The following is a 106,668-nucleotide window of genomic DNA, read 5'->3' as shown; positions in this document are numbered from 1 at the left end:
GCGATCCCCGACACGGTGAAATACTATCTCGGTCGCACCGGCCGCCTGCTGGAGAAGGTTGCCGGCACGCCCGACCGTGACCGCCTGCTGGCGCTGCGTCTCGCGCCGGACATGTTCGACACCGCCCACCAGTTCGCCCTGACCATCCGTTTCGCCGGCCGGGCGCTGCTGCCGCCGGCGGGGCGCGCGGTGCCGGACCTGCCGGAGGCCCGGGGAGCCGACGATCTGATGGCCTTCCTCGAGGAGATCGAGGAGGCCATCGATCCGATCCGCGTCGCCGACATGGGGACCAGGGTCACCCACCGCGCGGGCGAGGCCGATCTGGAGCAGGGCGTGGCGGGCTACGTCACCTGCTTCGCGCTGCCCAACATGCTGTTCCACCTGTCGATGGCCTATGCCGGCCTGCGCCATGGCGGGATGGAGCTCGGCAAGGCCGATTTCGACGGATTCCACGCCTATCCGCCGCTCGGCCGGGGTTGAGACCGGCAAGGACGGCGCGCAGGGGGGCGGGCGGACTGCTCTCCGACGGCTCCGACAAAAAGCGCGCCCCAGTGGGGGGCGCGCCTCCTTGCTTCCGGGGCAGGGCGCTCAGCCCACGGCGCCGCCGTCCAACCGCTTGACCGCGACGACCGATGAGCGGGGCAGCGAGTCCGGGCCGTCCGGGAAAGGCGCGCCCGGGTGCTGGATGCCGACGAACATCGTGCTCCGGTCGGCCGACCAGGTCAGGCCCGTCACCTCGCTGCCCTTCGGCCCGGTCAGGAAGCGCCGGATCTCGCCGCTCTCGGGGTCGCCGGCCAGCATCTGGTTGTTGCCCATTCCGAGATACGGGCCCTCGTTGCTGTCCTCGCCGTCCGTCTGGATCCACAGCAGACCGCGGCTGTCGAACATCATCCCGTCGGGCGAGTTGAACAGGTTGCCCTCGTTGATGTTGTCCGAGCCCTTGTAGTCGCCCTGGCCGACGATCGGGTTGCCCGCCATGACATAGAGATCCCAGCCGAACCGATCCGCCGCGTGATCGCCGTTCTCCGGCATCCAGCGGACGACCTGGCCGTAGTTGTTCTCGGGCCGGGGGTTCGGGCCGTTGACCGGCATCGGGTCGCCGCCCGCATTGGCCTTGACGGCCCGGTTGCTGTTGTTGGTGAGCGCGCAGCAGGCCATCGGCGCCGCGTCGGACACCGCGACCCATTCCGGACGGTCCATCGTCGTCGCGCCCACGGCCGAGGCCGCCATGCGGGTGTGGACCAGGATCTCGACCGCATCCATTCCGGTCGCCTCGGGGGTCAGCGCGACCCATTCGCCGGTCATGTCGTCGTTGAACTTCGCGACGTAGAGCTGGCCGTCGTCCAGCAGACCCTCGGTCCGGCCGCCTTCCGTGTAGGTGCCGTTCGAGACGTAGCGATAGAGATACTCGCCCCGCTCGTCGTCGCCCATGTAGACCACGACGCGTCCGTCCGGGGCCACGGTCGCGGCGGCGTTCTCGTGCTTGATGCGGCCGAGCGCAGTGCGCTTGACGGGCATCGCATCCGCGTTCGCCGGGTCGATCTCGACGACGTAGCCGAAGCGGTGCGGCTCGTTCGGCTCCTTCGAGACGTCGAAGCGCGCCTGGTGCAGCTCGTAGCCGTAGCGGCCTTCGCGCCCGATGCCGTAGCGGGCGAAGCCCTCGGACGAGGACCACTCGATCTCGGGATTGGCGACGCCGAAGTAGCCGTTGAAGTTCTCTTCGCAGGTCAGATACGTGCCCCAGGGCGTCTTGCCCGATCCGCAGTTGTTCAGCGTGCCCAGCACGGTCGTGCCTTCGGGATCGTCCGTCGTCTTCAGCATGTCATGCCCGGCGGCGGGACCGGCGATCCGCATCGGCGTGTTGTGATGGATGCGGCGGTTGTAGGGGCTGTCGACGACGATCTGCCAGCCCTCGGCGCCTTCGGCGATCTCCATGACGGTGACGCCCTGAAGGTTCTGCAGGATCGTCACGTCCTCGGCCGAGAACGGCGCGTCGCCCTTCTGCGGCAGGTTCTCGTCGACATTGACGTATTCGTGGTTGATCGCGATGAGCTGGCGGCCGTCGACGACGAAGGCTTCCATCCCGTCGGTATTCTCGCCGAAGACCTTGTCGGACGAAGCCAGCGTGATGCCGGTCGCGGGGTCGAACGGCTCCGCATCCGAGAAGAGCGGGTCGCCCCAGCGCGCCAGGACCTTCCACTCATAGCCTTCGGGCACGTGGACGGTGCCGTCGGTGAAGGCCGGGATGGCCTTGAAGTCGAAGACGCCGGCGGCGGCTTCCTGCGCACGGGCGGAGGTCGAGCTCAGCAGCCCGGTGCCCAGCGCCGCGGCGCCCGACCCGATGGCCAGCACGCCCGACAGGAACCCGCGGCGCGAGATCGCCGAAGCGACGACCCGGTCGAACTCGGTGATCTCGGGGCGCGGATCGTGAAGCTCGTCCCATTCGTCGGCGGAGAGGTGGTGAAGGTCTTTCATCTGGCTTGCTCCCTGCAGCAGCTGTGAATCCGGTCTGCGCGAGAAGAGAGCGCCCCCGCGCCATCCCCTCGCCACGCCGCGTCCTCTGGGATCGCCGCATCAAGAAGAGATGACGTATTTGTAACGGGACCGTGTCACCCGGCCGGGTGCGACGCTCCGCCCCAAGCCGGGGGCAGAGCGGGTGGGGATCAGCCGCACATCAGTCCCTGCGGGTCGGCGATCTGGCCCCGATGCGCCGCGGCATAGGCTATGATCCCGGCAAGGCAGCTGGGCTGGCCGCCGAACTGCCCCCAGGGCTGGAAGTGGGGCAGGTGGTGCACCGTCGACCTGTCGCGCTTCAGGAGGTTCGCGAAGACCGAGGCGACGACGGCCCCGCCCGCGCCCGTCAGCCTGCCGCTCGGCTCCGCCTCCTGCAGCGCGTAGAACCACAGCGGCGTCTTGGTGATGCCCACGGCCTTCAGCGCGTCGGGCACCTCCACCTCGTCCGCGCCGACCTTCGCCGCGACCTGCTGGCCCGAGGCGAGCTGATAGGTATAGCGGTCGCGGACCATGTTTCGCAGCGCAAGGATGCGCGACTGCGCCTCGCTCAGCGTGATCTCCTGGCCGTCGGGGTCCTCGAACCGCGTCTCCCCGGTCACGAAGGGCAGCGCGAAGAGCGGCTCGCCCAGCTTCGGCGCCACCGGCCGCGCCTTCTGCGCTGCAGGCCCGCCCGCCAGCTGGAAGAACATCCCGTAGTCGATGTTGCCCGCCTGCGCGCGCTTCGAGAAGCCCGTGATCTCGAACAGGCCCTTCGGCTGCGCGCCTTCGGTCAGCGCGTACTCGAACTGCGTCGTCGCGTGGCCGAAGCGATAGCAGGCGCCGGTGAACTCGACCGGCATGACGGCGGCGTCGGCGCCGAAGATGTCGCGCTGCATCGCGTCATCGAGGCAGGCCCGGTCGACGAAGGCGGGCAGCAGCTCGTTCCAGACGATCCACTGGTAGTGCAGCCGGATGAAGCGCCGGACCTCCTCGAAGGTGGTGAGCCGGGGCGGCACGTGGTCGCGCCAGACCTTGTCGGGCAGCCCGTCATGGGCGCAGGCGCGGATGTCGCCCGCCTCGACGCCGCCCTCCATGGCCTTCGTCATCAGGATGTTGTGCAGCTCGATGAACAGGCCCTGGACCTGCGCGATGAGGATGTTCTCGTCGTTCCTCGGATCGCCGATCAGCGCAGTGCCGGCGCAGGTCCGCGCCAGGTCCAGCGGGTTCTCCTGGCGACCGAAGACCAGCATGTGATGCTGCGCGCCTCCGCCGTAGAGATGCGGGCTCGCCTCGGGCCCGGAGCCATAGACGCAATCGAGGTCCAGCCCCGGCGTGCGGATGTTGAGGATCGTGGCGGGGTCGATCCGCGTGCCCAGCGCCGAGGTCGCGTCGAGCGTGACGTCGTGGTCCACGAACTGCCCGAAGAAGGTCATCCCCGCATCGGCGGTGCCGTCGAGGTTCTCGGTCGCGCGCATCGTCTCCGCCAGCGCATGCAGCGCGTCGACGACGCCCTGATGGCCGATGTTCTGCTGCTGCACGGGGTTGGCGGGCAAGAGCCGCCCGAGGGTCTGCGCCAGCGGCGGCCGGGCGGGGCCCTCGCCCTTGAGGCAGGCTTTCATCAACTGGTCGAAACGGGTGAGGCCATGATGCGGTGCGGACATGTCGTCTCTCCTGAAAGGAATGGAAGGGGGAAATTCGAAACCACGGCCCGGAAAATACGGAGGGCCGGTGCCCGTCCCATACCACGTCCCCGCCCGCCCCGCGGGTCAGGAACTCCTCAGTCGAGGCGCCCCCGGACCCGGTTTCGATGCTCCCCAAATATGCCCGCCGGAGGCGCACGGCCCGGCCGGGCGATCCCGCCTTCCGGACAAACCTGCCCCTTCGGGCGCCACGCCGGGCCTGCGTCTGCGCCCCCCGTTGCCCCGGCCCGGCCGGAGCGCTAACCCCACCGCATGAGCCTTCTCTTCACCGATGCCCGCCTGATCGACCCCGTCTCCGGCACCGAGACGCGCGGCGAGTTGCGCGTCGTGGACGGGCGCATCGCGCCACCGGGGCCCGCCGAGCGGGTGATCGACTGCGCAGGCCGCTGCCTCGCCCCCGGCATCGTCGACTGGGGGGTCAAGGTCGGCGAGCCAGGCGAGCGCCACAAGGAGAGCTTCCGGACTGCCGGCCGCGCCGCCGCGGCGGGGGGCGTCACCACCATGGTCTGCCGCCCCGATACGCTGCCCCCGATCGACAGCCCCGAACGGCTGGAACAGGCCCGCTCCCACGCGGCCGAAAGCCTCGTGCGCGTCCGCCACATGGCCGCGCTGACCCGCGAAAGGGCGGGCAGCGAGATGGCCGAGATCGGCTTCCTGCGCGACGCGGGCGCCGTGGCCTTTACCGACGGCACCCGCGTCACCCGCGACACCCGGGTCCTGTCGCGCTGTCTGACCTATGCCCGCTCGCTCGGTGCGCTGGTCGTCGGCCATCCGCAGGACCCGGGCCTCTCGGCGGGGACCTGCATCACCTCCGGCAAGTTCGCCTCGCTCCGCGGCCTGCCCGGCGTCTCCCCCCTGGCCGAGCGCATGGGGCTGGAGCGTGACCTGGCCCTGGTCGAGGCGACCGGCGCGCGCTGGCATGCCGACCAGATCACCACCGCCGCCGCGCTGCCTGCGCTGGCGCGGGCGCGGGCGGCGGGGCTCGACGTGACGGCGGGGACCTCGATCCATCACCTGACGCTGAACGTGCTCGACGTCGCCGACTACCGGACCTTCTTCAAGCTGACGCCGCCCCTGCGGACCGAGGACGACCGGCTCGCGACCGTCGAGGCGCTGGCGGCGGGCGAGATCGACGTGATCGGATCGTTCCACACGCCGCAGGACGAGGAATCGAAGCGCCTTCCCTTCGAGGTGGCGGCCCCCGGGGCGGTCGGGCTCCAGACCCTGCTGCCGGCGGCGATGCGGCTCGTCCATGCGGGCCATCTCGACCTGCCGACGCTCTGGCGCGCGCTCAGCCTCAACCCGGCCCGGCGGCTCGGGCTGGAGGGCGGGACGCTCGCGGCCGGTGCGCCTGCCGACCTCGTGCTCTTCGATCCCGACGCGCCCTTCGTGCTGGATCGCTGGACGCTCGAATCGAAGTCGAAGAACACCCCCTTCGACGGCGCGCGGATGCAGGGCCGGGTGATCGGCACCTGGGTCGGCGGCACCCGCGTCTTCGACCGCGATGCGACGCGGGCGGGGGCGTAGCCGCGCCGCCTGCCCGGCGGGATCGCCCGGCTTCGGCCTGCGCCTCCGGGGATATTTCGGGAGGGAAGACGCAGGGGCGGGCGCGACCGCTTGACCGCCCGCCGCCCCCTGCCTAGCCCTGAGCCGTCAGCCGAGCGGAGCGCCCATGCCCGAGATCACCACCGGACCCCTCGCGCTCGCGCTCGTCGCGGTGCTGGCCTACCTGCTGGGTGCGGTGCCCTTCGGGATCGTCATGGCGCGGCTCTTCCGGCTGGGCGACCTGCGCAAGATCGGCTCGGGCAATATCGGCGCGACCAACGTGCTGCGCACCGGCAACAAGCTCGCGGCCTTCCTGACGCTGATCGGCGATGCGGGGAAGGGCGGCTTCGCGGTGCTGACCGCGCGCGCGCTTCTGGGCGAGGACGCGGCGCAGGTGGCGGGGCTCGCCGCCTTCCTCGGCCACGGCTTCCCGGTCTACCTGATGTTCAGGGGCGGCAAGGGCGTCGCGACCTTCCTCGGCACGCTGATCGCCCTGTCGCCCCTGCTCGGCGCGGCGGTCTGCCTGACCTGGCTCGCTACCGCGCTGGTCTTCCGGATCTCGTCGCTGGCGGCCATCGTCGCGGCGGCGGCGGCGCCCTTCTGGGCGATCTGGCTCAAGCCCGACGCCTGGGTCTTCGCCGCCGGGATCGGGCTGCTGGTGGTCGCCTGGCACAACCCGAACATCCGCCGCATGATCGCCGGGCAGGAGCCGCGGATCGGCAAGAAGCCGCCGCCCCACGCGCTGTGATCGACCCGCGCGCCGAGGCCGTGGCCGAGGTGCTGGCGCGCCTGCCGCTGGGCGCCTTCCGGGGCCGCAGCCTTGGGCGCGACTGGCTGGTCGTGCGCTCGGTCTTCGCGGGCGGCGCGTCCGAGAAGCTGGTGGCGCGGGGCCTCGACGGTACCGGCTATGTCAGCCTCAACCTCTACCGGCTGGCGGCGGGCGCGCGGCTCAAGCCCTGCGAGATGCCCGCCGAGACCGTCGCGCGCTTCGTCGCCGACCTGGAGGTCGCGGGGGCCGACCCGGCCCCCGATCAGTAGCTGTATTCGCCGTAGATGCGGGTCAGGTCGCCGCCCCACTCGCCCTCGTACTTGGCCAGCAGTTCGTCGGCGGCGGTCATGCCGGACTCGACGCTTTCGCGGAGCGCGTTGAGGAAATGCGTCTCGTCCGGGACCAGCCCGCCCGCGCCCTGCCGGCCCCGCGCCTTAAGCCCGGCCTCGGCGATGTCGACGCAGGCCCGGGCGAGGTCGCGCATGTTCACCCCATGCGTCTCCGCCTGAAGCCCGTGGACCGAGGCCGCCACCCTCAGCGCTTCCCGCGTCTCCTGGTCCCAGTCCTTGCAGAGGTCCCAGGCCGCATCGAGCGCGCCCTGGTCATAGAGCAACCCGACCCAGAAGGCGGGCAACGCGCAGAGACGGCGCCACGGCCCACCGTCGGCACCGCGCATCTCCATGTACTTCTTGATCCGCGCTTCGGGAAACAGCGTCGTCAGATGGTCCGCCCAGTCCGACAGGGTCGGCACCTCGCCCGGAAGCGCGGGCAGCTCGCCCCGCATGAAGTCGCGGAACGACATGCCCAGCGCGTCGATATAGCGGCCGTCGCGGTAGACGAAGTACATCGGCACGTCGAGCGCGTAGTCCGCCCAGCGCTCGAACCCCATCCCATCCTCGAAGACGAAGGCGGGGATGCCGGTGCGGGCGGAGTCCAGATCGCGCCAGACCCGCGCGCGCCAGGACTTGTGGCCGTTGGGCTTGCCCTCGAAAAAGGGCGAGTTGGCGAAGAGCGCGGTGGCGACGGGCTGCAGGGCCAGCGCAACGCGCAGCTTCTGCACCATGTCCGCCTCGGACGAGAAGTCGAGATTGACCTGCACCGTGCAGGTCCGGCGCATCATCACCTTTCCCATGGTGCCTACCTTGTCCATGTAGGCATCCATCAGCTTGTAGCGGCCCTTGGGCATCAGCGGCATGTCCTCGTGCCGCCAGATCGGCGCGGCGCCGAGGCCGATGAAGCGCACGCCGACATGGTCGGCGACGGACTTCACTTGCCGCAGATGCTCGTTCACCTCGTCGCAGGTCTGGTGGATGGTCTCGACCGCCGCGCCCGACAGCTCCAGCGCGCCGCCGGGCTCCAGCGAGACATTGGCGCCGTCCTTCTCGAGCCCGATGAGCTTGCCGTCCTCCTCGACCGGGGACCACTGGTAGGTGTCGCGCAGCGCCGACAGCACGGCATGGATCGACCGCTCCCCTTCGTAGGGCAGGGGCCGCAGCGAGTCCTCGCAATAGCCGAACTTCTCGTGCTCGGTGCCGATGCGCCAGGCCTCCTTCGGCTTGCAGCCCGAGGCCATGTATTCGTGCAGCTGTGCGGGGTCCGTGATGGGGCCGCCGCCGGATTGGGGGATGGACATGGGCGGCCTCCTGCAAGTGCGCGCGCCACGTCTTGGCGCCCCGCCCGGTCGTGTCAACCTCGACTGAGCGCCGCGTGGCCCGGCCGGCTCCACACTTTCACGGTGGTCGCTGTGCGCGATTGCACGGCCCGCACCATGGCGCCCCCGTCGAAGCCCGGCAGGGGGGCCAGCGCATCCAGCAATTGCTCGGCGCCGCGCGCGCCTTCGGGGATGTAGACCGTGCCCTCGGGCGCCACGAGACGCCAGAACGCCTCTCCGGTGGCGGTGCGCCGGAAGGTGACTTCGGTCAGGTCGTCCAGCGCGACCGAGCCGCCCATGACCGGACCCAGATAGGTGATCCGCGCCTCGTCCACCTCGACGAGGCCGGGCGCCTCGTCGTCGCCGGTGCGGAAGCGGGCATGGCGCAGGCCCGAGAAGGCCAGAACTGTGCCGAGCCCGGTCAGCGCGATCCCGAACAGGAAGGGCAGCCCGCCGGTCGTGGCCAGCAGCCACAGGCCCAGCGCCGCCGCCGTGCCGCCGATGGCGGCCTCGCGCCAACGCGCGATCAGGGCGGCGGCCTCGGGGCGGATCATCGGCCCGCCCCGCAGCCCGTGCGGGTCATCACGCCGCGGCGCTGTCCATCCAGGCCTTGTGCCGCTCCTCGTCCTTCAGCGCGCGCTCCAGCATCGGGCGCATCGACGCCGGCATGACCGAATTCTCGCAGCTGTTCCTGTAGGCGGCGATGGTGTCGTTCTCGTTGGTCGACATCGCGCTCAGGATGGTGTCGTCGCTGCCCAGCGCGGCGATCGCCACCTTCCCCTGCGTCAGCATCGCCTTGGCGTCGGTATCGGCGGGGATCTCCGCGCCGCACTCGCGCGCCGCGTCCTCCAGTTCCCGCAGGTGGCGCAGGTGGTCCTGCCTGAACTCCTCGATCTTGGCCGAGGCCGCGCTGTTCGAGAGCTTCTCGATCGTGGACTCGTAGGCCGCGATTGCGTCGCGCTCGAGCTGGATCAGGTTGGTGACGACCGTCTGAACGTCCTTGCCGGTTCCTACCGTGGTAACCATGGAAATCTCCCTTTTTTCCGAAGGTGCGGGAGGCGTCTGCCTCACTGCGGAAAAACGTCGGCCGATTCGCGGGAGTTCCCTGCGGGATTGTTAATCGGCGGACCGTCGCCCCGCGCGGCGGAGCGTGGTGCGCCGGGGACGGGGCGATGGTCAGGGAGATGTCGGTCATGCCGCGAATCTCCGCCCTCCTCCGGCGCGGGTCAACGCAAATCTCGGTGCGGCTTCAGTGGCGCGCGCCCTCGTAGGGCGCTTTGCGCGGCGCGAAGACCGGGCCGGTCAGGTCGTGCAGCGTCTCGGTCGTGCCGGTCTCGATGTCGGTCACGCGGGCGATCCGGCCCGCCTCGGTCACCTGAAGCGTTCCGTCCCAGAGATCGGCCCAGTCCCAGTCCGTCGGCCGCTCCGCCCCGTCCGGCGCGCGCAGACCGTAGCGCGCGGCAACAGGCATGGTGGCGCGGAAGTGCTGCGTCAGGGTCCAGCCGCCGGGCAGGGGACGCGACAGGCGGGCGGCGTATCCGGTGCCGCCTTCATGTGTCCAGCCGCGCCGGACCAGCTTGGCGACCTGCGTGCCGCCCATGTGCAGACCGTCGGTCGAGGGGGGATAGGCCGCCGGGTCGGGGCTCTGCCGCAGCTCGGCGCAGGGCGGCAGGGTGGCGCCGTTCAGCCAGACCTCGCCCGGTCCGGTGAAGGCCCCGCCGCCGCCCCAGCCATCCGCATGGGGGATCTGCACCAGCGCCCGGAGCCAGGGCGCGCGCGAAAGTATCGTCCGATAGCCTCCGCGCCCTGTATCGGCGTGGTAGACCATGTGCCGCCCGTCGGGCGACAGGTCCGAGCGGAGCGGGAAGATCCGCCCACGCATCCCTTGCCCTTCGGTCAGGGTGCCGGTCGCCCGATCCCACAGCCAGGTCGCCACCTGGCGCGAGGGGCCGCGCCGCAGGATCACCGCCGCCGGCGCCTCGGCCGCCGTCAGGACGTGCAGCCGCGGCGGCGTCACCGCCAGTCGCCGCGCGCCGCCTGCCACAGCGTCAGCGCCGCGACCGCCGCCGTGTCGGCGCGCAGGATGCGCGGGCCCAGCGCGACCGGCGTGGCGAAGGGCAGGGCGCGCAGGCGCGCCCGCTCCTCGGGAGAAAAGCCGCCCTCCGGCCCGATCAGTATCGCGGCGGGCGCCGGGGGCCAGACGCCCGCCTCGCCCTCCTCCGCCCAGAGCGGGTCGTCCGACAGCGTCTCGTCGCAGAAGACCAGCGCGCGGCCCTCGGGCCAGTCGGCGAGCAGGCGGTCGAGCGGCCGAAGCTCCGCCACCTCGGGGACGAAGGTGCCGCCGCATTGCTCCGCCGCCTCGATCGCATGGGCCTGAAGCCGGTCCTGACGGATGCGCTCCGAGTTGGTGAAGCGGGTCGAGACGGGGCAGATGCGCGCAGCCCCCAGCTCCGTCGCCTTCTCGACGATGAAGTCGGTGCGCGCCTTCTTGATCGGCGCGAAGACGAGCCAGAGATCCGGAGGGTTCCGCTGCGGCGCGACGCGGTCCTCGCAGACGAGGACGCCCCCGCGCTTCGACAGGTCCTCGACCCGCGCCCGCCAGGCGCCCGAGGCGCCGTCGAAGACGGTCAGACTGTCGCCGGGCGCCAGCCGCATGACGTTGCTCAGGTAATGCGCCTGGTCCCGCGGCAGGTCGAGCGATTGCCCCGCCCCCACCGGCTGGCCTACATGAAGCCTGACCTTGCTATCCAAAGGGGCCTCCCCGACATGTCACAACCCGCCTCCGGTCAAGGCCAAGTCGCCGATGCGGTCAAGGGCAACTGGGTCGACACCCTGGCGCCGGCGCCGGCCCGGCCCTTCCTGCGTCTCAGCCGCGCCGACCGGCCGATCGGGACCTGGCTGCTGCTGATCCCCTGCTGGTGGGGCCTGACCCTGGCGGTGGCGGCGACCGGCTTCCGCCCCGTCGCGATCTGGATCGCGCTGGGCTGCGCCATCGGCGCCTTCCTGATGCGCGGCGCGGGCTGCACCTGGAACGACGTGACCGACCGCGACTTCGACGGCGCCGTGGCCCGCACCCGGTCGCGGCCGATCCCCTCGGGGCAGGTGAGCGTCAAGGGCGCGCTGGTCTGGATGTGCCTTCAGTCGCTCGTGTCCTTCGGCATCCTCTTGACCTTCCACCCGACGGCCATCGCGCTGGGCGTGCTGTCGCTGCTGCCGGTCGCGGTCTATCCCTTCGCCAAGCGCTTCACCTGGTGGCCGCAGGTCTTCCTCGGGCTCGCCTTCAACTGGGGCGCGCTGCTGGCCTGGGCGGCCTTCACCGGGTCGCTGTCCCTCGCGCCGGTCCTGCTCTATCTCGGCGGCATCGCCTGGACGCTGTTCTACGACACGATCTACGCCTACCAGGACGTCGAGGACGACGCGCTGATCGGCGTGAAGTCGACCGCGCGCCGCTTCGGGGACCGGCCGAAGCCGTGGATGCAGGTCTTCCTGATGGCGACCGTGGTGCTGATCTCGGCCGCCGCGCTCGTGGCCCTGCCGCCTCTTCCGGCGATGGCGGCGCTGCTCGGCGCCTGGGCGATGGGTTGGCACCTGGCCTGGCAGCTGGTCCGGCTCGACATCTCGGACCCCGCGGCCTGCCTGGCCCTCTTCCGCGCGAACCGGACGACCGGGCTCATCCCCCTGCCGTTTTTCGCTCTCGCCGCGGTCCTCTGATTGCTCCGCACCCGGAGCGGTTGTAAGCAGCCCGGACCTGTGAGGATGCCATGAGCCGAGCCAAGACAATCGCGACGCTGGTCGTCCTGGCCGCCGCCGCCGGCGGCGCCACCGCCGCGGCCTGGACCGCCGCCGGCTATATCGAGCGGACCTCCCGCGCCGCCGTGACCGAACGCATGGGCATCGCCGGGCTGACCTGGGTGGACGTCCAGACCGACGGCCTGCAGCTGATCCTCGCCGGCCGCGCCCCGGACGAAGGCGCGCGCTTCCGCGCCATGACCGAGGCGGGGGACGTCGTCGCGCCCGCGCGCCTTGTCGACGCGATCGACGTCGCCGCCACCGAGCCTGCCGCCGCGCCCCGCTTCGCGCTGGAGATCCTGCGCAACGAGACCGCCGTCTCCCTCATAGGCCTCACGCCCGAGCGTGTCGCCGGCGGGCCGCTCGACACGCTCCTGCGGCGCGACGACATGCAGATCACTGACCTCGTGGAACAGATCGACCGCCAGCCGCCCGCGACCTGGCAGCCCTCGGTGCGCTTCGCGCTCTCGGTGCTCGACCGGCTGCCGCGCACCAAGATCTCGGTCGAGCCGGGACGGGTCGAGATCACCGCCGTCGCCGACAGCGACGCCGAGCGGCGGCGGCTCGAGGCCGAGCTTTCGCGCACCCGGCCCGAGGGCGTCTCCATCGCTCTCGACATCCAGGCGCCCCGGCCCGTCATCACGCCCTTCACCCTGCGCTTCGTGCGCCCCGCGGACGCGCCCGCCCGGTTCGAGGCCTGCGCCGTCGACGGCCCCGAGGCGCAGCGCCTGATCCTGCGCGCCGCCATCGACGCCGGGTTCGAGGGCAAGGCCGATTGCGTAACCGGGCTCGGCGTGCCCTCCGCCTCCTGGGGCGAGGCGGCGGCGGTCTCGATCTCCGCGCTGGGCGAGCTCGGCGCGGGCACCGTCACGCTCTCGGATGCCGACGTCACCTTGACCGCCGCCGAGGGCACGGCGCAGGCGCTCTTCGACCGCGTCGTGGCCGAGCTCGAGACCGCGCTGCCCGAGCTCTTCGTGCTGACCGCGATCCTGCCGCAGCCCGAGGGCGAGGCCGCGACCGGCCCGACCGGCACGCCCGAATTCCTCGCCATCCGCTCGCCCGAGGGGCAGGTGCAGCTGCGCGGCCGGCTCTTCGACGAGGCGCAGGAAGAGGCCGTGCTGGCCTATGGCCGCGCCCGCTTCGGCAGCGAGGAGACCTATATCGCCACCCGGCAGGACGACACCCTGCCCGAGGGCTGGCCCGCCCGGGTCCTCGCCGCCATCGACGTGCTGGGCGAGCTGCAGCAGGGATCGGTCACGGTCCAGCCCGCGCTCGTCTCGGTCCGCGGCGTCACCGGCAACCCGCGTGCCGACGCCGAGATCAGCCGCCTGCTCTCCGACAAGCTGGGCGCGGGCGCCGAATACGCCATCGAGGTCGAGTATCTGGAAGAGCTTGATCCGGCGCTGAACATCCCCAGCCCCTCCGAATGCGAGGTCCAGCTCAACGACATCCTCGTCGAGCAGAAGCTGACCTTCGCGCCGGGCGCCGCGGTGCTGGACGGGACCGGGGACGGCCAGCTTGCCATGCTCACCTCCAAGCTGACCGACTGCAAGCGCGCCGCCTTCGAGATCGGCGGCCATACCGACAGCCAGGGCCGCGAGACGATGAACCAGGAGCTCTCGCGCGCCCGCGCCGAGGCCGTCCGCCTCGCCCTGATCGAGCGCGGCGTGCCGCCCGCGCAGCTGACGGCCCGCGGCTACGGCGAGACCGAGCCGATCGCCAGCAACGACAGCGAGGCCGGGCGCGAGGCGAACCGGCGCATCACCTTCACCCTGCTCGGACGCCGCGACGCCGCCACGCTGGAGGCCGAGGCCGAGGCGCGCGCGGCCGAGCCGGAGGCCGAACCCGCCGAACCCGATCCCGCCCCGGCGGAAGAAACCCCAGAGGAGACCGGGGAATGAACCGCACCGAATTCGTCGTCGCCATCGCGGTCATCCTGTTCCTGGCCTTCGCGCTGGGCTGGTTCGCCTTCTGGGTGGTCAGCCGGTTCAGCCGCGTGACCCATTCCGACATGGCCGAACTCGAGAACATGGCCCAGGCGCTCCACTCCGCCGAGGAGCAGCGCGACGAGGCCATCACCTACCTGCAATATCGCGAGCAGGAGCTTCAGACCGAGATCCACCAGAAGGAAGCGGAGCTGCGCGCCGCCATGGACGGCCTGCGCGAGGCCCGGCAGGAATCCGCGGAACTGCGCGCCTATATCGAGTCCCTCAACGCCTGACCCCTGCTGCCCGGCACGCTGTGACGGCGCCTTGCCCGAATCGCGCCTGTCACGCCTCGTCCCCGGGCTCCGATTCCGGCGATCCGGCAAGCGCCCCTCCGGAAGCCCCGGAAGACGAACGGCCGTGTCGCGCCCGGCCAAGGCGAAAGCAGGGCGCTGGGGGCATTTCCGCTCCGCCCCGCTCCCGGCCGCTTCGCTTCGCCCGTCACGGCAGTCTGCCGGGCGCGCCACATGACCGCGCACCGCTGCGAGGCTGGTATCGGAATGACTGCGGGCGGTCCGCCTAGGACGCCCCAGGGGCGGCTCAGGTTTCCGAGTCGCCGAACATGGTGATGATCGAGTTGTCCCAGCCCATCTTCACGGCGATGCGCCCGACCTCCTGCATGTTTGCCCCGGATCCGTAGGGACGCTTGCGCACCCGGTCCATGTAGGAATAGCCGACGGCAGAGGTCAGGTCCGCGAGCAGGCTGTTGTCGCTCTCGTTCTCGGCCAGCGGCTGCATCTCGCCGACATAGTCGTTGACGAACTTCTCGATCTCGTCGAGCTCGGCATCCGTGAGGATGCCGAAATCCTCGATCAGGCTGGAATACATGACCGGGTTGGCCGGCTGATAGTCGCGCATCGCGGCGGCCCAGGTGCCGGAGACCATCCCGTCGTCGACCGACTCCTCCTCGACGAGGCGCAGCCAGTCCCGCGCCGCCCCGCCCAGCACGGCCAGCGTGGCCAGGGCCACCGCGGCGCCGCCCGCGACCAGCACGGTATAGTCGACGGTGACGGCCCCGGACTCGTCGCGGAGGAAGCAGAGGGGCGTAAGCATCGGTCGGTCTCCCTGGGCGGAATCGGATCGGTCCTCGCGTTCATGGCCGAAGAATGTGGCATCCTCCTGACCGGACGCGCGGATACCGTCGGCGATTTGAGGACAATCCCCGCGCTCCGGCGCCGCTTGGACCCGCGCGCGATCCGGGCTAGGTGCCCGGGCAGGGGCCTTGCCGGCCCTGCCTGTCAGACCACGGCCCCCGAAGGCCGCCGACCGGAGCAAGAGATGAACCTGAGCGAAGTCACCTTCGACGCCGCCCGCCCCTTCGACGGCTATGGCCCCGGCTTCTTCCGCGTCGGCGGGGAAGTCGTGGAGGGAGCGCTGATCCTGCATGCCACGGCCCTGACGCCCTGGGGCGGCTACCGCGATGCCACGGCGCTGGTCGCGCTGTCGGACAAGGTCGATGTCGTGCTGGTCGGCACCGGGGCGGAGATCGCGCATGTCCCCGGCGACCTGCGTGTCGCCGTCGAGGAAGCCGGAATGGGGCTGGAGGTCATGAACACCCCCGCCGCCTGCCGCACCTACAACGTGCTGGTCGGCGAAGGCCGCCGCGTCGCCGCCGCCGTCCTCCCCGTCGAGCCGTAGAGCCTTCGACGCCGCGAACTGCGCCGCACCGAGAGGGCCCGAAAGACCCGCATCGGTCCGGCGTTCTTCGGACCGAGACATCCCGTCAGCACTGTCGTCCAAGCCCCGTCAGACTTGAAGCCCTCCTCCGCTTCCATGCCCGCATATCCGCAGGGTCCAACGTTGCGCCCCCGCGCCCGCCCGGTGCCAGCGGAGCCGACGCGGCTCAGCCCCCCGGCAGGCCCTCGGTGTCGTAGCCGATCCGGTCGGCGATCCCCCGCAGCCTCTCGGCGTCGTAGCCCGGCCGCCCGGGCCGCGCCTGGCGGGCGTCGGCATAGGCCAGGTCCACCACCGTGATCAGGTCCCCGACCCGGCCCGCCAGCTCGTCGGAGCTGAACTCGTCCAGGTCGGCCGCCAGCGCCGCGGCGAAGCCCGCCATCTGCGCCAGCTCCTCCGGCGGCAGCGCGGCCAGACCCGTCGCCAGCGCGTCGAACCCCTCGGGGTCGTGGGGCACGTAGCCGGCGCCGTCAGGCAGCCGCACGGCCTCCACCGGCTCGGGCGCGGCCGGCTCGGCCTCCGCCCCGCTCCAGATCAGGACGCAGAGCGCCGCGGCGCAGACAGCACCCGTGCCGGCCAGGACCCGGCCCCCGACATCACCACCAAACCACATGCCACCCTCCCGATTCTCACAGGAGGGCGCCTATCCGCAGCATGTGGCGAGATTGGGGCGAGCCCGTCACCAATGGCCGGTATTCTCCATCGAGGCCCAGGGCTCCTGCGGCGGCTTCCGCTCGCCCGCCTGCAACAGCTCGATCGACACGTTGTCCGGAGAGCGCACGAAGGCCATGTGCCCGTCCCGCGGCGGCCGGTTGATGGTGACGCCGTTGTCCATCAGCATCTGGCAGGTCTCGTAGATGTCGTCGACGGTATAGGCCAGGTGCCCGAAATGGCGGCTGTCCGAGGGCAGCCCCTCGTCGCCGTCCCAGTTGTAGGTCAGTTCCACGTCGGCATGGCCGTCGGCCTGCTCGGGCGGGCACAGGAAGACCAGCGTGAACCGCCCCTTCTCGTTCTCGGAGCGGCGCCGCTCCACCAGTCCCAGCATCTTGTAGAAGGCCAGCGATGCGTCGAGGTCCTTCACGCGGACCATGGTGTGCAGATAGGTGATGGGCATCTTCGCCTCCTTTTGCGGGTTCGGGCGCACCCTAGCGCCCCGGAAGCGCTGAACAATCCCCCCGGCTGCGATACACATGTGCGGGAATCACGAGGAACCGCCATGACCCCCGACCAGCAGGCCGAGATCGAGGCCGCCCGCGCCCAGACCCACCAGACCCTCCGCGCCACCGCGCCGGGGATGGAGCGGCATCTCTACACGGCCCATCCGGTGCTCGACCACGGCTTCGTCCGGGTGATTGACTACATGGGCGACGACGCCGCGATCACCCAGGCCGCGCGGGTCAGCTACGGGCGCGGCACGAAGGCGGTCAGCAACGACGAGGGGCTGATCCGCTACCTGATGCGGCACTGGCATTCGACGCCCTTCGAGATGTGCGAGATCAAGCTGCACGTGAAGCTGCCCGTCTTCGTCGCGCGCCAGTGGGTCCGCCACCGCACCGCCAACGTGAACGAATACTCCGCCCGCTATTCGATCCTCGACCGGGAGTTCTACATCCCCGCCGAATCCGACCTCGCCGCGCAATCCTCCACCAACAACCAGGGCCGGGGCGCGGCCCTGTCGGGGGAGGAGGCCGCGCGCGTCCTCGACTGGCTGCGCGAGGACAGCACCCGCGCCTACGACCACTACGCCGCGATGATCGGGGAGGAGGCGCCGGACGGCGCGCCCCAGCAGGGCCTCGCCCGCGAACTGGCCCGCATGAACCTGCCGGCGAACATCTACACGCAATGGTACTGGAAGGTGGACCTCCACAACCTGTTTCACTTCCTCCGCCTGCGCGCCGACGCCCATGCGCAGATGGAGATTCGTGTCTACGCCGAGACTCTTTGCCAAATCGTTAAGGACTGGGTGCCCTATGCGTATAGCGCCTTCGAGGACTACCGCCTCGGCGGCGCGACCCTGTCGGCACGCGGCGTCGAGTGCCTCCGCCGGATGCTCGCGGGGGAAGAGGTGACGCAGGAGACGAGCGGGATGAGCAAGGGGGAGTGGCGGGAGTTTATTGGGGTGGTGGGGTGAGCGTGGTATGGAAGGCCGATTCGCACTTATACTGTTCAGTGCCTACTGCGCTGGTATATCCGGCCTGCTCGGGCGAAGGCACGTCGAGATGATCCTAGACAATCTCGATAACGCAACAGTTGGTGCTCTCTTCGGCGCTCTCTCCGGCGGGTTGATAACTGGATTGGTCACTCTTTGGGTGCAAAATAGGTCTTTCGCAAGAGATCGAGAAGAAGCGCGTTCTAGACGCTCTTCAGAAGACTATTCACATACACTTCGGTTTTATGCCGGTTATCAAACAATGGCGGCGCGCCTTAGGGTGCTCGACGATCACATTTCATCATGTTTTGAGGACGCTTCGGAACAGGGCCTCGAGGAGGTCGAGCCGTGGGCCTTGGTTATTCCAGTAATTTCTTCGCCTGTCGAACAAGTTTTTTACACTGTTGACGACCTAGTCCTATTGAGCCGGTCCAAAGAATTCTCCTTACTTTCGGACCTTCAGCTGGCACAACTCAGCGTGCAGAGCACCCTTGCTTCGTTCGCGCATTATGGCTCTCTGCGTACCGAGCTACAGAACTTCCTACCTGCAAAGGAGATGGACGGTTTGGTTGGTCGAGTAGAGGCACGAGGTGAAGCCGCGCAGAGAGCGCTTAGCCATATTGCAATGCTAAATGACTTGATCGGTCAGATAATCGAGAATATCGAAATCGATAGGCAACGTCTGGCAGATCTTACCCCGAGAGTGGGCGTTGCGCTGCGAGCGGCATCCGGCGACCCTGAATTTCCTGTTCTAAAGATTCCCGGATAATATCTGCATAATGTAAGCAAGCGTAGGGTGGGAGAAAAACCCACGCCCCCGGCGGTAGGTCGAAAGACCAACTAGCCGACCACCCGCTCCACCTCCCCCTCGAACCCGTCCCGCGCGACCGCCAGATCCCAGCCCATCTGCAACCGCATCCAGAACTCCGGCGTCGTCCCGAAGGCCAGGGCCAGCCGCAACGCCGTGTCTCCCGTCACCGCGCGCTTGCCCGCCACGATGGAGGACACGCGGTTGGCCGGCACCCCGATGCGCCGGGCCAGCGCCGAGGCCGACAGGCCCAGAGGCGTCAGGAACTCCTCCGACAGCACCTCGCCCGGATGCACCGGCGCCAGCAGGTCAGTGGTAGTCGCAGATTTCGACATCGTGAGCCTCCCCGTCGATCCAGGCGAAACAGATGCGCCATCGGTCGTTGATGCGGATCGAGTGCTGGCCGGCCCGGTCGCCGCGCAGCGCCTCCAGCCGGTTGCCGGGCGGCGCGCGCAGGTCGTCCAGCACCGTCGCCGCCTCGATCATCGCCAGCTTGCGCAGCGCCACCCGCTCGAAGCCGTGGAACCGGCGAACCCGTTCGCGCGCGGCGAGGCTGGCGCTGTCCTTGTCGCGGAACGAACGGATCATATGCGATACGTATCGCGTATTGGTCGCTCTGTCAATTTCAGCAAGCGTAGGATGGGTGAAGACCCACCATTTGCACTCGGGTGGGTTTTCACCCACCCTGCGGGCCATCATGCCCGACCTCTCCCGCTTCCACGACGCCCAGGCCGACACCTACGCCACCGCCCTCGCCGAACTCCGCGCGGGGCGGAAGCGGTCGCACTGGATGTGGTTCGTGTTCCCGCAGGTCGCGGGGCTCGGCCGCTCCCCCACGGCGCGTCACTACGCCATCGCCGACCTCGCCGAGGCCCGCGCCTTTCTCGCCGACCCGGTCCTCGGACCCCGGCTGGAGCAGGCGGCGCGGGCGCTGCTGGCCCACGCCCCCCCGGCCGAGGCGATCCTGGGCGGCATCGACGCGATGAAGCTGCGCTCCTCCATGACGCTCTTCCGCGAGGCGGGGGCCGATTTCGCCCAGCCCGTCCTCGACCGCTTCTTCGGAGGCGACCCGGATCCCGCCACGCTCGACCTGCTGGGCGCCTGACCCACGTCCGACGCGGATCACCCGTCGGTCCGACGCGGATCACCCGTGAAATCCGGCGCCCTCCGGGGCTCGGGAAGGTCTGGATTTCGCAGTTGCAGCATTGCAGAGTGCCGCCGTGCCCGCGATCTCCGGGGGCGTGCGGATCGAAAGGATTTCATAATGGATTACAAGATCATACGCAGCGAGTCCCACACGGTCCTCGAAAAGAAGGTACGCTCCGCGATGAAAGAGGGCTGGCGCCCCGTCGGAGGCATCGCCATCGCCGCCTACGACGACGGCTCCCAGTTCTTCTTCGAGGCCCGCGTCCAGTAATAACGAAGCGGGATCAGTGGCCTCCATCCCCGCTGTCGCAACCGGACCCGAACCACATCGATCCCGACACCGGGGTCGGCGAAAGCCGGATCACCGGCAAAGGCCGCGTCGAAGAGCTGACCGGGATCGAGGTCGCTGACCCATTGACCGGCAAAGATTCTTCGCCGTCCTGCTGCCGGAGGGGGACGCCCGAGTCGGACCTGGCTCGGCGACCGCTTCGGGCCAGGCAACAGACGCGTCGATCCGGGCCCGGCGACCCCGGACGAGCCACTGACCGCGCCGAGCGCAACGGGCCGGGCGCCCCTACCGCACCAGCCGGTCTCGCATCGCTCCGAACAGCATGCCCGCCTGCGCCGCCCAAGGGCCCAGCACCCGGCCGCCGGGCAGGGCGGGTGTCGGCAGGCTGGCGAGCGTGTCGAACCGCGACCGCTCGCCGCGCATCGCCTCGACGCTGACCTTCCCGAACAGCGCCGACAGCGCCAGCCCGTGGCCCGAATAGCCCCCGGCGGAGAACAGGCCCGGCGCGACCTCGGCCAGGTAGGGCAGGCGGGTCGCCGTCACCGCCAGCGTGCCGCCCCAGGCATGGGTCAGCCGCACCCCGGCCAGGTCGGGATAGACCCGCGCCATGTTCACCCGGACCCGCGACGCGATGTCCGAGGGGAAGCGGCGCCCGTAGCTCTCGCCCCCGCCATAGACGAGCCGCCCGTCCCGCGTCTGCCAGAAGTAGTTGACCACGAAGCGTCCGTCCGCGACGGCGACCGGGTCGGCCATCGGCGGCGTCGGCAGCGGTTCGGTCACGGCGATGTAATTGTTGATCGGCAGCACCCGCGCCGCCGTTCTGGCCGTCAGGCCGGGGGCGTAGCCGTTCGTGGCCTGCAGAACGAAGCGCGCCGAGACATGGCCCGAGCCCGTCTCCACCCGCTCGCCGATCCGGATGACCTCGGTCGTCTCGTAGATCTCGGCGCCCGCCGCCTCGGCCGCCCGCGCGAGCCCCAGGACATAGGCCAGCGGATTGCAGTAGCCCGCCCTCCGGTCCAGCACGCCGCCGGCATAGGCCTCGGTCCCGATCCGGGTGGCGATCCCGGCGCGGTCGAGCACCTCGTAGTCGGTGCCGTAGTCGCGCCCCATCCGCTCGGCCCAGCCGGCATAGGCGGGAAGCTCTCGCTCCGACAGGCAGGCTGACAGGACGCCGGGGCGGAAATCCGCCTCGGGGGCGTGCTCGGCGATGAGGCCGATCGTCAGCGTCCTGGCCTCTTCCGCCAGCGCCCAGAGCGCGGCCGCATCCGTGCCGGGCCGCGCCTCCAGCCGGGGCTGGTCCCAGTTGAAGCCGGAGCCGACCTGGCCTCCGTTGCGGCCCGAGGCGCCCCAGCCGACCCGGTGCGCCTCAAGCACGATCACCGACAGGCCCGCACGCGCGGCGTGCAGCGCCGCCGACAGCCCGGTGATCCCGCCACCGATCACGCAGAGATCGACGGCCCGGTCCCCGTCCAGCGGCGGACGAGGGGCGGGCAGGGTCAGGCCCTCGGCATACCAGGTGTCCGGCCAGACGCCCGCGTCGCCATTCGCGTGCAGCCAGTCAGACATTGAGCAGAAGGTGCTCGCGCTCCCACGGAGAGATGACCTGCAGGAAGGCGGTGTATTCCATGCGCTTCACCGCAGTGTAGACGCGGGCGAAGTCGGGATGCAGGACCTCGTGCATGGCCTTGGCCTCTTCGAACAGGTCCAGCGCTTCGGAGAGGTGGTTCGGGATGCCCTCGGCGGAATCGTAGGCGTCGCCGGTGAATTGCGGCGCCGGGTCGATGCGGTTGACGAGGCCCAGATAGCCGCAGGCGAGCGAGGCCGCGATGCCGAGATAGGGGTTGCAGTCCATCCCCGCGATCCGGTTCTCGACGCGCTTGGCCTCGGGCTCCGAGACGGGCACCCGCAGGCCGGTGGTGCGGTTGTCGCGGCCCCATTCCAGGTTGATCGGCGCGGCGAAGTCGCGGACGTAGCGCCGGTAGGAGTTCACGTAGGGGGCCAGCAGCGCGATCACCTCGGGCAGGTGCTTCTGCATGCCGCCGATGAAGTGCAGGAAGGCCTGCGTCTCCATGCCGCTCTCGTCGACGAAGAGGTTCCGACCCGTCGCGATGTCGACGACGGAGTGATGGATATGCATGGCCGAACCCGGCTCGTCCTGGATCGGCTTGGCCATGAAGGTCGCGTAGCAGTCCGACCGCAGCGCCGCCTCGCGGATCATCCGCTTGAAGTAGAAGATCTCGTCGGCCAGCTTCACCGGGTCGCCGTGGCGCAGGTTGAGCTCGACCTGGCCCGAGCCGCCTTCCTGCAGGATGCCGTCGATCTCGAGCCCCATCGCCTCGGCATAGTCGTAGATGTCGTCGATGACGGGGCCGTATTCGTCGACCGCCGACATCGAATAGGCCTGTCGCCCCGCGGCGCGGCGGCCCGAGCGGCCCATCGGAGGTTCGACCGGCTTCGAGGGGTCGGTGTTGCGGGCGACGAGGTAGAACTCCATCTCGGGCGCGACGACGGGCTTCCAGCCCCGCGCATGATAGAGATCGACCACCCGGCGCAGGACGTTGCGCGGCGCGGTGTGGACCGGCGCGCCCGACTGGTCGGCCATGTCGTGGATGATCTGGAGCGTCCAGTCCGCCGTCCAGGGCGCGGCGCAGGCGGTGGTGAAGTCCGGCGTCAGGATCATGTCCGGCTCGAGGAAGTCGGCGTCGCCATCGTCGGCCCAGTCGCCGGTGATCGTCTGCTGAAAAATCGAGTTGGGCAGGTAGAAGCGCGACTGCTTGGCGAACTTGGCCGCCGGCATCGCCTTGCCGCGGGCGATCCCCGACAGGTCGGCGACGATGCACTCGACCTCGTCCAGCCGGCGCCCGTCCAGCCAGGTCCGCGCGTGTTCGGGCAGGTTGTCCATCCAGTCAGACATGCGCCACCCGCGTCTTGAAGAACCGGGCGATGGCGTCCGACAGCCGCCCCGTATCGAGCGGGAGCGCAGCGTCGCGCGCGGCCTGCTCCAGCTGGTCGTCCGGATAGGTGCCGGAGCCACGGCGCAGGTCGACATAGGCCTCGACGACCTCGCCCGGGAACTCGGGATGAGGCTGGACGGTGAAGGCCCGGTCGCCATAGGCGAGTACCGCGTTCTCGCAGAAGGCGCTGGAGCCCAGCCGCGTCGCGCCCTCGGGCAGGGTCAGGACCTGGTCCTGGTGCCAGGCGTTCAGCGCGACCTCGCTGCCGTCGGCCAGCACATAGGTCCGCCGCCCGATGGCCCAGCCATCGGCAAACTTCTCGACCCGGCCGCCGAGGGCCTGCGCGATGATCTGGTGGCCGAAGCAGATCCCGACCAGCGGGATGCCGGCTTCCATCGTCGCGCGGATGAACTCCTCGAGCGGCGGGATGAAGGGATGGTCCTCGTAGGCACCGTGGCGCGAGCCCGAGACGAGCCAGCCGTCGGCGGCCTCGGGACCGGAGGGGAACTGCATGTTCTCGACGTCGTAGACGTCGAAGTCGAAGCCATGGCCGTCCAGCAGCCGGGTGAACATGGCGTCGAAATCGCCCTTCTCCGTGCGCACCGGATCGGGGGCGTGGCCGGCCATCAGGATACCGATCTTCATCTTGTCCTCGGGGTTTCGGGCGCACGCTATAGCGCCGGGCGACAAAGCTGAACAGGAAAAGAATGCGCCGGGCCTTGTGCGGCCGGGACCTGTTGGGGGCATTGCGGCCCGAGGGTACCGGCGAACGCTTTCGCGGTGGCGGTGGTGGAGCCCGGCCGCAAGAGTTTGTTAATCCCCCTGCGCTAGCGTTCCCGCATGTGGCGCATCCTGTTCCTCCTCGCTCTGCTTTCCTTCGCCCTCGCCGGTCCGGCCGCGGCGGAGGGGGTGTCGCTGGCCGCCGCCGCGCGGGCGCAGCAGGGCCTGCCGGGGCTCCGGCCCGATCCGGTGCTGTTGCGGGCGGCACAGATGCAGGCCGACCACATGGCCGAGCGCGGGCGCATCGGCCATGACGGTCCGGGCGGCATGAGCCTCGTCGCGCGGGCGCGTGCCGTCGGCCATCGGCCCTGCTACCTTGCCGAGAACGTGGCCAGCGGGCAGCGCAGCGCCGCGCGGGTGACGCGCGACTGGCTCCGCTCGCCGGGCCACCGCGCCAATATCCTGAACCCCCGTCACGACCGCGCCGCGCTCGCATGGGCAAGGGGGCGCAACGGGCGCCTCTACTGGGCGATGGTGCTGGCGGGACCCTGCCGAGGGCCGTGACGCCCATGGGGACCACGTTGTCGCTCCCTCATCGCCGGGTCTGAACCGGCGCCCGACCGATCTGCCGTCGGCGGAAGGCCATTGAGTCGATCGCCCGGGCGCGCGAGGCCGTGGCAAAGGGGGCTTTCGGAAGGGCTCGGCGAGGGCCGGCCGGGAGGGGACGGGTCGGATGGTTCAGACCGTGTCGAGATAGAGCTCCATGCGGTCTGCCTCGGAAAGCTCCTCGATGTCGCGCATCTCCTGCCGCTTGGTCAGCACCATGTTCTCGATCAGCACCGTCGGGAGCAGGCGTGCCGTCCAGGGATCGGTCGCGAAGCGGTCCACGGCATCGGCCCAGCTCGACGGGATGCGTGGCAGGTCCATGCCATAGGCGTTGCCGGTGATCGGGGCGGGCGGCTCCTCCCCGTCCTCGATGCCGGCCAGCGCGGCTCCGAGGATCGCGGCGAGCAGGAGGTAGGGGTTCACGTCCCCGCCCGAGATCCGGTGCTCGATCCGCCGCGCCACCGGGGGCGAGGCCGGGATGCGGATCGCCGAGGTCCGGTTCTCGTAGGCCCAGGCGAGTCCGGTCGGCGCATGCGCCCCCGGCACCAGCCGGTCATAGCTGTTGGCATGGGGCGCGAAGATCAGCGTCGTGGCCGGCGCTGCCTTCAGAAGCCCCGCGACCGCGTGGCGCAGGCTGGCCGAGCCCGCCTCCGTCCCGTCGTCGAAGATGTTGCGCCCGTCCCGGTCCAGGACCGAGAAATGGACGTGCATCCCGTTGCCCGCGTAGTCGGGGTAGGGCTTCGCCATGAAGCTGGCCGCGAAGCCGTGCCGCCGCGCCAGCCCCCGCAGCGCCAGCTTGAACAGCCAGGCATCGTCCGCCGCCTTCAGCGCGTCGGGCTGATGCGCGAGGTCGATCTCGAACTGGCCGATCCCCGCCTCGGAAATGGCGGTGTTCGCCGGAATGTCCATTTCCTCGCAGGCGTCGTAGAGCTGGGTGAAGAAGACGTCGAACGAATCGAGCGCCCGCATCGACAGCGTCTCGGCCCCCGGCCTGCGCTTGCCCGACCGGGGCGAGACCGGCACGCGGATCTGCCGGGTCGAATCATCGACGAGATAGAACTCCATCTCGGTCGCGACCACGGGCGTCAGGCCCCGCGCGGCGTAGCCGGCTAGCACCCGGGCCAGCGCATGGCGCGGGTCGCCGTCGAAGGGCCGTCCGTCCGGATGGGACATCCACAAGGGCAGCAGCGCGGTCGGCGTGTCGAGCCAGGGCATCGGAAGGTAGCCCCGCTCGGTCGGGTGCAGGATGCCGTCGGCATCGCCCGTCTCGAAGACCAGCGGGCTGTCCTCGATGTCCTCGCCCCAGATGTCGAGGTTCAGGACCGAGTAGGGGAAGCGGGTGCCCTCCTTCTCGAGCTTGTGCGCGAAGCGGCGCGGGAAACGCTTGCCGCGCGCCTGCCCGTTCAGGTCGCAGGCCGCCGCGCGGACCGAATGGATGTGGGGATGGGCGTCAAGCCAGCCGCCGCGCGTCGGCGGGGCCGAGCCGTCGGCCCGGACCGGCTCGGGCGAGACTTCGTTCATCGGATGATCTGCGGAAGCAGCCGTGGCCGTCGTGCCGCGGCCTGGGGAAGATGCCGGTTCAGGCGGCGGTTCACGATCCCCATGACCCCGATGATGCCCAGGGTCAGAAGGATGAAATAGCCCGCCAGAATCGGGTAGGGCACGAAGGGATTGAAGGTCTTGTCCGCGAAATACTGGGCGTAATAGAGCGAGTCGGCCTGCTGCTGACGTGCCGGGAAGCCGGTGAAGAAGACGAGCGTCGTGGCGTGGAAGAGGAAGATCGCCTCGTTCGTGTAGGCCGGCCAGGCCAGTCGCAGCATGGTGGGCCAGGTGATGCGCTTGAATCGCGTCCAGCCCTCGATCCCGTAGGCCGCCGCCGCCTCGGTGTCGCCCTTGGGGACGGAGCGCAGCGCGCCGTAGAAGATCTCGCCGGAATAGGCGGCGGTGTTGAGGAACAGCACGACCAGTGCGCCCAGCGCCGCCGAGGAAAGCGGCTCGGTCCAGGGGGCGACCTGCTTCAGCGACAGGAACAGGAAATAGGCGAAGAAGAACTGGATGAAGAGCGGCGAGCCCCGGAAGAGGAAGATGAACCACTCGGACGGCTTGCGCAGCAGGGGATTGGCCGAGGCCTTGCCCAGCGCCACCGCCGTCGCCAGCACGAAGCCCGAGAGGAGGGCGAGCAGACCGAAATAGACGTTCCAGATCAGGCCCGAGCCGATCAGCGTGAACTGCTGGCAGAGCGTGAAGTCCGTGCGCGGCAGCAGCCGCTCGCCGATGCCGATGGAGCGCAGCCCGTAATCGGCGATGGTCTGGAGACATTCCTCCATCACGCGCCCGCCCTGCGCATCGCCTCGCCCGCCGCCGTCGCCTGCCCGCGCGACAGCCGGTCCGACAGTCGCGCGATGACGATTTCAGAGACGCGGGTGAAGGCGAGGTAGAAGATGAGCAGCGCGAGGAAATACCACATCCGCCAGTCCGGATGAGGGTAGGCCGTGAAACGCGGCGTCTTGGCCGCCCCGAGCTCCCGCGCCCAGTAGACGATGTCCTCGACGCCCAGCAGGAACAGCAGCGGCGTGGCCTTGATCAGCACCATCCACAGATTGCCCAGGCCCGGCAGCGCATAGACCCACATCTGCGGCACGACGATCCGCCGGAAGGTCTGGCGCGAGGTCATGCCGTAGGCCTCGCCCGTCTCGACCTGCGCGCGCGGCACGGCCCGCATCGCGCCGTAGAGCACGTTGGCCGCGAAGGCTCCGAAGACGATGGCGAAGGTCAGGACGGCCAGCGCGAATCCGTAGCCCTCGTGCGCCCATTGCGGGGCGCTGCCGAGCGGCAGCTTGGCTTCCGGGCAGACGAGGAAGTCGGCGCCCTGCCGGATGGGCTGATCCCAGTCGGGGCAGAGCGTGACATGGCGCAGGTATTCGAAGCCCTGGTCGAGCGCGATGACGAAGAACAGGAAGAAGGCGATGTCAGGCACGCCCCGCACGATGGCGATGTAGCCCTGGCCGAACCACCGGAGCGGCGCGACCCGCGAGCGCGCGGCCATCGCGCCGCCGAAGCCGAAGGCGAGCGCTGTGGGCGCCGTGACGGCAAGCAGGATCAGGACGGTCCCGAAGGCCGCGTAGAAGTTCAGATGCACGCCGGTCGTCAGGTAGCAGGCGAGCCAGGGCAGGGTGCCTAGCGTGTCGGGGTCGGTGCAGAAGGAGAACATCCGTCAGCCTCCCAGACCGAGTCCGGCGCCCGGATGTCGACGGTGTCCTACCTGGCCGAGATGAAGGTTCATCGGGAAGTCACGGATATCGGCCTCCCGCGTCGCGACCAGTTCGAGTTTCGGATCGAGATGCGTCGCAGCATATTCGATCGCCCGGCGGAGCGCCGTCTGCACCTCGACCTTGCGCGCCACGATATCGGCCTCGAAGCCGGACGGGCCGATCCGCCGCGCCCGGCTCCGGGGGGCTCTGTCCCATATCCGACGGAAGCAGAAGACATGTCCGACGATCGGAAGGGGCCGCAGCCAGCGACGCAGGCGTGTCCACGGCCCCCACATCGTCTCACTCGAAGGTCGCGGCCTCTTCGCCGAACCACTTCACGATCAGCTCGTTGAGCGTGCCGTCCTCCTTCATCGCGGTGACCTGCGCGTTGAAGGTTTCCTGCAGTTCGTCGTCGCTCTCGCGCAGGCCCATGCCGATGCCGCCGCCGAGCGGGACGCCCTCGCCAACGAAGACGAGTTCGCCGCCCGACTCCTCGACCGTCGGCACCAGCGCGTCGCGGTCGGCGAAGACGGCGTCGGCCTCGCCGTTGCGCACGGCGGCGATCGTCTCGTCATAGGTGGCGTATTCCAGCAGGGTCGCGCCCGACTCGGCGACATGGCCGGCCTGGATCGTGTTGGTCTGCGCGGCGATGACGCCGGTGATGTCGGCATCCTCGGAAAGCGCGACATAGGCGCTGTCGGCGGGCGGGAAGTAGTTCTGGGTGAAGTCGATGACCTCGTCCCGCTCGTCGGTGATGCTCATCCCGGCCATGATCGTGTCGTAGTTGCCGGAGGTGAGGTTCGGGATGATCGAATCCCACTCGTTCGTGACCCATTCGCAGGTCAGTCCGGCGCGGGAGCAGAGCTCGTTGCCAAGCTCGATCTCGAAGCCGTCGACCTCGCCGGCGTCGTTGATGAAGTTGTAGGGGGCATAGGCACCCTCGGTGCCCATGCGGACGGTCTGCTGGGCGAACGCGGCAGAGGCGGTCAGCGCTAGGACGGTGGTCGCGAGGATCAGTTTCATCTCGGTCTCTCTGTTGGATGGGCCGGGCGTTGCACCGCGCGGTCCCGGTTAGTGAGCGGTCGCGGAGAGGAACCCCCGCAGCCGCTCGGATTTGGGGGCGCCGAACAGCTCGGAGGGCGCGCCCTCCTCCTCGATCAGGCCCTGGTGAAGGAAGATGACGTGATCGCTGACATCGGCGGCCAGCTTCATGTCGTGGGTGACGATGACCATGGTCCGGCCCTCTTCGGCCAGCGCCTTGATGACGCGCACGACCTCCTGCTCGAGCTCCGGGTCGAGCGCGGAGGTCGGTTCGTCGAAGAGCAGGGCCTTCGGCTCCATGCAGAGCGCGCGGGCGATGGCGGCGCGCTGCTGCTGTCCGCCCGAAAGTTGCGCGGGCCACGCATCGGCCTTGTCGCCGATGCCGACCTTCTCGAGATAGCCGCGCGCGGCCGCCTCGACCTCGGCAGGGTCGCGGCGCAGCACCTGCACCGGCGCCTCCATCACGTTCTGGAGGATCGTGAGATGGGACCAGAGATTGAAGCTCTGGAACACCATCGAGAGGTTGGTGCGGATGCGGGTGATCTGCTTCGGATCGGCTGGCCGGCGGTGATGGCCCGTGCCGCGCCAGATCACCGCCTCCTCGCAGAAGAGGATGTCGCCCTGCTGGCTGTCCTCGAGCAGGTTGGCGCAGCGCAGCAGGGTCGATTTCCCCGAGCCCGACGAACCGATCAGCGACACCACCTGGCCCTGACAGGCGCGCAGGTCCACGCCCTTGAGCACCTCAAGCTGGCCATAGGCCTTGTGGAGCGCACGGATCTCGATGACGGGCGGGGATGTGGCCACGGGGCCTCCGGATTGTCGGGCTCCGCCGTTTACGCCGCAGAATCGCGCGGATTGCAATGGCCGCGCGGCGTCAGAGCGCCGCGGCGGGGTCGGGCGCGTAGGCGGAGGCCGGATGATCGGTCACGCCGATCAGTTTCGTGGCGCTCCTGTCCTCGGGCGGCATGGCCGCGATCGCGGCCTCCAGCGCGGCGCGGACGGGGGCGCGCCAGTCGGCGCGGGCGGTGATGAAGGGCGTCGAGGGCGTGGGCGGCGTCGTCGCCCGGATCGCGAGGCCCGGATGGGGCGCCAGCGCCCAGGTGACGGCGTCGATGGCGGCGAGATGGGCGCGGCCCTCGGCCACGGCCCGGATCGAGGCGGCATGGCCGCCGGTCAGCAGGATCGGACCGGCCAGCCCCGCCTCGCGCAACACGCCGCGGCCCGACTGGCTGTCGGGGGTGCTGACGGCGAGACCCGCGGCGGCGGCCTCGGGCAGGGGGCGCTGGTCGTCGGCCCGGGTCACAAGATGCGAGGCGTAGGTGCCGGGCGGCAGGCCCGGCAGGTCCCAGACCGGGGCGCCGACGACGGAGACATGGGCGCCGAGGCCCAGCCGCATCGGCAGTGCGCAGGTCATCGACAGGACGAGTCCCGGGTCGCGCCAGTGCGGCATGAACTCCTCGGGCCAGGCCAGCGTATCTGGCCCGAAACCGAGCCGCGCGCGTAGGCTGTCCCACAGCCTTTCCCAGGCGGGGCGGGCGGCGGGATACCAGCCGAGGCTGGCGGTCATGTCGGGATGGACCGGCATGGGCAGGGGCCGTAACGGCCCCGTCCCCACCGCGCAAGCTCAACCGTCCTGCTCGACCCGGCGGCGTGCGAGGTTCGAGTCGCGGTCGTTCACCCCCAGAAGGTTGGCGAGCAGGCGCAGCAACCCGTCCTCCTCCTCGTCGCGGGCGCCATCGGCGAGGACGACGGACCACAGCGCCTCGATCACCGCGACACGGTCCTCGAGCGAGATGGTGTCCTTGATCGCCTTGGTGAAGCGCACGGTGTCCGGCGCCTCGGCCTCCAGCTCCTCGGCCTCGCGGCGAAGCGCGGCGGCTTCGTCCGCGTCGAGCCCGTGGCGGCGCTGGAGGATGCGGTCGATGCGGTGGACCTCGGCCGAGGCGTAGTGCCCGTCGCTGCGGGCGACGCGCACCATAAGCGCCGCGAGGGCGAGCTTGGCGTCCGGGGCGGGCAGGCGTTCCGGCATGGGCGCCGTCAGGCGGCGGAGAAGATCGGCAAACATGGGCGTGATATAGGGCCGGACGCGGCCCGCGGCCAGCCGGGGCATTGCGGGTCGTTCAGCCGTCGTAGCCTTCGACGATGACGAGGTCGCTCTCGCTGATCCCCTGCCGCAGCTTCAGCGCCGCCTGATAGCCGTCGGAGCGGTAGCAGTCGATCGCAGCGGCATAGGTCGGGAACTCGATCACGACGGTGCGGGGCTTCGCTTCGCCCTCGACCAGCTCCCGTATGCCGCCGCGGACGAGGAACCTGCCGCCATATTCCGCGAGCGGTGCTGCATTGGCCGCGCGGTAGAGGTCGTATGCCTCCGGGTCGTCCACCCGGCCATGTGCGATCCAGTAACCTTTCGCCATCTATCCCTCCTCGATCCGGGCCGCGATGCGCGCGGCCTCCTCCTCCAGCCCCCAGGGCGGGTTCACCACGGCCATGCCCGATCCGCGCAGCCCGTGGCCCGCGCGGGCCTGCGGGACCGCGACCTCCGAGACCATCAGCCCCGGCAAGGCCGTGCGCAAGGCCCGGATCATCGGCGCATGGCGCCGGTCGGCCAGGATCGGATACCAGAGCATCAGCACGCCGACGTTCCACTTGCGATGCAGCACCGGCAGCAGCCCGGCGAGGCGGGCGTAGTCGTCCCGCACTTCCCAGGAGGGGTCGATCAGCATCAGTCCGCGGCGAGGCTCCGGCGGGACGAGCGCCTTCGCCATCTCCAGCCCGTCGCGGCGATGCATGCGCAGGCCGGGGCGGGCGGGCATGGCCGCCTCCAGCGCGGCATGCTCCGCGGGGTGCAGCTCGGCCAGATCGATCCGGTCGCCGGGCCGCGTCAGATGCGCCGCGATCCAGGGCGAGCCGGGATAGGCTGCGGGTCCGTGGGCCGCGCGTGCGGCGGCGACGGCGGCGCGCCAGGGATGGTCTTCGGGAAAGCGGGCCTCCAGCCGGGCGACGCCGGCCTCGGCCTCGCCGGTCTTCAGCGCCTCGGGCGAATCGATCCGATAGAACCCGCGACCCGCATGAGTCTCGAGGTAACTCAGCGGTTTCGGCTTGCGCGCAAGATACGCCAGGGCCGTCGCGAGCAGGGCATGCTTGTGGAGGTCGGCCGCGTTCCCGGCGTGAAAGCTGTGTTGATAGGACAACATCCCGCCCCGGTATCGCCGCAATTGGGACAAGTCACGCCTTCTTGTTCGAAAAGGGGCTGCCCTGCGCGCCTCGCGTGCTATCCCTCTGCTGACGCACTCACGTCACCACGATCACGACCGGAAATTCGATGCTTCGCACCCTCGCAGCCCTCGCCTGCCTCGCCCCTGCCGCCGCACTCGCGCAGCAGGGCGCGGTCACGTCCTCCGACATCTCGGGGCCGGCCCTGGGCTTCACGTTGCGGGGCGGGGTGGGGACGGCGCCGACCTATTCCGGGTCGAACTCGAACGAAGCGGTGCCGGATCTCGGGTTCGAGCTCAACTACCTGAATCTCGGCGGTTTCACCTTCGGCAATCCCGATCCGCTCTACCGGCCCGAGGGCTTCGGCGTGACCGGCTCGTTCCGCTACATCGGCGAGCGCGACGCGAGCGACGAGGCCGACCTGACCGGGCTGGAGGATGTCGACGACTCGCTCGAACTGGGCATCGGCCTGCGCTATGCTGCGGACAACTATCAGGTCTTCGGCAACGTGCGCTACGGCGTCGTCGGGCATGAAAGCTTCGTGGGCGAGCTTGGCGCCGACGCCTTCCTGCGCCCCAACGACCGCCTGACCCTGCGGGCAGGGCCGCGCGCCTTCTTCGGCGACCAGGACTACGCCTCGACCTATTACGGCGTCACCGCCGCGGAATCGGCCGCGTCCGGCGGCAACCTCGCCACCTACGACGCCGATGGCGGACTGCTCTCCACCGGGGTGGAGTTCGGCGCGGGCTACCGGATCAACGACGACTGGGGCATCGATGCCGCCGTCACCTACGAGCGGCTGCGCAACGACGCCCAGGACAGCCCTATCAGCCTCGACGACGACCAGTTCTCGGCCCGGATCGGCCTGACGCGCCGCTTCACGCTGGGATTCTGATCCGCCCCTCCGAGACCGGGACCGCGCGGCCCGAGATGCGGACCGCCGTGATCCTGCCACCGGAGACATCCGCCTCGAACCCGATCTCGGACCGGCGGCCCATGTCCTGGCCCTGGACGATGGCGAGGCGCGTCGTGCCCTCGGGCAGGGCGCCGTTCGCCAGAAGCTGCGCCGCGAGGATCGCCGAGGCCGACCCCGTGGCCGGGTCCTCGGGGATGCCCGCCGTTGGCGCGAACATGCGCGCGTTCAGCGCCGGGTCGTAGAGCCAGGCGCTGTCGGCCTCCGCGGCCTTCATCAACGCGGACCATCCCGGCTCCCGCGGGCGGGCAGCGGCCAGCGCGGCGCGGTCGCGGACGGGGATGTAGGCAAAGGCGGGGCCCCCGGTGAAGGCGCCGGGGCGGTGCGGGCCGATGGCCTCGGGCGGGAGCCCCAGCGCTTCGGCGCAGAGCGTCGGGTCCAGCGGCCCGCCATGGGGCGCGGGCAGGACCGGCGCGGTGAACTGCGCCGCCCCGTCTGTGACCGTGACGGGGACGCGCCCCGCCTCCTCCTCCAGAACGACGCGAGCCAGCCCGTGTCTTTTGGCGAGGAACAGCGCCGCGCCGACGGTGGGATGACCGGCGAAGGGGATCTCGGCGGTGGGGAAGAAGATGCGGGCGCGGGCGGTATGGGCCGGATCCCGCGGCGGCATCAGGAAGATCGTCTCCGACAGGTTGAACTGGCGGGCCAGCACCTGCATCTGCGCCGTCGTGAGGTTTCCGTCGGTCTCGACGATGGCGAGCGGGTTGCCGGCGAAGGGCGTGTCGGTGAAGACGTCCCAGACCTGGAACGGAAGACGGGTCATGTGGGGCCTCGGCTCTGGTTGCGCGGCGACCCTACCGCCTGGGACCACGACGGCAAGCGCCGCGCCCCGGGGGACGCGGCGCGGCATGCGAAGAGGCGGGGGCCTCAGTCTTTCAGCTTGTCCTTGGCTTCGCCCCACTTCTTCTGGGCCTTGCCCTCGACCTGGTCGGCCTGGCCTTCCTGCTTCATCCTGTCGTTGCCTGTCAGATCGCCGGCTTCTTCCTTGAACTTGCCGCCGATATCCTTGGTCTTGCCCTTGGTCTGGTCTTCGTTCGCCATCTGTCTATCCTCCGTTTGCAGGTAGGAGCCAAACCGTTCCGAATCGCGTCCAGTTCCGCGCGCGGCTGTCTGCCTCAACGGGAACCGAACGGGGGGCAGGGCGCTTTTCCCCCATGATCCTGTTTCGCAAGCTTGCTCTGGGTATCGCCCTTCTCCTGCCCCTTTGTCAGAACGCCGCCGCCCAGTCCCTGGACGTGGCGGTGCTGAACGATCCGCCCTACGCGATGCACGACCCGGCGGGGGTCACGACCGGCATGGCGGTCGACCTCATGCGGCTTGCGGCCGAGGCGGCGGCGCTGGACCTGACCTTCACCCCCGTGATTGGCGATGCGGAGGGGGCGCTGGCCGGATTCGACGTGGCGCTTCCGGTCTCGGCCACGCCGGCGCTTGAAGGCGGGCACGACCTCACGCTTCCGTTGCACACCGCCACCCTGGGCGTCGCGCGCAAGGGCACGGGGTTCCTCGACACGGTGCGCGGGGTGCTCAGCCTCGACTTCCTTCAGGTCGTGCTCTGGGTCTCGGCCTTGCTGCTGCTGGTCGGCGCGATCATCTGGCTGCTGGAGCGGCGCAAGAACGGCGAGATGTTCAGCGAGCGGCCGCTGCGTGGCATGGGCGACGGGTTCTGGTGGGCGGGCGTGACCCTGACGACCATCGGCTACGGCGACAAGGCACCCCGGACGCTCCCGGGGCGTGCGGTCGCCATGATCTGGATGCTGGTGGGCCTCGCCGTCAGTTCGTCGCTGACCGCGACGATCGTCGCCGCGACGGGCGTCACGGCGCCGCCGCCAGACCTGCCCGAGGATCTGCGCGGGGATCGCGTCGCGGTCCTGGCCGAAAGCCCTGCCGAACGCTTCGCGAGCGGGCGGAACCTGACGCTTCTGCGCTTCGACACGCTCGACGCCGCGATGACCGCGGCGGACCAGGGGCAGGCCGACGTGGTGCTGGGCGCGGCGCCGGCACTCCTGCGCGCGGACGAGATTGGCGGCTACGGGCTCGACGTCACGACGACCGAGTGGGAGCCGGTGTTGAAGGTCGCCATGCTGCCCGAGGACAGCCCCGCCACCGAGACGCTGAACCGCGCCCTGTTGACGGTGATCTCCTCGGCTGCAGGACAGGAGGTCGTGCGCCGCTGGCTGGACAAGGAGTGACCCCGCCGGCCCCGCGTCAGACGAGGCGCGATTGCTCCTTCGCGGCGCGCACGAAATCGGCGAACAGCGGATGCGGCTCGAACGGCTTCGACTTCAGTTCGGGATGGAACTGCACGCCGATGAACCACGGATGGTCGGACCATTCCACGATCTCGGGCAGGCGCCCGTCGGGCGACATGCCCGAGAAGCATAGCCCGTGCTGCTCCAGCTGCTCGCGGAAGCGGATATCGACCTCGTAGCGGTGGCGGTGCCGTTCCACGATGGCGGTGTTGCCGTAGACCTGCGCCACGCGGGAGCCGTCGGTCAGCATCGCGTCGTAGGAGCCCAGCCGCATCGTGCCGCCCTTGGCGTCGTCCTTGCGCCGCGTCACCGTGGCGTTGCCCTGGATCCATTCCTTCAGGTGATAGACCACCGGCGTGAAGCTGCGCGGGTCGGCGCCTTCGGCGAACTCCTCGGAGGCCGCGTTGCCCAGGTCGGCCTTGTTCCGCGCCGCCTCGATCACCGCCATCTGCATCCCGAGGCAGATGCCCAGATAGGGCACCTTCTTCTCGCGCGCGAACTGGGCGGCCTTGATCTTTCCTTCCGTCCCCCGCTCGCCGAAGCCGCCGGGTACGAGGATCGCGTTGAAGCCCTGCAGGTGCGGGGCCGGATCCTCGCGCTCGAAGATGGCGCTGTCGATCCATTCGGCACGGACCTTCACCCGGTTCGCCATGCCGCCATGGGTCAGCGCCTCGGCGATGGATTTGTAGGCGTCCTCGAGCTGCGTATACTTGCCGACGATGGCCACGCGCACCTCGCCATCGGTGTTGTGGATGCGGTCGACCACGTCCTCCCACCGGGCGAGGTTGGGCTTGGGCGCGGGCGCGATGCCGAAAGCGTCCAGCACCGCCTGATCCAGCCCCTCGCGGTGATAGGCCAGCGGCGCCTCGTAGATCGACTTCAGGTCCTGCGCCGCGATCACCGAGTCGGGCCGGACGTTGCAGAACAGCGCCAGCTTCTCGCGCTCCTTCACCGGGATCGGCCCTTCGGAGCGGCAGACGAGGATGTCGGGCGCGAGGCCGATCGACCGCAGCTCCTTCACCGAATGCTGCGTGGGCTTCGTCTTCAGCTCTCCGCTGGCCTTGATGTAGGGCAGCAGCGTCAGGTGCATCAGCACGCATTGCCCGCGCGGCTTCTCCTGGCTGAACTGTCGGATCGCCTCGAAGAAGGGCAGGCCCTCGATGTCGCCGACGGTGCCGCCGATCTCGCAGAGCATGAAGTCGACCTCGTCCTCGCCGATGCGGATGAAGTCCTTGATCTCGTTTGTGACGTGCGGGATCACCTGGATCGTCTTGCCGAGGTAGTCGCCCCGACGCTCCTTCTCGAGCACGTTGGAATAGATCCGACCGGCGCTGATGGAATCGGTCGCGCGCGCGGCGACGCCGGTGAAGCGCTCGTAATGCCCGAGATCGAGGTCCGTCTCGGCCCCGTCATCGGTGACGAAGACCTCGCCATGCTCGAAGGGCGACATCGTGCCCGGATCGACGTTCAGGTAGGGGTCGAGCTTGCGCAGCCGCACGGTATAGCCCCGCGCCTGCAGCAGCGCGCCCAGGGCCGCCGAGGCCAGCCCCTTGCCGAGCGAGGAGACCACACCGCCGGTGATGAAGATGAAGCGCGCCATGTCGTGAAATCCCCGCGAAACGATGAGGCCGGACCGGGCCGGATGCCATTCCCACGGGACTCGGGCCTTAAAGCGATCCCCGCCCCGCCGCAACCGGGCGCGGCACGCTCGCCGCGGGCCCGGCCCGACGACGTCGGGTCGCGGTCAGTCCGCCCGCGGCGGCGTCAGCGGCGCGTCGCCCGTCGTCGGCGGCAGCAGGCTTTCACCCAGCGGCAGCGCCGGCGTCTCGACCGAGCCGTTGTTGGGCGGCAGCAGGTCGATGACCGAGCTTCCCGCCGCATTCTGCGCCGCGATCACCGTCAGCGCGACCGAATTGGCCAGGAACAGCGCGCCCAGCGCCCAGGTCAGCTTGGTCATCGCCGTGGCGGCTGCGCGACCCGTCATGGTGCCGCCTCCGCCGCCCATGCCGAGGCCTCCGCCTTCGGAGCGCTGCAACAGCACGACCCCGATCAGGGCGACCGCGATGATCAGGTGGATGAGGAGCAGGACGGTTTCCATCGGAGGCCTATCTTCGATGCTGACCGGGGCTACCTAGAGACGCGCGCCGCAGGCCGCAAGGGGCGGGCCTTGCCGTCTTCCGGCACTGTGCGCTAGGGGGCCACGGTCAGCTTTCGGGAAGGATGCGCGAATGGCCAACGTCGTGGTGGTCGGCGCCCAGTGGGGCGACGAGGGCAAGGGCAAGATCGTCGACTGGCTGTCGGAGCGCGCCGACGTGATCGCCCGGTTCCAGGGCGGCCACAACGCGGGCCACACGCTGGTCGTCGACGGTGAGGTCTACAAGCTGTCGCTGCTCCCTTCGGGCATCGTGCGCGGCGGCAAGCTCAGCGTGATCGGCAACGGCGTCGTCCTCGACCCCTGGCACCTCGTGAAGGAGATCGCGCAGCTGCGCGGGCAGGGCGTCACCATCACGCCCGAGACGCTGATGATCGCCGAGAACACGCCCCTGATCCTTCCGATCCACGGAGAGCTCGACCGCGCGCGCGAGGAACAGACCTCCGTCGCCAGGATCGGCACGACCGGGCGCGGCATCGGCCCCGCCTACGAGGACAAGGTCGGCCGCCGCGCCATCCGCGTCGCCGATCTGGCCGATCCGGCGACGCTGGAAGCCCGCGTCGACCGCGCGCTGGTCCATCACGATGCGCTGCGCCGGGGGCTGGGGCTGGAGCCGGTGGACCGCGATGCTCTGATCGCCGCGCTGCAGGAGGTCGCGCCGACGGTCCTCGAATACGCCGCTCCGGTCTGGAAGGTGCTGGACGAGAAGCGCCGCGCCGGCCGCCGCATCCTGTTCGAGGGCGCGCAGGGCTCGCTGCTCGACATCGACTTCGGCACCTATCCCTTCGTCACCTCGTCGAACGTCATCGCCGGCCAGGCCGCGACCGGCACCGGCATGGGGCCGGGCGCCATCGATTTCGTCCTGGGCATCGTCAAGGCCTACACCACCCGCGTCGGCGAGGGCCCCTTCCCGGCGGAACTAAAGGACGCCGACGGCCAGCGCCTGGGCGAGCGCGGCCGGGAATTCGGCACCGTCACCGGCCGCAAGCGCCGCTGCGGCTGGTTCGACGCGGTGCTGGTGCGCCAGACCTGCGCGACTTCCGGCGTGAACGGCATCGCGTTGACCAAGCTCGACGTGCTCGACGGGTTCGAGACCCTAAAGATCTGCACCGGCTACGACCTGGACGGCGAGCGGATCGACTACCTGCCGACCGCCGCCGACGCCCAGGCCCGCTGCGTCCCCGTCTACGAGGAGATGCCGGGCTGGTCGCAATCGACCGAGGGCGCGCGCTCGTGGAACGACCTGCCTGCCGAGGCGATCAAATACGTGCGTCGGGTCGAGGAATTGATCCGCTGCCCGGTGGCGCTACTCTCCACCTCGCCGGAGCGGGAGGACACGATCCTCGTGACCGACCCGTTCGAGGACTGACCCGACCCAGCCGCAGGAGACCGCCCGCATGGCCCTGTCCTACAAGGCCCGAAAGCGCCTCTCGATCCTGATCGTTCTGGTCGGGGTCCCGCTCTATATCGTGGCGGCCGTGTCGCTGGTGGCACTGCTGCCGCCGCTGCCGGTGGCGGTGGAGTTCGTGATGTATGCTGTTCTCGGCATCGCCTGGGTCTTTCCGCTGAAACCCATCTTCCGCGGCGTCGGCCAGCCCGACCCGGACGCGCCGCCCCCGGACGGGCAGTAGTCGGCCTGCGCCACGGGCCACCCTGCTCTGGGGGCAGGACGCAGGCCGCGGCGCGGGGGCGGCGCTCGACCGGGATGGCGGGCGATGCCTGAAAGCGAGAGTGCGGCGACGCCGGTTCCATCGCGACAAAATAAATGCGCGCAAGATTGGCGTCGATCCGGGAGAGCGGGAGAGGGGCGGCTGCGGCCGAGATGGCCACTATGGAAGCGCCCGGCTCGACGGCCCCTCGAACTGGGCGGGGTGTCTCGGCGCGCCCGCCTCGGCCCTTCTGGCGCCGGACGACAATATCGACCGGACAGGACCCCGCCCGGCTTCGCCCCATTGCGACGTTCTCAAGAAGTCCTGACCCCATAAAAGCCTTCGTAGCCTCAGGCGCATCGGGTTTTCGCTATGGCCGGACGGGCGAGTCAGGCCGAGGCGAGTCCGGCGGGCTTCGATTTCTCGGAACATCTCCGACACATCGGCGGGGCAGGGCATTGCGATGGCGCGGGGTTCGTTTGGTTGCCGGCCGGACACGCAGCAGGGCCGGGTCGATGACGACCCGGCCCTGTGGAGGGGCGAGGAGCGGCCCGTGCCGGGCGCGTGGCCGGTCTCAGCCGGCGCGCCGGGTGGCCTTGGTCTGGAACCGGGATTCCGTGCCCAGGGTGAATGTGCCGCGGCCGACCTTGCGGATCGTGCCGTCGCGCAGCAATTGACCGAAGCCGCGCAGGCCGTCCTCCCGGCTCAGATCGTCCACGGCCTCGGCTGCAAGGTGCAACAGCCGCGGGCGCGAGAAGCTCTCCTGGCCCATCACCGTCGCGCTGTAGACGGCGGCGGCCTCGAGCACGTCGGCCAAGTCGACCGCGCCGACATCGATCGCGAACTGCTCGAAGTCGTCACCGGTATCCGGCGCGCGGAGCCCCTTCGACAGGCCCTCTGCGATGTCAGTCTCGGGCGCCGCGGCAGCCTCGACCTCCTGCTCGGGCTCGGGGGCCGGCTCGACCCGCTGCTCGGAGATGAGCACGAGGGGCGCGCCGCGGTCCTGACGGGACCCGTCGGCGGCAGGGTCGCCCTCGGCCGGCTTGCGGCGCGGGCGCACCGTGTTGGCGAGATCCTTGCGGTAGGCGCCGGAGGCGTCGGTCTTCTCGGTCTCGATCGTGTCGTCGGCACGGCGCGCGGCGACGGCGGCTTTCAGATGCGAGATGTTGGCGTGGCGCCGCGACGTATCCTCACCCGACAGGCGGCTGTCGGTGGCGGCGAAGAGACGTTCCAGGTCGTTCGGGTCCGCCTCGGTGGGCTCGGCGTCCTCGATCTCCTCGGGCGCGTCGTCCATGGCCGCGGTGCGCGGACCGGCCTCGGCCTCGATGGCGGCCAGTTCCGACAGCAGGTCCGGGTCGTCGCTGCCGGCCTCGGGATGGAGGTCGGCGCGGGCGGGCGCCTCGAGATCGTCGTCCCCGTCCTCGTAATCCTCGGCGTCGTCGTAATCCTCGACAGCGGTCTCGGGGGCGGTCGCGCCGGTGGCGTCACGGGCGAGTTCTTCCTCGATGGCGGCGAGTTCGGCCATCAGGTCGGCATCCTCGTCCCGCTCGGCATCGGGCGCCGCCGCGATGGCCTCGGCCTCGACCGGCTTGCGCTTGCGGACCTTGCGGATGGTAACCCGGGCCTCGGGCTGCTGGGCGATGGGCGCCTCGGGCTCCTCCCCGGGGCGGGGCGAGAACATGGCGGCGAGGTCGGCGGTGAGGGAGTCGTCCTCCGCGCTCCGCCGCGCGGCTTCGGCATCCGGCCCGGCCAGCGCGTCCTTCTCATCCGTCGTGCCGTCCTCGGCGACGAGGTCGGCCCGGGCATCGTCGCCTTGGGCCATCGTGTCGTCCTCGGCCGCGACAGCGTCGTCGTCGGCAACCACGTCCTCGGCAGGGACCTCGATCGTGTCGGCGGCGGGTTCCGGCATGTCGGCGTCGACCGCGTCGAGCATGTCATCCGCCGGAACCTCGTCGTCAGCTCCCGCCTCGACCGGATACTCCTCGACCGGAGTGTCCTCCAAGGGATCCTCGTCGACGGTCACGTCCGCGTCGGGCTCGACCGCCATCTCCGGGTCGTCGTCCAGGGTGGCCGCTTCGGCGAGATCCGCATCGTCGGCGTCGGCATAGTCCGCATGCGCCTCGAAGGGCATGTCCTCGGCCGCGTCCTCGGGGGTCGCGACCTCGACCTTCAGGTCCTCGATCTCCGTGTCGTCGTCCGAATCAGCGGCGCCCGACAGATCGTCGAGCTCCGGAGAGGCGGCATGATCGTCGGCGACATCGTCGTCCTGCGCCGCGTCGTCAGCCGGATCGAACGAGTCGTCGTCGAGGTCGAACCCCGCGTCCGCGGGCGCCTCGTCGGCGACGTCGCGCAGCCGCGCGAGCTTCGACGACGCGCTCTCCGCCTCCTGCGCATCCTCGGCGGCCTGAGCGTCGGCCAGGTCGTCCAGGGACATGTCGTCCTCGAACGGATCGTCGGCGTGCTGGGCTTCGGCCAGGTCGTCCACGGAGGCGTCGTCCGCGAAGGGATCGTCCGCGGCCGCGTCGAGGTCGTCGTCCTGATCCTCAACCTCCTGGTGTTGCGCGAGTTTCTCCTCGGCGATCTTGTCCTCGACAGCGGCGAGAAGGTCCGGTTCGGCCTCGGACGGCCTGAGCACCAGGCGTCCGCTGGAATTGTCCGCGCTGACCGGCCCGTGCATCGAGGCGGCGGCGATCTGCTCGAGCCTCTCCATGTCCGGGGTCGGCGGCTCCGCCCCGAAGTAACGGTCCTTGGCGGCCAGGTCGCGGAAATACTCCGCGATCTCGGTCATGGCGGTGAACGGATCCTCGAACCCCTCCAGCGTGCAGGAGAAGGTGCCATAAGTCACCGTCAGTATCTTGTTTGCAGGCACCATTTCAGCGACCCCTTCCTTCCCGGACGGGAAAATTGTTCCACTTCCCGGTGACTATGACAAAACAAATCCATTCAAATCGTGCCGCCTTCGGGGCGTTTTGGCGAATGCCACCGGCGGAGTTCCGCCATCTTCGGGATGCGGAAGCCAGGTGACCCCCCCTTCGTGCCCCGGCGCGGCCGGCCCGGCCGAGACGATTGTCGGTGGAGCGCCGGTTAGCATGCCGATCCTGAACAAGGCCTTAACGCTCGCCCCCCGGCTCGCGGCAGCGGATGGCGGCGCGGACACCCTGCTGGCCGCAGGGCTCCGCCCCGACCGGGTGGTGGGCGACATGGACAGCATCTCGCCCGCGGCGCGCGCGGAATTCGCGGAGGTGATGCACCCGGTGGCGGAGCAGGACAGCACCGATTTCGCCAAGGCGCTCCGGAGTTCGGAGGCGCCCTGGACGTTGGGCGTGGGATTCCTGGGCGCGCGAATCGATCACACGCTGGCCTGCCTGAGCGAGATGGCCCGGGGGCGGGCGCGCTGCGTCCTGCTGGGCGAGGCCGATTGCGTCTGCATCCTGCCGCCGCGCCTGTCGCTGTGCCTGCCGCTGGGCAGCCGCGTCTCGCTCTGGCCGCTGGGGCCGGCCGAGGGGCGCAGCACCGGGCTCGAATGGCCGGTGGACGGGATCGCGATGGCCCCGGATGGCCGGATCGGAACCTCCAACCGGTCCATCTCGCCGGAGGTCACGCTGCGATTCGAGGGGGCGCCGGTCGCGCTGTTGCTTCCCTCCGACGCCATCGCGCCGCTGTTGGAGGCCCTGGGTTTCCGGTCTCGCCCGTCCGCCCCGCCCGCCCTATAAGTGTCGCGCAGGCCAGCGCAGAGGGGCAGGGGATGGCAAAGCTCAATCCGATCGACATGGCGAAATACGTCTCGGCGCGCCGCGCGCTCGACTATGTCGAGGACGGGATGCGGATCGGTCTGGGCACCGGCTCGACGGCGGCCTGGATGGTGCGCTGCCTGGGCGACATGGTGCGGGAGGACGGGCTGCGGGTCACCGGCGTGCCGACCTCGTCCCGCACGGCAGAGCTGGCGCGCGAGGTGGGCGTGCCGATCGCCACGCTGGAGGACGTCAAGTGGCTGGACTTGACGATCGACGGCGCCGACGAGTTCGACGACGACCTGGCTCTGATCAAGGGCGGCGGCGGCGCGCTCCTGCAGGAGAAGATCGTGGCTACCGCCTCGGACATGATGGTCGTCATCACCGATCCGGGCAAGAAGGTCGACACGTTGGGCGCCTTCCCGCTGCCGGTGGAGGTGATCCCCTTCGGCTGGCAGACCACGAAGGCGCTGATCGAGGAAAGCCTCGTCGGCATGGACGTGGGCGGGCGCAGCACGACGCTGCGTCTGAACCGCGACGCGCCGTTCCGAACCGACGAGGGTAACCTGATCCTCGACCTGCACCTGCGCCGGATCGGCAATCCGCGGCAGCTGAGCCTCCTGCTCAACCAGATCCCCGGCGTGGTCGAGAACGGGCTGTTCCTCGACATCTGCGACGTGGTCGTCGTCGGCGCCGCCGACGGCTCGGTCGAACTGCGCGACGTCAACAACGGCACCGTCCGGCAGGAGCGGGTCGACCTCGAGGCCGAGGACAATCTCTTCACCGACGTGACCGACTGACCGGCGATCTCGGACCCCGGCGCGGCCGTCCCGCGTTCACCTCCTGACTTCCAACCGAGCGGCCCGGGCCCCGAGCCACGGGCCGCAAGCGTCAGGAGATTCCCCTCATGATCCGATCGATCGCCGTCATCGCGGCCTTCGCGCTGTCGCTCCCCCTTCCCGCGTCGTCCCAGGTCGTCACCCCGCGGCCCGGAGCAGAGGCGCTGGCCCGCCCGGTCCCGGTGCCGCGACCCGCGCGCAGCCCCGCCATCCGCGTCTCGCCAGACGGTGACGCCGACGAAGGGCTCACCGAGCTGGCCGACCGTCTGCTGCGCGGATCGGTCGCGCGCGAGGAGGCGGACGTCATCATCGAGGCGGTGCTGGAGCCGGATACGGGCGGGCTCGACGAGATCCGGGACCGCGGGTTCCTGCGCATGGCGGTCGCGCCCGACCCGCTGATGATCGTCCATGACGGCGAGCGCGCCTTGGGCGTCGCGACCGAGATCGCCCGCGAGCTGGAGCTCTACATGGCCGACCAGCCCGGCGCGCGTGACACCCCCACGGTCGTCGTGCCGACGCCGATGCCCCGGCGCGAGATCCCCGACAACGTCGATGACGGGCGGAGCGACTTCACCACCCTCACCGTCACCCGCGCCGAGGAGGTGTCGGGCCTGGCCTACACGCGGCCATTGATCGAGGGCGTCAACGACGTCGTCGTCCTGGGCGAGGAGGCGCCGGAGATCGACGGAATCGACGATCTGACGGGGCTGCCGATCTACCTGGCCGAGGACGGGCGCTATGCCCGCAACGCCCGGGCGCTCAACCGCAAGCGGGCGGCGCGGGGCAAGCCTCGGCTCGACCTGCGCTTTGTCGATGGGCGGCTCGACGACTACGACCTGATCGAGATGGTCGAGATCGGCCTGATCCCGGCCACCATCGCGACCGACTTCAAGGCGCGCTTCTGGCAGACGGTCTATCCGTCGATCGAGGTGCGCGACGACATGCCGCTCACCCGCGACGCGCGCATCGCCTGGGTCATGCGCGCCGACAATCCGGAGCTCGCCCGCCTGCTCGACGGTTTCGCCGAGATGATGCGGCAGGGCACGCCGCTCGGCAACGCCGTGCTGCAGCGTTACGCCACGTCGGCGGAGTGGATCGAGAACCTTGACACCGAAGGCGCCCGCGCCCGCCTGACCGAGGTCGGCCCTGTCATCCACGTCTACGCGGACCGGTTCGGCTTCGACCCCGAGCTGCTGATCGCGCAAGCCTACCAGGAAAGCCGCCTCGAACAGTCGAGCCGTTCGCCTGTCGGGGCCATCGGGGTCATGCAGGTCATGCCCGCCACTGCCGCCGACCCGGTGGTCGGCATCCCGGACGTCACCACGCTCGACGCCAACGTCCATGCCGGGGTGAAGTACCTGCGCTGGCTGCGCGACACTTTCTTCGACGACCCGGCCATCGACCCGCTGGACCGCACGCTCCTGTCATTCGCGGCCTACAACGCCGGTCCCGGCGGCGTGCAGCGCGCGCAGGAGCGGGCGCGCGAGATGGGGCTCGACCCGCATGTCTGGTTCGAGAATGTCGAGGTCGCGATCCAGCAGGCCGTCAGCCGCGAGCCGGCGATCTATGTGCGCAACATCTTCAAGTACTACGTCGCATACCGCCTGCTGGCCGACCTCAGAAAGGAAGCCGAGACGGTGCGCGAGGACGTGACGGACGGTCTGTCGGATGGGCCCGGGCCGGTCGCGGGCGTGGGCGCCGCGCCGCGCTGAGGTCCGGGCGGCCTTTCGATCTCGTGAACGCGCCCCAGTCGCAGCTTGAGCGCCGGGCGCCCCCGGGCTAGGTCCGAGCGACGCTTGCGGGAGGGCCCCATGGAATTCGACTACGACCTCTTCGTCATCGGCGGCGGCTCCGGCGGCGTGCGGGCGGCGCGGCTGACGGCGCAGGACGGTCACAAGGTCGCGCTCGCCGAGGAGAGCCGGATGGGCGGGACCTGCGTGATCCGCGGCTGCGTGCCGAAGAAGCTGATGGTCTACGCCTCCGAGTATCCCGAGGCGATCCACCTCGCGCAGCGATACGGTTGGGGCGCCGAGACCGGCGGTTTCGACTGGGAACGCTTCAGGACCCATCTGAATACGGAGTTGGAACGGCTCGAGAACGCCTATCAGACGAACGTCGAGAAGGCCGGAGTCGAGATCTTCAAGCAGCGCGCCCGGATCGCCGATCCGCATACGGTCGAGTTGGCCGACGGCACGACGAAGACCGCCAAGCACATCCTCGTCGCCGTCGGCGGGCATCCGAACAGGCCCGACATGAGGAACGCGGAGCTGGGGCTCGTCTCCGACGACCTGTTTCATCTCGGCGCGTTGCCGAAGAAGATGCTGATCGTCGGCGCGGGCTATATCGGCTGCGAGTTCGCGGGCATCTTCAACGGGTTGGGCGTCGATGTCAGCATGTTCATCCGCAAGGCCCAGATCCTGCGCGGCTTCGACGACGAGGCGCGCGGACATATCGCCGACTGCATGCAGGCGCGGGGCGTGACGCTCCATACCGGCTGCGCACCGACTGCCATCGAGAAGCGCGACGGCGGCATCTGGGTCAAGGGCTCCAACGGGCACGAGGAGGTGTTCGACTCGCTGCTCTGGGCCGTGGGCCGCAGCCCCAACACGAAGGGGCTCGGCCTCGAGGAGGTCGGAGTCAAGCTCAACCGCCGCGGCGCCATCGAGGTCGACGACTACTTCCAGACCGCCGTGCCTTCGATCTACGCGCTGGGCGACGTGATCGGCCGTGTGGAGTTGACCCCGGTCGCCATCCGCGAGGCCATCGCCTTCAACAGGACCGTCTTCAAGGGCGAGAAGACGAAGATGGACTACGACCTGATCCCCTCGGCCACCTTCACCCAGCCCGAGATGGGCTCGGTCGGCCTGACCGAAGAGCAGGCCGAGGCGCAGGAGCCGACGCTTGTCTACGCCGCCGCCTTCCGCCCGATGCAGTCGGCCTTCGCGGGCGTGGAGGAGCGGGTGCTGTTCAAGCTGCTGGTCTCGAAGGAGACGGACAAGGTGCTCGGCGCCCATATCGTCGGTCCTTCGGCCGCCGAGATGATCCAATTCGTCGCGGTCGCCTTGAAGATGGGGGCCACCAAGGCAGACTTCGACAGGACTTGCGCGGTGCATCCCGCCATGGCCGAGGAAATGGTCACCCTGAAGGACCCCGTGCGGGTCCTTGCTTGAACCGGCGCATGGGCGGGCCAATCTAGAGCGCAACGAGAAGACAGTTTGAGGAAGGGACAGTCCTGATGGCAGGAAATGGCGGCCCCTGGGGGGGCGGTGGCAATTCCGGCGGCGGGCGCGGCTCCGGTGAGGGGCCCGGTCGCGGCGGACCGCAGCGACCCAACGGCGGGCGGCGCCCCGGAGAGGGTTCGAACATACCCGAGATCGACGATCTGGTCCGCAAGGGACAGGACCAGCTTCGCGTGCTGATGGGCGGGCGCGGCGGTGGGCCGCGGCGTCCCAATGGCGGCGGCGGTGGCCCGGGGTTCGAGTTCAACCGGACGACGATCGGGATCATCCTCGTCGCGGTGCTCGGCTTCTGGGCCTATCAGTCCTTCTACACGGTGCGCCCGGAGGAACGCTCGGTCGAGCTGTTCCTCGGCGATTTCCAGGGCTCCATCGGCCAGCCGGGCCTCAACTTCGCGCCCTGGCCCGTCGTGACGGCCGAGGTCATCCCGGTGGCGACCGAGCGGACCGTCGATGTCGGTCTCAACACCAACAACCGGGACGGCCAGGGCCTGATGCTCACCGGCGACGAGAACGTCGTCGACATCGAGTTCCAGGTCGTCTGGAACATCGCCGATCCGGCGGAATTCCTGTTCAACCTGCGCGACCCCGAGCAGTCGGTCCGCGCCGTCTCCGAATCCGTGATGCGCGAGATCGTGGCCCGATCGCAGCTGGCGCCGATCCTGAACCGCGATCGCGGCATCATCGCCGACGAGCTGCGCGAGCTGATCCAGTCGACGCTCGACAGCTATGACGCGGGCGTCAACATCATCCGCGTCAACTTCGACCGTGCCGACCCGCCCGAGCAGGTGATCGACGCCTTCCGGGACGTGCAGGCCGCCGCGCAGCAGCGCGACCGGCTTCAGTCCGAGGCGGATGCCTATGCCAACCGCGTCCTCGCCGGCGCGCGCGGTGAAGCTGCCCAGCTTCTGGAAGAGGCCGAAGGCTACCGCGCCCGCGTCGTCAACGAGGCCGAGGGTGAGGCGTCCCGTTTCACCAGCGTCCTCGCGGAATATGCGAACGCGCCCGAGGTCACGCGGAAGCGCCTCTACCTCGAGACGATGGAGCAGGTGCTGGGCGACGTGGACAAGATCATCGTCGACAGCGGCATCGGCGGCGCGGGCGAGGGGGGCGGCCAGGGAATCGTTCCCTACCTGCCCCTGAACGAGCTTCGCGGCGGCCGGAACACCCAAGGGGGGACCAACTGATGAAGCGTTCCGTCTACCTTCTGCCCATCGCGGCGGTCGCACTCGTCCTTCTGGTCTCGTCGATCTTCGTGGTCGACGAGCGTCAGAAGGCCCTGGTGCTGCAATTCGGCCGCGTCGTTTCGGTCAAGGAAAATCCGGGGCTCGCCTTCAAGCTGCCGCTCGTCCAGGACGTGGTCTACTACGACGACCGGATCCTGTCGCGCGACGTGCAGCCGCTCGAGGTGACGCCCGCGGACGACCGCCGTCTCGTGGTCGACGCCTTCGCACGCTACCGCATCGCGGACGTCGTGCGGTTCCGGGAATCGGTCGGCGTCGGCGGCATCGCACGGGCCGAGAACCTGATCGACTCGATCCTGAGAGCCGAGTTGCGCGAGGTGCTGGGTTCGGTCTCGTCCGACGACATCCTCTCCGAGGATCGCGCGGCGCTGATGCTGCGCATCGCCACCGGGGCCCGCGCCGACGCGCTGGCGCTGGGGTTGCAGATCATCGACGTGCGCCTCAAGCGCACCGACCTGCCGCCGCAGAACCTGGAAGCCACCTTCGCCCGGATGCGGGCGGAGCGGGAGCGCGAGGCCGCGGACGAGGTCGCGCGCGGCGAGGAAGCCGCGCAGCGCATCCGCGCCCAGGCCGACCGGACCGTGGTCGAACTGACCTCGGACGCGCGGCGCGACGCCGAGATCACCCGAGGCGAGGCCGATGCGGCGCGGAACGCCATCTTCGCGCAGGCCTTCTCGGCCGACCCGGAGTTCTTCGAGTTCTACCGCTCGCTCACGGCCTATACCCGTGCGCTCCAGGGCTCGAACTCGACGCTGGTGCTGTCGCCTGACTCGGACTTCTTCAACTACCTGAAGACCGACGACATCGGCGCGGGCGATGGCGGCGTCGTCCGGGCGCCGGCGATCCAGGTCGTGCCCGAGCCGGGGTCGGAGACATCTCCCGAAGGACAGCAGGGCAGCCAGCAGGATGCCGGGGCCCAGCCGGACGCGCCGGAGGTTCCGCAGCAGGACGCCCAGACCGAGCCGGAGGCGCCCGTGGGCGCCGAGGCCGATGTTGCCGATGCCGGGGAAGACGGCGGCGCGGCCACCGTGATCGTGCCGATCGAGAACTGATCCCGCTCTCGACCCGGTCCCGATACGGCCGCCCTTCAGGGCGGCCGTTTTCGTTGACGCGGGCCTTGGCGTCGCGTCGGCCGTGCCTTACGTTGCGCCACAAGACCGGTGTCACGCCCATGTGATGCCGCGTTCCGTTGTATCCTGCTGACATGGTGCGGATATGCCACGCACCGGCCACCGGAGCCCCGGACGAGACCGGACATCTGAGGAGGGAGCACCTTGTTCATAGACCCCAATTTCAGACGGCCCCTCGGCGTGTTGCGCGCCATGGCCGTCGCAATCACGACATCCGGCGTGCTGATCGTCAGCAGCGTCGCAGCCACGGCCCAGGGCCGGCCCGACAGCTTCGCCGATCTGGTCGACCAGGTGGCGGGCGCCGTCGTCAACATCACCACCAACACCACCGTCGCCGCCGCGGGACCGGGTCCAAACTCGGGCAACCCGCTCGAGGACTTCTTCGAGGAGTTCCGCGACCGCAACGGCGAGGGCATGCCCGACCGTCCCAGCCGCCGCGGCTCGGCGCTGGGTTCGGGCTTCGTGATCTCCGAAGACGGCTACATCGTGACGAACAACCACGTCATCGAGAATGCCGACGAGATCATGATCGAGTTCTACTCCGGCACCGAGCTGGAGGCGGAACTGGTCGGCACCGACCCCAACACGGACATCGCGCTCCTGAAGGTGGAAAGCGAGACGCCGCTGCCTTTCGTGCCCTTCGGCGACAGCGAGGCGATGCGCACCGGCGACTGGGTCATGGCGATGGGCAACCCGCTCGGCCAGGGCTTCTCGGTCTCGGCCGGCATCGTGTCGTCGCTGGGGCGGGAGCTTCAGGGCGCCTATGACGACTACATTCAGACCGACGCGGCCATCAACCGCGGCAACTCGGGCGGCCCGCTCTTCAACCTCGACGGCGAGGTGATCGGCGTGAACACCGCGATCCTGTCGCCGACCGGCGGCTCGATCGGCATCGGCTTCGCAATGTCGTCCAATGTAGTGACCAACGTTGTCGACCAGCTTCAGCGCTATGGCGAGACCCGTCGCGGCTGGCTGGGCGTGCGCATCCAGGACGTCGACCCCGAGCTGGCCGAGGCCTTCGGTCTCGAAGAAGCCCGCGGCGCGCTCGTCACGGACGTGCCCGAAGGCCCCGCCAAGGAGGCCGGGATCGAGGCGCAGGACGTCATCCTCAGCTTCGACGGCATCGAGATCGACGACACCCGCGAGCTGGTCCGCACCGTCGGCGGCGCGCCGGTCGACAAGGCCGTCCGCGTGACGATCTGGCGGGATGGCGAGACCCAGACCCTGCTGGTCACCCTGGGCCGCCGCGAAGAGGCGGAGCGTGCCGTTCCGGCGTCCTCGCTCGACACGCCCCAGGATCCCGCCGAGGTCGAACTGATGGGCATGACCGTCAGCACCCTGACCGATGAGCTGCGCACGCAGCTCGGGCTCGACGAGGACGCGACCGGCCTGGTCGTGTCGGATATCGATCCCGACAGCTCGGCCTACGAGAAGGGCCTGCGCGCGGGCGACCTGATCGAGGAAGCGGGTCAGATCCGCGTCGAGACGGTCAGCCAGCTGGAGGAGCGTCTTGAGGAGGCCCGCGAGGCCGGCCAGAAGAGCTTCCTGCTGCTGATCCGCCGCGGCGGCGACCCGCGCTTCGTCGCGCTCTCGCTCGACGAGGAGTGATCGGGCCGATGGCCTGAGAGGAAGGGCGCCCCGCGGGGCGCCCTTTTTCGTTGCCGCCTTTCCCGGGGCGGTGCCGCCTTGCCCGCGACCCGGAAGCCGCGCAGGCTCGGCCCATGCCGACATGGAGTGCAACGCCGGACGATCTTGACCCTTGGGCGCGCTGCGGGCGCGGCTCTGGCCGGACACGGCGATCGGCGAGCATACCGACGAGGCACACGACCGCTGCTCGCCCAGGTCGGGCGCGCGTTCTGCGTGTTCCTCGACCAGGACGAAGCCTCCGATACGGCGCTCAAGAATGTCGGGAGCCAGGCCTTCCACGCCGCAAGCGGGTTCGAGGAAAGGGCGCGCGTGGTCTTTTTCCGAATGAAGCTCTGATCGATCAGCGCGTCAGCCAGAGCCAGCCAAGGATCCCGCCTATCAGCACGGGCTGGTGGATCAGGTAGATCGCCAGCGAATGCCGTCCGGCCCAGGCGAGCGCATCGCCCGCGCGCCCCGCCCGCAGCGGCGCGAGGCGCGGCCAGATGTCCTGCTCGGATCCGAGCCGTCCGGCCGCCACTCCGAGCAGCATCGGCGCGAGCCACGGCACGACGGGTTCGTAGTCGATCATCGGCGGGTAGACCCGGCCGAGCCCCGTCCAGACCCAAGCCGCGCCGTCGAAGGCGGGAAAGGCGAGGCCTGGTCCCCAGACCAGGATCGCCGCCGCCAGAGCAACCGTCACCCACCAGGGCAGGCGCAGCGCGGCGAGGCTCAGGACCGAGCAGGCGGCGATCGAATGGAGGATGCCGAACCGCACCCAGGCCTCGGGCACGGCGACGAAGGTTCCGACCGAGACCGCCGCCGCCGCCGCGACGAGGATGCCGAGGCGCCTGAGGAACCCGCGCCAGCGTATCCCCGTCCCATGTGCAAGCCAGAGGCCCACGCCCGCAAGGAACAGGAAGCTGCCCGCGATGCCCTTGGCCCAGGCTTCGAAGAGCAGCCCGTAGCTCATCCAGGCGGGCGGGACGCCCAGCATCCTGAGGTCGAACAGGAAGTGGAACGCGACCATGTTGGCCAGCGCCAGCCCGCGCGCCCAGTCGAGCAGGGGCACCCGCCCCGGCAGCAGCATCAGGCGTCGCGTCCCAGCACGACCAGCCCGAGCCTTTGGGCCGACGCGGTCGAAAGCTCCGCGCTTTCGAGCGCCTCCTCGGCCTGGAAGGCCGCGACCGCGGCTTGCGTCGCGCGGTCGTAGTCGCCGCTGACCGGGCCGTCATAGAGCCCGCGCACCTGCAGCGCGCGCTGGACCTGCATGACGAAGTCCGGGTCGCGGCGCTGCAACGCGCAGGGGGTCTCGAAGCGGGTGATCTCTCGCGGCGTCACGATGCGGGTGGAGGTCACGCTGCGGAACTGGGCGGGACGCAGCACCGTGCCGTCGGGCGCGGTCATGGCCGGGACCTCGACGGCCTGCTCGGTCACCGTCTCGAGCACGGCGGGGGTAATGCCCTCGGCCTGGCAGGTGGAAATCGCCGGGGCGGGCAGGCCGGAGGCGCGGGTCACGTCCCCGGCCGGCGCCGGCGCGCAGCCCCAGAGGACGGGCAGCGTCAGGAGGAGGGAAAGGCGGGCCATGACTCGTCTGCTCGTTTCGGCGCCTCTGCCGGGTGCCTGCGGGCGAAAGCCTAGCGCAGGCGGGCCGGGGGCGCCTGTCGCACGGGCGGGGGAGGAGCGAACTCCACGCCGATTGTTGCGCCCGGGCCACCGCAAGGCTAGGTCCCGGAGCGACACCTGACGGAGCGATGGATGCCCAAGATCACCTATATCGAACATGGCGGCAAAGAGCATGTCGTCGACGTCCCCCTGGGCCTGACCGTGATGGAAGGCGCCCGCGACAACGGCATCCCGGGGATCGAAGCCGATTGCGGCGGCGCCTGCGCCTGTTCGACCTGCCATGTCTATGTCGACCCGGCCTGGGCCGACAAGCTGCCCGCCAAGGACGCGATGGAGGAGGACATGCTGGACTTCGCCTACGAACCCGACCCCGCCCGGTCCCGCCTGACCTGCCAGCTCAAGGTGACCGAGGCGCTGGACGGTCTGGTCGTGCAGATGCCGGAGAAGCAGATCTGAGCGCGGCTCACCCTCGCGCCGGGGCGCCTCGGGCGGGGGCGCCGCGCCGGGCCGCGCGCGGGTGGCGCGGTCTTGCCCGCGGCGCGTGTCTGGCCGCGGCGCTGGGGGCGACAGGGGCCGAGGCCTGCCGGCAGGCGCCCGAGTTGTCGGCGGTCCCGGGCTCGGTCACACGGTTCCAGACCGACGATCCGCAGGCGCTCCGGGCGGCCTGGTACGAGGAGCTGACGGACGCCTATCCGCGTGGCGTGCTGGGCGACGCGCTGGAACCCACGGTGCTGCGCGCCCTGAGCGGCGCGACCTCCGCCGCCTGCGGGGTGAGCGTGTCGGCAGGGCCGGGCTTCGTCTTCGAGGACATCGTCCCGCGGCTCGCCGATCTCGACGGGGACGGGCGGCCCGAGGTGGTCGCCGTGCGGAGCCGTCTCGACGCGGGCGCGCAGCTGATCGTCTACGCCCTGGACGGCGAGACATTGGCGCCGCTGGTCGCCACGCCCCATATCGGCCGCCCGAACCGCTGGCTTGCCCCTGCCGCCATCGCGGATCTGGACGGCGACGGCGCCGTCGAGATCGCCTATGTCGACCGCCCGCATCTCGCCCGGACGCTGCGGGTCTGGCGCTACGAGGGCGGCGCGCTGAGAGAGATTGCGGCGCTGGAGGGCGTGACCAACCACCGGATCGGCGAGGTCTTCATCTCCGGCGGGCTGCGCCACTGCGGCACGGGGCCCGAGATCGTGCTGGCCTCGGCGGACTGGACGCGCATGCTGGCCCTGCGCTTCGACGGCGCCACCTTCGACACAACCGACCTCGGCCCCTGGTCGGCCAAGGCTGCGGAAAGGGCACTCGCATGCGACCTCTGATCCTCGCGCTCCTGTTCGCCTTCCCCGCCGCCGCCGAGGAGGTGCCGCTGACGCCCGACCAGCTGCTCGACCGGCTGGTCGGCACGACCGCGGCCTTCACCACCGTCCCGGGCGACTATCCGGTCGGCATCGAATACTTCCCGTCCCGCACCCGCAGCTTCTGGCAGCCCGCGGGCGGCTATTGCGTGAACGGAAAGCTGACGATCCGTAAGGACCAGCTCTGCTTCCGTTACGAGGACGAGCCCGAGGTCGAACATTGCTGGACCGCCTTCGAGGAAGACGGCGGGCTCTTCGTGCGGGCCGACGGATCGGGGCAGGTGCAGCGCGTCCGCCCGGCCGACGGCCTGCCCTTCGATTGCGTCGACGGCCTGATCTCCTGAGGCGGGCTCCCTTGCCCCAGGGGACGCCATCGGCCAAACCGTCCTGAGACTAGGGAGGCCCGCATGACTCATATCCTCGCCATCGATCAAGGCACCACGTCCAGCCGCGCGATCCTGTTCGACGGGGCGATGAAGATCGTCGGCACCGCGCAGCAGGAATTCACCCAGCATTTCCCCGACAGCGGGTGGGTGGAGCATGACGTGGCCGACATCTGGCGCTCCGTCGAGGCCACCTGCCGGAAGGTTGTGGCGGATCACGGGCTCTCGGCGAAGGACATCGCCGCCATCGGCATCACCAACCAGCGCGAGACGACCCTGGTCTGGGACCGCAAGACCGGCGAGCCGATCCACCGCGCCATCGTCTGGCAGGACCGTCGCACGGCGAAGTTCTGCGAGAAGCTGAAGCAGGACGGGCATGAGACCACGGTGACCGACCGGACGGGGCTGCTGCTCGATCCGTATTTCTCGGGGACGAAGCTGAGCTGGCTGCTGGAGAACGTCGACGGAGCGCGGGCGCGGGCCGAGGCGGGGGAGCTGCTGTTCGGCACCGTGGACAGCTACCTGATCTGGAAGCTGACTGATGGGGCCGCGCATGTCACCGACGCGACCAATGCCTGCCGCACGATGCTCTACAACATCCACGAGGGACGCTGGGACGAGGAGGTCTGCGGCCTGCTCGGCGTGCCCCTCGCCATGCTGCCGGAGGTTCGCGACTGCGCGGCCGAATTCGGGACGACGACCCTGCTGGGCGGGCAGGTCCCAATCCTGGGCGTGGCGGGCGACCAGCAGGCGGCGACAGTCGGGCAGGCCTGCTTTGGCAAGGGGATGCTGAAATCGACCTACGGGACGGGGTGCTTCGCGCTGCTCAACGTGGGCGCAACACCCGTCCGGTCGCAGAACCGGCTTCTTGGGACGGTCGCCTACCAGCTCGACGGGGTGCCGACCTATGCGCTGGAAGGGTCGATCTTCATCGCGGGCGCGGTGGTGCAATGGCTGCGCGACGGGTTGGGGATCATCGGCAAGGCCGCCGATACCGGCCCGCTGGCCGAGAAGGCCGACCCGCACCAGCGGCTCTACCTCGTGCCCGCCTTCACCGGACTCGGCGCGCCCTACTGGGATGCCGAGGCGCGGGGCGCGATCTACGGCCTGACCCGCGGCTCCGGCCCGGCGGAGTTCGCGCGGGCGGCGCTGGAATCGGTCGGCTACCAGACGCGGGACCTGCTGGAGGCCATGGCCTCGGATGTCGGTGGGCTGGGCGAGACGGTCCTGCGCGTCGACGGCGGCATGAGCGCCTCGGACTGGTCGATGCAGTTCCTCTCGGACCTTCTGGGGGCGCCGGTGGACCGCCCCGAGGTGCGGGAGACGACGGCGCTGGGCGCGGCCTGGCTGGCCGGGATGCGCGCGGGCGTCTACCCCGACCAGGAGGGATTCGCGAAGGAATGGCGGCTGGAGCGCCGGTTCGAGCCCGAGATGAGCGCCGAGGAGCGCGCGGCCCGCTACGACGGCTGGCGCGATGCGGTGAAGCGGACGCTGACGGCGGCGCGGTAATGCATCGCATATATCCGGGCCGAGGCGAGGGAGTGGGCTCCGGCGCGGTGATGCGGGGCGTCGGGCTGGGCGGGACACCGCTTCGCCCGAGTCCTCCCCGGTGACGGCAGGCGGGCAGAGCGGGCCCTTGGCGCATCGGGTCGCCGCCGCCGTCCTGTGCCTTCTGTCCCTCCTCGCCGCTGCTCCCGCCCAGGCCGAGGAGTGCCCCGGCTTCTACCGCTTCGTCGAATTCGGGCTCCTCGACCGCGACGGCATGCTGCGCCCGGGGGGCACCGTGCTGCGGGGCATCGACGCGGAGGGCGCGCCGATCCTGCGGACGGATGCCACGGTCTGCCAGGCGATCCAGGGCGTGCGGCGGGACGGGCCGGGGAACCCGATCCCGATCGTGTCCGAGGTGGCCTTTGACCCCGCGCTCCTGCCGCTCGACCTTGGGGCGCTGCGCCTTTCGGCCCATGACGACCTTGCCGCCCTGACAGAGCGCATCGCCGCTCCACACCGGGCGGCGCTGGCCGGGGCCGAGCCGGTCACCGGGCCGGACTTCCTTTGCGTGAGCGGCCCGGCGGTAGAGAGCTGCCAACTGGCCTCGCCCTATGGCCCGGACTTCCCCCTTGTCGTCTATTGCGACGACGCGGGCTGCGAGATGCCGGCCCTCGCCTACGACGATCGGATCGCCGTGTCCGCCCGCTGGGACCGGCAGGCCACGACGCCGGAGGAGCTCGGGCCGGAGATCCGGTCCCGGATCGAGGCCCTTCGTGCCTTCCTCGCCGCGCAGTCCAACCGGGCAGGGCGGTAGCGGGCCGGTCAGCCCCGCTGCGCGGGGATGAGGCGCCCCGGAAGGTCGTCCAGCGAGGCCGCGCCGATCTGGGTCATGTTCGACACCATGTCGGATTTCAGCATGTGCACCAGGTGATCGACACCCCGCCGCCCGAAGGCCGCCAGCGCGAAGTACCAGGCTTTCCCGAGGAAGACGAACTCCGCCCCGAGCGCCAGCGCCCGCAGGATGTCGAGCCCGCCCTGCACGCCCGAGCAGAAATAGACCGGCACGCGCCCGCCCACAGCCTCGATCACCGGGGGCAGGCAGTCGATGGCCGCGGGGCCGCCCTCGAACTGACGGCCGGAATGGTTGGAGACCCAGATCGCATCGACCCCCATCTCGATCAGCCGCGCGGCGTCGGCAGGATCGGCCACGCCCTTCACGACCAGCGGACCCTTCCATTCCTCGCGCAGCGCGCGGATGTAGCCATCGTCCGGGAATCCCCGGATCAGGCGCCCGGCATGAACGAAGGCGTCCTTGCCCTTCGCCTGCGGGCCGTAGCTGTTGGGGAACTTCATCGTCGGCTGGCCGTGCTTCAGCACCCCCATCGCCCAGGCCGGGCGGGCCATGATCGAGGCGACGATCTTCGGGGTCATCACCGGCGGCATCGAGACATGGGCGCGGCGCTGACGCTCCCGCCGGCTCTCGCCCGGGACGTCCACGGTCACGACTAGCACGCGCCAGCCCGAGGCTTCGATCCGGCGCAGCATGTCCCGGCGGATCTCCGGATCGCGGACGGGATAGTGCTGGAACCAGCCCATTTCGCCGGCGAGCGGGCCGGTATCCTCGGGCGTGGCCGCGGCGACGGTGGACTGGCCGTATGGGATGCGGTGGTCGGCGGCGGCGCGGGCCAGGATGCGCTCCGCATCGGGCCAGAGCAGCCCTGCCATGCCGACGGGCGCGATGCCGAAGGGCAGGGCATGCTCGACGCCGAGCGTGCTGCGGGTCAGGCTGGGCGTGAACTCCCCGCGCAGGATCGCGGGCATGAAGCGAACCTCGTCGAGGCGGGCGCGGTTATGGGTGACGCCCTTCTCCGTGCCGGTGCCGCTGTCGAGATATTCGAAGGCGAAATGGGGCATCCGCGACCTGGCGGTGCGGCGCAGGTCGGAGAGTGCGGGATGGGTGACGTCGAGATCCATGGGTCGGCCTTGCACTGCGCGAGGGGCGACGCGGCGGAGGGCAGGGCAAGCCCTCCGTCGCATCACGTTTTTGATACTTACGGTCTCAATTCCTGTACAGGGCGCATCGCGCCGCTCAGCGCACCTTCAGGACGATCTTGCCGATATGCTCGCCGGCCTCCATGCGGGCATGGGCGGCGGCCGCCTCGGCCAGCGGGAAGATCCGGTCCATCACCGGGGCGACGGTACCGGCGTCGAGCAGCGGCCAGACCTCGGCGCGCAGGCTCTCGGCGATGCGCGCCTTGGCGAGGTCCGATTGCGGGCGCAGGGTCGACCCGGTGATCGTCAGGCGGCGGACCATCAGGGGCGCGAAGTTCACCTCGACCTTCGGGCCCTTCAGGAAGGCGATCTGCACGAGGCGCCCGTCCTCGCCTAGCGCCTTCAGGTTGCGGGGCAGGTAGTCGCCGCCGACCATGTCGAGGATGACGTCGGCCCCGCCCTCGGCGCGCAGGCGCTCGACGAAGTCCTCCTCCCGGTAGTTCATCGCCTCGGCGCCGAGCCTCTCGCACACGGCGACCTTCTCGTCAGACCCGGCGGTGGCGAAGACTCGCGCGCCCCGGGCGCGGGCGAGCTGGATCGCCGTGGTGCCGATCCCGCTGGTGCCGCCATGGACCAGGAACCGCTCGCCCGCGCGCAGCCCGGCGCGGTCGAACACGTTCGTCCAGACGGTGAAGAAGGTCTCGCAAAGCGCGGCGGCCTCGGCCATCGACAGCCCCTCAGGGATGCGCAGCGCATGGTCGGCCGGGGTGACCGCGTATTCGGCATAGCCGCCGCCGGGCAGCAGCGCGCAGACCGCATCGCCCTCGGCCCAGCGGGTCACGCCCGCGCCGACGGCGGCGACCGTGCCGGCGCATTCCAGCCCCGGCAGGTCCGAGGCGCCCGGCGGCGGGTCGTAGGCGCCCGCACGCTGAAGCGCGTCGGGGCGGTTCACGCCCGCATGGTCGATGGCGATCAGGATCTGGCCGGGCCCGGGCTCGGGGACCGGCCGGGTGGTGGGGGTGAGGGCCTCGGGGCCGCCGGGGGCGGCGATCTCGACGGCCTGCATTGTCTTTGGCATCAGGGGTCCCGGACTTGCTTCGTCCGGCAGACTAGAGATCGCGCCCCGGAGGGTCCAGCGATGTCGGCCCGGCGCCTATCGCCCCGGCGTGCCCCAGTAGCCCGGCAGGTTCGAGGGCGGGCGGGCCGGAGGCTTGCGGATGCGCGACAGCACGAGATTCGGCCCCGCCATCAGCCGCGACAGGATCGGCGAGGCGTTGACCTGCGCCTTGAGCTTCTCGAAACGCATCACATCCTCGATCCGGCGGTCGAGGAAGGCCCAGGTCTCGCGATGGCTCTCGGACTGGTCGCCCAGCCAGTAGAGCACCGTCGAGGAATAGACCCCCGACAGGATCGCGCGCTTGGAATACCAGTTAACGTCATCCGACGTGTCACCCAGCGCGTTCCAGATCGCGTCCGCCGTGCCCCAGAGCGCCCGCGTCCCGTCGGCGGCGTGCATCGGCAGGGTGAAGAGCGTCATGCCGCGGCGCACGGCCTCCCGGTTCTCCTCGGCGAGGAGGATGCGGGTGCGCACCGCATGGGCCACGCGGTCACGATAGCGCAGCGCGCTCAGGTCCTCGGCCTCGAGCTGCCGGGCCATGCGCGCGTCGTCGCGGCGGTGGAAGGCGAGCGCGAGGTCCAGCGCACCGCGCGGGAAGGCGGCCCGGGCCTCGGCGGGCGAAACGCCGGTGTCGTCCACGGCGGCGCGGAAGGCGGCCTCCGACCAGCCGTCGAAGGGGACGTGCATCAGGGCGGCGTCGATCAGGCGGTCCTCGAATTCGGTCATCGCTGTCCTCCGGTCTGGCTGGTCGTTTTCCGATCCGTCTGGACATCTAGGGCCGGAGCCGCTAGACGGCCACTTCCTGCACGGACCTATCCGACACTCTTACCTAGAAAGGTGGTGAAAACCACATGCAGGTCAGCGTTCGCGACAACAACGTCGATCAGGCCCTCCGGGCCCTGAAGAAGAAGTTGCAGCGTGAGGGCGTCTTTCGCGAGATGAAGCTCAAGCAGCATTTCGAGAAGCCCTCCGAGAAGAAGGCGCGCCAGAAGGCCGAGGCCATTCGGCGTGCCCGCAAGCTCGCTCGCAAGAAGGCCCAGCGCGAAGGGATGATGTAAGTCACCCGCCGTTCTGGACGGATCGACCCCCCGGTGCCGCGCGGCGCCGGGGGGTCTTGCGTTTCAGGGCATCGGGGCACCGCGCGCCGCCTCCAGCACGGCATACCACTGCGTCCGGTCGACCCGAAGGTCGAGCGCCCTCGCCGCCGCCCGGACGCGGGCGGGTTGCGGCCGACCGACTGCCGCCGCGCGTCCGCCCGTGGCGCCGAGGATCGCGCCGCCGCCCGGCGGCGAGCAAGGCCATCGGCGCGTCGAGGTGCCGGGCAAGCGCGCACCTGCGACGGCGTGAAGTTCGAAACCCCGAGGGCCCGCACCTTGCCGGCGCGCAGCAGCGCGTCCAGCGCCTCTGCGACCTCGGCCGGACCGGTCAGGTCGTCCGGATGATGCACGAGGAACAGGTCGATCCGGTCCGTGCCGGGCCGCGCCAGCGACGCCTCGTGGTAGGCGGTGCGTGCCGCGCGCGACGAATCGTAGGGTAGGCCGAGAAAAACACCGCCGCCGTCAGCGGTGCCACGGACGGCGGGCGCTCGCCGGGGCCGGGCGCCTGCCTGGCCTTGGGCGGGACGGGGCGCAGGACAGCGGCAGGGCGTTCGACTTGGGACCTGCGGGCGAGTACCCGGAGGATAGGACCGCCCGCCGCCGGCGGTCAGGCGCGGCAGTCAGTATGCCGCGCGCTCGAACCCGTCATCAGTCACGCGGGCGACGCGCGGACGGTCAGGCGAAGACTCGTCGACCGTGTCGTCGAAGATCTTGCTCTCCGTCACGCCGGGAAGTTCGGCGAAGTCGCGCATGACGCGGTCCGGATACCAGCTGCGCCCCACCGAGGCGAAGCCAAGCTCCTGCAGGATGCCCGAGATGGCGATGCCGCAGGTCGCCTTGCCCGCCGGGCCATGCGCCTTCACCAGCGCCAGCGCCTGCTCGGCCATCTCGGGCGAGACGACCACCTCCTGCACGACCATGTGGTAGGTCGGGCGGGCGTGATAGTCGGTGTAGAATTCCAGCATCGTGGGGGTGATGCCGTGCAGCACGTCGCCCCGCTCCGGCGCCGTCGGATGCCGCCAGGTCCCGGCGGGATCGAAGATCACCCGCTCGCTGCCGGACACCATCAGCGCCGAATGCCCGCCGGCGCCGGAGCGGTTGTTGATTGCCGTCAGCAGGGTCAGCTTCGGGGGCCCGGGCTCGGCCCAGGCGCGGGCCTGGACCTCTTCCAGCGGAGCATAGACGTTGTCGGCCCCGCAGCCTGCCAGGACCGGCAGGGCGAGGGCCAGGGCCAGCGCGAGGCGCATCGCGGTCAGGTCCGGAAGATCGCCAGGAAGATGAGGATGGCGATGATGACGATCACCGCCCACTTGGTCATGGTGATGAAGCCGGCGAAGGTCTTCTCCTGCTGGCTGGTGTCCATGCTGCCGTGCTTGTGCTCGTCGGCCATCGGGTCGTCTCCGGTCGGGGCTGAATCGCGGCCTCCATAGCGCGGCCCGACCGGGGTGTCACGTCGCGGGCGCTGCGTCACCGTCACGCGCCTCGCCGTCCTCCTCTTCCAGTGCGCGGGCGAGGCGGAAGCCGATGCGCACCGGTTCGGGATGCTCCGGCGGGCGGGGGACGGCGCGCAGAAGGATGTCGAGCCGGCTCACATGGATCAGCTGCTGGCAACGCCGTCCCTGGGCGTCGCGCCCGGTGAAGGTCAGGATGTCCGGGGCCGAGAAGCCCAGCCCTTCGATCCGCAGCACGCCCGCCGCCCCGCCGGTGAAGCCCATCGCGACCTCCTCGTCGGGGGTCAGGCCCTCCTCGAACTGGCGCAGGTAGAGGACGACGCGCTGGAAGGCCCACTCGGCGGGGGTCTTGGCGGCCTTCGAGCGGGCGGCCCGGCCCATCGGCGGCGCGGGTTCGCAGCCCTCGGCGCGCAGTTCCTGGGCGCGGGGGAGGGCGTCGGCCTCGAGCGCCTCGGCGGCAGTGTGGATCTCGGTCATGGGGTGGACCATGGGGCGGCGGAGGCTGTCGGCAAGGGCCGTTCAGTAGGTGTCGCCCGAGACGTAGGTCGCCGCCGCGTCGACGGCGCGGCGCAGGGCGGCCTCGGGCGCGGCCCCCGCGCGTTCGGCGGCGATATGGGCGGCCATGAAGGTGTCGCCCGCGCCGGTCACGCGGGTTACCATGACTTCGGGCGGGCGATGCGCCTCGACCCCGCCCGCATGGGCGCAGGCGGCGAGGCGCGGGCCGTCCGTCACCAGCGCGCGGTGCAGGCCGTGCGCGCGCAGGGCGGCGGCGGCTTCGGCGGCGTCGGTCTGGGGGCAGTGCAGCAGCAGCCCCGCCTCCTCGAGGTTGACGTAGAGCGTGGCCGAGCCGTGGGTCAGGAATGGCAGCAGCCGCTCCGCCTTGCCGGGCGAGGCGGGGGCCACGCGCAGGTCGGTCGCGGCGAAGACCGGGTCGCGCGCGATCTGCGCCAGCAGATCCGCCGTCAGGTTGCCGTCCAGCGCGACCGGCCCGTCCCAGCCCTTCAGCTCCCCTTGCAGGGGGCGCAGGATCTTGTCGCCCACCGCCTCCAGCGAATGGGCGTCGGCGATGGCGGCGATCAGCCCGTTCGCGCCCTCGACGGCCATGTAGATGTCGGTCGGCAGGTCGTCGGAGCGGTAGAGCGTGCGCGTCACCAGCCCCATGCGGTCGAGCGCGGCGACAAGCTCTTCCCCTGCCGCGTCGCGGCCCACCACCGACAGCAGCGCGGGCGTCATCCCGTAGGCCCTGGCCGCCATCGCGATGTTGAGCGCGACCCCGCCCGGCAGGCGGGTGATCCGCCCCGGCCGGTCGGAGCCCTGCGTCATGTGGGCGGTGGAGCGGCCGATCACGTCCCAGAGGACGGAGCCGATGCAGAGGATGTCGGGACGGGTCATGGCACCGCTCTGGCACGGCGGCCCGGCCCGCGTCCAGACGGCGCTCAGGTCCGGCGCGGGCCCTCGACGCCCCAGCGCGCTTCCAGGGCCTCGATGGCGGCGATGCGCTCGTCGGTCTTGGGGTGGCTCATCAGCCAGGCCGGCATGCCGCGCCCGCCCATGCCCGTGAGCCGCGAGAGCTTGCCGAACAGCGACTTCTGCGGCGCCGTCCCGATCCCGGCCTTGACCAGCAGGGCGCTGGCATAGGCGTCGGCCTCGTACTCGTCCTGCCGCGACAGCCGGGCCGCGACCAGCGAGGCGAGCGCGTTGGCGATGTAGGGACCGACGCCTGGGATGACCCGGCCCAGAAGGCCCGACAGCACGACACGGATCGCGTTCTGGCCCGAGAAGTCGATCAGCCGCCGGCGCGCGTGGCCCAGTGCGACATGGCCCATCTCATGCGCGACGACGCTGGCCATCTCGGCGGCGGAGACCTCTCCGGCATGGTATTTGCGCAGGAATCCCCGGGTAATGAAGATGCGTCCGTCTGGGGCGGCAAGGCCGTTGACCGGGTCCACCTCGTGGACATGGACGCGGATGCGCTCGAGGTCGAGGACGCGGGCCATCTTCTCGAACTCCCGCTCCAGTCCCGGATCGGCGAGGGGGGTCGAGGTCTCGTCCATCTGGCGCTTCAGCCGCCAGGCCGAGAAGAACCACATGACGACGCCGTAGCCGATCGCGAGGAGGAGGACGGGGAGTTTCAGCATGTCCCGAATATGGGGGTGCGCGCGCGGCCTGGGAAGATGCGCGGCGTCCGGCCGCGCCCGGCGCATCCCTCGGGCCTATCTGCCCGCGTCGGCATGCGGGCGCTGCTTCTTCTGATCCCCGTCGATGACCGAGAAGGAGCCGTCGGACTCGAGCACCACCGCCGAGATCCCCTCGATGCCCCGCTGCCCCTCGGTGCGGATGACGGTCTCGAGCTCGGCCTTGGTCACGCGCGCCCGGCGCATCGCCTCGGGCAACATCTCGCCGTCGCGCAGGAGCAGCGTCGGCTCGGACCGCATCGCCTTGGCAAAGCCGTGCGAGCGGACCGAGAGGTAGGCCACGATCCATTGCAGCACGACCAGCAGGACAAGCCCCGTCATGCCCTCGGCCAGCGCGACGTCCTCGCTGAGCAGGATCGTGGCGAGGGTCGAGCCCAGGGCAACGGTGACGACGAGGTCGAAGGCGTTGAGCTTTGCCAGCGTCCGCTTGCCCGAGGTCCGCAGCGACAGGATCAGGAACCCGTAGGCGAGCGTCCCGACGATGATCGTGCGGACGATCCCGCTCCAGCTCTGAAAGAACATCTCCGACCAGTCCATCGGCCCCTCCATCTCGCATACCGGGGCTAACGAGGGTCCGGCGCGTATGGTTTCCGTTCCGTAGCGGCGATGAGGCCGATGCGGTCAGTCCCGATGGGCGATCCAGCCGTCATCGGAAAGAGCCGCGAGGGCGCGTCGCAGGCGCTCTTCGCTCGCCGCAGTCACATGCCTGAACGCCCATCCCCGGTCGTGCACGTTGTCGATGATCCTTGCGATCAGCGCCGCGGTGCCGGGAATGCCGGATATCTCGATGCTCCAGCTCCCAGGCCCGAAATGGGTGAACCGGTTGCGGACCTCCTTGTGCAACCGAGTCAGTCGGCGCAGGTCCGTGTCCGAAAACGGGATCTTCGGGGTCACGCCACCGCTGCCCCCCTTCCGATCCTTATGTCAGCATCCGCATCCCCGCCGACAGCCCCTCCAACGTCATCGGGACCATGCGATCCTCGAAGATCTCGCGGATCATGCGGATCGAATGGGTGTGGCGCCAATGTGCCTCGGGCGTGGGGTTGATCCAGAGGTTCGACGCCCACTGCTCGCGCGCCCGCTGAAGCCAGACCTGACCGGCCTCCTCGTTCCAGTGCTCGTTGGCGCCGCCGGGATAGGCGATCTCGTAAGGCGACATCGACGCATCGCCGACGAAGATGCAGCGGTAGTCGGGGCCGTAGGTGTTGAGCACCTCGCGCGTCGGCGTGACCGCGTCCCAGCGGCGGCGGTTGTCGCGCCAGACACCCTCGTAGAGGCAGTTGTGGAAGTAGAAATGCTCCAGGTGCCGGATCTCGGCGCGCGCGGCCGAGAACAGCTCCTCCACGACCTTGACGTGGTCGTCCATCGAGCCGCCGACATCGAGGAAGAGCAGGACCTTGACCGCGTTGCGCCGCTCCGGCCGGGTCCTGACGTCGAGATAGCCGGCCTTGGCGGTCGAGCGGATCGTGTCGTCGAGGTCCAGCTCCTCCGCGGCGCCGTCGCGGGCCCAGGCGCGGAGCCGCTTCAGCGCGACCTTGATGTTTCGCGTGCCGAGCTCGACGCCATCGTCCAGATTGCGGAACTCGCGCTTGTCCCAGACCTTCACCGCCCTGCGGTGGCGGCTTTCGTCCTGACCGATGCGCACGCCCTCGGGGTTGTAGCCATAGGCGCCGAAGGGCGAGGTCCCTGCCGTCCCGATCCATTTCGACCCGCCCTGGTGGCGGCCCTGCTGCTCCGCCAGGCGCTGGCGGAGGGTCTCCATCAGCTTGTCGAAGCCGCCCAGCGCTTCGATCTCGGCACGCTCCTCCGGGGTGAGGTGCTTCTCGGCCTGCTTCTCCAGCCAGTCGGCGGGCAGGTCCATCGCCTCCAGCACCTGCTGCAGCGAGACCTGCTCCAACCCCGAGAAGGTCGCGGCGAAGGCGCGGTCGAAGCGGTCGACATGGCGCTCGTCCTTCACCAGCGCACAGCGGGCGAGGTAGTAGAACCCGTCGACGTCGTAGGTGACGAGCCCCGCCGCCATCCCGTCGAGGAAGGCCAGATGCTCCCGGAGGGAGACGGGAACGCCATGGGCGCGCAGGGTCTCGAAGAAGCGCAGGAACATTCAGAGGCGCGTCAGCAGGATGATCGCCAGCAGCCCCGCGAGCCCGCCGAGGATCGACCAGACGGCGGCGTATTGCGCGATGTCGAAGCCCTTGCCCCCCTGGCGGCGGGCGTAGAAGGCGCCCAGCAGGGCCCCAGCGATGGCGGTGAGGAACGGAAGCATATCTCCGACCTAGTCAGGCGGGCGCGCCGGGGCAAGCGGGGAGGTCTCCGGCCGGCCGGAGACGCGCCTGCGGTCCACCGCAGGCGGCACAGCGCTCAGGTCGAGGGCGAGAGCGCGTCGATCTCCGCCAGCCGTCGGGCCAGCACCTCGTCGCCCCAGGCATAACGGCCCCAGGCGATGGCTTCGGCCCGCGCCTCGCCGGCGGGCTGGACCGCGCCCTGCCTCGTGAGCGCCTCGCTGCGGATCATCAGGAGCGTCGAGAGGATCGCCGCGTTCTGCGCGTCGCGCGCGGCGGGCAGGGCGCGTTCGACGATGCGCAGCGTCGACTCGACCTGCCCCGCGGTCAGGGCGAAGGCGCCGAGCTGGACCGCGACATGGGCGGAGTGGATTTCGTCGCCATAGAGCCGCCGGAACCCGGTCCCCGCCGCGAGGAAGGCGGCGATCGCGCGGTCTGCGTCCGAGGACAGGGCCGACCGGCCGAGCGCCAGCTGCGCGAAGGGCAGCCGCGCGTCCTTCCACCCGGCGCGCTGCGCCAAGGCGACGGCCCGTTCGGCCTGGGCCAGCCGGGCCCGCGCGCTGGCCGAAGGCGAGAGCGCCCCGCGCATCGCGCCGATCCACGCCTTTGGACTTTCCGGCACGGCCGCGTCGTCTGCCCGGCGTCCGGCCGGGTTCACCCGCGCCATCACCTCGGGCAGGACCGCGGCGACCTCCTCCTGGGTCATGCCCGACCGCAGCGCCGGGTCGTAGGTCGCCCGCAGGATCATCATGTCGAAGGCGGTCAGCACGACATGCACGTTGTCGTCGTTGAAGACCGAATGCGGCAGCCGGTAGAGGTCGTTGAGCGGGCCCAGCGCCTGCGCCAGCTCTTCGTGGAGGCAGTCGCGGATCTCCTGCGCCGAGACGTCGGCGGGCAGGAAGATGCTGGCGCGGCTGCGGGTCTTCAGCGTCGTCCAGTCCACCGCGCCGCCGAATCGCCTGTCGAGATAGTCCTGCCAGCCGGTCACGCGCGGCACGACGAAGCAGGCGGCGCCCGGGACGAAGGCCTGCAGCGTCTTGCGCGGCAGGGCCGAGACGGTGATCGAGGGCATCTCGCCCCGCGCCGCGCGCGAGACGTCGATCCCCGCCTCGTCGCGCAGCCGGGCGATCAGCGCGTCGAGATCGGCATTGAGCGAGGCCGGGGGGCTGCCCTCGACGCCGACGGTGATCGGCCCCTCGAAGCGGGTGAAGACGGGCAGCGCGCGCCCGGTCTCGAGCTGGAAGGAGAGGGCCATCAAGTCGCGGGCGAGCTGGCCGTTCGGCTGCACGGGGATCGGCCGCTGCGGCGCCCCGGCGAAGCGGAAGGCGGGGGGCAGCGCCGTCTCGCCGGCGACGCCCGCGCGGGCGGCGACGGGCGCCGTCGCCGTGGGCGTGCAGGAGGCGAGCGCCATCGCCCCGGCAAGGATCAGGCCGCGCAGCATCAGGCGCGCTCGTAGCGGAGGAAGTCGGTCCTGCGGCCGATCCTGTCGTATAGCCGCCGCGCAGTCGCGTTCCCCTCCTGCGTGAGCCAGTAGACCCTGGGGCAGCCGAGGTCGTCGGCGGCGGCATAGACCGCCTCCATCAGCCGTCGGGCGACGCCGCGGCCCCGCGCCTCGGGGACGGTGTAGAGGTCCTGAAGGTAGATCACCCCCTCGGGCCGCCACAGATGCGGGTGCCGGACCCAGTGGACGAGCCCGAGCGCCGTCTCGTCCTGCCATGCGATCAGCCCCCGGAACGTTGCCGGGTCCTCGGAGAGCAGCCGCTCGAACGCGGTCTCGTAGGTCGCGTCCGGAAGCGTCGTCTCGTAGAAGGCGAGATACGCCTGCCAGAGCGCACCCCATGCCTGCCGGTCGGCCCGCGCCACGGGGCGCAGGGCGATCCTGTCATCTGCCATGCTCGATCTCGCCGTTTTCCGGTCGTTGGCGGAAAGGCTAGGGCGGGAATGGGGCGGAAATGGGGCGTGGCGTCGCGCCGGGCGAAACGGTCAGCGCGGCGTGAACACGTAGGTCGGGGAGCCGAAGCGCCGCCCCCGGTCGTAGCCCAGCCCGTCCAGATAGGCCGTCGTCTCGTCGAGCGTCTCGTCGAAGACCTCGACGTAGAGGAGGGGCTTCTGCGTGCGGATCGTCCCCTCCGCCCCTTCCAGCACGGGCCGCTCCATGCCCTCGACATCGATCTTGAGCACGGCCACATCAGTCAGCCCGAGGTCGTCGAGACGCATCACCGGCGACTCGGTCCACTTGTCCTTGATGCCGAGATCGACGGTCCCGGGTGCGGCGCCGAGGGCACAGTTCATGATCCGCACATGCTCCGTCACCTTGTTGATGCGGAAGAGTTCATGCGCGTGGCGGACATACTCGCCATAGGGCTCGAACCCGATGACCTGCCGCGACGGGCAGCAGAGCGCGAAGTAGAGCGCGTGATTGCCGTTGTTCATGCCCGCATCGACATAGGTGCCGGGGCGGTTCTGCTCTCCGACATGGGCGAGCAGGGCGGGCTCGTAGAACTCGCCCCGGGCCCAGTGGCTGCCGATCCGGCCCTTGATGCCCTGCGGCAGGCGGACCCTGGCGCCGGCTATGGTGAACTCGGCATGGTGCTTGAAATACATCGGACGACCTGTGGTGCGTGCGCGGGACCTCGGCGTGCGAGCGGCGGCGTCGGACCGGGGCTCTGCCCCGGACCCCGGCATATTTGAGGAGCATCGAAGGGGGCGCGTTAACCTTAATGGAGAGTTGCGGGCGGGTCAGGGGGTTTGCGCGAGGTCCTTGCGGAAAAAGACGCGCGCGAAGCCATCCTCTTCGCGACGGCCGTCCAGCGCATAGCCGAGCCGGGGGTAGAGCGTCAGGTTTCGCGCCATCGCGGCGTTCGTGTAGAGCCGGACGGCACGCGATCCGCGCCGTCGCGCCTCGGCCTCGCAGAAGGCGATCAGGGCGAGGCCGATGCCCCGGCCCACGTGGTCGGGATGGGTAGCGACGGTCTCCAGCAGCATGTCGGACCCGTCCGGATGGAAGACCACGAAGCCGCGCAATTCCCCGGCCATGTCGACCCAGACCGTGCCGCGTGCGATCCGCGCGGCGTAGTCGGCGGTCATCGGCGCGGGCTCCCGCCCGATCGCCGGCACGTATTGCGCGAAGGCCGCGCGGGCGCAGGCGGTGACGGCCCCGGCCTCCGACGCGGTCGCGGGCCGGATCAGCGCTGGCCCCGCGCCATGAAGGCGAGCCGCTCGAACAGGTGGACGTCCGCTTCGTTCTTCAGCAGCGCGCCGTGGAGCCGGGGCAGGGCGGGGCCGTTCTTCAGGTCCTCCGCCGTCAGGTCCTCGGCCAGCAGCAGCTTGAGCCAGTCGAGCACCTCGGAGGTTGAGGGCTTCTTCTTCAGCCCCTGCTGTTCGCGCACCTGGTAGAACTGCGTCAGCGCGGTGGTCAGAAGCTGGCCCTGGATGCCCGGGTGGTGCACCTCGACGATGCGCTTCAGCGTCTCCATGTCCGGGAAGCGGATGTAGTGGAAGAAGCAGCGACGCAGGAAGGCGTCGGGCAGCTCCTTCTCGTTGTTGGAGGTGATGATGACGATGGGGCGGTGGCGCGCGCTGATCGTCTCGCCGGTCTCGTAGACGTGGAACTCCATCCGGTCGAGCTCCTGCAACAGGTCGTTGGGGAACTCGATATCGGCCTTGTCGATCTCGTCGATCAGCAGGACGACGCGGGTGTCCGCCTCGAAGGCCTGCCAGAGCTTGCCCTTGCGGATGTAGTTGGAGATGTCGTGGACCCGCGCATCGCCCAGCTGGCTGTCGCGCAGCCGCGAGACGGCGTCGTATTCGTAGAGCCCCTGCTGCGCCCGCGTCGTCGACTTCACCGACCATTCCAGCATCGGCGCACCCAGCGCGGCGGCGACCTGGCGGGCCAGCTCGGTCTTACCCGTCCCCGGCTCCCCCTTCACCAGAAGCGGGCGCTGCAGCGTGATGGCGGCGTTGACCGCGACGGTCAGGTCTTCGGTCGCGACATAGTCGCTGGTGCCCTCGAACCGCATCATTGTCTCCGTGGCGTGGTCAATTCGGCACGATACCTAGCAGGCGGTCCCGGCGGCGCAACCGGAGGGAGTCAAGGGCGTGACAAGCGACAGGCCCTGATGTAAGCGGCGCAAAGAGAGTCGGGAACGGCTTGATCCGAAAAAGGATCGCCGCAGCGCCCGGCCTTAGAGGGAGTGCGACATGAAGGCCGAGACCTTTCTGCCCAACGACTATACCCCCGCCGAGGACGAGCCTTTCATGAACGCGCGGCAGACGGAGTATTTCCGCCGGAAGCTGCTGGCGTGGAAGCACGACCTTCTCGACGAGACCGCGCTCACCATCGAGGGACTGCAGGACGCCGCCCGGAACATTCCCGACATGGCCGACCGCGCCTCCGAGGAGACGGACCGTGCGCTGGAGCTGCGGACGCGTGACCGCCAGCGCAAGCTGATCTCCAAGATCGACAGCGCGCTGCGCCGCATCGAGGACGGCGAGTACGGCTATTGCGAGGTCACGGGCGACCCGATCTCGCTGAAGCGCCTCGACGCCCGCCCGATCGCGACGATGTCGCTGGAGGCGCAGGAGCGTCACGAGCGCCGCGAGAAGGTGCATCGCGACGACTGAGGGGCGCGCGGCGTGACGGTGGCGGAAGAGGGGTGACCGAGGTCACCGTTCTCGGCGCCGGAATCGCGGGACTGGCCGCCGCCCTGGCGTTGCGCGACCGGGGGGTGTCGGTCGAGATCGTCGAACAGGCGGAGCGGTTGACCGAGGTCGGCGCCGGGCTGCAGATCGCGCCCAACGGGACGCGGGTGCTGCGGGCGCTGGGGATAGATCCGCCGGGGCCGGAGAGCCGGGCAGTCCACCTGATCGACGGGCCGACGGGGCGGTCGTTGATCCGGATGCCGCTGGGTCCCGGCTTCCATCTGGTTCATCGCGCCGACTTGATCGAGGCCCTTGCGGCGCGGCTCGGGGACATTCCGTTGCATCTGGGAAGACCCGTGGCCGGGGTCTCCGACGGCGGGCGGCGTCTCGATTTTTCGAATGGGCAGACACGCGCCGTGCGGCGGCTTATCGGTGCGGACGGGGCGCGGGGCGCGTCGCGGCACTTCGTGGCCCCCGATCACGCGGCGCGCTGGACCGGGCAGGTCGCATGGCGGGCGCTGGTGCCGGTGGCGGGCTGGCCGGCCGAGGCGCAGGTCCATGTCGGGCCGGGACGGCATCTGGTGCTCTACCCGCTGCGCGACGGGCGACTGCTGAACGTCGTCGCCGTCGAGGAGCGGGCCGAATGGGTCGCCGAGGGCTGGTCGCAGGAGGACGATCCCCAGGCGCTCCGCGACGCCTTCGCGAACTATGCCGGGCCGGTGCGGGAGGTGCTGTCGCGCGTCGAGCGGGTGCATCTCTGGGGGTTGATGGATCACGGGGCGGTTCCGGCCTGGCGGCGGGGCGCCTGCACCCTGATCGGGGACGCGGCGCATCCGACGCTGCCCTTCCTCGCGCAGGGCGCGAACCTCGCGCTGGAGGATGCGTGGACGCTGGCCGCCGCCGGGGATCCGGCCGCGTGGGAGGCGGCCCGGCGCGGCCGCGTCACCCGTGCGCTGGCCACGGCACAGGCCAATGCGCGGAACTATCATCTGACCGGAATGCGGCGCGCGCTGGGCCACGGCGCGCTGCGTGCCGTGGGGGCCGTGGCACCACGCGCGATGCTCCGGCGCTATGACTGGCTCTATGGGCATGACGTGACGGTCTGAGGCCGGCCTCCGCGATTTCCGGGGGCAATTCCGTCCGTTCAGCCGAGGAACAGGATATTGTCCAGGTCGGCGATGGCGCGGAAACTCGAATGGCCGTCGAACTGGAATGTCTGCATGTCTCCGTCGCGATCCTGAAGCCGGATTTCCAGAACTTCCCGGTCCGCGTCGTAGTCGGAGCGGATGTTGCGCAAATCGGATCGGGTCATGTCTTCGAAGACGATGAGATCGCGACCAATCTCGAAATCCTCGATCCTGTCGACTGCATTCGTGAAATCGTTGCTGCGGAACACGAATTGATCCGCCCCGGCTCCGCCCTTCAGGACGTCGCCCTGCTTGCCGCCGATCAGCACGTCGTCGCCGCGACCCGCGTCGATCCGGTCGTTGCCGCGGCCGCCATTGATCCGGTCCGCCCCGGCCCCGCCACGAAGGATGTCGTCGGACTGGCCGCCATTGACCCGGAGGTCGGGGGCCGGTGCGGGCGCGGGCGCCGGCACGGGCTCCGGCGCTGGCGCGGGCACAGGTTCAGATCCGGGTCCGGCCTTCGGCGCGGGAGCCGGGACCGGCGCCTCGGCCGCGGTAGCGGGCAACTTGACCGGGCCGGTCCGGATGGCTTCCTCCGACAGGACCTGCGCGACCTCGTAGGGGCGCAGCAGGACCGTGGCGCCGGCCTCGATCTCGGCGGCGGTGAAGGTGACCGTGCGGATCGACGAGGCCGCATCGTCCTCGTTGACGTAATAGGTCCGGCCGTCGATCTGGATTGCGTCGGCAGCGCCGCCGTCGTTGCTGCGCTGCCCGTCGGTGGAGGCGCGGTCGATGCCGACGATGGTCACGGTCGCGCCCGCCCCGTCGAAGACCATCTCCTCGGCGATCTCGAAGCGTTTCTGGAACGGGAAGTTGGCGGTGACGTAGCTGACCCTGGTGTCCGTGTCCTCGAAGAACTGGGCGACGAAGCTGTTGGCGGAGATGGGTTCGGACGAGAAGCCCGCGACCGACTTGTCGACATAGCGCAGGCCGACGGTGTTCGTGGCCAGCAGGTCGAAGACCGTGCCCGCGACCGAACTGACGACCAGCCCCGTGGACTGATCCATCTGGACGTCGCGGCGGTTGCCGCCGGCCAGGTCGTTGCGCGTGTTGTGCTGCAGCGGCCAGACCTGCGCGGCGTCGACGCCCGCCTCCAGCATGTCGACGAACATGTCGAGCAGCGCCCCCCCGGCCTTCAGGCCGTGCAACTCGTAATTGGCGGCGGCGACGTTCCACTCGGTGATGTGAAGCTCGAGCGGCTTGCCCAAGGCCTGTTCCCAGACCTGGCTGTGCCAGTGCATCCGGTGCTCCCCGCTGTCGGCGGGATCGTCCTCCATGCGGGTCCAGTAGAAGTGGTGGATGATCCCGTCGATGGCGTCGCGCGCCTCGGGCGAAAGCTGGTCGGCGATGGTGCCGTTCGCCTCGGCCCAGCGCTGTTCGGCGCCCATGCCGGCGCCCGGACCGTCCTTGGCCTTCCAGTTGTAGGCCGAGCCGTGGCCGTTCGGGTTGGCGGTCTGGATCAGGATCTCGGCGTCGGCATTCGCCCGGCCCAGCCCCTCCTCCAGCGCCTCGGCGATGGAGCTGGCGCGGCGGCCGTAGAATTCCTCGCGGTTCAGGGAGCCGATGCCGAAATCCTCGCCCCAGTATTCGTTGCCGATCTCGTAGGCGGTGACGAGGCCGGGGAAGTCGCGGGCGACGATCTCGGCCAGCAGGGCGACGTCGGCCTTGGTGGTGAAGCTTCGATCGGTCGGCAGCACGATCGAGGCGGTCACGCCGTCGAAGCGATCCTCGATCATCTCCAGCGTCTTACGCAGCTCCGACGGAATGTCGCCGGCGACGATCAGCCCGCCGGCGAAGAAATTCTCGGTCTGGCCGCCCGGAATGCGGAAGCTGGTGACGCCCAGCATGTCGGCGGCATAGGCGAAATGCTCGTAGACCGTTCCGTCGTCGCTATCGGTATTGGCGTTCCAAATGGCATTTCCCCCGAACAATTCCTTTGTCACGGGGATCGTCGTCGCATTCCGGGAAACAGTGGTCATTGCAGGCATCCTCTGATCGGCTGCCTCAAGATCACCAATCAGGTCCGGCCAAAGCGGGAGCGGCTTCGGGCGGAATCCGGGCACAAAGCGACGGTTTTAGATGAGAGAATTGCGCGCAATCCCGGGGTGGTCGGCCGGAATGGCTCCTTGGCCAAACGATTGTGTCGCCAAAACCCCTGATTGAGGCAGGCGGATGTCAATTGCGCGCAACCCTCGGTCAGTCGGGATGGCGTGCCGGACCAATTCGACTCGAGTCGCGCCGCATCTGGATCGGGGCGTTTTCGTGGCTATCCGGGACAGGTCTGCCGCAGTCCCGGCAGGCGCGGCGCCGATAAGCGCATCGCGTCGTCATGCGTCCCCGGATCAGGAGCGGGGCTTGGCGCGCTCCGTCGGGGCGGCGCTCGCCGGGTCCTCGGGCCAGGGGTGGCGCGGATATTGCGCGCGCATGTCGCGCCTTGCGTCCGCATAGGCCCCCGCCCAGAAGCCGGGCAGGTCTTGGGTGATCGCGATCGGCCGCCGCGCTGGCGACAGAAGCTCCAGCCGCAGCGGAGTGTCGCCGACCGTCGGATGGCGCGTCACGCCCAGCACCTCCTGCAGGCGCAGCGACAGGGTCGGCACGTCGGGCGCATAGTCGATGGGCACGCGCCGTCCCAGGGGTGTGGTCCAGGCCGCCGGGGCGCGCCGGTCCAGCGCCTGCCCGTCCTCCCAGCCGAGCCATGCCGTCAGTGCCTCGTGCGGGTCGAGCCGGGCGAGCCCACCCGCGTCCCGCACCCCGTCGAGATAAGGCAGCAGCCACTCCTCCGCCGCCGCGAGCAGCCCCGCGTCCGACACGTCGCGCAGCCCCGCCGCCGCGATCCGCGCTCGCAGCAGGCGCGCCCGCGTCGTCCAGTCGAGGCAGCCGATCCCAAGCGCGCGCACCCCGTCCAGCGCCGCGCGGGCGACGGCGTCGCGGGGCGCGTCCGGCCAGGCGCGGTCGTCCAGCGCCAGGGCGCCCAGCATCTCGCGGCGGCGGGTCTCGACCCGGCGATGCCGGACCGACCACTCGCAGATCTCCACCCAGTCGATCCGGTCGCCATGGACCTCGCGCAGCTCGGCTTCGGAAATGGCGAGCGCCCGGCGCACCCGCGCCTCGGTCCGGTCGCCGTCGAGGTCGCAGGCGACGATCAGCCGGGCGGCGGCCAGCGCATCGGCTTTCTCCATCCGCGCGCCCTTGCCGCCCGAGAGCAGCCAGCGCGGTGCCTCGCCCGCGCGGCGCAGTCCGATCCGGTCGGGATAGGCGAGCGCCAGGCGCTGCGCGTCCGTAAGCTCCGGCCCCGCCTCGTAGCGGCGCAGGCGCTTCGCCTCGGCGCGGGCCTCGGGCGAGGGCGCGCGCAGCGTCTCGCCCAGGTCGACCGATCCCGGCACCGGCCGCGCAGCAAGCACCCCGGCCAGCGTCGCCGCCCCCCTGCCGCCCCGCCGGACCATGTGCCCGAGCCGCGGATGCAGCGGCAGCCGCGCCAGCGCGCGCCCGTGATCGGTGATCGACCCGCCGTCCAGGGCGCCCAGCCCCTCCAGCAAGCTCCGCGCCTCGGCCAGCGCACCTTCGGGCGGCGGCGTCAGGAAGGGCAGCTCGTCCGAGCCCCAGGCGGCGAGCTCCAGCGCGAGCCCCGCCAGGTCCGCCGTCTCGATCTCGGGCGCGGGGAAGGCATGCAGCGCGCCCTCCTCTCCGCGCATCCAGTTGGCATAGGCGACGCCCGGCGCCACCCGCCCCGCGCGGCCTGCGCGTTGCGCGGCCTCGGCGCGTGTCACCCGCTCGGTCACGAGCCGCGCCATGCCCGAGGGGGGGTCGAACCGCGCCCGCCGGGCGAGGCCCCCGTCGACCACGGCGCGGATGCCCTCGATCGTCAGCGAGGTCTCGGCGATGGAGGTCGAAAGCACCACGCGCGGGCCGCCGCCCGGCTCGATGGCGGCACGCTGCGCGGCGAAGGGCAGGGCACCGTAGAGAGGACGCAGCTCCGCGCCGCAGCCTTCCAGCAGGGCGGCGCAGCGGCGGATCTCGCCCTCGCCGGGCAGGAAGGCCAGCACGTCGCCGTGGGCGAGCGCCTCGCGCACCAGCGCCGCCACCTGCGCCTCGAAGCGCAGGCCCTCGGGCGGGGGCCGGTCGCGCCAGATCCGCTCCACCGGGAAGCTGCGCCCTTCGGAGGTGACGACGGGCGCGCCCAGCATCTCCGCCACCGGTCCGGCGTCGAGCGTGGCCGACATGACCACGACCTGCAGGTCCGGGCGCAACGCCTGCCGCGCCTCCCAGGTCAGGGCGAGGCCCAGGTCGGCGTTGAGAGAGCGTTCGTGGAACTCGTCGAAGATGACGCAGCCCACGCCCGGAAGCTCCGGGTCGGCCTGGATCATGCGGGTCAGGATACCTTCGGTGACGACCTCGATGCGGGTCGCGTCGGAGACCTCCGAGGCGCCGCGCATCCGGTAGCCGACCGTGCGGCCGACCGGTTCGCCCAGCGTCTCGGCCATTCGGGCGGCGGCGGCGCGGGTGGCGAGGCGGCGCGGCTCCAGCATGACGATGCGGCCCGGGATCCGGTCCAGCAGTGCCAGCGGCACCCGCGTCGTCTTGCCCGCCCCGGGCGGCGCCTGCAGCACCGCGACCCCCTGCGCGGCCAGCGCCGCGCGAAGCTCCGGCAGGGCCGCCTCGATCGGCAGCGTCATCGCCGGCGCAGCACCGCGTCGCCGAGCCGCGTCCGCGACCTGATCTCCGAGACCTGCACGCGGCCCCCGTCGACCGGGGTCAGGGTGAAGGTCATGAGGGCGTTCGGGCGCCGTTCGAGGTCCTTGGCGGAATAGCCGCGCAGCCGCAGATACTCCCCCTGGCAGGTCAGCGTTCCATCCGCCGCCGCCGAGGGCGGCCCGATGGTCAGGCGCGCGACGTGCCGTCCGTCGAACGTGTCGTAGGCCACGTTGCAGGCCCGCGCCGGGTCGACCGGCTGCAGCACCGCGTAGAGCGCGGTCAGCGGGTCGATGACCCCGCGCTGGGCGGTCGGGTCGATGTCATGCGGCTCGGGCGCGCGGGGCGGGTCGAAGGTGACCGAGGCCGGGGTGGTGCCGTCGAAGCGCGTGACTGAGGCGGTCCGCTCACCGTCGTCGATCTCGACCTCGGTGTATTCGCTGCTGACGTAGCGCCCGTTCCGGATGCGGCCCCGTGCGCTGCCCTCGTAGCCGTATTTCACCAGCGAGCCGACCAGCCCGGTGGCCTGCGCCGCCGAGGAGACGGAATAGCTGCCGCCCTGGTCGCGGCCGCGCAGCGCGATGGTGCCGCCGGTGACCCCCCGCAACGAGAGGTCGTAGGTGGCGTCCATCCCCTGGGCATGGACAGGGGCGGCGGCGAGCAGCACGGCGCAGAGCAGGCTTCTGGCGAACATCTCTCTCTCCTCGGTCGGTCTGGTCCGCTTCAGATAGTGCAATCCGGCGGAGGAGGCACGGGGCTGTTCGGCCGCGGCCCGGATGCTACCTCTGTGCGGATGTCTCTCCGGGAAAGGGTTTGTCGATGTTCCGGCCTGCACAGCTCCTGATCCTTGCGGCCCTCGCCGCGCCCGTCCCGGCCCTGGCGGTCGGCGGCGAAGACCCCGAACCGCCGAAGCCCACGCCTACGGCGAGTTGTCCGGACGGGACGGTCTGGGCCCCCGACGCCCATGCCTGCGTCGCCGTCGATACCGCCCTGCTGGACGACGACGCGCTCTACGAGGCGGCGCGGGAGTTGGCCTGGCTCGGCCGCTCCGGGGCCGCGGCCGCCGCGCTCGACGCGATGTCGGACCAGGCGGGCACGCGCGTGCTGACCTATCGCGGCTTCCTCGCCCGCAAGGCGGGGGACATGGAGGCGGCGATGGTCGCTTACCAAGCGGCGCTCGTTGCCGACCCCGACAACCTGCTGGCGCGGTCCTACATGGGGCAGGGGCTCGCCTCCGCCGGGCGGCTGGAGGAGGCCGAGGCGCAGCTGGTCGAGATCCGTGCGCGCGGTGGCGCGGGCGGCTGGGCCGAGGCGGCGCTGGTCGAGGCGCTGCGGACGGGGGTCGGGTTCGACTACTGAGGCGGAGGCGGGGGGCCTGCCGCTCAGGACCAGGCGACGTCGCCGAGGAAGATGTAGCCCGCGCCGTAGATCGTCTTGATCAGGGCGGGGTTCTTCGGATCCTCGCCCAGCTTGGCGCGCAGCCGCGAGATGCGGACGTCCATCGCCCGGTCGAAGGCCTCGCGCGCGCCGCCACCCAGCACCTCCTGCATCTCGTCGCGGGTGATCAGGCGGCGGGGGCGGTCGAGGAAGAGCCGGAGCACTTCCCCTTCGGCCTGCGAAAAGGTCGCCTCGCCGCGCGGGCCGGTCAGGGTGAAGCGGTCGAAATCGGCGGTCCAGTCCGCGAATTGCGCCCGCCGCCGCGCCACCGGCGCGGCCTTGCGCAGCCGCGCACGGACGCGGGCGACTATCTCGGCCGGCGCGAAGGGCTTCACGACATAGTCGTCGGCGCCGAGTTCCAGTCCCGTGATCCGGTCCTGCACCTGCCCGCGCCCCGAGATGATGATGATCGCCGCGCCGCCCTCCAGCGCCAGCCGCGACACGACGGCGAGCCCGTCGCGGTCGGGCAGGCCGAGATCGACGAGGCAGACGTCGGGCATAGACTGCCGAACCGCGGCCTCGAAGGCGTCGGCGCGGGAATGGGCCGTCACGCGCAGGCCCGCCTCCTCCAGCGCCTCGGTCAGGGTCGCGCGGATGGCGGGGTCATCGTCGAGGATTGCGACGGAGGCGCTCATGACGCGGGCGGAGCGAGGGGCCAGCCCCTCGCGCTCCCCGGCATATTTGCGGAGCATCGAAGGAGAAGACGCAGCACGGGGAAGGCCGCCCGGTCGCGCGGCTTTCCGTGGAGTGGCCAACGGGTCATGCCAGCACCGCCGACAGTTTCTCGACCGAGAAGGGCTTGCGCAGCAGCGGCCAGCTGGCGGCGGCCTCGCGGTAGAGCGGCGCGTCGGCCGGGAGCGAGGTCATCAGCGCGACCGGCAGGCCCCGCGCGGCGGCGGCGCGGGCGAGGTCCAGACCCGTGCTCTCGGTCCGCAGCATGATGTCGGTCAGCACGAGGCCCAGCCCCGCGATGTCGAGCATCCCCTCGGCCTCTGCCACGCCGGCGGCTTCCAGCACGGTGTGCCCGGCGGCCAGCAGGCGGTCGCGCACCGCCTCGCGGATATGGATCGCGTCCTCGACCAGCAGGACCATGGTCGGCGGCAGCCCCGGCGGCGGGCTGCGCAGAGGCAGGCGCAGCGAGACCTGCGCGCCGCCCTCGCGGGCGTTCGACAGGACCGTCCGTCCCCCGGCGAGCTTGACCACGTCATAGACCATCGACAGGCCGAGGCCGGTGCCGTCCTCTCCCTTCTCGGTGAAGAAGGGTTCGGCCCCCCGTTTCAGCGCGGCCTCCGAAAAGCCCGGCCCGGTGTCGCGCACCTCGATGGCGAGCCAGGTGTTGCGGTGAGGGCGCGCCGTCAGAGTGATCGTGCCCGCCGCGTCCCCGATCGCGTCGCGCGCGTTCAGCACGAGGTTCAGGATGGCGTCGCGCAACGCGTCCGGGTCCAGAAGCACCGGCTCCTCCAGCCCGTGGACGCGGGTGCGGATCTCGATCCGCTCCGGCAGGGAGGCGCCGGCCAGCGTCGCGGCCTGCGCGAGGAAGGCGCGCAGGTCGACGGCGCGCGGGGCCAGGTCGCGCGGCCCGGACAACCCGCTGATCTGGTCGATCAGCGTCCCGCCGCGGGTAGCGGCCAGCGCGATGGCCTCGACTGCCTCCCGGGCGCGCGGCGGCAGGTCCATGCCGCGCAGCCGGTCGCCCATGCCGAGGATCACCGTCAGCAGGTTGGCGAAATCGTGGGCCATGCCCGAAGTGAGCTGCGCCGCGACCTGCCGCCCCGCCGCCTGCGCCAGCGCGGCGCGGGCCTGCGCCTCTTCGGTGACGTCCATCGACAGGGCGTAGAGTCCCGTCACCTCGCCGCCCGTCGTCTCGGGGGTGAAGCTCACGCGGATGCGGCGGCCCGTCGGCTCGTGCGTCATCTCGAAGATCGCGGCCTCGCCCGCCAGCGCCGCGTCGAGATGCGGCGCGATGGTGGCGTAGGGGCCGGGGCCCAGCGCCTCCTCCATGGTCAGACCGACGATCTCGGCCTGCGCGCCCGGGAAGACGGCGGCGAGGCGGCGGTTCGAGAAGGTGTAGCGGCGATCGCGGTCGAGCCGGGCGATATGGGCGGGCAGCATCTCGGTGGTCAGGCGGATGCGCGCGGCCATCTCGGTCGCCTCGACCCGCGCCTCCTGCAGGGCGGCGTTGGCGGCGGCAAGCTGGCGGTTGGCCAGCGCCAGCTCTTCGGCGCGGGCGAGCAGCTGGTCCGACAGCACCTCGGAGCGGGCGCGCAGCAGCCGCTCCTGCGTCTTGATCGCGGTGATGTCGGTATAGACCGTGACCCAGCCCCCTTGCGGCAGAGGCGAGCCCTCGACCGCGACCACCATGCCGTTCGGGCGCCGACGCTCCAGGTAGTGCGGCTCGAAGGCGCGGGCCTGGGCCACGCGCTCGGCGACCATGGCCTCGGGGTCGGTGGCGGGGCCGTACTCGCCGCGGCCGACGAGATGGCGGATCGTCTCCTCGAAGGTGACCCCCGGGCGGGTCAGCCGATCGGGCAGGTCGAACATGCGCTGGTACATGCGGTTGCTGACCGCCAGCCGCAGGTCGCCGTCATAGATCGAGAGCGCCTGGCCGATCAGGTTCAGCCCGGCCTGGGTCATCCGGGCAGTGGTGGAGGCGCGGTCGGACATCGTCGGGCGAGGGTAGGGCGCGGGCAGATGCGCCGCAAGCGGCCCGCACCGTCACCCGTCAGCGCCGTCACCCGTCGGAGCGGTCCCCCGGCAGGGTCAGCCCCGCGTTCCGCGCATAGACCTTGGCGATGGCCGCATCATCCTCGCCGCCCAGCCCCATGCCGACGGCGACCATGTATTGCTGCAACGCCGCCGCCGTGATCGGCGCGCTGAACTTCGCCCCCTTCGCGATGTCGAGCACGATGCCGAGGTCCTTCGGCCAGATGTTCACCTGGCTCAGCGGCGTGTAGTCGCCCTCGACGATGTGGGGCGCGCGGTTCTCCAGCATCCAGGAGGTGCCGGCGCATTTCGAGATCGTCTCGAGGAAGGCCCTGGGCTCGATCCCTTGGGTCATCGCGAAGGTCAGCGCCTCGGCCATGGCGGCGATATGGACCCCGGCCAGAAGCTGGTTCGCCGCCTTCATCGCCGAGCCCGGTCCGGCCGCGTCGCCCAGACGGAAGACGGTCTCGGCCATCGCGTCGAGCACGGGCCGGGCAGCGTCGAAGGCGGCGGGCGTTCCCGAGGCCATGGCCGATAGCCTGCCCTGCGCTGCCTTGGCCGCCCCGCCCGAGATCGGCGCGTCGAGATAGTGCAGGCCCCGCTCGCCGCAGGCCCCCGCCATGCGGACCGCGAAGTCCGGCGCGACGGTCGCGCAGGAGAGGATGACGGAGCCCGCGCGCATCCGGTCGGCGATGCCCTCGGCGCCGAACAGCACCTCTTCGGTCTGCGCCGCGTTCAGGACCACGATCACCGCGGCGTCGAGCGTCGGCGCTGCCTCGGCGCGGGGGCCGGGCTGGCCGCCCTCGGCGCGGAACCGCGCCTCCTGCTCGGGGCGGATGTCGAAGCCATGGGTCGCGATCCCGCGGCGCAGGAGCGAGGCGGCGATGCCGTAGCCCATGGCGCCCAGTCCGAAGACGGCGGCTCTGGTGGTGTCGGTCGGGGCGGTGTTCGGGTCGGCGGTCACGAGAAGGTCTCCCACAGCATCTTCAGTGCGCTGATCCCGAGGAAGATCGCGAAGGCGAGGCGCAGGCCGCGCGGGTTCAGCCTGTGCGCGATGGTCACGCCGAGCGGCGCGCAGAGGAAGGTCGCGATCGAGATCACCACGGCGGCCGGCAAATTTATATAGCCCAGCGAGCCCGGCAGCAGCCCCGGCACCGCCCCAGCCACCGCATAGCCGATCACGCCCGGCACCGCGATCACCAGCCCGAACAGCGCCGCCGTGCCGACGGCCCGGTGGACCGGGAAGGACATGAGCGTCAGCGTCGGCACCGAAAGCGTGCCGCCACCGATCCCCATCATCGCCGACAGTGCGCCGATGGGCGCGGCCACGGCGGCGCGGCCCGCCAGGCTGCGGGGCGGATGCTCCGCCAGGGTGAAGGGCTTCGGGTTCAGCATGTTGAGCACGACCGCCAGCGCCACGAAGCCGAAGACGGCGGTCAGGCCCTCCGAATCGACCCAGATCGCAAGCAGGCCCCCGAGCAGCGCGCCGACGGCGATGAGGGGTGCCCAGGCCCGGAACAGGTCCATGTCGATGGAGCCCTTGCGGTGATGCGCCCGCGCCGAAGAGATGGAGGTCGGGATGATCGTCGCGAGCGAGGTCGCGACGGCGAAATGGATGCCGTGCTCGTCGGGGACGGGCAGCATCCCGATCTCGACCATCCAGTAGAGGATCGGCACGATGACGATGCCGCCGCCCACGCCCAGCAGTCCGGCGAGGACGCCGGCGACGGCGCCCACGGCCAGCAGCAGGGGGACGAGGATCAGGAGGCTGTTTATGTCGATCATGCGGGACTTTCCGCGCCATGGGCGCTTGGGGATGGACAGGCGCGGCACCGATGGGGCCACGTACGTGGCGGCATCGGCAGTCCCGGCAGGTGCGTGACAAACACCACAAGCCCGCCGGACACAAGCGGCACGGTGCGGGACGCGGAGCGCGCCGGGGGAAGGCATGGCGAGAGGCGCCGCACACGGAGCGCAGTTGCTCGCCGACGTCACGGTAGGCCGACCTTCCCGAAGCCCTTCCGCCAGCGCGTCCCGGACTGCGCGCAGGCGGCGGGCGCGCTGGACATCGCGATGGGCGGCCAGCCAGACGTGGAAGGGGATAGGCGCGAGGTCGGGCAGGATCCGCTCGACCCGCGGGTTGGCGTTGCCGATGGGGTCGAGGACGATGCCGATGGCATGGCCCCGGCGCACCAGTTCCCAGGGCAGCGTGAAGGTCTCGGTCCGCCAGGGAAATCGCATCGCCGCGACCGGAAGCCCTGGCTTTCCATGATCCCGCGCAGAGCGCCGGAGCCGTCGATCTCGGCGCGATCGGGCCCGGCGGAGTCCGCGGGCGCGTCGGGCCGGTCGAGCCGGTCCAGCAGCTCAGTCGTCGCATGGACCCGCGTGCCCGCGTCGCGCGGGCCTTGCAGGTCTTCTTCACTCTGCAGCTGTGGCTTCTGGGTGCGCTGGCCTGTCGGTCAGGCGCCGTGCCGCCGGTGCTGGCCGCGGGGCCGGTGCTGGCCGGGACCGGCTGCCTGATCGACCTCGTGCGGGCATCCCCCCTGTTGGAGGCGGCCGGCATCGCGCTTCTGGCCGTGGTCGCGTCGTCGACGGCCGTGGCCTGAAGGTTCAGTCGCTGCCGCGGGTCAACCCGGCGGCGGCGACGCCTGCCAGGGCGCCGAACAGATGTGCCTCCCAACTGATCCCGGCCCGGCCGGGCAGCACGCCCCAGAGCATCCCGCCATAGGCCAGCGCGACCCCGACCGCGACGACGAGGGGGAGTGGCCTGCGTTCGACCACGCCGCGCGCCAGCAGGAAGCCCAGCCATCCGAAGATCAGCCCCGAGGCGCCAATGTGGATCGCCGCATTGCCCAGCAGCCAGACGCCGAGGCCCCCCAGCCCCACGATCACCGCCGTCGCCCGCAGCGCGACCCGCCGCGCGGTGGCGGCGAGAACACCGCCCAGCACGAGGAGGGGCGCCGAGTTGGCGGCGGCGTGGGCCAGCGAGCCGTGGAGCAGGGGCATGAACAGGATGCCGTCGAGCCCCGAGACGGACCGGGGCAGCAGCCCGAACCGGAAGTTGAGCGCATAGCCGGTCACGAGGTTCACCGCCTGCACCGCCCAGACCACGGCCAGCAGGGCGAGCGGCCATCGCAGGCTGTGCAGCAGCGACACGCGCGGCCTCAGTTCGCGGTCGCCGCGACCGCTTCGGCCAGCGCGTCGATGCCGCCCGCAAGGGCCGAGACGAAGTCCCCCTCCGCCGGCGGCACGATCAACGACGGCAGCACGGCCTGGGCGAGCCCCAGCCGGGCCACGGCGGCGCGGGCTTCCTCGGGCGGCACGGCCTCCCAGATCAGCAGGCGTGCGCCGGTCTCGGCGGCCCGCGCCTCCAGCTCGGCGAGCTGGTCGGGCGTGGGCGCCGCGCCCGCCTCCCAGTTCAGCGGCGTGACGTCGAAGCCGTAGGCGCGGCCGAAATAGGCGTAGCGCGGGTGGCTCGCGATCGCGGGGACCGGGTCGCCCTCGACCAGCGCCTCCGCGGCGGCGTCGATCTCCGCCAGGTCCGCCTGCAGGCCGGCCAGCGCGGTCTCGACATCGGCGTCGGGCAGGGCGCGCTCCAGTGCGGCGGCCAGCGCCTCGGCCTGCCGCGCGGCGAGGTCGAGGTCCAGCCAGGTCTCGGGCGCGACGCCCTCGTGGCTGTGGCTGCCCTCGGCGCCGTGGCTGTGGGTGATGGTCTCGGTCGCGATCAATTCCTCGGTCAGACCGCGCCCGGTCTCCACGGTGCGCGCGCGGGGCAGGGCGGCGCGGGTGGTCCAGTCCGACAGACCCGAGCCGTTCAGCACGATCAGGTCGGCGCCCTGGATCTCGACGATCTCGGCCAGTCCCGGCCGCCAGGAGGTGGGGTCGCGCCCCTCGGGCACGGCCAGCCGCACCTCCGCCGCGCTGCCGGCGAGCCTCCCGGCGAAATAGGCCATCGGATAGCTGTCGGCGACGATCACGGGCCGGTCCTGCGCCATCGCGGGCGCGGCCAGCAGCGCCAGCGCGGCGAGCGCGGTGCGCATCAGGAGCCGCCGCCGAGGTCGGCGGGGGTCAGCAGCCAGTAGCCCTCGTGGTCGTCGTCCGTCCTGACGGTGATCGACAGGCCCCCGGCCGCGGCCTCCCGGTCGAGCGGGAAGCGCGCCGTGCCATCCTCGTCCAGCTCGTAGGTGGCGAGCAGCGTGCCGGAGGCGTCCTCGACCCGGACCTCGCCCGCCACGGGGACGCGGCCGGTCGAGAACCTGGCCTCGACCAGGACCGTCCCGCCGTCCTCGACCGACGCGAAGACGTTGACGCGATGCGCGAGCGCGGGTGCGGCGAGCGCGAGGGACAGCAGGGCGGCGAGCGCGATCCGGATCATTGCGCCGCCCATTCCTCGAAGCGAACCCAGATCACGGCACCCAGTTCCACCGCCTTTGCCGCGCCGACCTTGTCCATCGTCTCGGGCGCGGTGTTGAGCGCGGCGAAGCCCCACCAGCCGGGCGCGGGGGCGGCATAGGTGAAGACGCCGTTCCCGTCGGCCTTGATCGTCTGGGTGATCATCAGCTCGGACGGGGCGGCGGCCTGCTGGCCCTCGTTGTAGAACTCCACCTCGACCTCGGCGAAAGGCACCGGCTCGCCCTCCAGATGCACGACCCCCTGGAAGACGTTGCCGGCCCAGAGGCCGAAGGGCTTGGTCAGCGGCACGATCTCGGTGCGAAGGCCCAGCTCCGCGTCCCAGCCCTCGTCGTCGCCATAGGCGGAGACGTAGGTCTTGGTGAAATGCTGGATGAAGGCGTCCTCGGCCGGCTCCCAATAGGGGACGGGGGTCATGGCGAAGACATGGGTGCCGGGGCGCTCCAGATCGTGGGTCATCGTATAGCCCGGCTCGCCCATGACGGTCGCCTCGGTCAGGTCGCCCAGCAGGTCGGACGTCTCGCCGTCATGGGTGACGGTGAAGGCCTCGGGCCGCTCCAGCACCATGCCGTCCTCCTCGAACGGGTGCGAGAAGGAGACGGTCAGGTCCACCGAGCGCCCTTCCTCCTGCGAGAGCATCGGGTCGGAGGGGATGATCATCCCGTAATGCGCGGCCGCGGGCGAGGCGGCGAGAAGCGCGGCGAAAACGAGACGGGACATGGACTCTCCTTCAGGAACCGAGGGCGATGAGGCGTGCGGCGATGGTAGGCGCGTGGGATTGCAAGGCAATGACGAGCGGCGCCGCAAGCAGCGCCGCGGCCAGCAGCACCAGCCCGATCTCGGCCAGCGCCAGCCGCGCGATCGTGCCGCGCCCGGCGCCCAGCGCGAAGGCGGTGCGCATCTCGGGCGCGCGCAGCCGCCAGGTGAGGAACAGCGCGAGCCCCAGCGCCAGCGCCGCGGCCGCGCCCACGACCAGCGTCACCGCGTCGACAAGCGCCGCGATCCGCAGCAGGCGCGCCACCAGCGCATCGATCACGTCGGCGGGGACGACGGCCTGCACCGGGCCTTCGGCGTCGAGGTAGCGCCCGCGCAGGATCGTGGCCGAGCGCTCGTCATGGGGCACGACCATGACCGCGGTGACGGGATAGGTCGCGGGATCGCCGTGGAAGTGGAAGCTGTCGATGTTGGCTTCGGTGATCCGGGCGTATTGCACGACGCGGGCCGCGGCGGCGGCGGCGTCCTCGCCCTCGGCCAGGATGTCGTCATGGCCGTGGCCGATGCCCGCGATGACCCAGGCGGTCTTGATGTCGGTGAAGACGGCCTCGTCGTCGGGCGTGCCGGTCGGGGCCAGCACGCCCACGACGGTCATCTCCAGCGGGTAGGCGCCGTCGAGATCGAACAGGTTCTCCGGGTTCGACAGCACCGTGTCGCCCGGGCCGAGCCGCAGGCGCGCGGCGGCAGAGGCGCCCAGCACCGCCTCGCCCAGCAGCGCGAAGGGCCGGCCCTCGGCCGCCTCCAGCCCGCGCAGGTCGAAATAGTCGAGCGTCGTGCCCACGATCCGGGCCTCGCCCGTGGTGAAGGCGGTGTAGAGCGGCACCGGGATGCCGAGCCCCGAATCCCAGACCGCCTCGGAGGCGGCCAAGGTCGCGGGCTCTGGCAGGTCGTCGGTGAAATAGGCCCCGGCCATCACGAGGTCGAGTCGGCTGCCCCGCGTGCCGAGCAGAAGCGGCGTCGCCTCGGCCCGCGCGGCGAGCGCCGCCTCGCCCTGCGCCAGCAGCGCCCGCGTCAGGACCGGCACCGCCAGCACCAGCGCGGCCGCCACCACCAGCACCAGCGTGCGCGCCCAGTGGAAGCGCAGGTTCGCCGCGGCGAGATAGAGCGCGTTCATGCCGCCTGCCTCAGCTCGGCGAAGTCGATGACCCGGTCGAAGCGCGGCAGAAGCTCGTGATCGTGGGTCACGCAGAGCAGCGCCGCCCCCGTGTCCGTGGCCTGCGCAAAGAGCAGGTCCAGCGCCGCCGCCTTGTTGGCGGGGTCGAGATTGCCGGTCGCCTCGTCGGCGAGGATGACCTTGGGCCGTGTGACGAGCGCACGGGCGATGGCGACGCGCTGCCGCTCGCCCTGGCTCAGTTCGGCGGGGCGGCGTCGCGTCTTCCCGCCCAGCCCGAAATCGGCGAGCAGCGCGCGGGCCCTGTCCCGCGCCGCCCGGTCCAGCCGCAGCCCCGCCCCGACGCGGTACGGGTAGAGCACGTTCTCCTCGGCGTTGAGATAGTCGACCAGCGCGAATTCCTGGAAGACGAACCCGATCGAGGCGGCGCGCAGGCGGCGGCGGGCACGGTCGGGCAGGGCGCCGATCTCGGTCCCGTCCAGCGTCACCCGGCCCCGGTCCGGCACGGCAATACCCGAGACGAGGTTCAGGAGCGTCGTCTTGCCTGCGCCCGACGGGCCGACCACGGCCACCCTCTCCCGCGCGGCGACGTCGAGCGCGGGCAGGTCCAGCGCGAAGCCGGACCCGTAGGCGAAGCGCAACTCGCGGATGGAGATCATTCGGGCGGCGCCCCGGGATCCGCCCCGTCCTCGGCAAGGGTGGTCAGCGTCCCGGCCTCGCTCCGGTCGACCTCGGTCAGCCGGAAGCCGGTCAGCCGCCAGGCGCCGCCGGCGGGCGCGACGGTCAGCTCTGCGGCATAGGCATTGCCGCGCATGTGGGTGTGCTCCGCATGGCCGACCTCGCCCAGGACGGCCCAGCGGATATCGGCGGCCATCGCGCCGTCGGCCATGCGCCAGGTGCCGCCGGTCAGTTCCAGCTCGTGGACCTGCTGGTCCGGCAGCCCCCCGGTGGCGAGCGCGCCCGCCCGTTCGAGATAGAGCTGCTCCAGCGCATCGCCCGCCGCGACCGAGGCGAGGCCGTCGTAGATCGCCCCCTCCTCGGTCTCGGCGAAGGCGTCGTAGACGGCGGTCAGGATGGCGACGGTGACGCCGTAGCCCTCGCCGCGCAGGCCGTCCGCGTCGACGGGCGCGGCGAGGCCCGGCGCGGGCAGGGCCGGCGCTTCGGCCGGACGCGAAAGCCACAGCGCCGCGCCGCCGGCGAGCATGGCGGCGGCGGCGAGCCCGGCAAGGACGGGCGCGGGCCGCCGCGGGGCCGGAGTGCTGTCTGAGGTCATCGACGGCATCCTAGAGCGCCCGCCGCGCGCAGCAATCCCGCGCGACACACGATCGCGTCACGCGGGAGCCGTCTGCCGCAGCGCGGATCAGTTCCCGCCGCGGCGGCCGTCCTGCGGCGACAGCGCGTCGTCGCCGTCCCGGTCCATCCGCTCGACCATGCGGCCGAAGCGGTCGTCGATCTCCTCGCCGGTGATCGTGCCCGAGCCGTCCTCGTCCAGCCGCTGGAACGCGTCGACCATGCGCGGGCGCATCCGCTCGAAGAAGATCGGCGCGAATTCCTCCAGCGTCAGCGCCCCGTCGCCATCGCCGTCGGCGCCCTCCAGCTGCGTGTCGAGGAAGGCGTCGATCTCGGCCTGCGTCACGGCGCCGTCGCCATCGGCGTCGATCTCCTCGAAGAGTTGCATGCCGTCCATCGGCCCGAACTGCCCGAAGCCGCCGCCCCGGCGGTGATGGCCGCCATGCTCGCCGCGTTCGCCGCGGAAATGCGCCGGCATCGGGCGCGCGGACTGGGCGGCCTCGGCGCCCGGGACCGGGTCGGGCGCGCCCTGGGCATGGGCCAGCATCGCGCCGCCTCCGGCGAGCAGGGCGGTCAGGACGAGGGATCTGGTAAGCGTGTTCATGGCTGTCTCCGGTGCTGTCATGGTCTCCGGTCGGCGTCCCTGCCGGACCGGTCGGACCCTGGAACCGGGGTGCCACGACGCGACAGTTCGGGCGAGCGCGCCCTTGTCGCCATCCGTCCCCGCAGGTGCGGGCTGACACATCCTGCGACAAACCCGTGCCCCCGGCGGCTTCGCGCCCCGCGTTCCAGCGCGTAAGGAGGGGCGAGACGAGGACCCGCCATGACCCCGAGCGCTGCCGACAAGGCCCCACCCGAGACCGGCCCCCACCTGCTGCTGGTCGACGACGCCCGCGACATCCGCGACCCGCTGGCGCGCTACCTGCGCGGCCACGGGATGCGGGTAACGGCGGCGGCCGACGCGGCGCAGGCCCGCGCCGCGGTCGAGACCGGCGCGATCCACCTCGCGCTGGTGGACATCATGATGCCGGGCGAGGACGGGCTCTCGCTGACCCGCTGGCTGGCCGGCCGGGGCGGCCCGCCGGTCATCCTGCTGACCGCCATGGCCGAGGAGGCGGACCGCATCCTCGGTCTGGAGCTCGGCGCCGACGACTACGTGGTGAAGCCCTTTTCGCCGCGCGAGCTGCTGGCCCGCATCCGCACCGTCCTGCGCCGCGCGCCCCCCGCCGCGCCCGCCCTGCCCGCGGGGCGGCGGAGGGTCGCGGGCTGGACCTTCGACCCGGCGACGCGCGAGGCGATCCACGACGACGGCCGGCGGGCCGTCCTGACCTCGCGCGAGGCGCGGCTGATGGCGGTCTTCCTCGACCACCCGCGCGAGGTCCTGTCGCGCGCGCGGCTGCTGGACGTCACGCAGGGGCGCGGGGCCAAACCCTACGACCGCGCTGTCGACAATGCCGTCGCCCGCCTGCGTCGCAAGCTGGAGGACGACCCTGCGCAGCCGCGCCTTCTGGTGACCGAATGGGGCGGCGGCTACGCGCTCGCCGCCGACGTCGCGGAGGGGGACGCGTGAGGCGCCTGCTGCCCGACCGGCTCGCCACACGATTTGCGCTCCTGCTGACGGCGGCGCTGGTCGCGGCGAACGTCGTCGCGCTCGGCCTTCTGTGGCTTGAGCGAACCCGCATCGAGGGGCGCGCCCGCGCCGAGACGGCGCTGGTCCGGCTGCTGGCCGTCGCCCCGCTGATGGACGGGGCCGGCCCCGCCGAGCGGGAGCGGCTCGCCGAGGGCCTGTCGCGCCGCGACGTCCGCGCGTCCTATGCCACGTCCCCGGCGGTGGCGGCGGGCGAGGACGGGCGCGAGGCCCGGCGTCTGCGTGCCCGTCTGGAAGAGGCGCTGGAGGGCCGTGTCATGCGACTGGCCTTCGGGCCGGAGCGCGGCCGGCTCGCCGTCTCGGTCGGGCTGGAGAACCCGCCCGGCTGGCTCAACGCGACGCTTAGGCAGGGTCCGCCCCGGCGCCGGGGCGCGGCCTGGCCGGTGCTTCTGCTGCTGGGTCTCAGCCTCGTTGCCAGCCTGACGGTCGGGCTGATCTTCACCCGCCAGCTGACCCGCCCGCTGGCCGCTTTGGCAGGCGCGGCGCGCGCCGCAGGACGCGGCGACCGGGCTGCCCGCGTGCCCGAGACGGGTGCGCGCGAGCTGCGCGAGGCGGCCGCCGCCTTCAACGAGATGCAGGGCCGCATCGCCCGCTTCGAGGCCGAGCGCATGCGCCTTCTGGCCGCGCTGGGCCACGATCTGCGCACGCCGATCACCAGCCTGCGGATCCGCGCCGAGATGCTGGAGGATCGCGGTGGGGATATCGGCGCCGAGGCCGCCGCGATGGGCGAGACGCTGAAGGAGATGGAGGTCATGGCCGCGGGCCTCTTGTCCTACGCCCGCGGCGAGGGGGAGGGCGAGGCGACCGGCCCGCTGGAGCTCGCCCCCTGGGTGGAAAGGCTGGCGCGGGAGCGGGGGGCGACGCTCGGCCCCTGTGCGCCGGTCACGGTGCGGGCGCGTCCCGTCGCGCTGTCGCGCGCAGTGGGCAACCTCGTGGACAACGCGCTGCGCTATGGCGGGGGCGCGACCGTCGGTCTCGCCCGGGAGGGCGCCGAGGCGGTGATCTCCGTCGAGGATCGCGGCCCCGGGATCCCCGCTGAGCGGCTCGACGAGATGACCGAGCCGTTCCGCCGCGGCGACGCCTCGCGCAGCCAGCAGACCGGCGGCGCGGGGCTGGGCCTCGCCATCGCCCGCGCCGTCGCCGAGAGCCATGGCGGCCAGCTGCGCCTGTCGAACCGGACGGGCGGCGGGCTCCGGGCGGAGATCAGGCTGCCGGTGGCCTGAGCCACGGGCATGTCGGCCGGCCGCGCGGGAGGGCCGGGTGCAAGCCGGTGGACCTGCGCTCGCGACTCCCAACCGTGATTGGTTCAAGCCCTGAAATTTCAAACTTGAAATATCAGGCGTCCACGGCTAGCGTCGCCGCAGGCGCGATGCGCCCCGCCGGGACCTGGGAGGGAGTACTGCCGATGCGCATCGCATGTCTCGGGGGTGGGCCAGCCGGTCTCTATTTCGCGATCTCCATGAAGCTGCGCGACCCGTCCCACGAGGTCGTCGTGATCGAGCGCAACCGCGCCAACGACACGTTCGGCTGGGGCGTCGTGCTGAGCGACGACGCGCTCGACAACCTCCGCGACAACGATCCGGTCAGCGCCCAGGCGATCCGTGACCACTTCGCCTATTGGGACGACATCGCAGTGGTCCATGACGGGATGCGGACGGTCTCTGGCGGACACGGCTTCGCCGGGATCGGGCGCAGGCAGATGCTGATCCTCCTGCAGGAGAGGGCGCGCGAGCTGGGCGTCGACCTGCGCTTCGAGACCGAGTTCGAAAGCGCCGAGTCGATCCGCCGGGACTACGACCTGGTCGTCGCCGCCGACGGCATCAACTCGCGCGTGCGCGGCGAATATGCCGACCGGTTCCGCCCGGATATCGACATGCGGGAATGCAAGTTCGTCTGGCTCGGCACCCGCCAGAAATTCGGCGACGCCTTCACCTTCATCTTCGAGCGGACGGAGCACGGCTGGGTCTGGGCTCATGTCTACCAGTTCGACCCCGACACGGCGACCTTCATCGTGGAATGCCAGCAGGACACCTGGGACCGCTGGGGCTTTGCCGAGATGTCGAAGGAGGAGACGGTCGAGACCTGCCGCCGGATCTTCGCGGCGCATCTGGGCCCACACGAGCTGATGTCGAACGCGGCGCATCTGCGCGGCGCCGCGGTGTGGATGAACTTCCCGCGCGTCATCTGCGAGACCTGGCACCACGAGAACGTCGTGCTGATGGGCGATGCGGCGGCCACGGGGCATTTCTCGATCGGGTCGGGGACGCGCCTCGCCTTCGACAGCGCGATCTCGCTCGCGACATACCTGCACTCCGAGCCGACGCTGGAACGGGCCTTCGAACGCTACCAGGACGAGCGGCGGCTGGAGGTGCTGCGGCTGCAATCGGCGGCGCGGAACTCGCTCGAATGGTTCGAGCAGGTGGAGCGGTATCTCGACCTCGACCCGGTCCAGTTCACCTATGCGCTGCTGACCCGGTCGCAGCGCATCTCGCACGAGAACCTGCGGCTGCGTGATCCGGACTGGCTGGAAAGCGCGGAACGCTGGTTCCAGGAGCGTGCGGGCGTGACGTCGAACGATCCGCCGCGGGCGCCGATGTTCGCGCCGTTCCGGCTGCGCGACATGGAGCTGAAGAACCGCATCGTCGTCTCGCCCATGGCCCAGTACAAGGCGCGGGAGGGCTGCCCGACCGACTGGCACCTCGTCCATTACGGCGAGCGGGCCAAGGGCGGCGCCGGGCTGGTCTTCACCGAGATGACATGCGTCTCGCCCGAGGGGCGGATCACGCCGGGCTGTCCCGGGCTCTATGCGCCCGAGCACGAGGCGGCCTGGCGGCGCCTGACCGAGTTCGTGCACCGCGAGACCGACGCGAAGATCTGCTGCCAGATCGGGCATTCCGGGCGGAAGGGCTCCACCCGGCTCGGCTGGGAGGAGATGGACGCGCCGCTCGCCGAGGGCAACTGGGAGGTCATGTCGGCCTCCGCCATCGGCTGGAGCGACCGCAACCCGACCCCGCGGGAGATGACCGCCGAGGACATGGACCGCGTGCGCGACCAGTTCGTCGCCGCGGCGAGGATGGCGGAGCGCGCGGGGTTCGACATGATCGAGCTTCATGCCGCGCACGGCTATCTCGTCTCCTCCTTCATCTCGCCGGTCTCGAACCGGCGGACCGACGCCTTCGGCGGCAGCCTCGAGAACCGGATGCGCTGGCCGCGCGAGGTCTTCGCCGCGATGCGCGCCGCATGGCCCGCGCAGAAGCCGATGTCGGTGCGCATCTCTGCCAGTGACTGGCTCGACGGCGAGGGGGTGACCCCGGAAGAGGCGGTCGAGATCGCCCGCGCCTTCCAGGCCGAGGGCGCCGACATCATCGACGTGAGCGCGGGGCAGACGAGCACGGCGGCGCGGCCGGTCTATGGCCGGATGTTCCAGACGCCGTTCTCCGACCGCATCCGCAACGAGGCCGGCATCGCGACGATGGCGGTCGGGAACATCTACGAGGCCGATCACGCGAACTCCATCCTGATGGCCGGGCGCGCCGATCTGGTGGCCGTGGGCCGGCCGCATCTGACCGATCCCTACTGGACGCTGCGCGAGGCCGCGCGGATCGGCGACCGGCGCGCGCCGGACTGGCCGCTGCCCTACCTGCCGGGCCGCGACCAGGTCTGGCGGCTCGCCGACCGCGAGACCGAGGCGATCCGCGCATGAGCGTCGCGGGCCGCCATGTCGTCGTCACCGGCGGCGGAACCGGCGTCGGGCGGGCCATGACCGAGGCCTTCGCCGCGGCGGGCGCGACGGTCACGGCCATGGGCCGGCGGGACGGGCCCCTGCGCGAGGTGGCGGCCGGTCACGATGGCATCGGCTGGGCCACCTGCGACGTCACCGATCGCGCGGCCGTCGCCCGGGCCTTCGAGACGGCGCGGGAGGAGCGTGGGCCCGTCTCGGTCGTCGTCGCCAATGCCGGCGCGGCGGAGAGCATGCCCTTCGCCCGCCTTTCGCCCGAGCAGCTGAGCGCGATGCTGGCGGTCAACCTGGGCGGCGTCGTCAACGCCTGGCAGGCGGGCCTCGACGACATGACCGCTGCAGGCTGGGGCCGGCTGATCGCCGTGGCCTCGACCGCCGGGCTGAAGGGCTATGCCTATGTCACGGCCTATGCGGCGGCCAAGCATGCCGTGGTCGGGCTGACCCGCTCGCTGGCGCTGGAGCTGGGAGAGAGCGGCGTGACGGCCAACGCGCTCTGCCCCGGCTTCATCGAGACGCCGCTGCTCGACCGCTCCATCGCGACCATCACCGAGAAGACCGGCATGGACGCGGCGCAGGCCCGGGCCAGCCTGATGCGGGGCAACCCGCAGAAGCGCTTCATCCAGCCCGGAGAGGTGGCGGGCGCCGCGCTGTGGCTCTGCTCCGACAGCGCGGGGTCGGTCAACGGCCACGCGCTGGCGATCTCGGGGGGCGAAACATGACCTCCGGGCCAGCCCCGGCCGCGGGGCCGGAGCCCCTGTCGAAGTCGCGCCTGCGGCTCTGGCTCCGTCTGCTCAAGGCCTCGGGCCATATCGAGGAGGAGCTGCGCCGCCGCATGCGCGCCGAGCTCGGCACGACCCTGCCGCGCTTCGACGTCATGTCGGCCCTGTCCCGGGCGCCCGAGGGGCTGAAGATGAGCGAGATCTCCCGGTCCCTGCGGGTCTCGAACGGCAACATCACCGGGATCGTCGACAAGCTGGCCGAGGACGGCCTCGCGCTCCGCGTCGCGGTGCCCGGCGACCGGCGCGCGAACCTCGTCCGCCTGACCCCGAAGGGCAGGACGGTCTTCGCCGACCAGGCGCGGCGCCACGAGTCCTGGATCGACGGGATGCTGCGCGGGCTCGGCCCCGAGGACCTGTCCGGCATGATCCGCCATCTCGACCACCTGTCCCGAACCCTCGAGGAAAGCGATGCGAATGCGTAGCGACGTCACCCATTTCCGATGCCGCGTGGAAGACGGGATCGCGCATCTGTCGCTCGACCGGCCCGACCGGAAGAACCCGCTGACCTTCGACAGCTATGCCGAGCTGCGCGACTGGTTCCGCGACCTGCGCTATGCCGACGACGTGCGCGCCGTGGTCTTCGGGCCGAACGGCGGCAACTTCAGCTCCGGCGGGGACGTCCACGACATCATCGGCCCGCTGACCGGGATGACGATGAAGGAGCTTCTGGAGTTCACGCGGATGACCGGCGACCTGGTCAAGGCGATGATCGGTTGCGGCAAGCCCATCGTCGCGGCGGTCGAGGGCGTCTGCGCGGGTGCGGGCGCGATCATCGCGATGGCGTCGGATCTGCGGGTCGCGACGCCCGACACGAAGGTGGCGTTCCTGTTCAACAAGGTGGGGCTCGCGGGCTGCGACATGGGGGCCTGCGCGATCCTGCCCCGGATCATCGGGCAGGGCCGTGCGGCGGAACTGCTCTATCTCGGCCGGTCCATGAGCGCCGAGGAAGGCGCCGCCTGGGGCTTCTTCAACCGCGTCGTGCCGGCGGCGGAGCTGATGGACGCGGCGGGCGGCATCGCCGCGCGCATCGCCGCCGGACCGGGCTTCGCCAACATGATGACGAAGACCATGCTGGCGCAGGAATGGTCGATGGGGCTCGAGCAGGCGATCGAGGCCGAGGCGCAGGCCCAGGCGATCTGCATGCAGGGCAAGGACTTCCACCGCGCCTATCATGCCTTCGTCGCGCGCGAGAAACCCGTCTTCGAGGGCGACTGATGGCCGATCGCGCATTCCTCGACTGGCCCTTCTTCGCCCCGGGGCACCGGATCCTGGCCGAGGAGCTGGACGCCTGGGCCGCGGCGGCGGCGGGCGGGATCGACCATCGCGACACCGATGCCGCCTGCCGCGCCTGGGTGGCGGCGCTGGGGGAGGGTGGCTGGCTGCGCCACAGCGCGGCGGGGGAGGGCGAGGCGCTGGACGTGCGCAGCCTCTGCCTGATCCGCGAGACCCTGGCGCGCCACGACGGCCTGGGGGACTTCGCCTTCGCGATGCAGGGGCTCGGCGCCGGGGCGATCACGCTGTTCGGCACGCCGGAGCAGAAGGCCGAATGGCTGCCGCGCACACGGTCGGGGACGGCGATCTCGGCCTTCGCCCTGACCGAGCCGGGGTCCGGGTCGGACGTCGCCAGCTCGACCATGACGGCGGTCCGGGACGGCGATCACTACGTCCTCAACGGCGAGAAGACCTGGATCTCGAACGGCGGCATCGCCGACCTCTACACGCTCTTCGCCCGCACCGGCGAAGCGCCTGGGGCGAAGGGGCTGTCGGCCTTCCTCGTCACGCCTGACCTGCCCGGCTTCGAGGTCGCCGAGAGGCTCGAGACCATCGCGCCGCACCCGCTGGCGACGCTGCGCTTCTCGGACTGCCGGGTGCCCGCCCGGGCGATGCTGGGCGCGCCGGGGCAGGGGTTCCGCATCGCGATGTCGGTGCTCGACGTGTTCCGCGCCACGGTCGCGGCCGCGGCTCTCGGCTTCGCCCGCCGCGCCCTGGACGAGGCGCTGGCGCGGGTGACGACCCGCCGCGTGCAGGGCGCGCCGCTGATCGACCTGCAGATGGTGCAGGGCCACGTCGCCGACATGGCGCTGGAGGTCGACGCGGCGGCGCTGCTGACCTACCGCGCCGCCTGGGCCAAGGACATGGGCGCGGCGCGGGTCACGCGCGAGGCGGCGATGGCCAAGCTCTTCTCCACCGAGGCGGCGCAGCGGGTCATCGACACCGCCGTGCAGCTTCATGGCGGCGACGGCGTGAAGTCGGGCCAGCCGGTCGAGAGGCTCTATCGCGAGATCCGGGCGTTGCGGATCTACGAGGGCGCGTCCGACGTCCAGCGCGTCGTCATCGCCCGGCAGACGCAAGCGAATTTCGGAGGTTCCTGACATGCTGCGACCCTCGGCCCATGACGACACCTTCGCCCGGGACAACCTGCCGCCGAAGGACAGCTGGCCCGACCTCCTGCTCGAGGGATTCGACTATCCCGACCGGCTGAACGCCGCGGTCGAGTTGACGGACGCCATGGTGGCCAGGGGATTCGGCGACCACACGGCGCTGATCGGGAACGGCCGCCGGCGCACCTACAAGGAACTGGCCGACTGGACCAACCGCCTGGCCCATGCGCTGGTCGAGGATCTGGGCGTGCGGCCCGGCAACCGCGTGTTGATCCGCTCGGCCAACAACCCCGCGATGGTCGCCTGCTGGCTCGCCGCGACCAAGGCGGGGGCCGTCGTCGTCATGACCATGCCGATGCTGCGCGCCGCGGAGCTTGCGAAATACGTCGAGACGGCGCGGATCTCGCACGCGCTCTGCGACAGCCGCCTGATGGAGGAGATGACCCGCTGCGCCGAGCTCTGCGGCGGGCAGCTCCGGGTCGCCGCCTTCGACGGGACGCTGAACCACGACGCGGAGCTCGACCGCCTGGCGCTGGAGAAGCCGGTGCGGTTCGAAGCCGTCCGGACCGCCCAGGACGACGTCGCGCTGATCGGCTTCACCTCCGGGTCGACGGGCGAGCCGAAGGGCACGATGCATTTCCACCGCGACCTGCTCGTCATCGCCGACGGCTACGCCCGTGAGGTCCTGGCCATCACCCCCGACGACGTCTTCGTCGGCTCTCCGCCGCTGGCCTTCACCTTCGGGCTCGGCGGGCTCGCCATCTTCCCGCTCCGCTTCGGGGCGGCGGCGACGCTGCTGGAGACGGCATCGCCGCCCAACATGATCGAGATCATCGAGAAGTACCGCGCCACCGTCTGCTTCACGGCGCCCACCGCCTACCGCGCGATGATGCGGGCGATGGACGCGGGCGCGGACCTGTCGAGCCTGCGCGCCGCCGTCTCGGCGGGCGAGACGCTGCCGGGCCCGGTCTACGAGGAATGGACCGCCAGGACGGGCAGGCCGATGCTGGACGGGATCGGCGCCACCGAGATGCTGCACATCTTCGTCACCAACCGCTTCGACGACCATCGCCCCGCCTGCACCGGAAAGCCGGTCGGCGGATACGAGGCGAAGGTCATCGGCCCCGACGGGGCGGAGGTTCCGCGGGGCGAGCCGGGCCGGTTGGCCGTGCGCGGCCCGACCGGGTGCCGCTATCTCTTCGGGCACCGTCAGACGGACTATGTCGAAAACGGCTGGAACATCACCGGCGACACCTTCATGCAGGACGCGGACGGCTACTTCCACTTCCTCGCGCGCAACGACGACATGATCGTCAGCGCGGGCTACAACATCGCCGGTCCCGAGGTCGAGGCCGCCCTGCTGGCCCATGACGCGGTGGCCGAGTGCGCCGTCATCGGCGTGCCCGATGCCGAGCGCGGCCAGATCGTCCAGGCGCATGTCGTGCTGACCGCAGACGCGACCGCGGGCGAGGAGATGGCCCGGCGCCTGCAGGAGCACGTCAAGGCCACGATCGCGCCGTTCAAGTATCCGCGGTCGATCGTCTTCGCCGAGTCCCTGCCGAAGACGCAGACGGGCAAGATCCAGCGCTTCCGGCTGAGGACCGAAGCTTGAGCGGGCAGGCCTACGATCCGGGCGGCGAGGGCGCGCGGATGAGCTTCGACGGCGCCATGTCCTATGGCGACTACCTCCGCATCGACGCGCTCCTGTCTCTGCAGGTTCCCGTCAGCGATGCCCATGACGAGATGCTGTTCATCCTCCAGCACCAGACCAGCGAGCTGTGGATGAAGCTGGCGGTCCACGAGCTCGGCGCCGCGCGCGAGGCGCTGCTGGCGGGCCGGATGGCGCCGATGTTCAAGATGCTGGCCCGCGTCAGCCGCATCTTCGAGCAGCTCAACAATTCCTGGGACGTGCTGCGGACGATGACGCCCGCGGACTACACGCGGTTCCGCGACAGCCTGGGGCAGTCTTCGGGATTCCAGTCCTACCAGTATCGCATGATCGAGTTCATGCTCGGCAACCGCAACGCCAACATGCTGCGCCCCCACGACCACGTGCCTCCGGTCCGGGACTGGCTTGCGGCGGAACTGGCGCGGCCCAGCTTCTACGACGAGGCCGTCGCCCTCCTCTTCCGGGAGGTCCATGGCGGCACCGAGGCGATGCCCGCCCCCCTGCTCGACGCCCCGCACGAGGCCCGGTCCGAGATCCAGGAGGCCTGGCGGCGCGTCTACGAGGATGTCGACCGGTACTGGACGCTCTACGAGCTGGGCGAGAAGCTCGTCGACCTCGAGGATTATTTCCGCCGCTGGCGCTTCAACCACGTCACGACGGTCGAGCGGGTGATCGGGTTCAAGCGCGGCACGGGCGGCACGTCCGGGGTGCAGTATCTGCGCCGGATGCTGGGCGTGGAGCTGTTTCCCGAACTCTGGCACGTCAGGGGGGCGCTGTGAGGCGCACGCGTCACGGACGGCGTCGCGGCCCGTCACCGCGGAAGGTGCGGCGATGATATTCGAGGTCGATCAGAAGGTGCTCTTCAAGCATTGCGATCCGGCGGGGATCATGTTCTTCCCGCGCGCCTTCGAGATCGTGAACGACTGCGTGGAGCGGTTCTTCGACGATGCCGTCGGCTGGCCCTACGAGACGATCCACCCGGCGGCGAGCGTCCCCACGGTCGAGATCAGCACGCGCTTCGCCGCGCCCTCGCGGCATGGCGACCGGCTGAGGCTGCGCCTGACCGTGCTCCGCGTCGGCCGGACCTCGCTCACCTACCGGCTCGACGCGACCTGCGGCGGGGAGCTCCGGTTCGAGACCCGCGCGACGCTGGTCCATGTCGGCCCGGACGGGCGCCCGGCCCCCTGGCCGCAGAAGATCAGGACGAAACTGGAAGGGGAGGGACCATGACCCACCGGATGATACAGCCCGAAGGCTGGCTGCCCGCCAAGGGCTACTCGAACGGCGTCCTGACGCGGGACGGGACCCTGCATATCGGCGGCCAGATCGGCTGGGACGAGAACAAGCGCTTCGTCGCCACCGATTTCGTGGGCCAGATGCGGCAGGCCCTGCGGAACGTCGCCGACATCGTCGTGGCGGCAGGCGGGGGCGTCACCGACGTCACGCGCCTGACCTGGTTCGTGACCGACAAGAGGGAATACCTCGCCCGTCAGCCCGAGGTCGGCGCCGCCTACCGCGAGGTCTTCGGCAAGCATTTTCCGGCGATGTCGATGGTCGTCGTCGCCGGCCTGATCGAGGACGATGCGCTGGTCGAGATAGAGGCGACGGCGCATCTCGGGTGATCCCTCGGGCGCCGGGCGGCCAAGCCGCGTGGCCGCATCCAGGACCGGAGGCCGCTAAGCCGATGCGGCGGCACCCTGGATGACCCGGAGCGCAGGAGGATCGAGCCGGTTCGGACCGATCCCGCAGGGCTTCGCTCTCCGGCGCCCGGTTCCGGGCAGACCGATGCGTCGGAATCGTCCGACGCCGTGGCGCGGCCCCGAATCTACAGGTCGATCCGCAACCCGTCCCTGCCCACGAAGAGCGGACCGTGCCAGTGGCCCGCGACGGCCGCCTCCCAGTCCTTTTCGGTGTAGTCGGGATCGTCCGAGGGGATCAGGTGGTTCAGCGCCAGTCGCCGGACCCCGGCCCGCGTCGCCAGCGCCGCGGCGTCATGCGCGAAGCTGTGGGAGCGGAGCAGATGCGCCATCAGCTTCTCGCTCGCGTTCCCGACGCGCGCCACGAGGGCGGGCAGGGCGCTCTCCAGCATCGCCTCGTGGACCAGCAGGTCCGCGCCGCGGGCGAACTCCTCCAGCCCGTCCACGGGGGCGGTGTCGCCCGACAGGACGACATGGCTCCGGGTGCCGCGGAAGGACAGGGCGTAGCAGTCGACCAGCGGCGGATGCGCCACCCCCATTGCCGAGACGGAGAGGCCCTCGGCCTCCATCGCCTCGCCCGCCGCGATCACCCGGATCTCGGCCAGCTTGCGCAGGTCCGGGCGGCCCTCGTCCTCGATCCTGAGGTCGATATCGGCCTGCATCGACAGGCAGAAGTCCCGCCAATATTCCGCCAGACCCTCGGGTCCCCAGATCGTCACGGGCGCCTTCAGCCCGGCGGTCCAGGCGGTGTGCAGAAGCGGGCCGAGTTCCAGGTAGTGGTCCGAGTGCAGATGGGTGACGAAGATCGTCCTGAGCTCGGTCAGCGCCATGCCCTGATCGACCAGCCCGCGCGTCACGCCCAGCCCGCAATCGACGACGATCCGGCGCCCGTCGAGACAGACCAGTGTTGAGGTCGGCATCGACGATCCGGGCCGGATCGCGGGGCCGCCCTTGGTGCCCATCAGGGCGACGAAATCGGACATGCGGGGGGCCCGGGCCTAGCCGTCGGCGCGCGTGAAGAAGGCGCGCATCTCGTCGGCGATGGTCGCGGGATGCTCTTCGGTGAAGTAATGCGTCCCCGGCAGGGCGTGACCCGTCACCACCCGCGCCCGCCTGCGCCAGAGCGCCAGCGCGTCGAAGCAGCTCTCGATGACGCCCCGGTCGCCCCAGAGGACATGGACCGGCATCTCCAGCTTCGCCCCGCCATCGGCGTCGTCATGGGCGATGTCGATCGTGGCGGCGGCGCGGTAGTCCTCGCAGGTGGCGTGGATCGTCTCGGGCTTCTCGAAGGCCGACAGATATTCCTCCAGCGCGTCCGGGTGCCAGGGCGTGCCCCCCTTGGTCTGGCCGGTGCATTTCATCTGCCAGTAAGAACGGGGGTCGTGGCCGATCAGCGTCTCGGGCAGGGGCGCGGGCTGGATCAGGAAGTACCAGTGCCAGTAGGGCCGGGCGAAGGCGTCTCCGCCGGTGGCATACATCTCGCGGGTCGGCGCGATGTCGAGCAGGACCAAGTCCCGCACCCGCTCCGGATGGTCGAGCCCCAGCCGGTGCGCCACCCGCGCACCCCGGTCATGGGCGCCGACATGGGCGTCCTCGTAGCCGAAATGCGCGATCAGCTCGGCGATGTCGCCGGCCATCGCGCGCTTGGAATAGGGAAAATGGTCGTCCGCCGTCTCGGGCTTGTCGGAGCGGCCATAGCCCCGCAGGTCGGGGCAGATCAGGTGGAAGTCGTCGGCAAGCTCCGCCACGACGCCGTGCCACATCGCCGAGGTCTGGGGATAGCCGTGCAGCAGCACCAGCGGCGGCTTGCCGGGGGTGCCGCCGTGGCGCACGAAGAGGGCGATCTCGTCGAGCGCGATGCGCTCTTCGATGAAGCCGGGAAACAGGGTCATTGTAGGAACCCGGAGAAACCTGCCATTCCACATTCTTGAACCCCTTGTTTCGTTGACTCCGCGCTGAGCCCCGGCGGTACAAGCTGCCTTTAACCATAGGGTTATCTGCCATCGGGAAGTCAACAAAAATGCCGCCCGGAGGCGGCATTCCTGAGTTCGAGGTCTGGGGTTCGCCGAGGTATCGAAGACCTCAACCGGCATGCGGGGATCAGAACAGCTGTTCCATTTCCTGCTCGGCGTAGAGGCCTGGTGGCTCGCCGAACGGAATGCACTCCTCGGCAGAGATTATGGATCGCAGACCTGATGACCACCTTTTCAGCAGATCGAGGAGATCGACTAGCTGCTCCCCCTGCACGATCTCCACGTCGAGACCCCACTAGTCGGGCCGATCACGGCCCTGGCATCCGGACATGCCGGCGAGCACCATGAAGGCGGTTCGGAAGGGTGCTCCGGCGGCTTCGGCCCCGAGCAGTCTTCGCAGTTCCTCGTACTCGAAATACACCCCCGCCAGACCGTCCTCACCTTTCCGGCGGAACGCTGTCTCGAGATGGCCGTCGAGGAGAACCGCATGCCGGGACTCACGGTAAACTCGGACGAGAAGATGTCGCGCCGCAGTCCGTAGCACCGTTTCCCGACGCCCTCGACCGGGCGGACCGAGCGGATGTTGTTGCGATGGACCGCCGCCGGATCCTCGCCCGCGACATCGCACAGCCGGTCGACATGCGCGCTGCTGAGGAACGGTTGCACCTTTCCACTCGGGATCCTGAAGTCCTGGAGAAAGGGGATGAGCGACCCACCGGTGTGGAAGGCGGCCAGCCGACCAGCCCAGGACAGTGGGGTCTCGTCAGGATGAAAGGGAAGCCTGGGGTGAAGTCCGGGCATGTCAGCGACGCCTCCTGCGGGGCATGGGAAGGATTGGAGCGAAGGGATCGCTGTCGGGATCGATGCGATGCCAATCCGGCAGCAGGGAGACGTTGCGATCCGGCTCGCAGCCTTCCTTGAGGTCGTAGGCCTCTGCGAAGTGCTGGGTGGTCAGCACGGCGTCGCCTGACACGAGCGCCTGCTCGATCGCTTCGACGATAGTGGTGATCACGCGGCCGAACTGATGCCTCGCCCCGTGCGCAAGACGGTCGACGAGGTCGCTTTCGATCGCCGCCTCCAGTTCGACGAGGTCGCAGTACTCTTCGATCAGGCTCTCGAAGTTCTCCCGGTCATGCTCGACGGACACATCGGGGATCCGCACGGTCGAGAGCCGTCGCTTCACCTGTGGATCCGACCGGATCACCTGGTCGAGTGCTTCGGTACCCGTGAGAATCAGGACCACCGCGCCGTCGCCCTGCATGAGCGACTTCAGGGCTGGGAGGATGTTCTCGTTCTCGCGGCGAAAGAGGTCGTGCGCCTCGTCGATCCAAAGGACTGCGGTTCCGAGCGTCCGGACCCTGTGCCTGAATGCCTCCCAGCTTTCCCAACCAGCCCGACGTGTCGTCTCCATCTCGTAACCGCTGTCCACGAGCAACTGCTGGGCCATGCTCTTGTACGTCGCCCCACTGGGCACCGTGCTGGCGATATACGGGCGTGAGCCGTCCCCTTGCATCCGTAGTGCCGGGTGCCGGCTCAACGTGCGGTGAACAGTCCAGGTCTTGCCGCCTCCGGGCCCCGCGACGGCAAGGATCCCGCGCGTTTCACCGGTGGCGTCCAGAATGGGACGTGGGAGGGCATTGCCCTCCCCGTCGTGTTCCAACAGCCTGTCCAGGTGATACGAGAACTGCTGTTCCCATGGGGCCTGGACGTGTCGCTTGCGCAGGCGCGAAAGCTTCCGATTGACCTCGGCGAAGCTGGCCACGGCTCACTCCTCCTCGGTCTGGAAGCCACCACCGCGGAGCTTCCTGGAAGCCTGGGCGGGGATCGTCTTCGAGCCGCGGTCGATGACGGACCGGCCAGGACGGCCGTCGGGCGATGCCGCCGGCTTGCGCTCGCGGAAGGTCGTTCCGACCAGAAGCTTTTCCTCTTCCTGAGCGATCCGCTTTGGGGACCAAACCAGGAGACCATCTACGCGGCGATCCACGCCCAGCCGCGCGGGGGCTGGGAGGCAGCGACGATCGAGGCCCTGCGGCATCCAAAGCCTATGCGGCGCCCTACGCGCACGAGGCTGGCGCGCGCCTCCCTGGTCCCGGGACTGAACAGCTAGGTATCATCGACCGCCCCGAGGAGATCGAGGCGCGGCTGGAGCCGGGCCATCGGGAGGGCGACCTGATCAAGGGCGACTTCAACCGCTCGTCGGTGGGGTCCTCGCCTTGGAGGGGCGGGAACTCGATATCGAGAATGAACTCGAGGAGCCTCGCTACACGCTTGAGGATCTGCACGACGCGCTGAACACGTGCGAACGCAAGCTCAACTATTCGGAAGGGGAATGGGTGTCCTGTCGGACGGCGGATCCCCTCGCGGTGATCCCAGGCGACCCGCTCGGCAAGGGCGACGGAGCAGGGCTTGAGTTCGAGCGCGACGCGCGCTCCATCGGACCACCGCGGGACGCGCTCCACCGCACAATGGTCGCTTGGGGCAAGCGCGCGGGATACGACCTGCCTTGGGTCTGCGGGGCGGAAGCGCGGCGGGCGGCGGTGGAGGAAGAGGAGCCGGCGTCGGAAGGCTGAGTCCCTCAGCTCGCTCCTCGCCAGCTACAAGCGCGAGGATCCATTTGCCCGTCCCCACGCCATGCGCACGCCATGGAGCGCGTCCGACTTCCGTCGCTCACGTCCTGGATGCGTTCCACGCCGCCTGCCCCTGCCGAAGAACTCTTTGGTTTGCGCACCACATGCCGGATGTGTAGATAAGAACACATCCAGGAGTGCATCATGAACACCATCACGAAGAAGCGCGCCAATGTCTCGGTCTCCGGCGACCTCCTCGACGAGGCACGCGCCCTGGGTCTGAACATCTCCAGCGTGACGGAGAGGGCTCTCGATGTCGCGGTGCGCCAGGAGCGGGCCCGCCGGTGGCGGGAAGAGAATGCTGCCGCTCTCGCCGAGCGTCGGGATTGGATCGAAAGAAACGGGATGCCGCTCGCCGACCTTCAGGTAATGCGCGGCTGATCTTGCAGTTCGACGTCTACGAGATTTCACCGGGCCGGCTGGTGATGGTTGTCCAGGCCGATGCCGCCACTTTGCCATCCTGTGTGGTTGCGCCCCTGATCCCAATGGAGTCGGGACCTGCCAGGATCTCCATCCTCGAGCCATCGATCGAGATCGGCGGGGTCGAGTATTCCCTCCATGTCGGCGAACTCGCCGCCATCCCGGCCTCCCTGATCAGGGGAGTGCCCCTCGCACGATGCCCGGACCGGGAGTGGGAGATCCGCAAGGCCCTCGACTTTTTCCTTTCCGGCATCTGATCCGGGGACGGCGGCCAGATCGCCGATAGTTCCGGCGTTGTCGAGCAGATAAGCCTAAGCTATTGTATATTAAAAGTGATTAATGATTTGGCCAATGGCAAGATGTCGTTTCAGTCACTGGCTTACCCGGCTTTAGGCACCAACGCCTGCCGGAACCGAGCGCCAGTTGCGGTCGAGCGTTTCGAGCGCCTCCGGATGGGCCGCGGCCAATGCGCCCGACAGCCGCGCGTCGGCCCCGGTGAAAGCCATGACCGACTGCTTCGCATCGCCAACCAGGAGGACCCGCTGCGCCCCTTCGACGAGCCGCGCGAGCAAGGCGAACTGCACCGGGTTCGTATCCTGGAACTCGTCCACGACGACGCAGTCCAGCGCGTCGAAGACGCGGGGAACTCGCAGCGCCCGCTCGGCGGAGACGACATCCCGTGCTTGCGACCTAGCTCCGGCACCTTCGTCCCGCGTCCTGCTCGCGCAGCACCCCGATGATCCGTTCGTCACTGAACCTGCTTCGCTTCATATCCGGTCCCCTCATCTCAATCCGGATTCCAGCAGCTCGTGGAGGAGAGACAAGGGGACAGGTCACATCTATTCCGCAGAGACCATGACGACTCCCCTTGCCCGGACCTCGAAACGAAGCAATCTTCGCGGCGAGCGGCAGGCCAATCCTTCAGATCCCGGCACGAGACGCGGTGACGCGACGGGTTGATCGACCGTCCGGGCTCTACCTGATCGAACCCTTGCCAGTGAAATGAGATGAGAATGAAATACGCAAACGTCGCGGTCCTGACCGCGGCCCTGATTGCCCTGCCGATGGTGGCCGCCGCCGCGGCGTTCGATCTGGTGAACGAGAGCGGCTTCACCATCACCGAAGTCTATGCAGGCCCGTCCAACGAAAGCCGCTGGGGCGACAACATCCTGTCCGGTCAGATCCGGAGTGGAGAGGAAATGGTCGTCACGCTCGATACAGATGGCTATGGCTGTCTCTGGGACGTCATGTACGTCTTCTCGGACGGAGATCGGCTCGAAGAATACGACGTCGATATCTGCGAGATCGACGGCGACAGTTTCGTGATCGAGTAAACCGGCGGCAGGGGCGTCCGGGTCCGGGCGGACGACGGGGGCGATCGGGAGACGTCCCCGCCCTTCTCCTCCTCGTGCGGCACCGACCTCTGTCCGCCGCGCCGCGCCGCCCTCGAGATCGCATCCTCGACTATCCTGACGCGCCCGGTGCCGAATGAGCGGCATTGCGACTACGCGTCCAACGTTGAGTGGCAGGCCCGTCAAGACATTTGCTCCGGCCGGTTGGAGACCATGCCCAACATCCGCCGGCGACGGCCGTCTAGTCTGCTCTCCCCCAATAACTCCTCCATCTGATGCTAGAGTCCGGCTCAAGGAGAGGCCCGGACCATGAAGCGATCGAAGTTCACGGAAGAGCAGCTCATCGGCATCCTGCGCGAGCAGGACGCGGGGGCGAAGACGGCCGATCCGTGCCGCCGGCACGGGATCAGCAGCGCCACGTTCTACGCCTGGAAGGCTAGGCCGTGTTGACAAAACGTCGGATCCACAAGCGGATGCATGCGATGTCGACGAAGCCGAGGAAGCTGGTGGCGGTCTTGTCGTAGCGGATTGCCACGCGGCGACTGTTCTTGAGCTTCC

Annotated in this window: 120 protein-coding genes and 4 pseudogenes (1 of these 124 only partly in view); 51 read left to right on the top strand and 73 right to left on the bottom strand. The window is 70.4% G+C overall.

The features are described from left to right. Nucleotides 1-480: the 3' portion of a DUF1993 family protein gene (locus DR046_RS00590; protein ID WP_115378896.1), read on the top strand. It extends 33 nt beyond the left edge of the window; only the last 480 of its 513 coding nucleotides appear in the window; its start codon lies beyond the left edge, outside the window; it ends in the stop codon at nucleotides 478-480. A 108-nt stretch (nucleotides 481-588) separates the two neighbouring features. Here the strand turns inward: DR046_RS00590 and DR046_RS00585 are convergent, their stop codons facing one another. Beyond that, the gene (locus DR046_RS00585) at nucleotides 589-2,475 is read right to left on the bottom strand and encodes a PhoX family protein (protein ID WP_115378894.1); all 1,887 of its coding nucleotides are present in this window, start codon (nucleotides 2,473-2,475) and stop codon (nucleotides 589-591) included. 188 nt (nucleotides 2,476-2,663) lie between these two features. After that, nucleotides 2,664-4,154, bottom strand: coding sequence for a peroxidase family protein (locus tag DR046_RS00580; RefSeq protein WP_115378892.1), 1,491 nt, complete (start codon nucleotides 4,152-4,154; stop codon nucleotides 2,664-2,666). A 291-nt stretch (nucleotides 4,155-4,445) separates the two neighbouring features. Between DR046_RS00580 and pyrC the strand changes: the two genes are divergently transcribed. From pyrC to DR046_RS00565, 3 genes are all read left to right on the top strand, one after another. Beyond that, nucleotides 4,446-5,720, top strand: a complete 1,275-nt coding sequence (gene pyrC / locus DR046_RS00575; protein WP_115378890.1) for a dihydroorotase — start codon at nucleotides 4,446-4,448, stop codon at nucleotides 5,718-5,720. A gap of 145 nt (nucleotides 5,721-5,865) precedes the next feature. After that, nucleotides 5,866-6,486, top strand: a complete 621-nt coding sequence (gene plsY / locus DR046_RS00570) for a glycerol-3-phosphate 1-O-acyltransferase PlsY (RefSeq protein ID WP_115378888.1) — start codon at nucleotides 5,866-5,868, stop codon at nucleotides 6,484-6,486. Further along, nucleotides 6,483-6,776 carry a hypothetical protein gene (locus tag DR046_RS00565; RefSeq protein ID WP_245190741.1) on the top strand — a complete coding sequence of 98 codons (294 nt, stop codon included), beginning with the start codon at nucleotides 6,483-6,485 and terminating at the stop codon, nucleotides 6,774-6,776. The genes plsY and DR046_RS00565 overlap by 4 nt, the downstream gene beginning before the upstream one ends. On the opposite strand, the gene DR046_RS00560 is transcribed toward DR046_RS00565, so the two are convergent. The 5 genes from DR046_RS00560 to DR046_RS00540 form a co-directional block, all read right to left on the bottom strand. Then, nucleotides 6,770-8,140: a glutamate--cysteine ligase gene (locus DR046_RS00560; protein ID WP_115378886.1), complete on the bottom strand. Its 1,371-nt coding sequence runs from the start codon at nucleotides 8,138-8,140 to the stop codon at nucleotides 6,770-6,772. The two genes, DR046_RS00565 and DR046_RS00560, sit on opposite strands and share 7 nt — an antisense overlap. A 53-nt stretch (nucleotides 8,141-8,193) precedes the next feature. Beyond that, nucleotides 8,194-8,712, bottom strand: coding sequence for a hypothetical protein (locus DR046_RS00555; protein ID WP_115378884.1), 519 nt, complete (start codon nucleotides 8,710-8,712; stop codon nucleotides 8,194-8,196). 28 nt (nucleotides 8,713-8,740) lie between these two features. Next, nucleotides 8,741-9,184, bottom strand: a complete 444-nt coding sequence (locus DR046_RS00550) for a ferritin-like domain-containing protein (RefSeq protein WP_115378882.1) — start codon at nucleotides 9,182-9,184, stop codon at nucleotides 8,741-8,743. Between the two features lie 223 nt (nucleotides 9,185-9,407). Beyond that, a complete protein-coding gene (locus DR046_RS00545) occupies nucleotides 9,408-10,175 on the bottom strand; it encodes a hypothetical protein (RefSeq protein ID WP_115378880.1) in 768 nt (255 codons plus the stop codon). Next, nucleotides 10,172-10,909 carry a 16S rRNA (uracil(1498)-N(3))-methyltransferase gene (locus DR046_RS00540; RefSeq protein WP_115379692.1) on the bottom strand — a complete coding sequence of 246 codons (738 nt, stop codon included), beginning with the start codon at nucleotides 10,907-10,909 and terminating at the stop codon, nucleotides 10,172-10,174. Before DR046_RS00540 ends, DR046_RS00545 begins: the two co-directional genes overlap by 4 nt. A 15-nt stretch (nucleotides 10,910-10,924) precedes the next feature. On the opposite strand from DR046_RS00540, the gene ubiA reads away from it, so the two are divergent. The 3 genes from ubiA to DR046_RS00525 are packed head-to-tail and all read left to right on the top strand — an operon-like array spanning nucleotide 10,925 to nucleotide 14,168. Next, on the top strand, nucleotides 10,925-11,869 hold the full coding sequence (gene ubiA, locus DR046_RS00535; protein WP_245190740.1) for a 4-hydroxybenzoate octaprenyltransferase: 945 nt from the start codon (nucleotides 10,925-10,927) through the stop codon (nucleotides 11,867-11,869). 50 nt (nucleotides 11,870-11,919) lie between these two features. Further along, complete coding sequence (locus DR046_RS00530) at nucleotides 11,920-13,848, top strand: OmpA family protein (RefSeq protein ID WP_115378876.1); 1,929 nt, start codon at nucleotides 11,920-11,922, stop codon at nucleotides 13,846-13,848. Then, nucleotides 13,845-14,168: an MreC domain-containing protein gene (locus DR046_RS00525; protein WP_115378874.1), complete on the top strand. Its 324-nt coding sequence runs from the start codon at nucleotides 13,845-13,847 to the stop codon at nucleotides 14,166-14,168. Before DR046_RS00530 ends, DR046_RS00525 begins: the two co-directional genes overlap by 4 nt. A 304-nt stretch (nucleotides 14,169-14,472) precedes the next feature. Here DR046_RS00525 and DR046_RS00520 read toward each other — a convergent pair whose 3' ends face one another. Further along, on the bottom strand, nucleotides 14,473-14,985 hold the full coding sequence (locus DR046_RS00520; protein WP_115378872.1) for a hypothetical protein: 513 nt from the start codon (nucleotides 14,983-14,985) through the stop codon (nucleotides 14,473-14,475). 225 nt (nucleotides 14,986-15,210) lie between these two features. Between DR046_RS00520 and DR046_RS00515 the strand changes: the two genes are divergently transcribed. Then, nucleotides 15,211-15,570, top strand: coding sequence for an Mth938-like domain-containing protein (locus tag DR046_RS00515; RefSeq protein ID WP_115378870.1), 360 nt, complete (start codon nucleotides 15,211-15,213; stop codon nucleotides 15,568-15,570). 205 nt (nucleotides 15,571-15,775) lie between these two features. Here DR046_RS00515 and DR046_RS00510 read toward each other — a convergent pair whose 3' ends face one another. Both DR046_RS00510 and DR046_RS00505 read right to left on the bottom strand, forming a co-directional pair. Beyond that, entirely contained in the window at nucleotides 15,776-16,219 is a 444-nt protein-coding gene (locus DR046_RS00510; RefSeq protein WP_115378868.1) for a hypothetical protein, read from the bottom strand. Between the two features lie 66 nt (nucleotides 16,220-16,285). Next, nucleotides 16,286-16,720: a VOC family protein gene (locus DR046_RS00505; RefSeq protein WP_115378866.1), complete on the bottom strand. Its 435-nt coding sequence runs from the start codon at nucleotides 16,718-16,720 to the stop codon at nucleotides 16,286-16,288. Between the two features lie 102 nt (nucleotides 16,721-16,822). On the opposite strand from DR046_RS00505, the gene thyX reads away from it, so the two are divergent. Further along, a complete protein-coding gene (thyX, locus tag DR046_RS00500) occupies nucleotides 16,823-17,737 on the top strand; it encodes an FAD-dependent thymidylate synthase (RefSeq protein ID WP_115378864.1) in 915 nt (304 codons plus the stop codon). Between the two features lie 88 nt (nucleotides 17,738-17,825). Beyond that, complete coding sequence (locus tag DR046_RS23185; RefSeq protein ID WP_135227235.1) at nucleotides 17,826-18,524, top strand: hypothetical protein; 699 nt, start codon at nucleotides 17,826-17,828, stop codon at nucleotides 18,522-18,524. Between the two features lie 71 nt (nucleotides 18,525-18,595). Here the strand turns inward: DR046_RS23185 and DR046_RS00495 are convergent, their stop codons facing one another. Both DR046_RS00495 and DR046_RS00490 read right to left on the bottom strand, forming a co-directional pair. Beyond that, nucleotides 18,596-18,898: a HigA family addiction module antitoxin gene (locus DR046_RS00495; RefSeq protein WP_115378862.1), complete on the bottom strand. Its 303-nt coding sequence runs from the start codon at nucleotides 18,896-18,898 to the stop codon at nucleotides 18,596-18,598. Next, the gene (locus tag DR046_RS00490) at nucleotides 18,873-19,151 is read right to left on the bottom strand and encodes a type II toxin-antitoxin system RelE/ParE family toxin (RefSeq protein WP_115378860.1); all 279 of its coding nucleotides are present in this window, start codon (nucleotides 19,149-19,151) and stop codon (nucleotides 18,873-18,875) included. Before DR046_RS00490 ends, DR046_RS00495 begins: the two co-directional genes overlap by 26 nt. A gap of 109 nt (nucleotides 19,152-19,260) precedes the next feature. On the opposite strand from DR046_RS00490, the gene DR046_RS00485 reads away from it, so the two are divergent. Then, nucleotides 19,261-19,668: a DUF1810 domain-containing protein gene (locus DR046_RS00485; protein WP_115378858.1), complete on the top strand. Its 408-nt coding sequence runs from the start codon at nucleotides 19,261-19,263 to the stop codon at nucleotides 19,666-19,668. Between the two features lie 159 nt (nucleotides 19,669-19,827). Continuing rightward, nucleotides 19,828-19,980, top strand: coding sequence for a DUF1737 domain-containing protein (locus DR046_RS00480; RefSeq protein WP_115378856.1), 153 nt, complete (start codon nucleotides 19,828-19,830; stop codon nucleotides 19,978-19,980). Between the two features lie 303 nt (nucleotides 19,981-20,283). Here the strand turns inward: DR046_RS00480 and DR046_RS00475 are convergent, their stop codons facing one another. Genes DR046_RS00475 through DR046_RS00465 form a run of 3 tightly spaced genes read right to left on the bottom strand, consistent with a single transcriptional unit; the run spans nucleotide 20,284 to nucleotide 23,597 of the window. Then, the gene (locus tag DR046_RS00475) at nucleotides 20,284-21,564 is read right to left on the bottom strand and encodes an NAD(P)/FAD-dependent oxidoreductase (protein WP_115378854.1); all 1,281 of its coding nucleotides are present in this window, start codon (nucleotides 21,562-21,564) and stop codon (nucleotides 20,284-20,286) included. Continuing rightward, complete coding sequence (locus DR046_RS00470) at nucleotides 21,557-22,912, bottom strand: glutamine synthetase family protein (protein WP_115378852.1); 1,356 nt, start codon at nucleotides 22,910-22,912, stop codon at nucleotides 21,557-21,559. The genes DR046_RS00475 and DR046_RS00470 overlap by 8 nt, the downstream gene beginning before the upstream one ends. Further along, the gene (locus DR046_RS00465; protein WP_115378850.1) at nucleotides 22,905-23,597 is read right to left on the bottom strand and encodes a type 1 glutamine amidotransferase; all 693 of its coding nucleotides are present in this window, start codon (nucleotides 23,595-23,597) and stop codon (nucleotides 22,905-22,907) included. The genes DR046_RS00470 and DR046_RS00465 overlap by 8 nt, the downstream gene beginning before the upstream one ends. Before the next feature lie 195 nt (nucleotides 23,598-23,792). Between DR046_RS00465 and DR046_RS00460 the strand changes: the two genes are divergently transcribed. Next, nucleotides 23,793-24,236 (top strand): CAP domain-containing protein, encoded by a 444-nt coding sequence (locus tag DR046_RS00460; RefSeq protein ID WP_115378848.1) that lies wholly within the window; start codon nucleotides 23,793-23,795, stop codon nucleotides 24,234-24,236. Nucleotides 24,237-24,410: 174 nt separating this feature from the next. Here the strand turns inward: DR046_RS00460 and DR046_RS00455 are convergent, their stop codons facing one another. The 10 genes from DR046_RS00455 to rlmJ all read right to left on the bottom strand — a co-directional run bounded on the left by DR046_RS00455 (nucleotide 24,411) and on the right by rlmJ (nucleotide 31,764). Next, nucleotides 24,411-25,799, bottom strand: a complete 1,389-nt coding sequence (locus DR046_RS00455; protein ID WP_115378846.1) for a glutamine synthetase family protein — start codon at nucleotides 25,797-25,799, stop codon at nucleotides 24,411-24,413. Next, on the bottom strand, nucleotides 25,796-26,605 hold the full coding sequence (locus DR046_RS00450) for an ABC transporter permease (RefSeq protein WP_115378844.1): 810 nt from the start codon (nucleotides 26,603-26,605) through the stop codon (nucleotides 25,796-25,798). Before DR046_RS00450 ends, DR046_RS00455 begins: the two co-directional genes overlap by 4 nt. After that, the gene (locus DR046_RS00445; RefSeq protein ID WP_115378842.1) at nucleotides 26,605-27,489 is read right to left on the bottom strand and encodes an ABC transporter permease; all 885 of its coding nucleotides are present in this window, start codon (nucleotides 27,487-27,489) and stop codon (nucleotides 26,605-26,607) included. Before DR046_RS00445 ends, DR046_RS00450 begins: the two co-directional genes overlap by 1 nt. A gap of 3 nt (nucleotides 27,490-27,492) precedes the next feature. Further along, nucleotides 27,493-27,681 carry a hypothetical protein gene (locus tag DR046_RS23180; protein WP_135227234.1) on the bottom strand — a complete coding sequence of 63 codons (189 nt, stop codon included), beginning with the start codon at nucleotides 27,679-27,681 and terminating at the stop codon, nucleotides 27,493-27,495. A 148-nt stretch (nucleotides 27,682-27,829) separates the two neighbouring features. Next, complete coding sequence (locus DR046_RS00435; protein WP_115378838.1) at nucleotides 27,830-28,552, bottom strand: transporter substrate-binding domain-containing protein; 723 nt, start codon at nucleotides 28,550-28,552, stop codon at nucleotides 27,830-27,832. Between the two features lie 48 nt (nucleotides 28,553-28,600). Continuing rightward, nucleotides 28,601-29,374, bottom strand: coding sequence for an ABC transporter ATP-binding protein (locus DR046_RS00430; RefSeq protein ID WP_115378836.1), 774 nt, complete (start codon nucleotides 29,372-29,374; stop codon nucleotides 28,601-28,603). A gap of 70 nt (nucleotides 29,375-29,444) precedes the next feature. Continuing rightward, nucleotides 29,445-30,155: a PhnD/SsuA/transferrin family substrate-binding protein gene (locus tag DR046_RS00425; RefSeq protein WP_115378834.1), complete on the bottom strand. Its 711-nt coding sequence runs from the start codon at nucleotides 30,153-30,155 to the stop codon at nucleotides 29,445-29,447. A 39-nt stretch (nucleotides 30,156-30,194) separates the two neighbouring features. Beyond that, complete coding sequence (locus tag DR046_RS00420) at nucleotides 30,195-30,635, bottom strand: tellurite resistance TerB family protein (RefSeq protein WP_115379690.1); 441 nt, start codon at nucleotides 30,633-30,635, stop codon at nucleotides 30,195-30,197. Nucleotides 30,636-30,690: 55 nt separating this feature from the next. Next, nucleotides 30,691-30,984, bottom strand: coding sequence for a DUF1330 domain-containing protein (locus DR046_RS00415; protein WP_115378831.1), 294 nt, complete (start codon nucleotides 30,982-30,984; stop codon nucleotides 30,691-30,693). Further along, nucleotides 30,985-31,764: a 23S rRNA (adenine(2030)-N(6))-methyltransferase RlmJ gene (rlmJ, locus tag DR046_RS00410; protein ID WP_115378829.1), complete on the bottom strand. Its 780-nt coding sequence runs from the start codon at nucleotides 31,762-31,764 to the stop codon at nucleotides 30,985-30,987. It lies immediately after the preceding gene. 128 nt (nucleotides 31,765-31,892) lie between these two features. Here rlmJ and DR046_RS00405 point away from each other — a divergent pair, with 128 nt between their 5' ends. Next, nucleotides 31,893-32,678, top strand: coding sequence for a MipA/OmpV family protein (locus DR046_RS00405; protein WP_115378827.1), 786 nt, complete (start codon nucleotides 31,893-31,895; stop codon nucleotides 32,676-32,678). Here DR046_RS00405 and DR046_RS00400 read toward each other — a convergent pair. Further along, complete coding sequence (locus DR046_RS00400; RefSeq protein WP_115378825.1) at nucleotides 32,662-33,519, bottom strand: PhzF family phenazine biosynthesis protein; 858 nt, start codon at nucleotides 33,517-33,519, stop codon at nucleotides 32,662-32,664. The genes DR046_RS00405 and DR046_RS00400 overlap by 17 nt on opposite strands. Before the next feature lie 104 nt (nucleotides 33,520-33,623). Next, nucleotides 33,624-33,797, bottom strand: a complete 174-nt coding sequence (locus DR046_RS00395; RefSeq protein WP_115378823.1) for a CsbD family protein — start codon at nucleotides 33,795-33,797, stop codon at nucleotides 33,624-33,626. A 113-nt stretch (nucleotides 33,798-33,910) separates the two neighbouring features. On the opposite strand from DR046_RS00395, the gene DR046_RS00390 reads away from it, so the two are divergent. Beyond that, a complete protein-coding gene (locus tag DR046_RS00390; RefSeq protein WP_115378821.1) occupies nucleotides 33,911-34,945 on the top strand; it encodes an ion channel in 1,035 nt (344 codons plus the stop codon). A 16-nt stretch (nucleotides 34,946-34,961) separates the two neighbouring features. Here DR046_RS00390 and pyrG read toward each other — a convergent pair whose 3' ends face one another. Further along, entirely contained in the window at nucleotides 34,962-36,605 is a 1,644-nt protein-coding gene (gene pyrG / locus DR046_RS00385; RefSeq protein WP_115378819.1) for a CTP synthase, read from the bottom strand. A 144-nt stretch (nucleotides 36,606-36,749) separates the two neighbouring features. Then, on the bottom strand, nucleotides 36,750-37,103 hold the full coding sequence (gene secG / locus DR046_RS00380) for a preprotein translocase subunit SecG (protein ID WP_115378817.1): 354 nt from the start codon (nucleotides 37,101-37,103) through the stop codon (nucleotides 36,750-36,752). A 130-nt stretch (nucleotides 37,104-37,233) separates the two neighbouring features. Between secG and DR046_RS00375 the strand changes: the two genes are divergently transcribed. Together DR046_RS00375 and DR046_RS00370 are read left to right on the top strand one after the other, a co-directional pair. Continuing rightward, nucleotides 37,234-38,526: an adenylosuccinate synthase gene (locus DR046_RS00375; RefSeq protein WP_115378815.1), complete on the top strand. Its 1,293-nt coding sequence runs from the start codon at nucleotides 37,234-37,236 to the stop codon at nucleotides 38,524-38,526. Nucleotides 38,527-38,554: 28 nt separating this feature from the next. Further along, entirely contained in the window at nucleotides 38,555-38,788 is a 234-nt protein-coding gene (locus DR046_RS00370) for a DUF2842 domain-containing protein (protein WP_115378814.1), read from the top strand. A gap of 592 nt (nucleotides 38,789-39,380) precedes the next feature. On the opposite strand, the gene DR046_RS00365 is transcribed toward DR046_RS00370, so the two are convergent. Continuing rightward, entirely contained in the window at nucleotides 39,381-41,651 is a 2,271-nt protein-coding gene (locus tag DR046_RS00365; RefSeq protein WP_135227233.1) for a hypothetical protein, read from the bottom strand. A gap of 175 nt (nucleotides 41,652-41,826) precedes the next feature. Between DR046_RS00365 and DR046_RS00360 the strand changes: the two genes are divergently transcribed. From DR046_RS00360 to DR046_RS24565, 8 genes are all read left to right on the top strand, one after another. Next, nucleotides 41,827-42,519: a thiamine diphosphokinase gene (locus DR046_RS00360; RefSeq protein ID WP_280652816.1), complete on the top strand. Its 693-nt coding sequence runs from the start codon at nucleotides 41,827-41,829 to the stop codon at nucleotides 42,517-42,519. A 32-nt stretch (nucleotides 42,520-42,551) separates the two neighbouring features. Next, the gene (gene rpiA / locus DR046_RS00355) at nucleotides 42,552-43,337 is read left to right on the top strand and encodes a ribose-5-phosphate isomerase RpiA (RefSeq protein ID WP_115378808.1); all 786 of its coding nucleotides are present in this window, start codon (nucleotides 42,552-42,554) and stop codon (nucleotides 43,335-43,337) included. Between the two features lie 107 nt (nucleotides 43,338-43,444). Continuing rightward, a complete protein-coding gene (locus DR046_RS00350) occupies nucleotides 43,445-45,088 on the top strand; it encodes an MltF family protein (RefSeq protein ID WP_115378805.1) in 1,644 nt (547 codons plus the stop codon). 99 nt (nucleotides 45,089-45,187) lie between these two features. Beyond that, nucleotides 45,188-46,546: a glutathione-disulfide reductase gene (gene gor, locus DR046_RS00345; RefSeq protein WP_115378803.1), complete on the top strand. Its 1,359-nt coding sequence runs from the start codon at nucleotides 45,188-45,190 to the stop codon at nucleotides 46,544-46,546. 65 nt (nucleotides 46,547-46,611) lie between these two features. Further along, nucleotides 46,612-47,799 (top strand): FtsH protease activity modulator HflK, encoded by a 1,188-nt coding sequence (gene hflK / locus DR046_RS00340; RefSeq protein WP_115378801.1) that lies wholly within the window; start codon nucleotides 46,612-46,614, stop codon nucleotides 47,797-47,799. Next, entirely contained in the window at nucleotides 47,799-48,908 is a 1,110-nt protein-coding gene (gene hflC, locus DR046_RS00335; protein ID WP_115378799.1) for a protease modulator HflC, read from the top strand. The genes hflK and hflC overlap by 1 nt, the downstream gene beginning before the upstream one ends. A 270-nt stretch (nucleotides 48,909-49,178) precedes the next feature. Beyond that, nucleotides 49,179-50,594 (top strand): Do family serine endopeptidase, encoded by a 1,416-nt coding sequence (locus DR046_RS00330; protein ID WP_115379688.1) that lies wholly within the window; start codon nucleotides 49,179-49,181, stop codon nucleotides 50,592-50,594. A gap of 252 nt (nucleotides 50,595-50,846) precedes the next feature. Next, on the top strand, nucleotides 50,847-50,969 hold the full coding sequence (locus tag DR046_RS24565; protein WP_280652815.1) for a hypothetical protein: 123 nt from the start codon (nucleotides 50,847-50,849) through the stop codon (nucleotides 50,967-50,969). 4 nt (nucleotides 50,970-50,973) lie between these two features. On the opposite strand, the gene DR046_RS00325 is transcribed toward DR046_RS24565, so the two are convergent. Both DR046_RS00325 and DR046_RS00320 read right to left on the bottom strand, forming a co-directional pair. Next, complete coding sequence (locus DR046_RS00325; RefSeq protein WP_115378797.1) at nucleotides 50,974-51,699, bottom strand: heparan-alpha-glucosaminide N-acetyltransferase; 726 nt, start codon at nucleotides 51,697-51,699, stop codon at nucleotides 50,974-50,976. Further along, on the bottom strand, nucleotides 51,699-52,196 hold the full coding sequence (locus DR046_RS00320) for a peptidoglycan-binding domain-containing protein (RefSeq protein WP_167766813.1): 498 nt from the start codon (nucleotides 52,194-52,196) through the stop codon (nucleotides 51,699-51,701). Before DR046_RS00320 ends, DR046_RS00325 begins: the two co-directional genes overlap by 1 nt. Nucleotides 52,197-52,367: 171 nt before the next feature. Here DR046_RS00320 and DR046_RS00315 point away from each other — a divergent pair, with 171 nt between their 5' ends. The 5 genes from DR046_RS00315 to DR046_RS00295 all read left to right on the top strand — a co-directional run bounded on the left by DR046_RS00315 (nucleotide 52,368) and on the right by DR046_RS00295 (nucleotide 56,266). Next, entirely contained in the window at nucleotides 52,368-52,691 is a 324-nt protein-coding gene (locus DR046_RS00315) for a 2Fe-2S iron-sulfur cluster-binding protein (protein WP_115379686.1), read from the top strand. 143 nt (nucleotides 52,692-52,834) lie between these two features. Further along, nucleotides 52,835-53,545 carry an FG-GAP repeat domain-containing protein gene (locus DR046_RS00310; protein WP_245190739.1) on the top strand — a complete coding sequence of 237 codons (711 nt, stop codon included), beginning with the start codon at nucleotides 52,835-52,837 and terminating at the stop codon, nucleotides 53,543-53,545. Continuing rightward, nucleotides 53,533-53,925: a hypothetical protein gene (locus DR046_RS00305; protein ID WP_115378792.1), complete on the top strand. Its 393-nt coding sequence runs from the start codon at nucleotides 53,533-53,535 to the stop codon at nucleotides 53,923-53,925. Before DR046_RS00310 ends, DR046_RS00305 begins: the two co-directional genes overlap by 13 nt. 63 nt (nucleotides 53,926-53,988) lie before the next feature. After that, nucleotides 53,989-55,473, top strand: coding sequence for a glycerol kinase GlpK (gene glpK, locus DR046_RS00300; RefSeq protein WP_115378790.1), 1,485 nt, complete (start codon nucleotides 53,989-53,991; stop codon nucleotides 55,471-55,473). A 127-nt stretch (nucleotides 55,474-55,600) separates the two neighbouring features. Then, nucleotides 55,601-56,266, top strand: coding sequence for a hypothetical protein (locus DR046_RS00295; protein WP_115378788.1), 666 nt, complete (start codon nucleotides 55,601-55,603; stop codon nucleotides 56,264-56,266). Between the two features lie 8 nt (nucleotides 56,267-56,274). Here the strand turns inward: DR046_RS00295 and DR046_RS00290 are convergent, their stop codons facing one another. The 3 genes from DR046_RS00290 to DR046_RS00280 all read right to left on the bottom strand — a co-directional run bounded on the left by DR046_RS00290 (nucleotide 56,275) and on the right by DR046_RS00280 (nucleotide 59,287). Continuing rightward, nucleotides 56,275-57,441, bottom strand: a complete 1,167-nt coding sequence (locus tag DR046_RS00290; RefSeq protein WP_306418017.1) for an alpha-hydroxy acid oxidase — start codon at nucleotides 57,439-57,441, stop codon at nucleotides 56,275-56,277. A 100-nt stretch (nucleotides 57,442-57,541) separates the two neighbouring features. After that, nucleotides 57,542-58,522: an NAD(P)H-quinone oxidoreductase gene (locus tag DR046_RS00285; RefSeq protein WP_115378784.1), complete on the bottom strand. Its 981-nt coding sequence runs from the start codon at nucleotides 58,520-58,522 to the stop codon at nucleotides 57,542-57,544. Between the two features lie 75 nt (nucleotides 58,523-58,597). After that, nucleotides 58,598-59,287 (bottom strand): COQ9 family protein, encoded by a 690-nt coding sequence (locus tag DR046_RS00280; protein ID WP_115378782.1) that lies wholly within the window; start codon nucleotides 59,285-59,287, stop codon nucleotides 58,598-58,600. 125 nt (nucleotides 59,288-59,412) lie between these two features. Here DR046_RS00280 and rpsU point away from each other — a divergent pair, with 125 nt between their 5' ends. Continuing rightward, a complete protein-coding gene (rpsU, locus tag DR046_RS00275) occupies nucleotides 59,413-59,619 on the top strand; it encodes a 30S ribosomal protein S21 (RefSeq protein WP_109564695.1) in 207 nt (68 codons plus the stop codon). A gap of 275 nt (nucleotides 59,620-59,894) precedes the next feature. Here the strand turns inward: rpsU and DR046_RS24560 are convergent. The 15 genes and pseudogenes from DR046_RS24560 to DR046_RS00205 all read right to left on the bottom strand — a co-directional run. Then, nucleotides 59,895-60,269: pseudogene (locus DR046_RS24560) on the bottom strand (aldo/keto reductase); the annotation flags it as partial. Between the two features lie 9 nt (nucleotides 60,270-60,278). After that, nucleotides 60,279-60,905, bottom strand: coding sequence for a hypothetical protein (locus DR046_RS00265; protein WP_209313527.1), 627 nt, complete (start codon nucleotides 60,903-60,905; stop codon nucleotides 60,279-60,281). 5 nt (nucleotides 60,906-60,910) lie between these two features. Continuing rightward, nucleotides 60,911-61,048: an aa3-type cytochrome c oxidase subunit IV gene (locus DR046_RS00260; RefSeq protein ID WP_115378780.1), complete on the bottom strand. Its 138-nt coding sequence runs from the start codon at nucleotides 61,046-61,048 to the stop codon at nucleotides 60,911-60,913. Between the two features lie 58 nt (nucleotides 61,049-61,106). Continuing rightward, a complete protein-coding gene (locus tag DR046_RS00255) occupies nucleotides 61,107-61,586 on the bottom strand; it encodes a hypothetical protein (RefSeq protein WP_115379680.1) in 480 nt (159 codons plus the stop codon). 42 nt (nucleotides 61,587-61,628) lie between these two features. Then, nucleotides 61,629-62,501, bottom strand: a complete 873-nt coding sequence (locus DR046_RS00250; protein WP_115378778.1) for a PfkB family carbohydrate kinase — start codon at nucleotides 62,499-62,501, stop codon at nucleotides 61,629-61,631. A 44-nt stretch (nucleotides 62,502-62,545) separates the two neighbouring features. Further along, nucleotides 62,546-63,247: a M48 family metallopeptidase gene (locus DR046_RS00245; RefSeq protein WP_115379678.1), complete on the bottom strand. Its 702-nt coding sequence runs from the start codon at nucleotides 63,245-63,247 to the stop codon at nucleotides 62,546-62,548. Nucleotides 63,248-63,322: 75 nt separating this feature from the next. Continuing rightward, nucleotides 63,323-63,841: a DUF421 domain-containing protein gene (locus DR046_RS00240; RefSeq protein ID WP_115378776.1), complete on the bottom strand. Its 519-nt coding sequence runs from the start codon at nucleotides 63,839-63,841 to the stop codon at nucleotides 63,323-63,325. Between the two features lie 84 nt (nucleotides 63,842-63,925). Continuing rightward, nucleotides 63,926-64,198 (bottom strand): hypothetical protein, encoded by a 273-nt coding sequence (locus DR046_RS00235; protein WP_135227231.1) that lies wholly within the window; start codon nucleotides 64,196-64,198, stop codon nucleotides 63,926-63,928. A 25-nt stretch (nucleotides 64,199-64,223) separates the two neighbouring features. Further along, on the bottom strand, nucleotides 64,224-65,405 hold the full coding sequence (locus DR046_RS00230) for a vWA domain-containing protein (protein WP_115378772.1): 1,182 nt from the start codon (nucleotides 65,403-65,405) through the stop codon (nucleotides 64,224-64,226). Beyond that, the gene (locus tag DR046_RS23435) at nucleotides 65,406-65,567 is read right to left on the bottom strand and encodes a hypothetical protein (RefSeq protein WP_167766811.1); all 162 of its coding nucleotides are present in this window, start codon (nucleotides 65,565-65,567) and stop codon (nucleotides 65,406-65,408) included. A 95-nt stretch (nucleotides 65,568-65,662) separates the two neighbouring features. Then, nucleotides 65,663-67,024, bottom strand: coding sequence for a DUF2927 domain-containing protein (locus tag DR046_RS00225; RefSeq protein WP_115378770.1), 1,362 nt, complete (start codon nucleotides 67,022-67,024; stop codon nucleotides 65,663-65,665). Then, a complete protein-coding gene (locus DR046_RS00220) occupies nucleotides 67,024-67,476 on the bottom strand; it encodes a GNAT family N-acetyltransferase (protein ID WP_115378768.1) in 453 nt (150 codons plus the stop codon). The genes DR046_RS00225 and DR046_RS00220 overlap by 1 nt, the downstream gene beginning before the upstream one ends. Before the next feature lie 90 nt (nucleotides 67,477-67,566). Continuing rightward, on the bottom strand, nucleotides 67,567-68,187 hold the full coding sequence (locus tag DR046_RS00215) for an FkbM family methyltransferase (RefSeq protein ID WP_167766809.1): 621 nt from the start codon (nucleotides 68,185-68,187) through the stop codon (nucleotides 67,567-67,569). A gap of 135 nt (nucleotides 68,188-68,322) precedes the next feature. Further along, the gene (locus DR046_RS00210) at nucleotides 68,323-68,670 is read right to left on the bottom strand and encodes a GNAT family N-acetyltransferase (protein ID WP_245190738.1); all 348 of its coding nucleotides are present in this window, start codon (nucleotides 68,668-68,670) and stop codon (nucleotides 68,323-68,325) included. A gap of 98 nt (nucleotides 68,671-68,768) precedes the next feature. Next, nucleotides 68,769-69,602, bottom strand: a complete 834-nt coding sequence (locus tag DR046_RS00205) for an AAA family ATPase (RefSeq protein WP_115378764.1) — start codon at nucleotides 69,600-69,602, stop codon at nucleotides 68,769-68,771. Between the two features lie 181 nt (nucleotides 69,603-69,783). Between DR046_RS00205 and dksA the strand changes: the two genes are divergently transcribed. Both dksA and DR046_RS00195 read left to right on the top strand, forming a co-directional pair. Next, the gene (dksA, locus tag DR046_RS00200; protein WP_115378762.1) at nucleotides 69,784-70,206 is read left to right on the top strand and encodes an RNA polymerase-binding protein DksA; all 423 of its coding nucleotides are present in this window, start codon (nucleotides 69,784-69,786) and stop codon (nucleotides 70,204-70,206) included. Nucleotides 70,207-70,238: 32 nt separating this feature from the next. After that, complete coding sequence (locus tag DR046_RS00195; protein WP_115378760.1) at nucleotides 70,239-71,330, top strand: FAD-dependent monooxygenase; 1,092 nt, start codon at nucleotides 70,239-70,241, stop codon at nucleotides 71,328-71,330. Between the two features lie 38 nt (nucleotides 71,331-71,368). Here the strand turns inward: DR046_RS00195 and DR046_RS00190 are convergent, their stop codons facing one another. From DR046_RS00190 to DR046_RS00180, 3 genes are all read right to left on the bottom strand, one after another. After that, nucleotides 71,369-73,390, bottom strand: a complete 2,022-nt coding sequence (locus DR046_RS00190; protein WP_115378758.1) for a calcium-binding protein — start codon at nucleotides 73,388-73,390, stop codon at nucleotides 71,369-71,371. A gap of 363 nt (nucleotides 73,391-73,753) precedes the next feature. Further along, the gene (gene hrpB, locus DR046_RS00185; RefSeq protein WP_115378756.1) at nucleotides 73,754-76,084 is read right to left on the bottom strand and encodes an ATP-dependent helicase HrpB; all 2,331 of its coding nucleotides are present in this window, start codon (nucleotides 76,082-76,084) and stop codon (nucleotides 73,754-73,756) included. Continuing rightward, on the bottom strand, nucleotides 76,081-76,794 hold the full coding sequence (locus tag DR046_RS00180) for a DUF3108 domain-containing protein (RefSeq protein ID WP_115378754.1): 714 nt from the start codon (nucleotides 76,792-76,794) through the stop codon (nucleotides 76,081-76,083). Before DR046_RS00180 ends, hrpB begins: the two co-directional genes overlap by 4 nt. Nucleotides 76,795-76,919: 125 nt before the next feature. On the opposite strand from DR046_RS00180, the gene DR046_RS00175 reads away from it, so the two are divergent. Continuing rightward, nucleotides 76,920-77,459 carry a hypothetical protein gene (locus tag DR046_RS00175; protein WP_115378752.1) on the top strand — a complete coding sequence of 180 codons (540 nt, stop codon included), beginning with the start codon at nucleotides 76,920-76,922 and terminating at the stop codon, nucleotides 77,457-77,459. A gap of 23 nt (nucleotides 77,460-77,482) precedes the next feature. On the opposite strand, the gene DR046_RS00170 is transcribed toward DR046_RS00175, so the two are convergent. From DR046_RS00170 to DR046_RS00155, 4 genes are all read right to left on the bottom strand, one after another. After that, a complete protein-coding gene (locus tag DR046_RS00170; RefSeq protein WP_115378750.1) occupies nucleotides 77,483-78,172 on the bottom strand; it encodes a response regulator transcription factor in 690 nt (229 codons plus the stop codon). Nucleotides 78,173-78,296: 124 nt separating this feature from the next. Then, nucleotides 78,297-80,201, bottom strand: a complete 1,905-nt coding sequence (locus DR046_RS00165) for a hybrid sensor histidine kinase/response regulator (protein WP_115378747.1) — start codon at nucleotides 80,199-80,201, stop codon at nucleotides 78,297-78,299. 67 nt (nucleotides 80,202-80,268) lie between these two features. After that, nucleotides 80,269-81,204 carry an L-threonate dehydrogenase gene (gene ltnD, locus DR046_RS00160; RefSeq protein WP_280652801.1) on the bottom strand — a complete coding sequence of 312 codons (936 nt, stop codon included), beginning with the start codon at nucleotides 81,202-81,204 and terminating at the stop codon, nucleotides 80,269-80,271. Next, nucleotides 81,201-82,025 (bottom strand): sulfite exporter TauE/SafE family protein, encoded by an 825-nt coding sequence (locus tag DR046_RS00155; protein ID WP_115378745.1) that lies wholly within the window; start codon nucleotides 82,023-82,025, stop codon nucleotides 81,201-81,203. Before DR046_RS00155 ends, ltnD begins: the two co-directional genes overlap by 4 nt. Before the next feature lie 590 nt (nucleotides 82,026-82,615). Between DR046_RS00155 and DR046_RS00150 the strand changes: the two genes are divergently transcribed. Further along, nucleotides 82,616-82,846, top strand: a complete 231-nt coding sequence (locus tag DR046_RS00150; RefSeq protein ID WP_115378743.1) for a hypothetical protein — start codon at nucleotides 82,616-82,618, stop codon at nucleotides 82,844-82,846. A gap of 4 nt (nucleotides 82,847-82,850) precedes the next feature. On the opposite strand, the gene DR046_RS00145 is transcribed toward DR046_RS00150, so the two are convergent. The 8 genes from DR046_RS00145 to DR046_RS00110 form a co-directional block, all read right to left on the bottom strand. Next, nucleotides 82,851-83,396, bottom strand: coding sequence for a rhomboid family intramembrane serine protease (locus DR046_RS00145; protein ID WP_245190737.1), 546 nt, complete (start codon nucleotides 83,394-83,396; stop codon nucleotides 82,851-82,853). A gap of 8 nt (nucleotides 83,397-83,404) precedes the next feature. Further along, complete coding sequence (locus tag DR046_RS00140; protein WP_115378741.1) at nucleotides 83,405-84,280, bottom strand: metal ABC transporter substrate-binding protein; 876 nt, start codon at nucleotides 84,278-84,280, stop codon at nucleotides 83,405-83,407. Next, complete coding sequence (locus DR046_RS00135; RefSeq protein ID WP_135227230.1) at nucleotides 84,280-84,615, bottom strand: hypothetical protein; 336 nt, start codon at nucleotides 84,613-84,615, stop codon at nucleotides 84,280-84,282. Before DR046_RS00135 ends, DR046_RS00140 begins: the two co-directional genes overlap by 1 nt. Continuing rightward, a complete protein-coding gene (locus tag DR046_RS00130; RefSeq protein ID WP_115378736.1) occupies nucleotides 84,612-85,370 on the bottom strand; it encodes a DUF4198 domain-containing protein in 759 nt (252 codons plus the stop codon). Before DR046_RS00130 ends, DR046_RS00135 begins: the two co-directional genes overlap by 4 nt. Nucleotides 85,371-85,380: 10 nt before the next feature. Further along, a complete protein-coding gene (locus DR046_RS00125; protein WP_115378734.1) occupies nucleotides 85,381-86,538 on the bottom strand; it encodes an ABC transporter permease in 1,158 nt (385 codons plus the stop codon). Beyond that, the gene (locus DR046_RS00120; protein WP_115378732.1) at nucleotides 86,535-87,194 is read right to left on the bottom strand and encodes an ABC transporter ATP-binding protein; all 660 of its coding nucleotides are present in this window, start codon (nucleotides 87,192-87,194) and stop codon (nucleotides 86,535-86,537) included. The genes DR046_RS00125 and DR046_RS00120 overlap by 4 nt, the downstream gene beginning before the upstream one ends. Further along, a complete protein-coding gene (locus DR046_RS00115; protein ID WP_115378730.1) occupies nucleotides 87,191-87,808 on the bottom strand; it encodes a hypothetical protein in 618 nt (205 codons plus the stop codon). Before DR046_RS00115 ends, DR046_RS00120 begins: the two co-directional genes overlap by 4 nt. A gap of 87 nt (nucleotides 87,809-87,895) precedes the next feature. Next, nucleotides 87,896-88,429, bottom strand: coding sequence for an EF-hand domain-containing protein (locus DR046_RS00110; RefSeq protein WP_167766807.1), 534 nt, complete (start codon nucleotides 88,427-88,429; stop codon nucleotides 87,896-87,898). Between the two features lie 219 nt (nucleotides 88,430-88,648). Between DR046_RS00110 and DR046_RS00105 the strand changes: the two genes are divergently transcribed. The 11 genes from DR046_RS00105 to DR046_RS00055 all read left to right on the top strand — a co-directional run bounded on the left by DR046_RS00105 (nucleotide 88,649) and on the right by DR046_RS00055 (nucleotide 99,663). After that, nucleotides 88,649-89,395 (top strand): response regulator, encoded by a 747-nt coding sequence (locus DR046_RS00105; RefSeq protein ID WP_115378726.1) that lies wholly within the window; start codon nucleotides 88,649-88,651, stop codon nucleotides 89,393-89,395. Continuing rightward, nucleotides 89,392-90,696, top strand: coding sequence for a sensor histidine kinase (locus tag DR046_RS00100; RefSeq protein ID WP_167766806.1), 1,305 nt, complete (start codon nucleotides 89,392-89,394; stop codon nucleotides 90,694-90,696). The genes DR046_RS00105 and DR046_RS00100 overlap by 4 nt, the downstream gene beginning before the upstream one ends. A 182-nt stretch (nucleotides 90,697-90,878) precedes the next feature. Beyond that, nucleotides 90,879-93,176 (top strand): bifunctional salicylyl-CoA 5-hydroxylase/oxidoreductase, encoded by a 2,298-nt coding sequence (locus tag DR046_RS00095; protein WP_115378722.1) that lies wholly within the window; start codon nucleotides 90,879-90,881, stop codon nucleotides 93,174-93,176. Further along, on the top strand, nucleotides 93,173-93,931 hold the full coding sequence (locus DR046_RS00090; protein ID WP_115378720.1) for an SDR family NAD(P)-dependent oxidoreductase: 759 nt from the start codon (nucleotides 93,173-93,175) through the stop codon (nucleotides 93,929-93,931). Before DR046_RS00095 ends, DR046_RS00090 begins: the two co-directional genes overlap by 4 nt. Then, on the top strand, nucleotides 93,928-94,413 hold the full coding sequence (locus DR046_RS00085; protein ID WP_115378718.1) for a MarR family winged helix-turn-helix transcriptional regulator: 486 nt from the start codon (nucleotides 93,928-93,930) through the stop codon (nucleotides 94,411-94,413). The genes DR046_RS00090 and DR046_RS00085 overlap by 4 nt, the downstream gene beginning before the upstream one ends. Further along, complete coding sequence (locus tag DR046_RS00080; protein WP_115378716.1) at nucleotides 94,406-95,206, top strand: enoyl-CoA hydratase family protein; 801 nt, start codon at nucleotides 94,406-94,408, stop codon at nucleotides 95,204-95,206. Before DR046_RS00085 ends, DR046_RS00080 begins: the two co-directional genes overlap by 8 nt. After that, nucleotides 95,206-96,363, top strand: coding sequence for an acyl-CoA dehydrogenase family protein (locus DR046_RS00075; RefSeq protein WP_115378714.1), 1,158 nt, complete (start codon nucleotides 95,206-95,208; stop codon nucleotides 96,361-96,363). Before DR046_RS00080 ends, DR046_RS00075 begins: the two co-directional genes overlap by 1 nt. A 1-nt stretch (nucleotide 96,364) precedes the next feature. Beyond that, nucleotides 96,365-97,984 (top strand): AMP-binding protein, encoded by a 1,620-nt coding sequence (locus DR046_RS00070; protein WP_115378712.1) that lies wholly within the window; start codon nucleotides 96,365-96,367, stop codon nucleotides 97,982-97,984. Further along, nucleotides 97,981-98,820: a tryptophan 2,3-dioxygenase gene (locus DR046_RS00065; protein ID WP_115378710.1), complete on the top strand. Its 840-nt coding sequence runs from the start codon at nucleotides 97,981-97,983 to the stop codon at nucleotides 98,818-98,820. The genes DR046_RS00070 and DR046_RS00065 overlap by 4 nt, the downstream gene beginning before the upstream one ends. Before the next feature lie 52 nt (nucleotides 98,821-98,872). Further along, on the top strand, nucleotides 98,873-99,271 hold the full coding sequence (locus DR046_RS00060) for an acyl-CoA thioesterase (protein WP_209313526.1): 399 nt from the start codon (nucleotides 98,873-98,875) through the stop codon (nucleotides 99,269-99,271). Then, entirely contained in the window at nucleotides 99,268-99,663 is a 396-nt protein-coding gene (locus DR046_RS00055) for a RidA family protein (protein WP_115378708.1), read from the top strand. Before DR046_RS00060 ends, DR046_RS00055 begins: the two co-directional genes overlap by 4 nt. A gap of 203 nt (nucleotides 99,664-99,866) precedes the next feature. On the opposite strand, the gene DR046_RS00050 is transcribed toward DR046_RS00055, so the two are convergent. The 5 genes from DR046_RS00050 to DR046_RS23175 all read right to left on the bottom strand — a co-directional run bounded on the left by DR046_RS00050 (nucleotide 99,867) and on the right by DR046_RS23175 (nucleotide 103,695). Beyond that, nucleotides 99,867-100,721, bottom strand: coding sequence for an MBL fold metallo-hydrolase (locus tag DR046_RS00050; RefSeq protein ID WP_115378706.1), 855 nt, complete (start codon nucleotides 100,719-100,721; stop codon nucleotides 99,867-99,869). 15 nt (nucleotides 100,722-100,736) lie between these two features. Next, on the bottom strand, nucleotides 100,737-101,630 hold the full coding sequence (locus tag DR046_RS00045) for an alpha/beta fold hydrolase (RefSeq protein ID WP_306418016.1): 894 nt from the start codon (nucleotides 101,628-101,630) through the stop codon (nucleotides 100,737-100,739). Nucleotides 101,631-101,838: 208 nt separating this feature from the next. Then, nucleotides 101,839-101,994, bottom strand: a complete 156-nt coding sequence (locus tag DR046_RS23430; RefSeq protein ID WP_167766804.1) for a hypothetical protein — start codon at nucleotides 101,992-101,994, stop codon at nucleotides 101,839-101,841. Between the two features lie 519 nt (nucleotides 101,995-102,513). Next, nucleotides 102,514-103,473: a TniB family NTP-binding protein gene (locus tag DR046_RS00040; RefSeq protein ID WP_115378704.1), complete on the bottom strand. Its 960-nt coding sequence runs from the start codon at nucleotides 103,471-103,473 to the stop codon at nucleotides 102,514-102,516. 3 nt (nucleotides 103,474-103,476) lie between these two features. Further along, nucleotides 103,477-103,695, bottom strand: coding sequence for a hypothetical protein (locus DR046_RS23175; protein WP_135227229.1), 219 nt, complete (start codon nucleotides 103,693-103,695; stop codon nucleotides 103,477-103,479). Nucleotides 103,696-103,924: 229 nt separating this feature from the next. On the opposite strand from DR046_RS23175, the gene DR046_RS00035 reads away from it, so the two are divergent. The 3 genes from DR046_RS00035 to DR046_RS00025 all read left to right on the top strand — a co-directional run bounded on the left by DR046_RS00035 (nucleotide 103,925) and on the right by DR046_RS00025 (nucleotide 105,015). After that, a complete protein-coding gene (locus DR046_RS00035) occupies nucleotides 103,925-104,281 on the top strand; it encodes a hypothetical protein (protein ID WP_115378702.1) in 357 nt (118 codons plus the stop codon). 201 nt (nucleotides 104,282-104,482) lie between these two features. Continuing rightward, nucleotides 104,483-104,719, top strand: a complete 237-nt coding sequence (locus DR046_RS00030) for a type II toxin-antitoxin system CcdA family antitoxin (RefSeq protein WP_115378700.1) — start codon at nucleotides 104,483-104,485, stop codon at nucleotides 104,717-104,719. A gap of 2 nt (nucleotides 104,720-104,721) precedes the next feature. Further along, nucleotides 104,722-105,015: a CcdB family protein gene (locus DR046_RS00025; protein ID WP_115378698.1), complete on the top strand. Its 294-nt coding sequence runs from the start codon at nucleotides 104,722-104,724 to the stop codon at nucleotides 105,013-105,015. A gap of 132 nt (nucleotides 105,016-105,147) precedes the next feature. On the opposite strand, the gene DR046_RS24785 is transcribed toward DR046_RS00025, so the two are convergent. Beyond that, nucleotides 105,148-105,369 carry a UvrD-helicase domain-containing protein gene (locus DR046_RS24785; RefSeq protein WP_245190736.1) on the bottom strand — a complete coding sequence of 74 codons (222 nt, stop codon included), beginning with the start codon at nucleotides 105,367-105,369 and terminating at the stop codon, nucleotides 105,148-105,150. A 59-nt stretch (nucleotides 105,370-105,428) separates the two neighbouring features. Beyond that, a pseudogene (locus DR046_RS24780) lies at nucleotides 105,429-105,529 on the bottom strand (transposase); the annotation flags it as partial. Between the two features lie 242 nt (nucleotides 105,530-105,771). On the opposite strand from DR046_RS24780, the gene DR046_RS00015 reads away from it, so the two are divergent. Both DR046_RS00015 and DR046_RS00010 read left to right on the top strand, forming a co-directional pair. Continuing rightward, entirely contained in the window at nucleotides 105,772-106,092 is a 321-nt protein-coding gene (locus tag DR046_RS00015; RefSeq protein WP_115378694.1) for a hypothetical protein, read from the top strand. A gap of 327 nt (nucleotides 106,093-106,419) precedes the next feature. Next, nucleotides 106,420-106,551 (top strand): annotated as a pseudogene (locus DR046_RS00010) (transposase); the annotation flags it as partial. Here DR046_RS00010 and DR046_RS00005 read toward each other — a convergent pair. Beyond that, nucleotides 106,547-106,668, bottom strand: a pseudogene (locus DR046_RS00005) (IS5/IS1182 family transposase); the annotation flags it as partial. The pseudogenes DR046_RS00010 and DR046_RS00005 overlap by 5 nt on opposite strands.

The sequence above is a fragment of the Jannaschia formosa genome (assembly GCF_003340555.1).
In the GTDB taxonomy this organism is placed as follows: domain Bacteria; phylum Pseudomonadota; class Alphaproteobacteria; order Rhodobacterales; family Rhodobacteraceae; genus Jannaschia; species Jannaschia formosa.
Note: the sequence above shows the minus strand (reverse complement) of the source record. Positions and strands in the feature narration are given on the sequence as shown.

What these genes read in the sequence shown, in the direction of transcription:
- DR046_RS00400 (WP_115378825.1), bottom strand. Translation starts at nt 33,519, where the DNA reads ATGACCCGTCTTCCGTTCCAGGTCTGGGACGTCTTCACCGACACGCCC.
- DR046_RS00325 (WP_115378797.1), bottom strand. Translation starts at nt 51,699, where the DNA reads ATGCTGCTGCCGGGGCGGGTGCCCCTGCTCGACTGGGCGCGCGGGCTG.
- DR046_RS00320 (WP_167766813.1), bottom strand. Translation starts at nt 52,196, where the DNA reads ATGGCCCGCCTTTCCCTCCTCCTGACGCTGCCCGTCCTCTGGGGCTGC.
- DR046_RS00450 (WP_115378844.1), bottom strand. Translation starts at nt 26,605, where the DNA reads ATGGAGGAATGTCTCCAGACCATCGCCGATTACGGGCTGCGCTCCATC.
- DR046_RS00330 (WP_115379688.1), top strand. Translation starts at nt 49,179, where the DNA reads ATGGCCGTCGCAATCACGACATCCGGCGTGCTGATCGTCAGCAGCGTC.
- DR046_RS00015 (WP_115378694.1), top strand. Translation starts at nt 105,772, where the DNA reads ATGAAATACGCAAACGTCGCGGTCCTGACCGCGGCCCTGATTGCCCTG.
- DR046_RS00405 (WP_115378827.1), top strand. Translation starts at nt 31,893, where the DNA reads ATGCTTCGCACCCTCGCAGCCCTCGCCTGCCTCGCCCCTGCCGCCGCA.
- secG (WP_115378817.1), bottom strand. Translation starts at nt 37,103, where the DNA reads ATGGAAACCGTCCTGCTCCTCATCCACCTGATCATCGCGGTCGCCCTG.
- DR046_RS00510 (WP_115378868.1), bottom strand. Translation starts at nt 16,219, where the DNA reads ATGTGGTTTGGTGGTGATGTCGGGGGCCGGGTCCTGGCCGGCACGGGT.
- DR046_RS00250 (WP_115378778.1), bottom strand. Translation starts at nt 62,501, where the DNA reads ATGACCCGTCCCGACATCCTCTGCATCGGCTCCGTCCTCTGGGACGTG.
- DR046_RS00190 (WP_115378758.1), bottom strand. Translation starts at nt 73,390, where the DNA reads ATGACCACTGTTTCCCGGAATGCGACGACGATCCCCGTGACAAAGGAA.
- plsY (WP_115378888.1), top strand. Translation starts at nt 5,866, where the DNA reads ATGCCCGAGATCACCACCGGACCCCTCGCGCTCGCGCTCGTCGCGGTG.
- DR046_RS00445 (WP_115378842.1), bottom strand. Translation starts at nt 27,489, where the DNA reads ATGTTCTCCTTCTGCACCGACCCCGACACGCTAGGCACCCTGCCCTGG.
- DR046_RS00375 (WP_115378815.1), top strand. Translation starts at nt 37,234, where the DNA reads ATGGCCAACGTCGTGGTGGTCGGCGCCCAGTGGGGCGACGAGGGCAAG.
- DR046_RS00030 (WP_115378700.1), top strand. Translation starts at nt 104,483, where the DNA reads ATGAACACCATCACGAAGAAGCGCGCCAATGTCTCGGTCTCCGGCGAC.
- DR046_RS00260 (WP_115378780.1), bottom strand. Translation starts at nt 61,048, where the DNA reads ATGGCCGACGAGCACAAGCACGGCAGCATGGACACCAGCCAGCAGGAG.
- DR046_RS00205 (WP_115378764.1), bottom strand. Translation starts at nt 69,602, where the DNA reads ATGCGGTTCGAGGGCACCAGCGACTATGTCGCGACCGAAGACCTGACC.
- DR046_RS00485 (WP_115378858.1), top strand. Translation starts at nt 19,261, where the DNA reads ATGCCCGACCTCTCCCGCTTCCACGACGCCCAGGCCGACACCTACGCC.
- DR046_RS00255 (WP_115379680.1), bottom strand. Translation starts at nt 61,586, where the DNA reads ATGACCGAGATCCACACTGCCGCCGAGGCGCTCGAGGCCGACGCCCTC.
- DR046_RS00415 (WP_115378831.1), bottom strand. Translation starts at nt 30,984, where the DNA reads ATGGCGAAAGGTTACTGGATCGCACATGGCCGGGTGGACGACCCGGAG.
- hrpB (WP_115378756.1), bottom strand. Translation starts at nt 76,084, where the DNA reads ATGACGCTGCCGATCGAGGCGGCCCTGCCGGAGCTTCGCGCGGCGCTG.
- DR046_RS00050 (WP_115378706.1), bottom strand. Translation starts at nt 100,721, where the DNA reads ATGTCCGATTTCGTCGCCCTGATGGGCACCAAGGGCGGCCCCGCGATC.
- DR046_RS00110 (WP_167766807.1), bottom strand. Translation starts at nt 88,429, where the DNA reads ATGAACACGCTTACCAGATCCCTCGTCCTGACCGCCCTGCTCGCCGGA.
- rpsU (WP_109564695.1), top strand. Translation starts at nt 59,413, where the DNA reads ATGCAGGTCAGCGTTCGCGACAACAACGTCGATCAGGCCCTCCGGGCC.
- DR046_RS00285 (WP_115378784.1), bottom strand. Translation starts at nt 58,522, where the DNA reads ATGCCAAAGACAATGCAGGCCGTCGAGATCGCCGCCCCCGGCGGCCCC.
- gor (WP_115378803.1), top strand. Translation starts at nt 45,188, where the DNA reads ATGGAATTCGACTACGACCTCTTCGTCATCGGCGGCGGCTCCGGCGGC.
- DR046_RS00080 (WP_115378716.1), top strand. Translation starts at nt 94,406, where the DNA reads ATGCGTAGCGACGTCACCCATTTCCGATGCCGCGTGGAAGACGGGATC.
- DR046_RS00085 (WP_115378718.1), top strand. Translation starts at nt 93,928, where the DNA reads ATGACCTCCGGGCCAGCCCCGGCCGCGGGGCCGGAGCCCCTGTCGAAG.
- DR046_RS00220 (WP_115378768.1), bottom strand. Translation starts at nt 67,476, where the DNA reads ATGGCAGATGACAGGATCGCCCTGCGCCCCGTGGCGCGGGCCGACCGG.
- DR046_RS00490 (WP_115378860.1), bottom strand. Translation starts at nt 19,151, where the DNA reads ATGATCCGTTCGTTCCGCGACAAGGACAGCGCCAGCCTCGCCGCGCGC.
- DR046_RS00505 (WP_115378866.1), bottom strand. Translation starts at nt 16,720, where the DNA reads ATGCCCATCACCTATCTGCACACCATGGTCCGCGTGAAGGACCTCGAC.
- DR046_RS00530 (WP_115378876.1), top strand. Translation starts at nt 11,920, where the DNA reads ATGAGCCGAGCCAAGACAATCGCGACGCTGGTCGTCCTGGCCGCCGCC.
- DR046_RS00120 (WP_115378732.1), bottom strand. Translation starts at nt 87,194, where the DNA reads ATGATCTCCATCCGCGAGTTGCGCTTCGCCTACGGGTCCGGCTTCGCG.
- DR046_RS00245 (WP_115379678.1), bottom strand. Translation starts at nt 63,247, where the DNA reads ATGCTGAAACTCCCCGTCCTCCTCCTCGCGATCGGCTACGGCGTCGTC.
- DR046_RS00350 (WP_115378805.1), top strand. Translation starts at nt 43,445, where the DNA reads ATGATCCGATCGATCGCCGTCATCGCGGCCTTCGCGCTGTCGCTCCCC.
- DR046_RS00550 (WP_115378882.1), bottom strand. Translation starts at nt 9,184, where the DNA reads ATGGTTACCACGGTAGGAACCGGCAAGGACGTTCAGACGGTCGTCACC.
- DR046_RS00170 (WP_115378750.1), bottom strand. Translation starts at nt 78,172, where the DNA reads ATGAGCGCCTCCGTCGCAATCCTCGACGATGACCCCGCCATCCGCGCG.
- DR046_RS00305 (WP_115378792.1), top strand. Translation starts at nt 53,533, where the DNA reads ATGCGACCTCTGATCCTCGCGCTCCTGTTCGCCTTCCCCGCCGCCGCC.
- DR046_RS00395 (WP_115378823.1), bottom strand. Translation starts at nt 33,797, where the DNA reads ATGGCGAACGAAGACCAGACCAAGGGCAAGACCAAGGATATCGGCGGC.
- DR046_RS00420 (WP_115379690.1), bottom strand. Translation starts at nt 30,635, where the DNA reads ATGTTTGCCGATCTTCTCCGCCGCCTGACGGCGCCCATGCCGGAACGC.
- DR046_RS00135 (WP_135227230.1), bottom strand. Translation starts at nt 84,615, where the DNA reads ATGATCCGGATCGCGCTCGCCGCCCTGCTGTCCCTCGCGCTCGCCGCA.
- DR046_RS00555 (WP_115378884.1), bottom strand. Translation starts at nt 8,712, where the DNA reads ATGATCCGCCCCGAGGCCGCCGCCCTGATCGCGCGTTGGCGCGAGGCC.
- dksA (WP_115378762.1), top strand. Translation starts at nt 69,784, where the DNA reads ATGAAGGCCGAGACCTTTCTGCCCAACGACTATACCCCCGCCGAGGAC.
- DR046_RS00155 (WP_115378745.1), bottom strand. Translation starts at nt 82,025, where the DNA reads ATGATCGACATAAACAGCCTCCTGATCCTCGTCCCCCTGCTGCTGGCC.
- hflK (WP_115378801.1), top strand. Translation starts at nt 46,612, where the DNA reads ATGGCAGGAAATGGCGGCCCCTGGGGGGGCGGTGGCAATTCCGGCGGC.
- pyrG (WP_115378819.1), bottom strand. Translation starts at nt 36,605, where the DNA reads ATGGCGCGCTTCATCTTCATCACCGGCGGTGTGGTCTCCTCGCTCGGC.
- DR046_RS00125 (WP_115378734.1), bottom strand. Translation starts at nt 86,538, where the DNA reads ATGAACGCGCTCTATCTCGCCGCGGCGAACCTGCGCTTCCACTGGGCG.
- glpK (WP_115378790.1), top strand. Translation starts at nt 53,989, where the DNA reads ATGACTCATATCCTCGCCATCGATCAAGGCACCACGTCCAGCCGCGCG.
- thyX (WP_115378864.1), top strand. Translation starts at nt 16,823, where the DNA reads ATGACCCCCGACCAGCAGGCCGAGATCGAGGCCGCCCGCGCCCAGACC.
- DR046_RS00425 (WP_115378834.1), bottom strand. Translation starts at nt 30,155, where the DNA reads ATGCCGGTCCATCCCGACATGACCGCCAGCCTCGGCTGGTATCCCGCC.
- DR046_RS00460 (WP_115378848.1), top strand. Translation starts at nt 23,793, where the DNA reads ATGTGGCGCATCCTGTTCCTCCTCGCTCTGCTTTCCTTCGCCCTCGCC.
- DR046_RS00115 (WP_115378730.1), bottom strand. Translation starts at nt 87,808, where the DNA reads ATGACCTCAGACAGCACTCCGGCCCCGCGGCGGCCCGCGCCCGTCCTT.
- DR046_RS00225 (WP_115378770.1), bottom strand. Translation starts at nt 67,024, where the DNA reads ATGCTGCGCGGCCTGATCCTTGCCGGGGCGATGGCGCTCGCCTCCTGC.
- DR046_RS00215 (WP_167766809.1), bottom strand. Translation starts at nt 68,187, where the DNA reads ATGTATTTCAAGCACCATGCCGAGTTCACCATAGCCGGCGCCAGGGTC.
- DR046_RS00230 (WP_115378772.1), bottom strand. Translation starts at nt 65,405, where the DNA reads ATGTTCCTGCGCTTCTTCGAGACCCTGCGCGCCCATGGCGTTCCCGTC.
- DR046_RS00070 (WP_115378712.1), top strand. Translation starts at nt 96,365, where the DNA reads ATGCTGCGACCCTCGGCCCATGACGACACCTTCGCCCGGGACAACCTG.
- DR046_RS00055 (WP_115378708.1), top strand. Translation starts at nt 99,268, where the DNA reads ATGACCCACCGGATGATACAGCCCGAAGGCTGGCTGCCCGCCAAGGGC.
- DR046_RS00495 (WP_115378862.1), bottom strand. Translation starts at nt 18,898, where the DNA reads ATGTCGAAATCTGCGACTACCACTGACCTGCTGGCGCCGGTGCATCCG.
- DR046_RS23435 (WP_167766811.1), bottom strand. Translation starts at nt 65,567, where the DNA reads ATGCTTCCGTTCCTCACCGCCATCGCTGGGGCCCTGCTGGGCGCCTTC.
- DR046_RS00370 (WP_115378814.1), top strand. Translation starts at nt 38,555, where the DNA reads ATGGCCCTGTCCTACAAGGCCCGAAAGCGCCTCTCGATCCTGATCGTT.
- DR046_RS00060 (WP_209313526.1), top strand. Translation starts at nt 98,873, where the DNA reads ATGATATTCGAGGTCGATCAGAAGGTGCTCTTCAAGCATTGCGATCCG.
- DR046_RS00210 (WP_245190738.1), bottom strand. Translation starts at nt 68,670, where the DNA reads ATGACCGCCGACTACGCCGCGCGGATCGCACGCGGCACGGTCTGGGTC.
- DR046_RS00280 (WP_115378782.1), bottom strand. Translation starts at nt 59,287, where the DNA reads ATGACCGAATTCGAGGACCGCCTGATCGACGCCGCCCTGATGCACGTC.
- DR046_RS00165 (WP_115378747.1), bottom strand. Translation starts at nt 80,201, where the DNA reads ATGTCCGACCGCGCCTCCACCACTGCCCGGATGACCCAGGCCGGGCTG.
- DR046_RS00265 (WP_209313527.1), bottom strand. Translation starts at nt 60,905, where the DNA reads ATGCGCCTCGCGCTGGCCCTGGCCCTCGCCCTGCCGGTCCTGGCAGGC.
- DR046_RS00435 (WP_115378838.1), bottom strand. Translation starts at nt 28,552, where the DNA reads ATGAAACTGATCCTCGCGACCACCGTCCTAGCGCTGACCGCCTCTGCC.
- DR046_RS00240 (WP_115378776.1), bottom strand. Translation starts at nt 63,841, where the DNA reads ATGGACTGGTCGGAGATGTTCTTTCAGAGCTGGAGCGGGATCGTCCGC.
- rpiA (WP_115378808.1), top strand. Translation starts at nt 42,552, where the DNA reads ATGGCAAAGCTCAATCCGATCGACATGGCGAAATACGTCTCGGCGCGC.
- hflC (WP_115378799.1), top strand. Translation starts at nt 47,799, where the DNA reads ATGAAGCGTTCCGTCTACCTTCTGCCCATCGCGGCGGTCGCACTCGTC.
- DR046_RS00580 (WP_115378892.1), bottom strand. Translation starts at nt 4,154, where the DNA reads ATGTCCGCACCGCATCATGGCCTCACCCGTTTCGACCAGTTGATGAAA.
- pyrC (WP_115378890.1), top strand. Translation starts at nt 4,446, where the DNA reads ATGAGCCTTCTCTTCACCGATGCCCGCCTGATCGACCCCGTCTCCGGC.
- DR046_RS00470 (WP_115378852.1), bottom strand. Translation starts at nt 22,912, where the DNA reads ATGTCTGACTGGATGGACAACCTGCCCGAACACGCGCGGACCTGGCTG.
- DR046_RS00095 (WP_115378722.1), top strand. Translation starts at nt 90,879, where the DNA reads ATGCGCATCGCATGTCTCGGGGGTGGGCCAGCCGGTCTCTATTTCGCG.
- DR046_RS00105 (WP_115378726.1), top strand. Translation starts at nt 88,649, where the DNA reads ATGACCCCGAGCGCTGCCGACAAGGCCCCACCCGAGACCGGCCCCCAC.
- DR046_RS00560 (WP_115378886.1), bottom strand. Translation starts at nt 8,140, where the DNA reads ATGTCCATCCCCCAATCCGGCGGCGGCCCCATCACGGACCCCGCACAG.
- DR046_RS00465 (WP_115378850.1), bottom strand. Translation starts at nt 23,597, where the DNA reads ATGAAGATCGGTATCCTGATGGCCGGCCACGCCCCCGATCCGGTGCGC.
- DR046_RS00180 (WP_115378754.1), bottom strand. Translation starts at nt 76,794, where the DNA reads ATGTTCGCCAGAAGCCTGCTCTGCGCCGTGCTGCTCGCCGCCGCCCCT.
- DR046_RS00585 (WP_115378894.1), bottom strand. Translation starts at nt 2,475, where the DNA reads ATGAAAGACCTTCACCACCTCTCCGCCGACGAATGGGACGAGCTTCAC.
- DR046_RS00455 (WP_115378846.1), bottom strand. Translation starts at nt 25,799, where the DNA reads ATGAACGAAGTCTCGCCCGAGCCGGTCCGGGCCGACGGCTCGGCCCCG.
- DR046_RS00515 (WP_115378870.1), top strand. Translation starts at nt 15,211, where the DNA reads ATGAACCTGAGCGAAGTCACCTTCGACGCCGCCCGCCCCTTCGACGGC.
- DR046_RS00150 (WP_115378743.1), top strand. Translation starts at nt 82,616, where the DNA reads ATGGACCCGCGTGCCCGCGTCGCGCGGGCCTTGCAGGTCTTCTTCACT.
- DR046_RS00475 (WP_115378854.1), bottom strand. Translation starts at nt 21,564, where the DNA reads ATGTCTGACTGGCTGCACGCGAATGGCGACGCGGGCGTCTGGCCGGAC.
- DR046_RS00130 (WP_115378736.1), bottom strand. Translation starts at nt 85,370, where the DNA reads ATGTCCCGTCTCGTTTTCGCCGCGCTTCTCGCCGCCTCGCCCGCGGCC.
- DR046_RS00520 (WP_115378872.1), bottom strand. Translation starts at nt 14,985, where the DNA reads ATGCTTACGCCCCTCTGCTTCCTCCGCGACGAGTCCGGGGCCGTCACC.
- DR046_RS00175 (WP_115378752.1), top strand. Translation starts at nt 76,920, where the DNA reads ATGTTCCGGCCTGCACAGCTCCTGATCCTTGCGGCCCTCGCCGCGCCC.
- DR046_RS23185 (WP_135227235.1), top strand. Translation starts at nt 17,826, where the DNA reads ATGATCCTAGACAATCTCGATAACGCAACAGTTGGTGCTCTCTTCGGC.
- ubiA (WP_245190740.1), top strand. Translation starts at nt 10,925, where the DNA reads ATGTCACAACCCGCCTCCGGTCAAGGCCAAGTCGCCGATGCGGTCAAG.
- DR046_RS00315 (WP_115379686.1), top strand. Translation starts at nt 52,368, where the DNA reads ATGCCCAAGATCACCTATATCGAACATGGCGGCAAAGAGCATGTCGTC.
- rlmJ (WP_115378829.1), bottom strand. Translation starts at nt 31,764, where the DNA reads ATGTTGTCCTATCAACACAGCTTTCACGCCGGGAACGCGGCCGACCTC.
- DR046_RS00525 (WP_115378874.1), top strand. Translation starts at nt 13,845, where the DNA reads ATGAACCGCACCGAATTCGTCGTCGCCATCGCGGTCATCCTGTTCCTG.
- DR046_RS00075 (WP_115378714.1), top strand. Translation starts at nt 95,206, where the DNA reads ATGGCCGATCGCGCATTCCTCGACTGGCCCTTCTTCGCCCCGGGGCAC.
- DR046_RS00140 (WP_115378741.1), bottom strand. Translation starts at nt 84,280, where the DNA reads ATGCGCACCGCGCTCGCCGCGCTGGCGCTGCTGGCCGCGCCCGCGATG.
- DR046_RS00390 (WP_115378821.1), top strand. Translation starts at nt 33,911, where the DNA reads ATGATCCTGTTTCGCAAGCTTGCTCTGGGTATCGCCCTTCTCCTGCCC.
- DR046_RS00045 (WP_306418016.1), bottom strand. Translation starts at nt 101,630, where the DNA reads ATGACCCTGTTTCCCGGCTTCATCGAAGAGCGCATCGCGCTCGACGAG.
- DR046_RS00090 (WP_115378720.1), top strand. Translation starts at nt 93,173, where the DNA reads ATGAGCGTCGCGGGCCGCCATGTCGTCGTCACCGGCGGCGGAACCGGC.
- DR046_RS00480 (WP_115378856.1), top strand. Translation starts at nt 19,828, where the DNA reads ATGGATTACAAGATCATACGCAGCGAGTCCCACACGGTCCTCGAAAAG.